Below are 115,343 nucleotides of genomic sequence, written 5' to 3' on the forward strand. Positions count from 1 at the left end.
AAAGTGACGTTTGGAGTTAAGAAAATGAAGAAAACAAAAATAGTGTTTGCAAGCTTAGCGCTTTTAGCAGCTTTAAGCATTGGCAGCCTTTCAACACAAGCAAAAACAATCGCAGCTACGCAGGATAGTTCAGATACGACAATGCCAACCTCTACTGAAAATAGTAGTCAAACTGCTGCCCTGTCTGAGTCTGTTTCAACTAGTAAAAATAGCGCTGCAATTTCCACAGAGCAAACTACCACCACTACCACCAATCAAGTTACACCAAATTCAATCAGTAAAGAACAAGTTATGCCCCAAGTAAAAACAGCGGCTAAAATTAAAAGTACCCCACAACAAGTGACTCCTGTAAAAGCTGCTAGTCAAAAACCAGCAGTCGCTAGTCCGGTTAAAGCTAAAGGGGCAAATTTTTACGTTCAAATTACCAATAAAAATTATGCTATCTGGTCAAACTTTTCTTGGCAACAGCGCGCTGTTAGTTCCCGTTATTATATGAAATTACTTCACGTAAAGGTCATCTACACCCATCAAAATGGCGCGAACTATTATTCTTTATACAATAATCAAGACAAATGGGTGGGCTATTTAAATGCCGCGGCAACTAAAACAACTCCCATTCAAGGTAGTTGGCACAAAATGCAAAAATATGTCACCATTTCCCAACCGACTTGGACTATTTGGAATAATTTTGCTGGCAAAGCAAAATACAAAGCTGCAACATTAAGTGATCGGGTAGTTAAAGTGACCGGCTATTACACTCACTTTAATGGCGCCACTTATTATTCTCTTTATGATAATAACAACAAATGGCTTGGCTATTTGAATGCTGGTGGGGTAAAAGAAGTCGCTGCCCAAGGTTATTATCACAACTTTAACAAATACGTTAAAATTACGAAAAATTGGTCGGTCTGGCGAAATTTTAATTGGCAATTCAAAAGCTCTGCCACAAGCATTGCCAACCAACCCATTTTAGCCAAGGGCTATTATAAACATTTTAACGGCGCTACTTATTACTCCCTTTACAATCAAAAAGGAACCTGGTTGGGCTATATTAATAGTGGTGCTACAGCAATTAGTGCTGCACCAAAACCAAATAAAACGATTTTGTTAGGTGTGCCTTTTATTAGCCAAGGCAATACGATGTTATGTGAAGGCACTTCACTTTTACAAGCCCTCCATTACAAAAAAATTGCAACCAATCAAAATTTGATGACCTTCGTTAAATCGATGCCTTTATCACCAAATAATAATCCCAATAACGGCTTTTCTGGTGAATGGCGCCATAACGTCAACGGAACTTACCAAGGAATGAATCCAGGTCCTGTCGTTAAATGGGGCAATCAAAACGGTGGCAAACTCACAAATATTTCCGGTGCTACTATTCAAACTTTAAAAGGTGAAATAGCTAAGGGCAATCCTGTTGTAACCTGGGTTACCTATGCTTTTGCACCAGCAGAACACAAACGCATGTTTTGGGGCGATGCCATTTGGAATCGTCATGTCGTAACGTTAGACGGTTATAAAGATGGCTTTTATCACGTGGTCGATCCTGTTTTTGGCCCCGGTTGGATTGCTGGAAAATCTTTTGAAACAGCCTATAATGTTTCCCGGCTTGCTGTTTTGGTGAGATAGGACAAAAAATCCCCGCGAAAAAATTTTCGCGGGGATTTTGTCCTGTTTAAATTAATCTAAAGGTAATTCTTCTTGTGCTTCTTCAACAGTTACTTCACTACCATCTCCGATGCCATATGCTTCTCTGACACGCGTTGAGATTTCAGCTTTCATTTCAGGATGTTCTTTCATGTAGTTTTTGGCATTATCACGACCTTGGCCGATACGATCGCCCTTGTAAGAATACCAAGCACCGCTTTTATCAACGATATCTTGTTCTACCGCCATATCTAAAAGCTCTCCTTCTTGCGAGATACCTTGACCATACATTAAGTCGACTTCAGCTATTTTAAAAGGTGGTGCTACTTTGTTTTTAACAACTTTGATTTTCGTCCGGTTCCCAATAATATCTGTCCCAGATTTTAATTGTTCTGCACGACGAACTTCTAAACGAATCGTTGCGTAGAATTTCAACGCCCGTCCACCTGGTGTTGTTTCGGGGTTACCAAACATAATGCCGACTTTTTCACGAATTTGGTTAATAAAGACTGCGATTGTTTTGGTTTTATTAATGGAGCCTGAAAGTTTGCGCAATGCTTGTGACATCAAACGCGCTTGCAAACCAACGTGGGCATCCCCCATTTCACCATCAATTTCTGCCCGGGGTACTAAAGCTGCCACCGAGTCGATAACAACAATGTCAATGGCACCACTGGAAACCAAAGCATCCGCAATTTCCAATCCTTGTTCCCCTGTATCTGGTTGTGACAATAGTAACTCGTCAATATTAACGCCTAATTTTTGTGCATACAATGGATCTAACGCATGCTCTGCATCGATAAAAGCAGCTGTCCCGCCATTTTTTTGCACTTCCGCAATCGCGTGTAGCGCAACGGTTGTTTTACCAGAACTTTCAGGACCGTAAATTTCAACAATTCGCCCACGAGGATAACCGCCAACACCTAAGGCTACATCTAAAGCTAGCGAACCACTTGGAATAGTGGAAACTTGTTGATCTGCCTTTTCTCCTAATTTCATCACGGCGCCTTTACCGTAGTTTTTTTCAATTTTCTTTAACGCAGCATCTAAGGCTGCTTTGCGATCGTCTGCCAAATGAATTCCCTCCATTATCTTGTCATCTATTTACCAAAAGCTTCATCTTTTGAAGCGAAACTTGTAACCAAACATAAAAACTTGTGCAACTGCTAAGGAAAAACAACTCCTTATCACAGCTTTAATAATAGCCTTTCTAAATTAAAAAAGCAAGAAAAAGCGAACGTATTTTCGCATGTTAAAAGATATTAATCTTTTGTTCGCTTTTGGCAAATTATTTACAAAACTGCACGCCGCAATAAATCTAAGCCCGCCATAACTGCACTATGACGTACATAGGCGCGATCACGGGTGAAGTGATACAAGTGGGCCGTAACCTCTGTTTCACTTGCCAAACCAATCCAAACTGTTCCAGCTGGCTGACCTTCCAGCTCATCTGGTCCTGCCACACCAGTAAAACTTAATGCGTAGTCCGCACCAATAATTTTTCGGGCATTTTTAGCCATTGCTTTGGCGCAGGCTTCACTGACCACACCATACTCTTGCAATAGCGCTGCATCAATTTGCAAGAGTTTTTCTTTTTGCTCTTTTGCATAAGTTACAAAACCACCAGCAAAAACTTTCGAAGCGCCGCTGATATTGGCGAGGGTTGCTTGGAATTGTCCTGCCGTTAGACTTTCCGCTGCTGTTATACTGCAATTTTTTTCCTGCAATAATTTTACGACCACTGCTTCCAATGAATTTTCTTCACCGTAGCCGTAAAAGTATTCCCCCACCTCCTTTTTGATTGCAGCTTCTGTTTCATCTAATAATTTCATGCCCATTGCTTTATCAGGTGCCTTAACTGTCAGTCGCAGCGTAACTTCATTAGGTTTGGCATAAGGCGCAATCGTAGGGTTTGTTTGTTTTTCAATTAAATCAGCTAACTGGCTCACCAATTTAGATTCCCCAATGCCGTAAAATCGCAATACCCGCGAAATCAGTTGGTCTGTTTGAGGAAATTTTTCTTCTAAAAGCGGTTTAGCGTGGTGTAAAAACATCGGACGCAATTCTGAAGGTGGGCCGGGCAAAAGTAAAAAGGCTGTCGTTGCACTTTGATAAAAAATGCCAATGGCAAGACCCGTTTCATTTGGTAGGGCAATTCCCTCTTCAAAAATGAGTACCTGTCTTAAATTATTCGGTGTCATTTCCCGTTTGGCTTTCGTAAAAAAAGCATCTAATTCTTTGCGACCAGCGTAATCTTCGACTAAGTTTTGACCAACGTGTTTTGCGACCACGTCTTTTGTTAAATCATCAGTCGTCGGCCCCAAACCACCACATAACACCACAAGATCACTGCGCTCATCTGCTATCTGCAGCAAGTTTTCTAAACGGGCAGGATTATCCCCTACCACGCTATGATAATAGACCTCAATTCCCAGGTCCGCCAATTCTTCTGAGATAAAAGTCGCGTTCGTATTAACGACTTGGCCTAATAGAATTTCTGTTCCCACTGCAATGATTTCTGCTTTCATACTAGCTCCTCACTTTCATATACGCATTTTGTAAAAAAAACAATGAGGTCCTGCAAAATAAATTTCATTTTACAGCACCTCATTTCTTAGCTGGGGTTATGAAGTAAAAAAATCCCCACTTGTTTTATTTAACTATAAAAATTCCACATGAATAAATCGCTTCACAGCAAGTTTACAAAGCTTTTCTTCATGTCTGGCTTTTCAAACTAGCTTTATCGGCCTTAAGCTGAGCAAGCTCCAAAAGCCTTGATTTTTACATCGAGCCTTTAAAGACCGCGGTATTTTTAGCAAAATAATCAACACCTGAGTAAATCGTGAAGATCAGGCAGGCATAAAGTAAAATTTGATCAACAGGTAGCCCGATTAAGTTAAAGGGCATATTGTTTAAAAATAGGAAAATAATCGCAAGCATTTGAGTAGCTGTTTTTACTTTGCCTGGCCATGCGGCAGCCATCACTTCGCCGCCTTCGACTAATAATAAACGCAATCCTGTTACTGCTAATTCACGGCAGACAATAATTGCGACAACCCAACCAGGAGCTTTGTTCAAGTCAACCAACAAGATAAAAGCTGTCATAACGAGCATTTTGTCTGCTAGTGGATCCGCAAATTTACCAAAGTTTGTAACTAAGCCGCGAGCACGGGCGATATGACCGTCTAGCCAGTCGGTAAAACTTGCGATAGCAAAAATAATTGCTGCGACTAAATGGGTAATGGGTAGTTCAGTTGTTCCGAGTACTAGCGTGCCAAAATTAAAAGGCAGTACCAAAATCAAAATAAAAAGTGGAATCATACAGATTCGAATAACCGTCAACTTATTGGGTAAATTCAATTGAAAAAATCTCCTTTTCTACTTAAAACCGTCTATTCAGCCGTTTGATAATTAATTGCCAATGTTACATTTTTCCGTAAAGCCGGAATATTAGGATCTGTATAATTCAAGTCTTTGCCATTGGCTTTGATACTTAAGTTGCCACTTGCACCTAAAACGATGGTCGCATTGGTCACAGCTTCAGGTAAAGTCGTTGACTGTGTTTCTCCTGCTTGCAATGTATATTGGTAAACATAGCCATTATTAACTAATACCCCAATCCAACAAGGACCATTGGCATTGCCAACAAAATCCAATTTAATTGGACCTTTGGCATCACTCAAACTAAAAACAGCTTCTGTTTGCGTATTGCTATCTAGTTTTACCGCCATTTCTTTTTCTTTTTTCTCAGATTCTTTCGTGGATTCTGCTGGTTTTGATTCTGATTCTTTGGTGGAAGATTCAGCTACTTTACTCGTGGTAGTTGTTGCTTGATCCACTACTACTGAAGAATTGTCCGCAATCATTGGCGTTTGATTATTGCGATCTTGCCACGTCATGTAAAATACAATCACGACGATAACCAACGCAACCAACCCAAAGAAAATGACCGGTAACAACCGCATAACCGGGTTGCCGGTTTTTTCTTCTACGTGCAACGATTTTCTAGAGCCTTGGATGGTTTCTGGCTGCGGCCGTTTTGGCGGTGGCGGCGTTAGCGTTTCTTTGCCTGCTAACACGGCGACTAATTTGTCTCCATCTTCTCCGACTGCCTGGGCATACTGCTTCACAAAAGCCCGCACGTAAAAAGAACCCGGCAACAGATCTAATTCGCCGCTTTCGATTGCCTCTAAATAGCGTTTTTGAATTTTGGTAATTTGTTGTAATTCATCCAGTGAAATATTTTTATTTAAACGGGCTTGCCGTAATCTTGTGCCGATCGTTGTTGCTTCATTTGCCACTTACACATTCTCTCCAGTCTTTAATGCAGCCAGCCTCCTGTCACAGGAATTGTCGCACCGGTAATATATTGCGCATCTTGTTGAAATAAAAAGGCTACAGCTGCCGCGATTTCCTTAACGTATGCTAGTCTTCCTAGCGGGATTTCTTCTATTAATTGTTTTAATTCAGTTGCTGTGAAATCTTCATTCATCTTCGTAGCAACAGCTCCTGGTGCAATGCAATTAACCGTACAGCCATTAGCGGCCACTTCTTTTGCATAGGCGTTGACAAAACTTTGCTGCCCGCCTTTAACCGCACTGTAAACAGTTTCTAGGCTGCTACCATTTAAACCATAAACAGAGCCGACAAAAACAATTCTTGCTTGGCTAGAACGCCGCAATTTTTCCTCCAAGCCCTGCAAAATCAGCAGCGGTGTCTCCAAATGCAGCTGCCACAGACGCCGCATGTCTTGTTGTGTATGTTCACCAAGCAGACCATATTTGGTAAAACCGGCGGCAAAAACAATGCCATCCACTTGAAACAAACCCGCCAAAAATGACGGAATATCGGGGGTTTCTAGCATATCTAAGCATACCATAAAAAAATCTTGCTGGGGATAGGTTTCCTTTAACTCGCTAACAAATTTTAATACTTTTTCTTCATTGCGATGATAGTGACAATATAACGACCAGCCGTCTTTGGCTAAAGCGCGACAAATCGCTTCACCAATATCGCCGCTAGCCCCCATTACAAGTGCACTTTTCATGCTTACTCCCCCTTAGGATACATGAAAAATTCACTCATAGCGTCTGCATTTATTAACCGCTGGCCACAAGTATAAATATCTTCTAAGGTTATCGACTGAATAATTTGGGGCAAATCAAACAACGTCAATTCACCAAATAAATTTTGGTTGAATTGATTGGCAATATATTCTAAGGAATTCAAAGACTGGAAGAATTTCCCTAGCATCCGTTTTTTCAATAAAGATAAGTTGGCTTCGTTAATTTCTTCATCCTCACCGTAATCGAGTAAGATTTCTTTTACGGCTTTGGTAAGTTCAGCCGGCTTGTCACTGTCGCCGCCAAAATCAGCAAAGCAAAAGGTGCGATCCAAATTAAACTCATAACCAAACGTATCATCAATAACCCCTTCATCATACAGGCGCAAATAATTTTTAGAAGTGGTACCTAAAAGCAGCTGCCACAACAAGCTAGCGGCTGTTTTGAAACGTAATAATTCCTTGTTGTCTGTCGGAAGATCAGCCGTCAACATTTTAATTCCCAAAATGCCTTTAGCTCGCGCCACAGGCATTTCTAAGCGATCGACTTTTTTAATGTCTGTTAGCGTTTCGGCGGGAAATTCGCGTTTTATCGGTTGTGGGGTTGCAAATTTTTTGCCCGCTTGATTTTCTTTAATCAGCGTCATCATATTATCTGGATCAATGTTACCCACCACAAATAATTTCATGTTGCTAGGATGGTAAAAAGTGTTGTAGCAGGTGTATAAATCTTCAGCTGTAATTTCAGCAATACTTTCCACCGTTCCGGCAATATCAATGTGTAGGGGATGCTCTGGATATAAGTTGTTTATAATGCCAAAAAATTGCCGCCAATTCGGATCATCTTGATACATTTGAATTTCTTGACCGATAATTCCCTTTTCCTTATTCACACTTTCAGCTGTGAAATATGGGGCTTGCACAAAATCCAGTAAAGTCGTCACGTTTAAATCGATATTATCCGTTGCTGAAAACAAGTAACTGGTTTTCGTAAAGCTGGTAAAGGCATTGGCTGATGCGCCTTGTTTGCCAAAATCTTGAAAAACATCTCCTGTTTCTTTTTCAAACATTTTATGTTCCAAAAAGTGCGCAATTCCATCTGGCACAGTAATAAATTCTTCTTCCCCTAGTGGAATAAAGCGATTGTCAATGGAGCCATAATCGGTTGTAAATAACCCATAAGTTTTATGAAACCCGGGTTTTGGCAGTAAGTAGACCGTTAAGCCATTGGGTAAAATTTCGCTGTATAAGGTTTCGTTTACCATTTCGTACACTTTTTTCATTATGAGGCGCTCCTTTCCAAGCAGTAAATGGCTTTTAATTCTACTGATAACGCCATTTTCTTCACTGCGTCGATCGTTACTGCGTCAACACCTTTAAGAAAGGCTTCCTCAGATGTTTTCGTCTGTGGTAGCCACAAGTCTAAATACGCATTTTCAATCAAGGCTTGGGGATTATCTAAAGACAATAAAAACTGATTTTTTAACATCGCTTTGGTTTGTGCCAACTCTTCGGTAGAAACTTCCCCTTTTCTTAAACTCTCCAACTGCTCGTTAATCAAACGCAACACAGCTTCTCTTTTTTCTTGGTCGATACCTGTCTGCACTTTTAACATGCCGCGAAAAGAATCAAAAGAAGAAGAGGCATAATAGGCCAAACTTTCTTTTTCCCTTACATTCATAAAGAGCTTGGAATGAGGAAAACCGCCAAATAGGCCATTGAAAACAAGTAAAGCAAAACGGTCGGCATCGCCGTAATAGGTATCCATTTGATAGGCTAAATTTAATTTAGCCTGTACCACTTGGTCGTATTCCACTTGCTCATTAATAATATTGCTGTGATTTTGCGCAAAGAATATTTCTGGTTTCACCCGCTCACCTTTTTCAAAAGGTAATTGCGCCAAAATTTCACTAACCGGTTTGGCTTCAACGTCGCCAATAACAAAAATATCAATGTGATCTTCTGCCATCATTTTTTGATAGACAGCTACCAATTCTTTGGCCGTTAAACCTTCTGTTGTCGCCACAGTACCAAAACTTGGTACCTTTTGATCGGCAGAATTTTGGAAAAACAATTCCTGTAGGCGTAAAGAGGCAAAAGTCTGCTTATCTTCTTTCATGCTCTTCAAATAGGCGATCAAATTTTCTTTTTCAGTCGTAAAGGTCTTTTCATCAAAGGCCCCGTCTTTTACATTAGGGGCAAATAAAATCTCTTGCAAAAAGGCGACAGCTTGTGCAAATAAATCTTCTTCACCTACATAGCTTCCATTGACGATGGACATCCCAACGTTGACTTGGTGGATATTGCCTTTTTTAGCAACACTAACGCCAAAGCCTGCCCCGTAAAGTTCTGCTAAACGGGTACTTAACTCATTTTGAGTGGGGTAATTCAAACTATTTGTTTCTAATAAACTCGTTAATAACGTGCGTGCCGCCGCCGTTTTTTCACTGTGGCGGGCCGAAAAACGGATTAAAATCCGCGTTGTCTTATATTTCTTGGTGGGTATTACTTCAAGGTTGATACCACGGCCTAATTCAACTGACATATACATGCTCCTCATCAAATAATTTCAACTTCTCAAAGAAAAGTTGTCGCTACAATAAATTTTATTGCACTTCATATGCGTTTTATGCAAAAATTTGGGCACTCTTAGCGCTCCTAGTAGAGTTTGAATCTTACCGCCGCTTTATCAGAAAATCTTTGCAAATTGCCTTTAGAAAAGCTGGTAAAATTACAATTTCTCGTGAAGAATTTCGCGCCCTTTTTGGCTATAAAGAAAAGGCGCGATAAAATTCTTATTTTTAAAGCTAAATCCTGTCGTTATGTGTACTCGCCACTCGTTTTCATTTTAAAACAACATCACTTTAATTATAGCATAGCCCTGTAGTTAAGATTGATTTTACGCCTGTTTGCGATTTTGTTTCATATTATTTCAAATATTTAAAAATCTTCGTTATACTGTTTTTAGCAATCCGCATTTTAATGCAGATTTTTCATGATAGCTGAAGGTTTTTCACTTTCATTTTCAATGCGGGAAATAAAAGAAAGGAGCAAAAAAAATGATTAAAGAATTTAAAGAGTTTTTAATGCGGGGTAGCGTCTTAGACCTAGCCGTTGGGGTTGTTATCGGGGGTGCTTTTACGAGCATCGTCAATCAAGTGGTGGAAGGTTTGATCACACCTTTAATTGGACTTATCGTGTCATTGTTCACTAAAAAAGGCGATTTAGATTCCGCCATGAACGTTTTGGACGTTAAAATTAACGGTGTCAAATTTGAATTTGGCAATGTCGTAAGTGCTATTATCACCTTTATCATCACTGGTTTTGTACTATTCATCATCGTAAAATTCGCCAACCGCGCGAAAGATTTACGCAAAAAAGAAGAAGTCGAAGAAGAACCAGAAATTACAGCTGAAGACTACTTAAAAGATATTCGCGATTTGTTGGAAGCACAAAGTGGACCTGCCACAAAAAAAGCACGGGAAGATTTGAATAATTCAGAATACTAAAAAAGACTCTGGGATAAACGTCAATTGACTTTTGTCCCAGAGCCTTTTTGCGATACAGATACAGAAATTACTGCACTAAAAGACATGTGCTAACTTGTATTTTCAGCTTCTTTTTTGCTAATTATATTTTTTACGCTAAATACAGCGACTGACTTCCCATTATTTGGTAGGTCTTGATAAAGCGGGCTTTTTCCACCTGCCGATCTTTGTGGCCATAAGGATCATTAACATAGACCCAATCTTGGCTAATCCCTGTAATCACGACGGCATGGCATAATGTCACTACGTTAATTGTGCCATGTTGCGTTTGCCACGTTTTTATTTCACCTTTAGCTGGCAGTCTAAAGTCTGTTGTTGTTTCCACCCAGACAGGTGTCCCCTGCTTAACTAAAGACTCAATTTCAGCAAAATCCAAATTACGGCTTGCATGAACAGCAACATCAGATTGCACCACCTGTTGTGCTACTTGGGCCACCGGTTCAACCCCAACGCCCATCGCCTCTAATCCTCCATTGATGTTCCCAACAAATCCATCTTGTGGATCGCCATGAAGCGTGTCGTTGACCCAAACGGGAACATAAGTTAATTTTTCTGCTAACTTATTTTTTGTAGTTTGATAGCCATAATAGTTTAACAGCATCGATAGTGCCGTAATTTCACAGCCATTTCCGAGCTTTTTTTCTTCATTTTGATTTTCCAGGGGCACTTGAATTGTTACGGTTTGTTGGTTTAAGACCGGCTGCATTTTAGCATAGACTGTTGAAATGCCCAATAAAGATGCACCTAAGACAAGAACACCAAAGAAGATGCGTTTGATTTTCATCATCTCACCTACTATTCATCTAGCAAAACCCACGTAAAGGCAGAATTATTCAAGTCCATACTTCCTGTTCCTGTTAAGTTGAATTGTAAAAATTCTGCTTTTTTAGCTGGGTTAATCACGATATAGCCAATGGTTACTTTTTTCATTTCATGGGCAGCTAAATTTCCGATATTGTAATAGCTTTTCCCTTCGCCATGTTCACTAATAAAAACAGGTTCCCCATCGTGATCAAAAGGTTGTAAATAAGTCGCCTCGTCAAACTGATAACCTGCTTTTACTTTGTTCATTAATTGTAATTGTGGCGCAAAATACAAGTCCTTCACTTTTTTTGCAGTTTGATTGGTGATGGTGATGGTCATTTCGCGATACTGCGGTTGAATTTTTTGTTTGGCTAGTAGTTGATCGATCGTCTTGACGCCATCACCACGTTGATAACTACTGCCTTCATAGGTACCTAGATTGCCAGCTTTATCAATTAGACCGGCTTTGGCAAATTCTTCTACCTGCCCGATATATGCACGTTTGGCGTAATCTGGGAGTTGTTTTTGGGACGCATTTTCTTTTACTTGGATTTTCAAAGCGTCTTTTTTATCACCAAAACTTGCTTGAAAGGCTTCATTTTCATGGTAAATTGTTTTTTGATTTTCCTGAAGTGGCGTATAACTTTCTTTTGCTTTGTCCTCATTTTGATTTAGTGGTGTAACGGGTGTTGCTTTTTGGGCTGTCACCTTTTCCAAGCGCAAACCCGCAATGATTTTTTCTTGCTGCACTTTATTTACAGTATGATCAAACATAATCTGCAAAATGCGGTTTTCTTCTGGTAGCATCAAATAAGAAACCGTATCATAAGAGCTGCCATTTCCCTGTCTTTTCACTGTATATACATCATGTTGCCCACTGGTTGACTTTACCATGTCTACTGCGTTAGGGACTGTTAGTTTTTGATTTTTTTCCGGTTTAATAAGCGCTAGCGAAAACCCACCATCTCGAGTTTCTTTTCGCCAATATTTCATATTCTGAGTTTGGGGAATCGCCGTAAGTTCTTTTGGAACATAGGTTGCGTCAACACGATAATACGCTGTGTCCTCTGCTTCATTTTGTACAAATAGTGTCGTTAAAAAGCCATCTTTTTTGGTCGTGACTTCCCATATTTTATTGGCCGCAAAAGCGCTCGTTGGAATTAGAATTGCTGCTGCGGCAATTCCCATTAAGATTTTTTTATAGCGTTTGTTTTTATTCGTTGGCCGCTGCTTTTTCTTTATATTACGAATAATTTTTTCTTGCTTGATGTCATCAAAGGGCATCCCCGTATCTTGCAATAATTTAGTCAATTGCGCATCGTCTAAATGGGACAAGGGGTTATTCTCGTATTTTTTAGTCATTTATTGCACCTTCTTTAAGTAATTTGTCCATTACAATTTGAATTTTCTTTTTCCCGCGATATAAACGCCGATTTACCTCATCAACACTCAACTGTAACCTTTCACTGATAAATGCCGGCTTCCATTCTAAAAAGAAACGTTGAAAGCAAATGGTTCGGGTCGGTTCGCTTAATGTTTCAATCGCTTGAAAAAAAGCCCGCCAAATAGCATCGTCTGCCTGCTCTTTTTCAGGGATTGTCTCAAGTAAAAAAGCATCATCGGTCTCCACTATTTTTTGTTGTGCTTTCAATCGATTCAAGGCCATGCTTTTTGTCATTAATGCTAAATAATTTTTCAGCGAACCTTTCTTTTCATCATATTTTTCTGGCTGATTCCAAAAACGTAAAAAGACGTCACTCACTAATTCTTCTAAATCTTCTGCTGAACCTTGTTTGCCGATAATCGACCAACCCACCGCCCATAATAATTTCGAATATTCTTTGATCAGTCGATTAAAGGCCACTTCGTCACGAAGTGTAATAGCTGCAGCTATTTCTTTATCCTTCAAGTTATCTCCTCCACTTCACACATATATACAGCAAAAAATGTAAAAATCCTCCCTTAAAATTAATTTTCTAAAAAAAGATAAAAGAATTCACTTTTCTAATGCCTTTTTTTGGCTTCTTTTACTTAAGGCTGCTCTTTTTACATTCTTGATTTGTACGATATATTTCTAGTCCTGATAGTACAAAAAAAGCTCTTACACCAACTTATAATAGTTGGTGTAAGAGACTCTTTAAAGTGCTTCTTGCTGCATATCGATATGGGGAATATCGTCTTCTAAATAGATTTCAGAAATGGCTTTAAAACCAAAGCTGGCATAAAAATCTTGCAGGTAAGCTTGAGCGCCAATGACAATTTTTTTACCTGGAAATCTTTCTTTGATAACAGCAAGCGTCTTGGCAACAACTTTCTTTCCTAAGCCTGTGCCACGGAAATTTTTGTTCACGAGCACCCGGCCAAAATGCACCGCTTTTGCTTCTTCATAAATTCGGGTATACGCCGCAATTTGTCCATCTTCTGTGACAAAGTACGTGTGTAGTGCCACTTCATCGGTTTCATCAATTTCTTGATAGGGACAATTCTGCTCTACGACAAAAACTGCGACCCGCTCTTTTGCCACTTGATAAAACTCTTTGGTCGTTAATTCAGCAAAACTCTTTACAATATATTCCATTTCTACCTCCTCAGGTTGAACGATAAATATGTGGTAAATTCTAGCTAAATATTAAAAAAATACGAAAGCCCAGCTGAGCCTTCGTAATTTTTTATATTGCATCACCTAAAAATTCGATTTCGACAGTGCGAGTTAAAACATCGGAATAACTGTAGGAAACTCGTTCGAAAGAATTTTCTTCTGGATCTAAATCGACTACGAAGACAGAAGGGTATGTTTCTGTAAGAATCCCTTTGCGTTCGGTTTGACGTTTACGACCAGTTTGAGCCACCAGCATAATTTCACTGCCAATGCGACATTCTAAATCTTTTTTGATAGAAGCTAAAGTTGTTGGCATCGCGTTCACCTCGCTTGCCATCTTATCACATTTTTCTGAAAATTTCAAGTTTATCATAATTTTTTTGTCGTTTCAATACTGAATTTCACGTTATTTTTTTCCTTTTTAAAAGGTTCTATTTTCAAAAAAATTTCAAGAGCTCATTTTCATTTCCTTGCGGATTTTCCGGCGCGCCCGTTCTAAGGCACACCCAATTTTTTGCTGACTCATGGCACGTTGATAGGCATAATATTCCACCTGTTCTCCTTTTAAGTAAGCCTGCAATACATCCGCTTCCAACCTTGATAATAAGCAAAAAGCCACCCGCAGCTTCTCTTCTAATAATAGTTGTTCTTCGGCGAAAACGACACTTTGATTATGGGCCACTAAAAAGTCTGCCCCTTCCTTTGCTATCTTTTCTTCTAAAGAGATGGCTTCTACCATTCCCTTTCTTTTATAGGCACCTTGTTTTCGCAACTCGCTTTTTATTTTATTTTCAAAGTTGTTTCTAAAAAAGGTACCAAAAGAAACACCACGACACGTTTCATAACAAGATAAAGAATAAAAAAAACTGATACGCCCTTCTTGTAACCAATCATCGTAATCAAAATCTCGCAAATAATAGCGTCCCATCACTTTATAAATAACCGGTCGATAATCAAAAAAGAGCTTTTCAAAAACTTCCATGTGTCTCAAAACTACTTGGGGGTTAAAATCTGTTCTCATCATTTTAATGCCTCCTCCCAAATTCTCTTGCTTTTTGACTGTACCACGAAAAAAAGCCCGACCAGTTTCATCCGGCGGGCTAATCTAGGGTTGGGGAATTTTTAATTCTTTTTGCTTAATTCTTGTAACTTTTGTTGCAACTCGGAAAGTTGCAGATCATTCCAAGGCGAATTGCGGCGAAAATTACTAAATTTCAAATCTTCTTGGTGTTCTGAAATCAATTTGTTGGTTTTGTGGACTGCTTTGTACAACTCACGAGCAGAAGTCCGTAACGCACCTTGGGAGAATACCACCCACTGCTCAGCCAAATCACTCGTAGCTACTGTGACTTGGGTTAAGGCATTATTTAACTCGCCGGCAACCCGCTCAATATAACTATCGGCTGTTTCCCCTTCTTCAGTGAAAATTACTTGCAGTTGATATTTCGTATAGCGTTGGGTAATACCGGGTACAAATTGGGCATCAAAAACGACAATGATTTCTAAGCCCTCATATTTGGCATAATTTGACAACAAATTCAGCAGTGTTTCTCTTGCGTCTTCTAATTTCTCGGCTTTTTTTAGTGAAACCAATTCTGGCCAAGCACCAATCATGTTATAGCCATCGACAATTAATAGTTGTTTTTTCACCCTATTCACCTGCCCGTTGGCTGAAGGCTTGATACATCAAAAGGCCACTGGCTACGCTGGCATTTAAACTTTGAACGTGTCCGACCATAGGAATGGTCAGCAGTTCATCCACTGATTTCATCAAACCGGCACTCATCCCTTTGCCTTCATTGCCGATGATCAAACCAATTTTCCCTTTGGCATTCCACTTGCGATAATCTGTGCCTTCCATGGCGGTACCAAAAATCCAAAAGCCAGCATCTTTTAACTGCTGAACAGCTTGACTTAAATTGGTCACGCGGGCAATTGGCATATGTTCTACTGCTCCTGTTGATGTCTTCACCACAATCGGCGTAATTCCCACGGCGCGATGTTTAGGAATAATGACTCCATCAACGCCGGCAGCGTCGGCAGTACGTAAAATCGAACCAAAATTATGAGGATCTTCTAGATTATCCAAAATCAGATAAAAAGGATTTTCTTTCGTTGTTGTTTCCAGCAACTCAGCTAAGGAGAGATATTCATAAGGTGTAATCGCCAACACCATTCCTTGGTGAACCCCGCTGTCACTCATGGTATCTAATTTATTTTTAGGCACCCATTTAACCGGGACTGCTTGTTCGGTGGCCAAAGTTTTTAAGCCTTCGATTTTATCCCCACGAGCATCTTCTGCTAAAAATAATTTGTTACCGCGGCCAGCTTTTAAAGCTTCCACTACCGCATGATGACCAAAGACAAAATTTTCATTAACCTCGGTTTCTTGACTGTTGTTTGCATCGCTGAGTTTTTTATCTGCTTTAAAATTAGCTGACTTTTTGTGACGGAAATTTCCTTTGTCGTCAAAGTTTTTTCCACGTCTATTTTTATCTTTTGTGCCATAACTTGCGCGGCTTTGATTTCTTTGCAGCTTGTCATCTCGCTTATTTGCCATTTGTTTCACCTACTTTCTTGATACACCAGTCTATCAGCTCTTCTAAGCGTTCTTTTTTATTTAGCAAATGAAGATAACCCATCAACGCTTCAAAGCCCGTCGCGATGCGATACGTGGTAACATCGGCGTTTTTGGCACTGGTATGACTTTTACTATTGCGACCACGGCGATAGAACAATTCTTCCTCTTCTGTTAAAATTTTGGCAGCTAACATTTCGTTCATTAAAAAAGCTTGCGCCTTGGCTGAAACGTAGTGGGTTGCTTGTTTGTGTAATTGATTAGGACGACTTTGACCTGTAGACACTAAATAATCACGAATATAAACTTCGTAAATCGCATCTCCCACATAAGCTAGTGCCAAACCATTTAATTGTGTGTAATCTCTCATGCTTCTCGTCTCCAACGGGTACCTTGCGCGGTATCTTCTAGAATAATCCCTTGTTCTTTTAATTGATCGCGAATTTCATCACTGCGGGCAAAATCTTTATTTTGACGCGCTTCAATTCGTTTGGCAATCAATTTTTCGATTTCTTCGTCTAATAATTCATTACTGATAAAATGAATCCCAAAGACTGCCAACCACGCTTGGAATTTTTCAATCGCAGCCTGTAAAACAACTTGTGAAACGTCACTTTGCTCGGCATAGGTGTTTAGCCATTTTGCTAATTCATAAACGACTGTGATACCGTTAGCAGCATTAAAGTCATCATCCATCTCAGTGACAAACCGCTTTTCCAACTCTTGTAACTCCGCTAATTTCACGTCATCATCTGCTAAGGTGTCTTGTGCTGCTTTAAGACGGAAATTCGCATTTTCACTTGCTGTTTTTAGGCGTTGCAAATTATTAGCGGCATCTTTTAAAGTTTGCTCACTGTAGCGAATCGGGCGGCGGTATTGCGTTGTCGCCATAAAGAAACGCAAAACTTGGGGCTCAACTTTTTGAATCAAATCATGAACAGTTACAAAATTCCCTAGTGACTTACTCATTTTTTCATCATCTTCACCAATTGTCACATAACCGTTATGCATCCAATAATTTGCAAAGGTATGGCCTGTTTTTGCTTCACTTTGCGCAATCTCATTTTCATGGTGCGGAAATTCCAAATCTTGGCCACCACCGTGAATATCAATGGTATCACCCAAGTGTTTGGTGGCCATGACAGAGCATTCAATATGCCAGCCCGGACGTCCAGCTCCCCATGGTGAATCCCAAGAAATCTCTGCTGGCTTCGCACTTTTCCATAAAGCAAAATCTAATGGATCTTCTTTAATATTTTGTTCGGTGCCCGTTCGTTGGCTCGCCCCTACTTCTAATTCATCAATTGATTGATCACTTAACTTGCCGTAATTTTCAAATTTACGGGTGCGATAATACACATCGCCACCTGCTTCGTAGGCGTAGCCTTTTTCTATTAAGACGCTAATAAAATCAACGATGTCAACAATATGATCCATTACCCGCGGATGTAGCGTTGCCGGCTTAACATTTAAAGCATTGGTATCTTCTTCAAAAGCGTGAATAAAACGCTCCGCCACTGCTGGTGCTGTTACTCCAAGTTCTTTCGCCGCGCGAATAATTTTATCATCAACGTCTGTAAAATTAGACACATAATTCACCTGAAAGCCGCGGTATTCAAAGTAACGACGAATTGTGTCAAAAGCAATCGTACTTCTAGCATTGCCGATATGAATATAATTGTAAACCGTTGGCCCGCAGACATACATACGAACCTTATCTGCTTCAATTGGTTTAAATATCTCTTTTTCCCGCGTCATTGTATTGTAAATCTTTATCATATTTCAACCTTCTTTCCTGCAATTCGAACAACTTTGGCCGGGACTCCGACCGCTGTTGCTTCATCTGGAATGTCTTTTAAAACGACGGCACCAGCACCGATCTTTGCATTTTGACCAATTGTCACCGGGCCTAAAATTTGAGCATTGGCGGAAATCATCGCGCCAGTTTTTACCGTGGGGTGTCTTTTTCCACCATGTTTACCTGTACCACCTAAAGTGACACCATGAAACAATACCACATCATCGCCAACTTCTGCTGTTTCACCAATCACCACGCCCATACCATGATCAATGAAAACACCCTGACCGATTTTAGCGCCTGGATGAATCTCAATCCCCGTTAAAAAACGCTGAAATTGAGAACTTAGCCGTGCCCATAAAAACAGCTTGTGATTGTACAAAAAATGTTCAAAGCGATGCCAAAACAGCGCATGTATCCCAGGATATGTCAAAATAATTTCCAATGTGTGTCGGGCCGCCGGATCATTTTCCTTGGCCGCTTGAATCGCACGTCTCCCCCACCCCATCATGTTCCCTCCTAATTAAGATGTTCAAAATGATTGGGCTGATAGTGAGCAATAAGATAAAGGGGCTAAAGTGACGTATTTTGTCACTTAAGACACTTTTCTTATTGCCGAACTATCAAATCATTTTGAACTCGTTTTTTAGATGTTTTAGCAGCTCGTTTAGAAAATGAGCAACAAGGCAAACAAACGTGAATGATGCTTTTTGTCATTTGCGATTGTTTTCTTGTTGTCGATTTTTCTAGCTGCTAAAACTCGACTTGTAAGATGTTTAAAACAACTGGTTTGCTAGCGAGCAGTAAGGCAAAATAGATGCAATGATGCTTTTTATCATTGAAACTATTTTTCTTACTGCCGAGCTGGCAGGTTGTTTAAAACTCGATTTGCTAGATATTTTAGCAGCTCGTTTAGAAAATGAGCCAACTGAAATTTTTATACTTTTCTTATCGTAAAAAAAGCGCCCTTTAAATAAGTTTCCTTACTTAAAAGACGCTTTTGGCGTGGTTCCACTTTCATTTGAACAAAGAAATACCTACACTTTGTTCCTCATCGGTGGGTAACGTCCACAAAACGGCTTAAAGCTTGCTCCCAGGTGCATTTCCTGCCTCATTTCAGCTACTTTCCACCAGTTGTAGCCTCTCTTTAGAAAATTCCGCAGTACTTCGTCTGATCAACGCATTATTATTCAACTGAAACGAGCACTTTCCTGCCTGGGATTAACTAGTTGCATCCCGCAGGCTAAAAGTTTATTTTATAAAACTTGTTGTAAATGTGCTAGCGCTTTTTTTCTACCTAAAAGTTCAACAGTATCTGGTAATTCTGGACCATGTGTTTGACCAGAAACAGCAACTCGGATTGGCATAAATAGATTTTTACCTTTTACACCAGTTTCTTTTTGTACTTCTTTAATTGCTGCTTTGACACTTGGTGCATCCACAGTAGCCATTGCTTCAAGTTTTGCTTTAAAGGCTGTCAGTACTTGTGGTACTGTTTCTCCTGCTAAAACTTCTTTTGCAGCATCGTCTAAAACAGGGTGTTCTATAAAGAACAATTCAGACAATTCAACGATTTGCGCAGCATAACTCATTTGTGGTTGATACAAGGCTACGATTTTTTTCACTCGTTCCATGTCTTCAGCAGATAAATCTTCTGCTATACGTTCAGCTTTTTTAAGGTAAGGTAGGCACATATCTGTTAAAACGTCTAAGTCCATTGCTTTAATGTAGTGGTTGTTGACCCATTCTAATTTTTTGGCATCAAAAGCTGCTGGCGATTTGCTCAAACGATTTGGATCAAACATTTTAATTAATTCGTCTTGGCTAAAAATTTCATCTTCGCCTACTGGTGACCAACCTAATAAAGCAATAAAGTTAAACATAGCTTCTGGCAAGTAGCCTAATTCACGGTATTGTTCGATAAATTGTAGAATCGATTCGTCCCGTTTGCTTAATTTTTTACCAGTTTCAGAATTAATAATTAAGGTCATATGGCCAAATTCTGGTGCTTTCCAGCCAAATGCTTCATAAATCATTAATTGTTTTGGTGTGTTGGCGATATGATCATCCCCCCGTAAAACGTGGGTGATTTTCATCAAATGATCATCCACAGCAACGGCAAAGTTGTAAGTTGGCATGCCATCACGTTTTTGAATAACAAAGTCGCCGCCGACATTATCCGATTCAAAAGTGATTTCACCTTTCACCATATCGTGAAATTGATATTCAGTATTTTTTGGTACGCGGAAACGAATAACTGGTTTTAAACCTTCTGCTTCTTTTTTTGCTTGTTCTTCTGGCGTTAAGTTTGCACATTTACCAGAGTAGTGAGGCATCTCGCCACGAGCACGTTGCGCTTCTCTTTCTTCTTCTAATTCTTCAGGGGTACAGTAACATTTATACGCCCGGTTTGAAGCAAGTAATTGATCAATTAGCGGTTGGTAAATATCGGCTCTTTCTGATTGACGATAAGGGCCGTATTCCCCCGGATTTGCTGGAGATTCATCCCAGTTCATTCCCAACCATTTTAAATTATCCAATTGGCTTTTTTCGCCGTCTGCAATGTTACGCTTTGTATCGGTATCTTCAATGCGGATAATGAAGTCTCCACCATTATGGCGGGCAAATAAATAGTTGAATAGCGCTGTTCTGGCATTACCAATGTGTAAGTGTCCAGTTGGGCTTGGTGCGTAACGCACGCGGATTTTAGTCATCTAATCGCTTCCTTCGAGTTATTTTCAAGTAGGGTAACAGCCAGCGCCGCAATCGCTTCATTGCGACCAACAGGCCCTAATTGTTCCATTGTTGTGGCTTTAATACTAAGCTGATTTTCTTCTAACTGACAAATTTCACAAAGCACTTGCCGCATTTGGGAAATAGAGTCCGCAAGTTTCGGCTGTTCAGCTAGAATTGTACAATCAATATTGTGAATAGTAAAGCCAAGCGACCACGCTTTTTGCAAAACTATCGTCAATAGTTTGGTGGAAGCGGCATTTTTTACTGTAGGATCACTAGCAGGAAACATCTGACCGATATCGCCTAAACCTGTCGCTCCTAAAAGTGCGTCAATAATCGCATGGGTCAAACAATCCCCATCGGTCACCCCAGCTAAACCGAGCTTTTGCGGGTGGGTGATTTGGATGCCACCTAAAATTAACGGCCGTCCTTTCACCAAGGGATGTAAATCATAGCCTTGCCCAATTCTAAGCATTTTTGCGGCCTTTATTCCGATTTTTTTGATTGCCATTTTGACTGTTTTGATTTTGATTGCCATTATTTGTCGGATTGTTATTTGTATTAGCTGCAACTTCTGCCGCGTCTGCATTTTCTGGCTTCACGTCATCAATACCACGACCAGAATGTGCCGGTTTAGCAAAAATCATGCGACCAGCGGCCGTTTGTAAGGCACTGGTTACCACGACTTTGATTCGTTCATTCATATAGTGCTGGCCATCTTCTACGACAACCATCGTACCGTCATCTAAATACGCAACCCCTTGTTGGCGCTCAGTGCCGGCTTTAACTAACAAGACATCCATTGTTTCCCCAGGAATAACGACTGGTTTAACCGCATTAGCCAACGCATTGATATTTAAAACCGGAACATTTTGAAACTCAGCGACTTTGTTTAAGTTGTAATCATTTGTGACTACGACCCCATCCAAAAGTTTAGCTAGTTTAATCAGTTTGCTGTCAACTTCTTGAATATCTTCAAAGTCACCATCATACATCTCAACTGAAATATCTTCTTCTTTTTGTAAAGCATTCAAAATATCCAAGCCGCGGCGTCCCCGCACCCGTTTTAGACTATCACCAGAGTCGGCAATATATTGCAATTCGTATAAAACAAAATTAGGAATTAAAAGTGTCCCTTCTAAAAAGCCGGTTTTGGCAATGTCGTAAATGCGACCGTCGATAATGACACTTGTATCCAAAATCTTATAGCGATGAAAAGTATCGCCTGCTTTACGTTCTAAAATTTGTTGTTGGGTTTCTTCCGTTTTCTTGGATTTCGGTGTGAAAATTTTCTTCCACTCGTCAATTCGTGTTACCCCCACTTGAAAACCAAAATAGCCCAGTAAAATCATCACGAAAAACGGCAAGAAACTCGTCACAAAAGGAATGTTCAAATTGTACAAAGGAATTGAAATAATCATCCCAATCATCAAGCCGATAATCGTCCCAATCGCACCAAAAAGCAGATAGGTTAGACTAATTTCACTTAATTTTTTCTCAATATAAGACAAGCCAGCAGAAATATAACGCTCCAATACCAACGCGAATAAAAAGAAAATAATTGCGCCAATCAAAATGTTGGTAAAGGGATTGTTTAGCCACTGATTGCCGGTCATTCCGATCGTATCCCACGCCATGGGTAAAAATGAAGCTCCCAAGCTTGCGCCAGCTACGACCATTAATAAGATAATGATCCGTCGTTGCATAACAAAACTCCTCCGATTTTTTTGCTACTGAATTAGAAAAGATAAAAAGATGAAAAAGCGATCTCATCTGCTTACCTTTTCAAAATCAGTGCGACTTTCTTAACTTGCAGCCAGAAAGAAGAATATAACAATTTTTAACTAAAAACTTTTTTTAATGTTTCTGCCAGTGTTGCAACACCGACAACTTGAATACCTTTTGGTGCATCCCAACCGCTTAAATTATTTTTAGGCAAGTAAACTTTGGTAAAGCCCAGCTTTTGTACTTCTTTGACCCGCTGTTCAATATTGGATACCCGTCTAATTTCACCGGTTAAACCAATCTCACCAATAAAACATTCCGTTGGGCTGGTGCCTTTTTCCTTGTAGCTAGATGCAATTGCTACTGCAACAGCCAAATCAATGGCTGGTTCATTTAATTTCACACCACCGGCGGCTTTCAAGTAGGCATCTTGATTTTGCAACAATAGTCCGGCGCGTTTTTCTAAAACAGCCATGATTAAGGAAACGCGATTGAAATCCAGTCCGGTAGTGGTGCGCTTGGCATTGCCAAACATCGTCGGTGTGACCAGTGCTTGAATTTCAACTAAAATTGGACGACTGCCTTCCATCGCTACCACAATCGCAGAACCTGTGGCGCCCGCCAAACGCTCCTCCAAGAAAACTTGGGAAGGATTGGCCACTTCATGCAAGCCATCTTCATGCATTTCAAAAATACCAATTTCATTGGTGGAACCAAAACGATTTTTTACGGCCCGCAAAATGCGGAACGTGTGATGCTTTTCGCCTTCAAAATACAAAACGGTATCCACCATATGCTCTAACATTCTGGGCCCGGCAATGGAGCCTTCTTTTGTCACGTGACCAACAATAAAAATAGCAATACCATTGGACTTAGCGATTTTTAACAATTCAGCCGTTGTTTCCCGCACTTGCGAAACACTTCCGGCCACACTGGTCACGTCGGGCTGTGTCATAGTTTGAATCGAGTCGATGATGACATAATCTGGGGCTAAATTTTCAATCGCGCGGGAAATTTCGTGCATATCTGTTTCCGCGTACAAATAAAATTCGGTGTTAATGGAGCCCAAACGTTCGGCCCGCATTTTTATTTGCTCGGCACTTTCTTCACCGGAAACATATAACACTTTGCCACCTGATTCTGCCAACTGCTGCGAAACTTGCAAGAGCAACGTTGATTTCCCAATACCGGGGTCCCCGCCGATTAACACCATCGAGCCCGGTACCACACCGCCACCTAAAACACGGTTTAATTCTGCTAATTTCGTTTTAACCCGCGGTTCTTTTTTCGGAATAACATCGGCAATTTTCGTAGGTTTCGTTTTCTCACCAGTTAAACTGGTACGCACGCGGCGATCTGTTGTATCTTGGATGACCACTTCCACCATTGAATTCCAACTACCGCAATTGGGACATTTCCCGAGATATTTTGGTGAGATATAGCCGCAATGTTGACATTCAAATTGGACTTTTGGCTTTTTAGCCACAATCATCCCTCCATTTTATTTTAGCATACCAGAGGCATTCCCCCTGTACTAAACGTGTCTTTTTACTTATTTGATGAACCAAAACCACCCGTACGCACAGCTGCAGTGTCATCTTGGTCAGCTTTTAGAAATGGCAAGAAAATCCCCTGCCCAATTCGCTCGCCTTTTTTAATCACGACATCCGCTAGACCAAAGTTAGTGAATTGAAACATAATATGCCCTTCATTATCAGGATTATCATAGTAATCACTATCAATAACCCCGACACCATTGGTTAAAACCAAAAAGCGTTTTAACGGATTGCTAGAACGATTAGCCAACTGTAAAAATTCTTCTTGTCCCATGTAAGCCTTAATTCCGGTCGGAACTAAAATAGGCTTCAAAAATTTGCCGCCATCTTTAGCAGCTTTCAAAGCTTTTAGCCCGCTTACTAAACCTTCGTGCCAAATACTTGGAATAACAACATCTTGGGCCGCTTCAAAATCATAACCTGCCGCATGATTGGTTGCCCGCTTTGGCAAGGAAATATCTTGATCTAAAAAATGTGAAACTACTTCAAAACCTCGTGTACGCAAATGAGTACCTCCTAAAATTGCAATCAAATGAAAAATAATTTTTTAATCTTTACAAGGATCTGTGACATTAATATAATTACAGCCCTTATTTACGGATAAACAGTGGTCCAGAAATAGCTTTTTTGGCAACAAGAGGAAATTTCACAAAAATTTGTGAAACAATTTTTGAAAAATCCCCATCTTGGTTTAAAAACTGAACACTTCTGTCCCAACCTCTTGCAAATCTGCTTATTTTACATAACGTTATTTTAGCATAATTAGCGCATTTTTTTATGAATTCAAAACAATAATACGAAAAATTTCGCAAATTCCATATAATCTTCAAAAATCAGTCCTTAAACTTATTTCTTTCTTATTTTTCATCTGTAAAAATTCGTTTTTTAAGATCGTAAAATTTAGCTTTTATCCCGAGAGAAAAAAACAAAAACGACCCATAAAGACGATCGTTTTAGGAAAACAACAGGTGAAATTTTTAACAAAACCAAGTACAATGAATAAAAACTAGCGGTAAATTAGGATTTTAAATCAAACTTACGTCTACTTGCAATTGGTTGTTGCTAAAATAAGAGCGCAACGCAGACGCATCAAAAATTTTTTCCTACACTGCCTTTACCTACAACTTCACAAGGAGTCATGATATGGAACGTGAATTTTTAAAAACCGCTCAGCGGATTGTCATTAAAATCGGTACCAGCTCCCTGATTTATCCCAACGGCAATATTAATTTAGCTGGCATTGATCAATTGGCTTTTGTTTTAACGGACTTAAAAAATAGAGACAAAGAAGTCGTCTTGGTTTCTTCTGGCGCAATCGGCGTGGGGATGAATAAGCTTCACCTAAAAGAACGCCCCGCCACAATTCCAGAACAACAGGCCGCAGCCGCGGTGGGGCAAGCAGAATTGATGAACATTTACAATCAGCGTTTTTTGACCTACAGCCAGCAGACCGCCCAAGTGTTACTAACCCGAGACATTGTCGAATTTCCCGAAAGTCGCAAAAATGTGGTCAACACCTTGGAACAGCTCTTAAAAATGGGGATTATTCCCATCATCAACGAAAACGATACTGTCGCTATTGATGAATTGGATCATCAAACCAAATTTGGTGATAACGACCAGCTTTCAGCCATTGTAACCCAGCTTGTTAAAGGGGACTTATTGGTGATGCTGTCTGATATTGACGGATTTTATTCTGGCAACCCTGCAAAAAATAAAAACGCGATTTTATTTCATACCATCCACGAAATAACACCGGAAATTTGGGATTTCGCTGGTGATAAGGGCTCGAAATTCGGCACTGGCGGTATGATCAGTAAATTAAATGCTGCAAAGCGAATTTTAGCCACTGACAGTGCCATGGTTTTGGCTAACGGCCAGAAACCACAAGTTATTTTCGATATTTTAGCCGGCAAGCAAATCGGCACGCTTTTTTGCCGGGCCTAACCTTTATTGGCTAACTAAAATATCCTGCTAATAACACTACCTTTGCGACTTTCTTTTTACTAGAACTTAAGCTTTCAAGTAAACTTGCTCGCATTTTGCATAAAAGGTTCTATAATAATGGCAACCGAGTAAACAGTTTGACTATCTACGTGACAAAAAATAAAAAGGCATGCTGTAAAAACGCTAAAAGGAGGAAAAACATGTTTGATTTAACCGTTTTAGGGCAACAGGCTAAAAAAAGTTCCCGGCAATTGGCACTCATGTCCACAACACGCAAAAATGAATTATTGGAATTAATGGCACAAGCGCTTTTGGCTAATAAAACAGATATTTTAGCTGCCAATCAAAAAGACTTGGACAACGCAAGTGATAACGGTATCTCAGCTGTGATGCAAGATCGCTTGCGCTTAACTAGCCAGCGTATTGAGGAAATGGCGAGCGGCATCCGCCAAGTTATTTCATTGGCTGATCCAATTGGTGAAGTGGAAAAAATGTGGAAAAACACGGATGGTTTGATGATTGGGCGTCAAAAAGTGCCTTTAGGGGTCATCGGCATCATTTACGAATCACGGCCAAATGTGACCACCGATGCAGCGAGTTTGTGTTTTAAAACCGGCAACGCTGTGATTTTACGTGGTGGCAAAGAAGCCTTTTATTCCAACCAGATTTTAGTAGCTGTGTTACAAAACGCCTTAAAAAGTGCTGGCGTTGATGAAAATGCAGTACAATTTGTCTCTGACACAAGCCATGATGTCGCCAACCAAATGATGCGGCTAACCGAATACTTAGATGTTTTAATTCCTCGTGGCGGCGCAGGCCTCATTCGCCGCGTCAAAGAAACAGCAACAGTACCCGTAATCGAAACTGGCACTGGAAACAATCATATCTACGTGGATAAAGATGCGCAATTGGAAATGGCGATAAAAATTACCGACAACGCCAAAACACAACGTCCTTCTGTTTGTAACGCTGCTGAAACCTTACTAATTCACCAGGACGTTGCCGCCGAATTTTTGCCAAAAATTGCGGCCAAATTAGCAGAACACAACGTTGAGTTACACGCTGATAAAAGAGCAATCGCCTATTTACCACAAGCCGTTGCGGCCAAAGAAGAAGACTGGTCAACAGAATATTTGGACTACATTATGGCTGTTAAAGTCGTGGATTCCATCGATGAAGCCATTGATCATATTAATCGCTACAATACCAAACACTCAGAAGCAATTATCACGGATAATTACTTCGCTAGCCAAAAATTCTTAAACGAAGTAGACGCAGCCGCAGTTTATGTGAATGCTTCAACCCGCTTTACCGATGGTTTTGTCTTTGGCTTTGGTGCTGAAATTGGCATTTCCACCCAAAAACTACACGCCCGCGGGCCAATGGGCTTAGAAGAGTTAACCTCTACCAAATACATCATCTACGGCGATGGCCAAATCCGGGAATAAGAAAAGCAAGACAAACGCGTTTAGTCCGCAAGTATTAAGGCAGAATCTGAATAAATCGCTTATCAGATTTCTTCAGATTTTGACTTAATACCGCAGAGGACTAGTTTGTATTGCTAGACATAAAAAAGCTTTTTAAACGCGCTTAACTGCCAAGCATTAAGATGAAATTCCAATAAATTGTTCTTCAAATTTCTTGGGATTTTAACTTAATGCCGTAGGGAGTTCGTTTAAAAAACTAGATTAAAAAAGTAAGACAAACGCGTTTAGTCCGCAAAAATTAAGTTTAATCCTGTGATTTTCAACAAAAAACACGAAAAAATTGTACTATCCTTCAAAAAGTGAGCTTTAAAGGCTGCTTTTTGCGGGTATGATACAAATTTTTCGTGTTTTTTAATTTTTAAATTCAAGCTTAAACCTTTTGCAACAAGCTACGAATGGCTGCAATTTTTTTTGCATCCAATTTTTTTAAGCGCAAGCAACTTTTACCCATGTTGCTTTTTTTAAAGACATCCTCATATTTGGGTAATAAGGGTTCCCCCGCTTCTTTAGGGAATAAATACAAATTTACCGTCTTTTCATACTGTTTTAAAGAAACTTTAGGTACGCCATCAGCATTTAGCGGAAATAGCCAGCCCAAACCAGTAAACTTGCCCACGGTGTATGTTTTACCTTTTTCTTGCAATTCTTCTTCAATAATTTGAATTAATTTTTGATATAACGCATCCATTTCAGCAGCCCTTTTCTATTTGACCCAACTAACCCTTTAAGCCAATATTATTTAGCCAGAGTATAACGTATCTGTCTTGTTTCCCCGAATTCTTTGCCTTGGTGGGGTAAAATTTAGTTTTTACGTTGCCGCCAAATTGCTAATAATGCCAGAATGCTGCCTAAGCCAAAAGCAAAAATATTACGCAAGCTTTTGCCCGTAAATTTACTGCCTGCTCTTTGATTTAGGTTCGGTTCAACGTGGGGGGATAAAACCGGTGGCGTCTTAAGTGTCGGATTAGTAGTATTCTCTACTGTATTGTTCAACACTGTAGCTTGTGGTAGCACTTGTGTGGTTGGGATAACAAAATTCCCACCAATATTCAATGCGAAAAGCACTAAAAAACTCGTTAACAATTTACTCATGCTACCACCCCTTTCACTTTTAAATTCATCTTCATTTATTGTAGCAAAAAGATTAGATTTTTTCTAATCTTAAATTCATTTGTTAGCTGTCAAAATTTTAAATAAAATAAAAAATATTGATTTAATCGCAAACAAAATGAAATTCAGCAATAAATTTCTTTAATCAGATTTTAAAAATAATACCGATTTCTTTTCTAATTTTCGTAATCGCAGGCAAAAGAGGTTACAATTGTTTCATGTGAAACATTGTCTCTTAAACGTAACAAATTCTTACTAACAAGCATAAGAAAGGAAATAAAATGACATATTCTGTGAGTGAAGGTCTATTTGTGATTTTTATTACTTTAGTGGGAATGGGATTTTTACTGGGACTGACCTGGAAAGTTCCCTTTCAAAAAATAGACTACTTTTTATTAGCTGTCACAATTATCTGCTATGTATTCGATACGATTTGGTGGTGGTTTGACCTCCATTTTAAATGGAGTGATTGGTATTTTACATTTCACGGTCACAGGGAACAGGTAACGATTTTCTTTATTGTCGCCGCGATTAGTTTTTGTTCTTTAATTGTGCTTCGTTTAAAAAAAATGAAAAAAATCTGAATAAAAAAACCGGCGTGTTGACTATTGAAGTAGACAGATACGCCGGACTATTTATTTTAATGTTCTGGTGCTGTTGCTTGTGAATGCATGGCTTTTAAGCCTGGTAACGTCAGCATCACGGCTAAACTAAGCAAATAGATGACCGACAAGAAAACAATCACGGTCACCAAGGAATAGTGATCCATCAAAAAGCCAATTACAACCGATGAAAAACCACCAATTGCCCGCCCAACGTTCATGATGAAATTATTGGCTGTCGCCCGAATCGTGGTCGGATATAAGCTACTGATAATCGCACCATAACCGCCGTACATGCCATTAATGAAGTAGCCGACAATTACCGCCGCTGCTAGTAGCGTCCATTTATCGTGGGCTAAAACAATTAAAAAGACGGAAGCAGACGAGCAAATCAAAAATACGCCATAGGCTAAACGCGGCCCTAATTTATCCATCACCGTGCCAAAGGTCATCATCCCCAGACACATGCCTAAAATTGTACTAATCATCCACAAAGAAGAACCAGAAACAGACAAGTGCAGCTGCTTTTGCATAATAGAAGGCAGCCAGTTCATTAAACCAAAATAACCAGCAATTTGTACTGTGACCATTAAACTTAAACCAACTGTTTGCCAGGCTGTTGCTTTGTCAGCAAAAAGAAGTGAGAATTTTCCTGCGCTTTTATCTTTGTGACTCGCCGCAAATGATTCTGGTTCTTTTAGCCCTTTGCGAATATCCAAAACCAAAAGAACAGGGATAACCCCAATCACGTATAGCATTTTCCAACCTAGCAGTGGAATGATAAGAGAAGCTAAAACGGCGGCCAAAATAGCCCCTACTTGCGCGCCAATTGCAGCTGTTGAGGTTGCGCGTCCCAGATGTTTCTTTGAAAAAGTCTCTGAAATAAGTGACATACAAGCGCCGTATTCACCACCGGCACCAATGCCAGCAATAAAACGGAAAAGATAAACGAGATAAATATTTGAAGCAAAAAACATTAATACCGAAGCTAACGAAAAAATAATAACGGTTTGCGAGAAAACTTTAACGCGACCAAATTTGTCGGCTAAAATACCGAAAATAATACCCCCTACTAACATACCAAGATTGGTAATCGTAGAGATAAAGCCAGCTTGGGTGCCTGTGATGCCAAAAGTTGTAATCATAGTCGACAAGGAGAAGGATAAAAACATGATATCCATGTTTTCTAGAGCAATCCCCGCTGAGGTAGAAACCAATACTTTTCGTTGATATTTTGACATAAAAAACACCTTTCTTAAATCCGACGCTGACATTTAGCGTTTATTTACGACAGTAGAAGGAATTTTGGGCAAAAAAAATTTGTGGCGTTTTACCGCTGCCAATTTTTTTCACATCAGTATTTTTCTACCGCGCCATAAACGACTGAAGGTGCGTGGGATTTTTAAAAGATTTTACCCTTATTTGGCAGAAAAACAAGGCTCTTCTGACATTTCCATGTTAGGTTTCATTTCTTAAAGTAAATCAGTTTACGTCATTATCCTAGAAAACTTTCAGAAAATTACCCTTAATTACACATAGCAAAAATCTCATTAAACTTTTTTTCTTCTAATAAAAAAACAAGTGATTTTCTTCTTTGTTTGTGAAGATCTATACAATGATTTCCCTGCGGTATTTACTTCTCTTTGCTCTACCTTGACGCAGCATTTTTTTCTCCGTATGCTTAAAAAAGGAGGTGGGGAAAATGTATTCGATGTTAAAAAAGATTATTACTGAAAAGGACTTGCACCGCCAAATTCGGCTATTGGAGCAGTTACTCCAGCAGCCGCAAGTCACTGCTAAAAAATTGGCACAGCACATTGACACGACTGAGCGAACTGTTTTTGCCGATTTACAAATCATGCGGGAAAATTTACCGGCCAATTGGCAAATTGAAACAGATAGTGCAGGCATCGCCTTAAAACCTCAAAAAGACGCCTTAACAAATGAGCTGTGGGAAGTTTTCTTGCCTCATTCCATTAGTGTGCAATTCATTAAAGCACTGTTGTTTCAGCCTGATTTAGCCGTCAAACCTTTTTTGCGCCAGACCGGTGTCTCCTATGAAACGCTAAAACGTCATACGCGTAAAGTAAACACCGCTTTAAAGGATTATCACTTACAAATTAAATTGACTAGTACACAGGCCACTTTTCTGGGAGCAGAAAGTAGTATTCGCCTTTTTTATCACCGTCTCTTAGTCCCTTTTACCCATAATAATTATTTCTTTGTCGATTATGCTGTCCACGAAAGTCATTATTTTGATTTTTTAAATCACGTTTCAAAAGCCCAGATCAAGGCTGAAACAGAAGAAATTTTTGGTGTTTGCTGGTTTTTCATTAACACAATTCGCAATAAAGCGGGCTGTGCCATTAATCAAATTTCTTTTCAAACCGATCCCTTATTTTCCCTTTATATACCCTTGTTAAAAGATCTTTATCAAAAAGAAGGGGTCTATTTGCAACAAAATGAATTATTTTTTGCTTTTTTCTGCTTTTTGGAAAGCTGGAATTATAACAATACCTTTGGTGTGAAGCTAAAGAAAACATTGCAAGAAAACTACGCGAATTTAAGAACAACTATAAAAGAATTCGTGCAGCAATTAGCCTTAAAATTACAAGAACCATCCCTAAAAGATACTTTATTAGCAGAAAACTTGCTACTATTGCTTCTAAAATATGACGAATCCCCTGAATTATCCGCTCAGTTTGAATCAGATTATCAAAAAGCACTGCCAAAACAAATAACAGCAACTACTAATTTGTACCAAGAAAATTTAGCTTTGCTACACCAACACACAAATGGATTGCCCGCAAAAAAAGAACCGGCCTACCTGCTTCATTTAATGGCTCTTTTGCAACAACAGGCTCTTTTTTCACTGGATAAAAAAACGCAAACGCTTTATTTTCTTTTCCAAAGTGAGCCGGCTTGGAAAACCTTTGTGGAACAAGAACTCAATGACTATTTAGGCAAGCGTATTATTTTAAAAACCATTGAAGTAACAGATTTAAAGATCTTAAACTTTGGGATTAAAGATTTGATTGTTTCTAACTTTCCTTTAGATAAAGCGCCACTGCCGGTTTTTTATATCTCAACTACCCCAACCAAAAATGAGCTCCGCCAATTAGCCGAGCTCACTTATGAAAGTTATTTATAGTTAGCTTACGTCTTGAACAGCGAAACTTTTAACCCAGCGCCTGGTCAGCCACTTTTCTACTTCAACAATCCCAAATAAAACAGCGACGTTGGTTAAGACGAGTAATTGTTGGGTTAAATTCAAGCTGGTTGTACCGATTAAATTCTGCGCAAATGGCGCAAAGACCACGGTTGTTTGCAGCACCAACAAGAGGGCTAGCGAAATAAACAACGCTTTATTTTGCAGCATACTTTTATTAATGGCCGGATTTAACAATTCGCGGCAATTTAACATATATACCGCCTGTGACATGACAATTGTTTGTAATAAAATCGTCTGCTGTAATGCGGTCCCTTCAAATTGCAAAGCAATAAAGTAGGCTGGCAGGACGATCACGCAGGAAACATACACAATTCGAAACAGACTGTAACCATTTAAGATACCTTCATTTGCTGCTCGCGGCGGACGATTCATCGTGTCTTTGCTGGCTTTTTCAAAACCTAATGCATACGAAAGGGTGATGGTTGTCACCATATTGACCCATAAAATCTGTACGGGTGTCAGCGGTAACGGCTGATTTAATAATAAAGCAATGACGACGATCAACCCTTGTGATAAGGCCGATGGTAAGAAAAAGTTGATGGTTTTTTTCAAGTTATCAAAAATACGGCGTCCTTCTTTTACTGCTTTGGCAATCGTATGGAAATTATCATCTGCTAAAACCATATCCGCGGCCTGCTTTGTGACTTCACTTCCTTTGATCCCCATTGCAATTCCAATATCCGCTTTTTTTAAGGCTGGCGCGTCATTCACCCCGTCACCGGTCATCCCCACAACTTCACCATTATTTTGTAACGCCGTGACAATACGCAACTTGTGATTAGGCGTAGTGCGGGCAAAAACATCCACTTTTGTCACGACTTGAGCCAATTGCTTATCGGTTAATTGATCAATCTCAATTCCTTCTAAAACTTGATCCGTATGTTTTAGCCCAATTTCTTTTCCTATCGCTTGAGCGGTATCTTTGTGATCACCGGTAATCATTTTCACTGTAATTTTTGCTGCTTGGGTTTCTTTTACAGCGCGAATGGCACTTTCTTTTGGCGGATCGATGATCCCAGCAATGCCAACAAAATCAAGCTTCGTTAAAACCTCGTGGGTCAATTCTATTTGGGCATCTATTTTTTTAGCCGCAAAGGCCAAGACCCGTTGCCCTTTTTTTGCCAGTTTGGATGCCTTTTTTTGCCACGCGGTTACATCTGCTTGCGGTAACTGTGCTTTAGCCAGTAAAACTTCTGGTGCGCCTTTTACAAAGACGATATTTTCTGTTGCCGAAAACGGATGTAATGTTGCCATATATTTGTAGCTAGAACTAAAGGGTAATTTGCCAATTTGCTTTTTCAAAGTCAAATTTTCAGCCGCCACATACTGCAACAAAGCCAATTCAGTAGGATTCCCTTTTAATTGTGCGACCGCTTGATCGTCTTGTAATTTCAAATCTTGACAGTTATTCATAATCTCCATGAGTAAAGATTCATCATTGCTGCTGGTTTTGACTACAGTCATTTCATTTTTGGTTAACGTTCCGGTTTTATCTGAACAAATCACCGTCATAGATCCTAATGTTTCGACTGAAGGCATGCTTTTGATGATCGCATTTTCTTCGGCCATCTCTTTTACCCCTAAAGATAAAATCATCGTCAAAACTGCCGGTAATCCTTCTGGAATCATGGCAACAATTAAAGCAATCATAGCAGAAAACAATATGTTCATTTCTATACCGTATAGAAATGTCGTAAAGAATACTAGAAATAAAATCAACACCATGATGCCGCGGAAAATTTGCTTATTTAGCTGATGCATTTTTCGAACGAGCGGTGTCGTGGTACCTGTAACAGACTGCAACGCCTGATTAATTTTGCCAATTTCTGTGTCATTGCCGGTTGCAACCGCAACTGCCAATGCCGATCCTGCTTGCACCAACGTCCCAGAAAAGACCATGTTCTTTTGATCACCCGCCATTACTTCTTGGGAAATTGCGTCTTCATTTTTTTCTACTGCTTCAGATTCACCGGTTAAAATCGCTTCTTCTACTACGAGCTCGTGGACTTCCACTAAGCGTAAGTCCGCAGGTACCACATCCCCTGCTTTTAAATAGACGATATCTCCGGGCACAATGGAAGTTGTTGCGATCGTTTCTTTTTGTCCGTCAATCAAAACTACTGCCTCTTGACTCATCATCTGCTTTAAGCCATCCAAAGATTCTTCGGCTTTGCGCTCTTGCCAGTAGCCGACAAAACCATTTACCACTACGACAAGTAAAATAATGCTGCCTTCAACATAGTCGCCGGTCACAAATTTTAAAATTGCCGCAAAGAGCAAGACGAGCATCAGTAAATCCGTAAAATGTTTTAAAACCTTTTGCCAAGGTTTTACCTGCTTACTTTCTGCAATTTTGTTTTCACCATATTTTGCTAGCTGCTGTTGGCGATTTTTTGTTAAACCAGCAGGGGTACTGTTAAATTTTTGTAAAACTTGTTGGGTCGTTAATTGATACCATTTCATTGGCATATCCTCCTAATAAATATTTTAAGCACTTGCTAATGGCAAGTTCTAGCCGACTGCCTTTTATGATGCCCTTTCTTTTTAGGCAAGTTCATCGTAGTTGTGCCAAGTAAAACTCACTTTTTTTGCTGCTTTATTTGTTGATACCCTTATTATAGGGAGAAAAAAATTTTTAAACCGCCGATAATTTCAGTGGCAACTGAAAAAAATGTGCCGCAGCCTTTGCTGAAAGTTAGCTTAAAAAAATGATCCCAAACAAAAAAAGACCTGCGCCATGTTGGTCACAGATCTTAAAAAAAAACAGTTTAGTATACTTGCTACTTTGCTCCAACTTTTCAGGTTAATCTTGCAAGACAATCAACTTTCGCCGTCGGTACATTTGCCTTAATAAATAGACGCCAACCACTAAACCAACAGGAAAAATAATGCCACCTAAAATACCAAACCGCAGTTGATTGTCCGCCGCCGCAGAAACAAAGCCCACTACCGTTGGCCCGATGGAACAGCCCAGATCTCCCGCCAAAGCTAAATAGGCAAATAAAGCTGTGCCGCCATTTGGAATCGTTCTGGCCGTCAAACTAAACGTGCCCGGCCACATAATGCCCACTGCCAAACCACTTAATGCACAACCCAAAAAGCCAAAAGGCGCACTGGTGGAAAGACCGATTAACAAATACGATGCCACACATAAAATACCACTGATCGTCATAAAACGCTGCAACGCTAATTTATGACCATATTTCCCATAAAAAATACGGGATAGTCCCATCATAAAAGCAAATAATAAAGGGCCAGCTAAATCTCCCACCACTTTTGAAACGTGCAACCCTTTTTCAGCAAAAGTTGAGGCCCATTGACTAACCGACTGCTCACTTGCACCAGCACAAACCATCAAACCAAGAAATAACCAGAAGCTTTTCAACTTGAATAATGCTTTAATACTGAGCCCCGCGCCTTCTGCTACTAAAGGACGAAGCGGTACTTTGGTAAAAAACAACGCATTACAAAAAGGCAAAATTGCCCATATCACAGCCAAATAAGGCCAGTTTTCAATCCCTAAAAAGGCAATGAAAAAAGTGGAAAGTCCCACGACGCCAACAACACCCCAGCAATAAAAGGAATGCAGTAAACTCATGGTTTTCTCTTTATGGTCTGTTGGACAGGCTTCTACAATTGGACTCACTAGTACTTCTAATAAGCCGCCCCCAATCGCATACAAACTCACCGCAGCCAACAGCGCGATAAAAGGTGTGGCAAAAATTATTGGAAAAAGCGCCAATCCCACTAACCCCGCACCAGCAAAAAGATGTGCTGCCACGATGGAAATGCGATAGCCAATTTTATCCACAAAAAAGATTGCCGCAAAATCTATGATTAATTGCAATAAGAAATTGAAGGTTACCAAAAGCGTAATTTGGGTTAAGGGAATATGAAACTGTGTTTGAAAAGTTAAAAATAATAATGGGGCAAAATTATTGACGACCGCTTGCACGATGTAAGCCAAAAAACAGGCGTAAATCGTTTGTTGATAATTTTTCATTTGATCTCCTAGACAAAAGTTCCCACGACGCGTGAACTTTATTTTTTTAAAATCGCTTACTTTGACTGTAGCACAGCTTTCAGCAATGCAAAAGACTTTCTTAGCTTTTGTAAAAATCCTGTCAGCTCTTATTTGCCAGCGCTTGTAAAATTATCCTCATGGCATCAGCCATAATATTGTGACTAATAAAAAACGCAACAAAAGATTCGCTAGCTTCGCTAAAAATTTGCAACGTTTTGATTTACCGCAAAGTAAAAGCATGTACACATTTTCAACAGCGTCTTTAAGGATGCAAGCGTTAAGTTTGAAAATTTTCTGAAATGGCAGTATGATAACAGTGGAATTTCGTTATCAACTTAGTTGCCTTTCGTAAGCAAACAAAAGAAAGGAGAATGAATATGACATTCTATAACACACAAGTACCTTATCGGGTAACTTTAGACACCAAGTTGAACTTGTTTATCGTTTTTGACCAACGCAACAGTAACCACTTTGCTACCGGTGTAACGATTGAACAAGCGGTTCAAGAATTACAAAAATCTGCATAAGGAGTTCAAATCCCATGGAAGATTCCAGTTATTCTTAAAAAGCAGCTGCAAATTTATGTGCAGGTGCTTTTTTGTTGTCTAAAATTTTAAATTTGCTAAGTTCCCTTTGGAAAAAAGCCGACTCGATAATAAAGCAGGCTACCTTTCAAACAAGCAGACTAAGGGTGAAATTTTATCTTTTTAAGTCTCAAAAAGCTCTAGGTTATCAGCTGAGACATAAAGATAATCCCAACTACTAATCCAGAGCCTTTTTATTTGTCTTGTCGCTATTTTTATTTTTCTAAAGGCTTCACTTCAAATTCTGTTTTTTCCAAATTGAAAAGCCCGGTAGAGATCTCGTTGACTTGAGCAAATAAAGCCGTTAGATCGCAGTTTTTTTTATCGAAAGTTTTCTTTTCTTTCTGAGTTTGAAAGGTGATTTTTCGCGGTGTTTCTTTGACCGCAATTTTCCTATCGCCTTTTTGATAAATTAGGATATCGTCAAAATCATCCTCTACATAGCTTTGCCGCCACTGGTTTTTTTGCGCCAACGCCATCATTAAAGAAGCCATGTCCAATTCTTCTAACGAGGTGATCGTGCCATCTTCAAAAGTTAAATCATACGTCGCCATGGTAAAAGGCTGACAAGCATTACAGCCTCCTTGGGTATAAAACTCTTCGCTGGTGATTACTGCTTTCATGTGCATTACTCCTTTTTTACTGATACAGATAATTTTGTTTTATTATACCGCCCTTTATTTTTTTTGAATAGCAGATTTTTTCGTTTGCTTACACGCTAAAAAAACAATCCGCTTTTAGTCGTAAAATCAGTTTTTAAACTAATTTTACGACTAAAAGACGGATCTTGCTTAGATATGTGGCTTAGTTTTGCGCAACAAAAACTTTCATACGCTCTAGCGCTTCTGCTAAAATTCCTCTTGGTGTGCCGATATTTAAGCGGACAAAATTTTCACCGTCACTGGCATAATTGGTTCCCGGTTCAATAATGACACCCCCGCTTTTTGCCAATGGTTCGACAATCTCTAAGGCAGTTTTGCCGGTTTTGGAAATATCAATCCACGGCAAGTATGAAGCACTCATTTCCATTAATTCCCAGCCCGGCAAATTTTCAGCAATAAAAGCTTTGGTGTAGCGGTAGTTTTCGCGAATGTAGTCCGTCATAGCTTCCAGCCAATCTTCACATTCATTGTAGGCGGTAATGATTCCTACAACCCCGAATAAATTCGGCGAAGTAATGGAATTCATTTCCAAACGATGACGAAATACCTGCCGCAATTTTTCATTTGGAATAATGGAATAAGAAGTTTTCAAACCGCCTAAGTTAAAACCTTTGTTAGGAGATGTCAACACGATCAGATTATCGTGGTATTCTTTTGGCAGCTGCAAAGCCGAAACAAATTTTCCAGTTAAAATAATTTCTGAATGCACTTCATCACTGACAAAAATTGTGCCGTATTGGCGACATAATTTGGCCACTTTTTCAATTTCTTCTATGTGCCACACGCGACCAGACGGGTTATGGGGGGAACAAAATAAGAAAACCCGTGGTCGTTTGGTGCGTAATTGTTCTTCTAATAAAGTGTAATCAATTTCATATTGCCCATTGACGATTTTAAGCGTGTTGCCCACCACATTAATCCCGTTATGCTCTGCGGCATAACGAAATGGATCGTAAACAGGTGTGTTCATGATCACCGCCTCATTGGGCTGGCAAAAAGCTTGATACAAATAATGAATGGTCGAAACAGTCCCATAAGATAAGGTAATCCATTCTTTTTTAACTTGATTATTGTGGCGGCGTTTATGCCAATTAATGACCGCCTCATAAAATTCATCGTAAGCATAGGTGTAGCCGTATGCACCATTTTGTGCAATTTTCATAAAGGCTGCATTAATTTCTGGCGCTGCCGGAAAATCCATATCCGCAATCCACATCGGAATGCAGTCTTTTGGCGTACCAGGATATTTACTTTGAATAATTTTTTGATCCCATTTTCTCGCATGGTCAATGGTGCGATCTGCCATTTGGTCAAATTGATAGTCAACTTTCATCATGCTGGGCTCACCATAATTTCTTCAATCCCGTTTTTCACCGTCTGTACTTGGGCACCAATAACCACTTGAACATTGTGATCATCTAATTCTACGATTGCCAAAGCACCCGCTTTTTTCAAGGTTGCTTTATCCATCAAGCTCTTATCTTTTAATTGCAGGCGTAAACGCGTAACACAATTATCCAAGCTGGTAACATTGGCACTGCCACCTAGAGCGTCCAAAATAATACCTGGATCGTAAATCCCATTGCCTTTTGTAAATGTTTTGGGTTTTGCTGTGACACCATCTGCCAATGTAACTTCCTCTTCTTTTTCCCGTCCAGGTGTTTCTAAATTGTGTTTCAAAATGTACCAACGGAAAACAAAGAAGTAAACAGCAAACCAGATGATCCCTACTGGAATCAACAAGTACCATTTTGTTTCATTGCCTTGCATGATCCCAAAAATCAACCAATCTAAAATCCCGCCGTCGGTGTTGCCGATATTTACACCGATTAGACTCATTACCATCAACGCTGCCCCAGACATAACGGAGTGGAATAAATACAATCCTGGTGCTAAGAATAAGAACAAGAATTCAGTTGGTTCTGAAATTCCGGTAACAACCGCCACTAAAACTGCTGAAATTAAAATGCCCTTAATGCCCGGACGATTTTTCTTATAAGCAGTTAAATAAATCGCTAAACAAATGGCAGGTAAACCAAACATAAAGGTTGGCATGAAACCTTGTGAAAGAAAAGCAGTCGCTTGGTGAGATATCGCTTCTCCTGCGTTTAATTGGGCATAAAAAATATTCAATGCCCCTGAAATTGGCTTGCCGTCAACAACTTGAGTCCCGCCAGCTTCTGTGAAACGAACCAATGCAAGTAAAATATGATGCATCCCAAAAGGTTTTAATAATAATACGCCTAACCCATATAAGAACGGCCCGAAAATACCCGCACCTTGAATCCCATTACCCAATGCTTCAATGCCCGATTGCAATACTGGCCAAGTAAAAGGTACCACTAAGCCAACCAAGCCCAAAACTAAAACGCTAACAATTGGAATAAAGCGAATACCGCCAAAGAAAGAAAAGGCATCTGGTAAGCGAATATCTTGGAATTTTTCTTGCAATAGATAGACGATTAGACCAACAATAATCCCACCTAAAACGCCCATTTCAATACTTTGAATACCTAAGACCATGTTTTGGCCGGCAATTTTCATACTAGCGGCATCTGCTAATTCACCGCGATAATTCAACAAAAAGTTAATGGATAAATTCATGGCCACATAACCGGCAAAAGCTGAAATGGCGCCTACACCTTTATTGCGTTTGCACATTCCAAAGGGAATTGCCATGGCAAACATAACTGGCAAATAAGTAAAACCAAAGCCACCAACTGTATTCATAAAACTAAAAATAAATTGAATAATATCATTGCCTAAAAAAGGTAATTTTTCAATCATTGCCTCTGAAGTTACCGAACTGCCTAACCCGACTAAAATCCCCATAAAAGCTAGTGTTGAAACGGGGAACATGAAGGTTTTCCCCAACTCTTGTAAAAAGCTTAAAACTTTCGTCCTAAGTGATCGTGATACTGTCGCTGCGTTGCTCATTTTCTTTCCTCCTAATTTTGATTGCTCACTTTTTCAAATTTTTTAAAACAGCTTTTCCACTTTTTTACTTACTCAAAATTGGCATGCAACAATAAAAGTAACCGCTTTAAAAAGTGAAATATAAAAAGACCTAGTCAGAAGGTAGCCTAAAGACAGCAGTCGTCACTGCGCTTTAGAAACCCTTCTGACTAGATCTTGCCTACCGAATAGTAACACTCTAGTTTTGAAGAATGCGATTAATATGAATGGTCAAAAAGACCTTTTCTTCTTTTGGTACTTTGTGGTTAAAAAACGTCTCCAAATATTTGGCGATTTTTTCAGCCCCGGCATAAGCCTGGGGAAAATCATTAATGACTTGATCAAAATAACCGAAATCATCTACTTTTGCCTGCTGCTGCATTCCAAATTCCCGTAATAAGAAATATTTCAGATGCGTCACCAAGCGATGATAATTAATACTGTCGTGCTTGAAATCTTGTTGATAGGTTTCATTTAGAATTGCGATCAAATCACGAATTATTTTGTTAAAATCTTGCTCGGAGTGCGTCTTGTCTGCCTGCCAGCGAGCGTTAATGATATGCAGCGCAATAAAACCCGCTTCATCTGCTTGTAAATTAACTTGGGCCCTTTCATTCAAAAGCAAAACTGCCCACGCCCCTAACCGATATTCCGCTGGATAAAACATCTGTACTTCATGAAGTACCGCGTTAGGCAGATATACACCTGTCTTGGCACGTTCAATAGCGAAACTGATGTGATCTGCTAACGAAAGATAAATTAGATCATTTAGCGGATAATCCAATTGTTCTTTGAAATATTCAATAATCTCAAAAGCCAGACTTGACTCTTCATAACTGATCTTTTCAAATAGTTTTTGGAATTTCTCGTCGATTTGGTTCGTATTGGCAACAAATTTCCGCTCAACTTTTAACGGATCAACTTCATCACCACTTTTTTTGCCGAAAGAAAGGCCATTGCCAATCACAATTGCTTCATGATCGTCATCTAAGACGATTGCCGCACTATTGTTCAGTACTTTAATAACTTTCATGACGGTCCCTTTCTGTTCTGCATGCTCAATTTAACAGAATTTGAAAACGGTGTCAACATCTTTTTGATAACTGTACTGGTACAGTTATTTCGTTACCACCGTTCCAATTTCAGTTGCAAAATTTGGATCTCCTGTTATTTTTAATTCAATTGACTTGATGGCATCCATGTTAGTAAAAATCACCATCACATCATTTTCTTTTTCTTTTTCAGCTAAAAGAGGCAAATTAATCGTCGCTAATTTTGTTTCTGGTGTAACGCTTTGGCCTTCTTTTACGAAAATTTCAAACGGGGCGCCATTTAACTCTACTGTGTCAATGCCAATGTGAATTAGGACATCTAAACCATTTTTAGTGGTGATCCCAAGAGCGTGTTTTGTCGGAAAAACACTTGATACTGTCCCATTTACTGGTGAATATAATACCCCTGATTTTGGCGTTACCGCAAAACCGTCCCCCATCATTTTTTCTGAAAATACTGGATCACTAACCTGTGCTAATTCTTTTAAAGTACCATTAATTGGATTATAAATTGTTTCACTTTTTTTCTTTTTATTGAAGAACATTTCAATTCCCTACTTTCCTAAAAAGTTTGTAACAAGTATAGTATGCGGTTTCAGATTATGCAAGATAAAAATGGTCCATGTTTTTTAATTTTGATTGCTAGAACATGATTTATTGGGTTGAAATAATAAAAATAACGCATATAAGAATACGTGCTCCTATTTTTTTCGTCCTTTACCTCTATTTTCTACTCACCCCATGAAAAATAACATGTATCTTCATTCAAATGACAATTGCGACATTTGTAACCACTAATTGCAAGGTGTATATTTTTAGTATTCCTTAAAAGATGGGAGTAAATTTTTGTGAAGAAGAAATTTATTGCACTGCTTTTGCTGATCATTGGCGCGATTACTCTTGGCATTGCCGTGCAACACTATAGTGGACTTTTATATCAAGCGCCTATTTTAAAAGTGAAGGACGTTCAAAAACAAGATAATCAGCTTACGATCTCTGGCCGTTTAGTCAATCATCACCAGGAAAATATCACAATTAAAGTGGATACCAATGCCGTTTCTGCCCTTACAATTGATTTCAAACAAGGGCAACAGCTTTTACTTAATCACAACAAAGAAGAAATAATTACAGAAAAACAAGACGGGATCGTTGTCTGTCTTTTATTGATTTTTTTGGGCTTTGTTTTGATTTTAGGAGAAGTCGCCGGCATGAGGGCACTCTTAGGGCTATTACTGAACTTGGCATTGCTTTTTGCCTTACTAAAATTAGATACCTCGTTTTTACAGATACCAACATTAGGCTTGATGTTTATTTACGGTGTCTGCTCCATTATCATTACCTTTTTGGCCAATTACGGCATCAAGGCTTTTCGCAGTGATTTAATCATCACAACTTGCGGCATTGTCTTGGGGGGCTTTTTGATTTGTTTTCTAGCTTTAAAGGCTTTTGAGAACAACGGCATCCGCTTTGAGGAGATGCAATTTTTAACGCGTCCTTATTTAGGTGTTTTTTATGGAAGCTTATTTGTTGGTGGGATTGGCGCAGCTGTTGATATGGTGGTGACATTGGTGTCGTCATTAAAAGAACTTATCTATCAACAACCCACCATCACCCAAAAAGAATTGTTACGCTCTGGACAGCGCATTGCCCAAGATGTCACATCTTCGATGATTAATGTTTTATTATTTGCATATTTGAGCGGTTCAATTCCCATGCTGGTTTTCTATTTAAAAAATGGCTGGCCATTTGTCGCGACGTTACAGCTTCATTTATCCCTGGAATTATTGCGCGCTTTTTGTGGTGCCTTTACCATCTTGCTTTCCATTCCCGCAAGTCTTTTATGTGTTATTTTTGAAAGGAGGCGCAAAGCGTGAATGTTTTACTTTTTCTCTTTTTTATTCTTTGTCTCTTAAGTTTTTTGATTTTAGGAAAACCCGCTTTTTACTTAATTACCGGTATTTTTATGACATTATGTCTATTTTTAGTGGCTATTTATTTAATCAGTCGCAACTTTGCTGTTCTGCCGATTTTTCTTGTCGTTTTGCTAGCATTGACGGGAATTATTTTATTTTATACGAATGGTTTTAATCCAAAGACCAAGCTCGCTTTTTTCTGCTCGGTCATAACATTTACGTTGATGATTTTACTGATTCCACTCTTAACAAAAAGCATTGCCATTGCTGGTTTCACGCCTGAAGAAATCGACGAACTGGCGACGATGAACTTTGCTGTCCCCATTTCATATCAAGCTCTCACGGCAGTTTTAATTATTATGAGTATGGCTGGTGCTGTGATCGATGCGAGCATGGCGGTGGCAAGCTCACTTTACGAGTTACGCTATCAAGGGCAGCTTTTATCTGCCACTGCGCTTTTTCAATCAAGCATGAAAGTTGTTAAAGAAATTTTAGGTTCCAGTATTCATACCCTCTTCTTTGCTTTTGTCGCCAATAACCTCGCTTTAATTTTTTGGTTTAGTGATTTGCACTATTCTTTTGAAACACTCATTAACGCCAAAGCTTTTGTAGCAGAACTTGCGATTAGTATTTTAGCTGGAATTATGACAGTGGCCACACTACCTTTCACTGCTTATTTTGGCGCAAAATTTTTTACCCGCTAACCGCAGCAGCGTCAAATAAAAAAGTAGGAAACGCCGATAGCACCGCTTTTCCCACTTTTTAACCAGCTTGTCAAAAATTGAAATCAAACTTAAACCAAAGCTTTTTCCAATGATCGACAAGGTACACCATCCTCATAATAAATATCCGAACAAATCTTGTAGCCTAACTTTTGATAAAAACCAACCGCCGTCTGTTCGGCATGCACCAAAGAATGAATATAGCCATTTTTCATCCCATAAGCTTCGATTGCTTTCATGATCTTGGCTCCTAAATTTTGTTTGCGATACGCTTTTAAAGTAGCGATCCGCGTAGGACGAATCGTTTTTTCATCTTCAATAACAATTCGACCGGTTGCGACTGGCAAGTTTTCATCGTAGACAACCGCATAAACACGTTCCGGCGTATCGAGATTGTCAAACTCTTCTGCTAACGGAATATTTCGTTCCAAAACAAAGACTTCCATGCGGATAAAACAACTTGCCGCCCGTTGAAAGTTTTCATTGCCAAGCTTTAGTTCCATGAAAAAACCTACTTTCTTTTTGTAATTTTTTTCGCTTAGCTTTAGCATAACAAAAAAAACCCCGAAGCAAAAATTTAACTCCTTTTTACTAAAGTAAACGCAGCACTAAGATTTTCCGCACATAGTCTGAGGAAAATATCGGACTTTTGGCCGATTAAAACAACCGTTATCCTTGCTATGATAAACCCATAGAAAAAAGAGAGACGCTAGCTACTTACAAACAGGAAAAGTTGGTTTTAGAATCACTTTTGGCAGCTGACGCAAGCTTTTAAATAAATGGAGGAGTTATTATGGAAAATAATTCAATGTTAATGCGCATTTTGATGTTTATTGGTTTCCTTTTTGTCGCAGGGATCATTTTGAATTTAGTGTTGGGGATTGCAGGTTCATTAATTGCATTGGTCTTTCGTTTTGGGATTCCTTTATTAATTGCAATTGTGATCGTCCGCTTTTTAACCGGCACTTCTACAAAACGCAACAACCGCCGCTATTATTAAGAAAAGCTTTTCGCGCTCGGTCAACTCTCAAGCAATAAAGCGGAATTTCAATAAATTGCTCTTCAAATTTCTTGAAATTTCTGCTTATTGTCGCCGAGAGTTAGCGCAGAAAGCTGGACACTAAGAAAAGCGGAACAAACTACGCTTAGCTCTCAAAAAATAAGAATGAGATTTTCAGAAATTGTTCCTCAAATTTTTGAAAATTTCGACTTATTTCTTGGAGAGCTAGTTTGTGAAGCTAGACATAAGAAAAGCTTTACGAACTCGTTTAGCTTCTGAGCATTAAGATGGAATTTCAATAAATTGTTCTTCAAATTTTTTGAAATTTCTGCTTAAGGCCGAAAGGAGCTAGTTCGAAAAGTCAGCTTGTGCTAATAAATTAAAGCAATATTTTTTCACAAGAAAAAATATTACTCCCTTTAAAAAAGAGTGCCTCAAAATTAGGCTTTAACCTAGTTTTGAGGCACTCTTTTTTTAAGAATTAAATTTTTAGCCTAGTGCTACATCTAAAATCATCATGATCATAAAGCCTAACATGGTACCAAACACCGCAAAATGGCGATGGCTGGAGCTTTCTTGTTGTGCTTCTGGGATGAGTTCTTCTACCACGACATAAATCATTGCACCAGCTGCAAAAGCTAAAGCATAAGGTAAAATGGCGGTCATTCTTGAAACTAAAATTGCGCCAATGACGCCGGCAATTGGTTCGACGATTCCTGATGCTTGTCCGTAAATAAATGCTTTTGTCCGACTAAGGCCTTCTTGCCGTAACGGAATTGACACTGCTGCGCCTTCTGGAAAGTTTTGGATCCCAATTCCCAAAGCAACGGATATGGCAGCTAAGACTGCAGCTGTTGGATTATCAGCACTGGCCGCTGCGCCAAATGCCACACCTACAGCTAATCCTTCTGGAATATTGTGAAGCGTAATTGAAAAGACCAATAAAATAGTCCGTTTTAAATGCGTTGGCAATCCTTCTTGCTCATGATCTGGCCCAAAGTGCATATGGGGAATCGTCTTGTCGGCTATGTATAAAAATAAACCTCCTGCCCCAAAACCAATCGCTACAACTAACCAAGGAAATTGCGAGCCGTTTTCTTCTGCTCGTGCAATTGCCGGATCAAGTAATGACCAAAAACTGGCCGCAATCATTACCCCAGAGGCAAATCCGAGCATCAAATTTAAAACATCCTTTTTGATTTCCTTAAAGAAAAAAACCAACGCCGCCCCAAGTGCTGTCATAAAATAAGTAAAGGCCGTTCCCGTTAAGGCTTGTTGCCAGGGCTGCAGTTGTAAAATCCAATTCAGCACAAAAAAACCTCCCGTTCTTTTTATTTAACTGTAGCATAAAAAGAACAGGAGAGCGACTATTTTACTATTCATCTAAACTGCTTACTCTTAGCGAAATGCCACCAAAATATGCGTGATACCCCACATCATAAAGTAAAAACCAACTAGAAAACTTAACGTTAAAGCAGAAGAAACCGGATTAAATAATAACATGAAACCAACGATGACTCCCAAAATATTAACAATTAGCGAAAACCAGAAATAGCCGTTGTTCAGTTTTCTGGCAGCCTCTAAACCAAATAAACCAAAAATCGAATCCACGATAAACCAAATCGCAAATACAAACGGTAATGCCAAAATGCTGGCTTGCATATTCCACAACAAGAAAATTCCGATTAAAATATCTAATACCCCAACCAAAATGGGCATTTTTGCTTTATAACCAGTTAAATCTTTAAACCGGTTCCGCAAGAATATTTCAAAAATCCCTTTCAAAATTGCCAATACACCAAAGACAATGACAATTGCAACGAGATTGCCAACAGGATCACGAAAAGACATTAATGACACAATAATAAATAAAATACCTAAGATCAAAGAACCCCAGTCAAAACTTCTTTTTTCCATTACAATTCACCTTCCTTTTTTAATGTCCAGATGTAGCGCCACACTAAAAATTGCGGCACCATATCGCTTATCTACATTAATAATGTTACGCTTGTGATTGGAAACGGTCAAAAGTTAAGCTTTTTTTGCAGGGAATTGATTTTGAGTAAAAATAGGCACAGGCTAGCTATTTTTTAGTTTTACGTTGTATTTTTTGCTTTTTATCCCATTTTCCCCACCTATTTCCTAATAAAAACTTTGAATTTAACAGGAAATGTCCAGATATGGTTGCAACTTCCCATCAGCGCCTATATAATGCTATAAGATTGCATATATATCTGACATATATAGTAGGAAAATTAAAAACATCAGCGACCCCTTTAAATTTTTAGGTAATTCTTTACCTGAATCCAAAATTTAAAGTTATGCGGCCGCATCTTTTTTTGCCCGCTCAATTTTTGGGGAATAGAATCGATTAGGAGGATTATTTTATGATTACAGTTAGTGACGTAAGTTTGCATTTTTCAGACCGCAAACTTTTTGATGATGTGAATATTAAATTTACGCCGGGGAACTGCTACGGCTTAATTGGTGCAAATGGTGCCGGCAAATCAACTTTCTTAAAAGTTTTATCTGGTGAGTTGCAACCATCCACCGGGAATGTCTCCCTTGGTCCAGACGAACGGATGGCTGTTTTACGCCAAAATCACTTTGACTTTGAAGAATATACAGTGATTGAAACAGTTATTATGGGGCATAAACGCTTATATGATGTAATGAAAGAAAAAGATGCCATTTACATGAAAGAAGATTTTAGCGATGAAGATGGTATCAAAGCGGCTGAATTAGAAGGAGAATTTGCTGAATTAAACGGTTGGGAAGCCGAACCAGAAGCAGCTGTTTTACTACAAGGGTTAAACATCGCTGAAGATTTGCATCACTTGCAAATGAAAGAATTAACAGCCGGTCAAAAAGTTAAAGTTTTACTAGCACAAGCACTATTTGGTAAACCTGACGTGCTTTTACTAGACGAACCAACCAACGGACTTGATATTCAGTCGATCAATTGGCTAGAAGAATTTTTGATCAACTTTGAAAATACGGTCATTGTCGTTTCCCATGACCGCCACTTCTTAAACAAAGTCTGCACCCACATGGCCGACCTAGACTTTGGCAAAATTCAACTTTACGTCGGAAACTACGATTTTTGGTTGGAGTCAAGTCAATTGGCAACGAAATTACAAGCGCAACAAAATGCGAAAAAAGAAGAACAAATCAAAGAATTGCAAGACTTTATCGCCCGTTTTTCTGCCAACGCTTCAAAATCAAAACAAGCGACTTCACGGAAAAAAATGTTGGATAAAATTACTTTGGATGATATTAAACCCTCAAGCCGCCGCTACCCATTTGTCGGTTTCAAGCCAGAACGAGAAATCGGTAACGACCTATTGCAAGTTGATAATGTCAGCGTCACAATCGATGGCAAAAAAATCTTGGATAATATCAGCTTCACACTAAACAAAGATGACAAAGTTGCTTTTGTTGCTAATAATGACATTGTCACAACAACGTTATTCAAAGTTATCATGGGTGAAATCACACCGGATACAGGTAGCGTTCGTTGGGGTGTAACTACAACACAATCTTATTTGCCAAAAGACAGCAGCAGTGAATTTGCTAGCAACTTAACAATTTTGGACTGGTTGCGTCAATACGCTTCAAAAGAAGAAGACGACAATACTTTCTTACGGAGTTTCTTAGGCCGGATGTTATTTTCTGGTGATGAAGTTTTAAAACCTGTCAATGTTTTATCCGGTGGGGAAAAAGTACGTTGCATGCTTTCTAAATTGATGCTTTCTAAATCTAACGTTTTGGTTTTAGATGATCCAACCAACCACTTAGACTTGGAATCAATCACCGCATTAAATGATGGCTTAATGGCCTTTACGGGTTCATTATTATTTGCCTCTCATGACCACCAGTTTATCCAAACATTAGCAAACCGCATCATTGCGATTTCTGATAAAGGTGTTGTGGATCGTTCTGAGACAACTTACGATGAATTCTTAGAAAATCCGGATGTCAAAACTCGAATGGCGGAGATTTTTGCTTAAATCGCCCTTAGCCTTTATCCTTGTCTTACAGTCAAAAAAAGCTGCGAAACCTAAATAAGTAGGTTTCACAGCTTTTTTTAATGGGCCATCATCTCTTGGGCAATGGCATGGGAAGTGAGATTATCTGGGTAATACGTCGGCCAGTTGTGCATTTCTTCAAATAAACTGGCTTGGCTTTTTCCACCAAAGAAAATATGATAATGGACTGCTTTTTCAGGTGCAATATTGTGATCGCTAAATTGCACATATTTAAAACGACCAGCATCTCCTTTTGCTTCAAATAAAAAGCGCACGCCCCGATTACCTTTTTCATAATTTAAAATCTTGTATCCTTTGGCCACATATTCATACTTGTGATGTTTTCCGTCTACCACAAAATCGATCGTATTATCGGTAATGTCAATTTTTTCTACATCGGTTTTGTAGCCGGTGTCGTAATATTTTTTGTATTCTGTGGCAGTCATATCTTGATTTAATTTTGCTTTGTAATCAAAGACTTGATCTAGCTCGCCTGCTTGTAGTAATGGATAAACGGACTGCCACTTACCGGTGTAGTCACTTAATTTAGGCTCCTTGACTGCGCTGTCGGCAAAATAACCATTGGCAACAGTTTTCACCTCCGCCTTGTGAGATTCTTCTGGTTTCACGTCTTTGCCGGCAATATTCGCCGTTTTTTCCAACGCTTGCAAATTCTCTTTCATCACGGAAATGTAATCTTCACCAGCAGCGATTTTCTCTTTGGTCAAGCTTTCCAATGGATTTAGCACTGCTAGCTTAACATTTGCTTCATTTGCCAGTGTTTTGGCAATTTTATCGCTGGCATTTTCTTCAAAATAAATGTAGCGAATGTCGTTAGCTTTCACATACTCCTTCAACTCACCCAAGCGACTCGCAGAAGGTTCTTCTTCTGGGGAAAGCCCGGCAATTGGTACTTGTGTCAACCCATAATCTAAAGCTAAATAGCCAAACGCCGCATGTTGTGTGACAAAACTTTTTTGTTTTGCGTCTTTTAAACTATCGCTGTATTCTTGATCCAACTGGGTTAATTTCGCTAAATATTTTTCCGCATTCGTTTCAAAAACTTTGGCTTTTTGCGGATAAAGTTTAGCCAGTTGCTCTTTAATACTCGTTACTTCCTTCATTGCCCGATGAGGTGAAACCCAAGTATGAGGATCTAATTCATGATGATGTCCTTCTTTTGCATGATCGTGATCGTGTTCTTCTTCGCCACCAGGCAAAAGAATCATGTTTTGGGTACCTTCTATCACATTGGGCTTATCTTTGGCAAAACTTTTTTTCGCTTTAGGTACCCAAGTTTCCATATTTTCATTGTGATAGACGAATACATCTGCATCATGAATTGCCGCCATATCTTTGGCGGACGGTTCATAGTCATGTGGTTCAGAACCCGCCGGAATCATCAATTTGACGTTGGCCTCATCGCCTACAATATTTTTCGTAAAATCATAGATTGGATAAAAAGTTGTAACGATTTCCAATTTATCTTTTTTAGTTTCAGCTGTCTTTTCTGCACTTTTGGCATTTGTCCCACAAGCAGCCAGCATTCCTAGTACAACCATACTTACTATACCAATTCCCAATTTCTTCATGCTTCAAATCCTTTCTATTCTCTAACCTCTCTGATAACTTTTTGCTGCCATTACGATTTACCTTTATCAAAACGAAATAATTACGATTTACTCCAATAACAATAGCAACACTTTTTTCTTCTGTCAATAAAAAATAACATAAAATTTTATTCAAATGATTATACATTCATCTAAATGACCTTTATAGTCTGATTTCAAACGAGATGAAAATATATTTGATAACAAAAAACAGATGAAAAATCTATCACCGCTAAATATTTTAAAAATTTAGAATAGCCTTGCATTTGTTTTGATTGAGGAGTACCCTGTGAAAAAGGGAGTGAAAAGAAAATGAAAGAAATAAAATGGTTTAGCGGCGGTAGCGAACGTGCAGAAGTCGCCTTAAGTGACATTTCGACAATTTTAGGTTTGATCCCCGCCGACACAAACACTGCGCCATTGCGCCAGCTGCTTTTTGATTACGCACAAGAAATTAACGAAGGTGTGACAGCCGTCCCCTATATCTTAAGCCGCATGGCAGTTTCTGTATCTAATTGTATAACTAAAAATAAAATTACACTTTCCCAAGAAGCCTCCGACCAGATCAAAAAACTACTCAGCCTAGCAGAAATTCGCTACGGGTATTAAGAAAAGCTGAAGGTGCCGGCTAGCACATTGGAAAAATATCGGAAACTTATGTTCTGATGCTCTTCATCAGAATTAAGTTTTTGAATTTTTCCCAAAGTGTTGGCACATGAAGCTAGACAATTAGAAAAGCTGATGCACTCGGTCAGCTTTTGAGCATTATGACGGGATTTCAATAAATTGTTTCTCAAATTTCTTGAAATTTCGGCTTAATGCCGATAAAGCTAGTGCGTGAAGCTAGACAATTAGAAAAGCTTGATGCGCTCGGTCAGTTCTCCAGCAATAAGACGAAAGCTTGATAAATTGTTCCTCAAATTTCTCAAGCTTTTGACTTATTGTCGCCGAGAGTTTGTGCAGAAAGCTAGACACCTAGAAAAGCTTTATGCGCTCGGTCAGCTCTCCAGCAATAAGACGAAAGCTTGATAAATTGTTCTTCAAATTTCTCAAGATTTTGACTTATTGTCGCCGAGAGTTTGTGCAGAAAGCTAGACATGAAGAAAAGCTGAAGGTGCCGGTTAGCACATTGGAATAATATCGGAAACTTATGTTCTGATGCTCTTCATCAGAATTAAGTTTTTGAATTTTTCCCAAAGTGTTGGCACATGAAGCTAGACAATTAGAAAAGCTTGATGCACTCGTTTAGCTTTTGAGCATTATGACGGGATTTCAATAAATTGTTTCTCAAATTTCTTGAAATTTCGGCTTAATGCCGATAAAGCTAGTGCAGAAAGCTGGACATGAAAGAAAAGCTGAAGGTGCCGGCTAGCACATTGGAAAAATATCGGAAACTTATGTTCTGATGCTCTTCATCAGAATTAAGTTTTTGAATTTTTCCCAAAGTGTTGGCACATGAAGCTAGACAATTAGAAAAGCTTTATGCACTCGGTCAGCTTTTGAGCATTATGACGGGATTTCAATAAATTGTTCCTCAAATTTCTTGAAATTTCGGCTTAATGCCGATAAAGCTAGTGCAGAAAGCTAGGCACCTAGAAAAGCTTGATGCACTCGTATAACTCACCAACTTTAAGACAGATCAAAAAATGTAATGAACTACATGACAAAAAAACAGCTCTTTTCAGTAAGGTTACGTGATTGCCACTAACCCACTGAAAAAGAGCTGTTTTTATTTTTTTCGTTTAAAAGAAAGAGCGACAAGTAGTGCTGGTATCCCCACGGGTACCAGGGCCCGCAAGAACTGGTGATTGCCACTAACCCAAGGCCTGACGGTAATTAATAATGTGATAAAAACACAACTATCTACAATAAAAGCAGACGACTTTACATAACTTTTCACTTTTTGTTTGATCATTTTATTTTCTACCCTTTGCCAATATCACTAATTTTGGCATTCATCATAAAGATTGTCGTTATGCCAAATAAAATGCCCGCACCACAGGAAATAATTAGCTCAAACGGTGAAATTATATACGCCAGAAAACCATCTCCAGCTACCCATGAAAAAACAGCTTGTAAAAGATGAATCGTAATCCCAAAATAAATTGCAGATTGGATTCCTTTTTTGCGATTGTATTTACGAACGCTCGCAACATTGGCGCTGGTTACTTCGTTTTCCGTCAGCAAAGCACTTTTACTAGCCTTCATAATATAGATGCCGACACCATAAACAACAGTTAAAATATTACAAGCAAGCAGTGCATACAGCGCATTTTCCGGATGATTTAGACCAAACATTAGTGCAATCAGCGAAGAAAATAAAAGATAACTATACAATCCAATGAACGCATTATTTCCAATGCGATTTGCTTCATTGCGTTTATATTCATCCAGCGTACCTTCGATGCCAAAAAAGTGCTTTACTACATCATCCCGCGTTATTTTCATCATTATCCCTCCAAAACAGTGTATTTAAATCTGATTCTAATGCCCAGGCAATCCTCAAGCATAAATCAAGCGTAGGATTATATTTATCATTTTCAATCATATTGATTGTTTGGCGTGCCACTCCGACTTGATTGGCTAAGTCCAATTGTGAAAGCTGCATATTTTTACGGTATATTTTTACTTGATTCACGGCGTTCCTCTTTCGTGTCATATATATATGACTTATTAGCAATAATTATAAACTTATCTTTTGTAACGTCAAGTATATTTGACATTTTAATTTAAAATGTCCGAATTTTTTACAAAAAAAGATTTGCACAGTGAGCAATTATACTGTGCAAATCTTCTTCATCATGGTTTAAAACCAGGCCAAACAATTATTCTGTAACTGAAATAGGGACGATTTCAAATTTGGTTACATCTACTAAACCAATGTCGGTGATCTTTAAGTTAGGAATGACAGCCAGTGACATAAAGCTTAAGGTCATAATCGGGTCAACTTTTGGCGAGATGCCTAATTTTTCATGAGCCAATTGGTTGATTGCTTCTTCTTGACGGGCAACTTCCTCGCCAGTCAGCTCACTCATTAAACCTGCAATTGGCAATGCCATACTCCCGATTACTTTGCCAGCTTCGACTAAGACAACGCCACCTTCTTGAATCTTTAGGGCTTTAACTGCCACTTCCATATCTGTGTCATTTGTGCCAGCGACAATTAAATTGTGGGAATCATGGGCGATTGAAATGCCAATTGCTCCTTTTTTCAACCCGTAATCTTTCAACAAGCCGACAAAAACATTGCCAGTATTTTTGTGCCGTTCAATCACAGCCAGTTTCACCACATCTTCTGTTGGCTGATACACAAATTCGCCATTGTCAGCTCGTTTCACGGTTACAATCGCTTCATTTGTCAGCGCCTCTTGGGGAATCACTTCAATCGCCCGCGCACGATCACTGGTTAAGGGCAGTTGTAATTGTTCTTTTTTAAATTTCGCGATATGAACACTAGATTGAACCGTTTTAGTTGCAACCCGTTTTACTTCTGGAAGATAGGTGTTATTTTCAGCAACGCGTTCTCCTTTTATATAGGTCGCTTCAATAACTGGCGCCTGTAAATCTGAAAAGATGACCAAATCTCCCCGCAAACCTGGCGCAATGGCACCGCGATCGGATAATTGACAGCATTGTGCAGCATTAATTGTCGCCATTTGAATGGCACGAATTGGCGTGATCCCTTCTTCTATACAAATGCGAATGCTATTGTCCAAATGTCCTTTTGCCAAAATATCTTTGGCCTGTAAATCATCGGCAACTAAAACACAACGCTGGTAATTCGTATCCGTCACTCCTTTTAAAAGGGTACGTAAATTCTGCGTGACAGTCCCTTCCCGTAGTAAAACATACATGCCACGAGCAATGCGGTCTTTTAGTTCAGCCACTGTTGAACATTCGTGATCGTTTTTTATCCCAGCTGCGATATAAGCGTTTAGCGCTTTACCAGTTACCATTGGCGCGTGTCCGTCCACTTGCAGACCGTATTTTTTAGCTGCTAATAATTTATCTAAAACAGTAGTATCAGCCGCAATTACTCCTGGAAAATTCATAAACTCGGCTAAACCGGTTACTGTTTTTTCTTCAAAGGAAGCCAGCATATCTGCGGCTGTAATGACGGCACCGGAATTTTCCATATTGGTTGCCGGCACACAAGAAGGCATGTTGTAACGAATATCCAAAGCCGTTTTTTTGGCGGCAGCCACCATGTAATCCAACCCTGCTAAACCCAGCACATTGACGATTTCATGGGGATCTGCTAGCACTGTGGTTGTGCCGTGGGGTACCAATAAACGCCCGAATTCCTCTGGTGTGACATAAGCTGATTCTACGTGAATGTGGGCATCAATAAAACCTGGCGCGACAAATTTGCCGGCTAAATCAACTGTCTTAATTCCTTCATAATCAGCGCCAATTCCTGCAATCAAGCCATCAACAAGTGCAATGTCTCCTGTCATAATTTCTGCTTGATACACATCAATTATTTGAGCATTTTTCAATACTAAATCAGCCGGTATTCTTCCTGCAGCAGTGTCAATCAGTCGTTTTAGTGCCTCTTTGTTCATAAATTCGCTCCTTTATCGGTCTTGGTGACAACAATTTTTTTAAATATTGTTTTAAAGTATAACACGTTACCAGCGAAATTAGTTATGTGATTTTGGCCATCTTTGCTGCATTTTAAGGGCTAAAGCTACCAGGGGTAAATATAAAAACACCAGTGAAACCCGTTGGATAATTCCTTTATAACTAAAGGCAAAAAGCTGGGATAAGCCATTGGCCCCTGCACTTAGCAGTGCACCTAAAAAAATCAGGCCACAAATTTTGGCAAAGGTGGCATTGATTGGCTTAAAAATTCGCGCTAACAATAACGGTGCTGCCAGCATGCCCAAAATTCCCGCTCCTGAGCCAAGACCATGAATCATTGTCGCTAAAGTAAGACCGCTCGTTGTATGATCGATGGAAAAAACGCCAGTAAAAATACAATCACCAATTGCAAAGGCGGCAATACTAAGCAGTAACCAGAAAATTTCGCGCCGTTTGTCTTGGAAGATCGGGGCAGCAAAATATAATTTAATCGCCGGTAATGAAACTAACAATAAACTGCCCGTTAAAATTGAACCGTGTTCAAAATAACTTTTAACTGGACTCGTCACGCTGCCCAAATCACTAACAACTTGGTGCACTTGACTAAATTGTGACCACATCCCACCTAAGAGATAGGGCATTCCGCCATCACAGAGGACAAATAAAAGCAGTAAGATCCAGCCATAGTTGCGATAAAATTTCATGTACTGTGCTCCTTTTTAGACAAAATTACAAAAAAACTCTAGCCTGTTTTGTCAGACTAAAGTTTTATTCGTTATACTTTTTCGTTCCGATTTTTTCCAAAGGTAAAAATTGCCACACAGCCCAAACCGGTATGGGCTGAAATTGTCGGCCCCAGCGGCAGACATGCGATATCTTCAATGCTTACGTCTTCGACAATGGTTGCAAGCACTGTTTCAGCCGCAGCAGCATCCCCCGAATACGCGATATAAACAATTTGATTTTCCCGTGAAGTCAGATTATTCAGTGTTTCAGTTACAATTTTTTGCAACGATTTATTCCGGCCGCGCACTTTATCAACGTTTTGCAATTTTCCATTTTCATCCACATGAATAATTGGTTTCACCTTTAATAAACCGCCTAAAGCCGCTTCTGATTTTGAAATCCGGCCCCCGCGTTCCAAATGCTTTAAATCATCCACAGTTACCCAAGATTGCAGCAACATTTTATGCTCTTCCACCCACGCGATGACTTCAGCAAAAGTTTTACCAGCATCTTGTTGTTTTTTTGCACCTAACACCAATAAACCTTGCCCTAAGCTCGCCGCCAAGGTATCCACTACGGCAATTTGGGCATCCGGATAATCTTCTTTTAAAACATCCACCGCTTGAAGGGCGCTGTAATATGAGCCGCTCATTCCCGATGAAAAAGACAAATAAATAACAGGAGTGTCGGATTTTGCATAGGGTTCAAAGAACTCTAAATAACGCCCCACATTAATTTGCGAAGTCGTTGGCATTTGTTTATCTTTCAAGGCTTGATAGAAAAAATCAACATCAAATGTCTTCCCTAAGTCATCTTCATACTCTTTGCCATTAATTTCTACCAACATCGGCAAAAATGCAATACCAGCTTCATCCAAAAATTGAAACGGAATATCACAACAAGAATCCGTTACGATTTGAAACATGGCTTAACCCCCTAAATGTTCTCTTTAAAACTTCACAAATATTTTGTGACAAAAAAGTTTAAAAAAGTTTTTAAACTAGCTACTTTGTTATTTTACCATATTGCCACTACCTTTGAAAATTTTAAAAGAAAGCATCTTTTAAAATAACAAATTTTCTTATTATGTACGATTGAATTTCACAAAGTAGTGAGATCTTCATGAATAAAAGGCGTAAAAAATGCAACTTTTCTATTTATTAAAATCGTGATTTTTATTGTCTAAGACACACCCTTGATTAAAAATGAAGGGAAAAAAGATTTAGCTTTAAGAACCAAGTAGGTAATATCCCCTCTGTCAAAATAATTGCTGTCCCCCACAGCAATTACTTGAATAATGCGCAAATAGTCTTCCATATTTTGGGTATGATTTACTTATTGCTAGAAAAATTTCGTATATTCAAAAGAAGGTGTGACAAGACTTTTGTCACACCTTCTTTTTCTATTTCTACTTCTACTTAATAATACTGCAAATCACTACCAACAGATGGATATGCCATGATGATATTTTGTAATTGTTCTTTTTTGATACCGAGATTGATGACGAGTGTCATCAGATTGATCCATTCGTCGGCTTTTTGATTTAATGTAGCCGCACCGACAATTTCACCGCTGTCTTTTGCGTAAATAATTTTAGCCAAGGCAACCGGATCATTGGTACGAAAATAATTGTACCACTTACTCATGTCAAACCATTCCGTTTTGTACAAATCAGGTTTATTTTCAGCCTCTTCACTGGTTACACCAACTTGTGCTAATGTCGGCAGGGTAAAGACAGCTGTTGGTACTTGTGGATAGGCAATATCCACACTTGTTTTTCCTAACAACAATTGGCTTAAATAGCGCCCTTCAAAACCTGCCACCGGGGTCATTTTCGGTTCTTTTTTGGCAATGCAGTCTCCCATCGCAAAAATATTGGGCTGGCTTGTTTTTAGTTGTCCATCCACTACAATGCCGCGACGGCTCGCTTCAATGCCCAACTCTTCTAGGCCTAAGTTTTCCACGTTGGCTATTCTGCCGGTGGCGCAAATGACAGCACTGGTTTGATACGTGGCTTTGTCGGTGGTGACTGTCAAAATTTTGGCATCATTTTTTTCTACACGTTGAATGTTTTCATTAAAAATAAACTGAATTCCGCTTTTTTCTAACGCTGTCACGAGCTGTTTGGCTAAGTCTTGGTCAAAGCCCCGCAGTGGTGTGGCGTTGTGATGCAAAATTGTCACTTTGGCGCCACAGGCATTGGCAATTGCCGCTAATTCAAAGCTGATATAACCAGCCCCAAGAAAAATCATTTCCGCTGGTAAATGAGGCAAGGCTAGAAAATCAGTGCTGGTTAAAAAGTGCTCTTTACCGGGAATATCCAACAGATACGCCCGTTGTCCAGTAGCCAAAACGATTTGTTCAGCAGTAAAATGCTGCGTCTTAGAAACAAGTGCTTGCGTGTCTGTCTCGATTGTATGCTCTTTTTGCTCAGTTACGGCGATTTCACTTTGAGATACTAGTGTTGCTCGTCCGTGAAAATGCTTGATGCCACTGGCGTCAAAGCCTGCAATTCTTTCTTTAGAAACAGGATCTGTGTATGTTTTTTTATAGGCCATCAAATCTTCCCAAACAACTTTAGGTACAGCTTGTTCAGAAAAGCCCTTGCCAACAAATTGGGCAACGCGACTACGGGCTTCTTCGACTGCAAATAAAATTTTCTTTGGATCACAGCCTGCATTCGGACACGTTCCACCAAAAAGGTTTTCCTCTATTACTGCCACCGTTTTTCCTGCTGCCTTTAAATCATAGGCTAGCGATAAACACGCCGGCCCGGCTCCGATAATTGCTACATCATAATGTTCCATCTTGTCACCCTCCACTAATTTTTAATGATTGTCCCAAACCTGCTAACGCCTACTTAGGCATCTTATTGTGCTTTTTGTCAGGTTAACCCTTTAAGGATTAGCCGCTAAAAAACTGAGGATATCCGCGGGGGTAATTATTTTATCCTCTGCCACCCGTACATTATTTTTTGCTAACAGCGGTAAACTTGCCTGCACAGTTTCCCCCAGTGCCACAATCGGATAAGTAGCTTTTTCATCTTTTGTATAAAAGCCCTCTTTTACAACAACTTCTAATTTTGTCTGTAGCGGTTGACCCACTGCTTTTATCCCTTTAAAGAATTCGGCGACAAATTCATTGGCCGGATTAGCCGCAATTTCTGCCGGGGTATCACATTGAATCAGCTTTCCTTCTTTCATCACTGCAATGCGATCGCCTAGTTTTATGGCTTCTTTCATATCGTGGGTGACAAAAACAATCGTGTTTTGCAAATCTTTGTGTAGTGTTAAAACGAGATTTTGCAATTGCTCTCTTGAAATCGGATCAAGGGCGCTAAATGGTTCATCCATCAATATAACATCTGGTTTAGCGGCTAACGCGCGCAGTATCCCCACTCGTTGCTGCTCGCCTCCAGATAATTCCCCCGGCATACGCTTGGCGTAAACTTCTGGGTCCAATTCTACGGCTTTTAGTAATTCAAAGGCCCGTTCTTTACGCTTTTCTTTACTCCAGCCTAACATTTCAGGAATAACTTCAATATTTTCTAAAACCGTCATCGTGGGAAAAAGCGCAATCTGCTGCAACACATAGCCGATTTGCCAGCGTAATTTTTGTGTATCGTAGTCTTTAATTTTTTTATCTTTAAAATAAATATCCCCGCTAGTAGGCACATGTAAGGCATTGATCATTTTTAAAGAAGTCGTTTTGCCACTGCCAGAAGAACCTACTAAGACAAAAATTTCACCGGTTTTAATCTGAAAAGTAACATCTTCTAATGCTGTACTGTCATCAAATTTTTTCCCCACATGGTCAAAAACAACTAAATCGCTCATTTTCCCTCGCCCCCTAAAAGTCCATTTTGCACTAAATAATCCTTGGCGACTTTTGCTGGTTTTTGCCCTTCAACATTTACAGCGTAATTCATGGCCACCATCTCAGCTTCGGTAATTTTTCCTTTTAGGCGATTCAAACTTTTCACAATTTCAGGATGCTTTTGAGCAAAATCTTGCCGCATTAAAGGTGCACCTTGATAAGGTGGGAAAAGATGCGCGTCATCTTGTAGGGTCATTAAATCATATTGCTTAATTTCACTATCGGTTGAATAGGCGTCGATGACATTCACATCGCCGTTATTAATGGCCGTATACCGTAAAGCCGGCTCCATCTGACTAACCTTTAACTGCAATTGATACACATCTTTCAAGCCTTTATTGCCATCATTACGATCGTTAAATTCTAACGTAAATCCAGCGTGAACCTGATTTTCGATTTTTTTCAAATCGCTAATTGTTTTTAAATCATGTTCTTTTGCAAAAGACTTTTTCACAGCCAAAGCGTAAGTATTTTCATAAGCCATTGGCGCTAAAAATTCTAGCTTCGCTTGTTTAGCCAATAAATTTTTGGCCAAGGTATAGGTTTTTTCCGCCGAATGCTTGCCGGTATCTTTTTTTGGTACTTGAACCAACGATTCCAAAACTGTTCCGGTGAATTCAGGGTAAATGTCGATTTGATCATTTTTTAAAGCGCTGAATAAGAAGGTCGTTTTACCAAAATTAGGCTTTAATTCCACCTGCACGTCACTATTTTCTTCAATTAATTCTTTGTACATATTAATTAAAATTTCCGGCTCTGCCCCTAATTTTCCGGCAATCGTCACTTTTTCAGGTTGAAAGAGCGCTGATTGGGACAAGCCAATACCGCCGATTACCAAAAATAGCGCTGCTAAGCTTGTAATAATCACCCGCGGCCGCACTTTTTGTAACAGCCGAATAGCCGTACTAAAAATAATGGCCAATAAAGCAGAACTCACAGCGCCAATAATAATTAAACTCGTATCATTGCGGTCAATTCCCAATAAAATAAAAGTCCCCAGACCGCCGGCGCCAATTAACGCCGCCAGTGTTGCCGTTCCGATAATTAAAACTAACGCCGTACGAATTCCAGAAATAATCACCGGTAAAGCAATCGGCAGCTCCACTTTGCGCAACTTGCGAAACCGACTCATCCCAAAAGCGTCCGCTGCCTCTTCTAATGAAGGATCAATTTCACTTAAACCGATGTAAGTACTTTGAAAAATCGGCAAGAGGGCATAAATCACCAGTGCAATAATCGCCGGCACTGTCCCGATCCCCACTAAAGGAATCAATAGTCCTAAGAGAGCCAACGACGGAATTGTTTGTAAGACTCCGGTAATTTGCAACATAATTTCTGCTAACTTCTTATATTTAACCAACCAAATCGCTAGCGGTATCGCAATTACCATCGCAAATAATAAGGCGACTAGCGAAATGCTAATATGCTCAACTAGCGCTGAAACCAATTCGCCTTTTCGCTCTATCAACGTTTGCCGTAACGCTTCCATATTTTCCCACCTTCCTGCCACTAAAAATAAAAAAATTTTTAGCCAACAGCTTTTTTCATACTTTTATTGTAGCTTAGGGGGGAAAATAACTCGAAAGATACGCATGGCAAAACAGCTAATTATCTTTAACCTACTGAACTATAATTTTTGTACATTCCTATATCTTTGGAATCACTTTTACGCTCCTCTTACTATCAAAACTTATCCCGATGGTGTAGTATTACGTTGCAGGAATCAAGAAAGAAAGTAGGCAACTATCATGGAAAACAAACCAACTTTAATCAAACAATTTTCCCATACCGACTTAGACGGCGTGGGGTCCGCTTTATTATTACAAGCCATTTTACAAGAACAAAAAGGTTACGTGGCAGAAAATTATTTGCCCGTGGGTTACTCTGAACCTGGTGCTGACGGGACGATTGATAAACACGTGTTAAACTTTATCCAAACAAATGAAGACCCCGTAACAGAGCTTTACATTACCGATATTTGTCCTTCTGACGATGTGATCGCGCAATTAGCGGCCTATTGTGCTGAAAATAAAATTAGCTGGCATATTTTCGATCACCACATCACTTCTGTCCACGTTAATGAAAACTATCCTAAAAATGCTTCTATTATTGTGGCAGACGAGGCGACAAATTTAAAACATTCTGCGACTAGTGTGTTATTTAAAGTCTTAGTTGGCAAAATGCCCACCGAACTATTTCAAGATGAAGTATGGCAGCGTTTGGCAAATGTTGCTGATATTATTCGCTGCTATGACTGCTGGGATTGGCAGTTAAATCCCAATGCCGCTTACAAAGAATCTGCTGCTGAATTCAACAATCTTTTTTACTTTTACAGTTGGGACAAACGCATTGAACTAATGGGCAGTGTGATGTCCGCAGGTCTTAGCTTGCTTTTTGATTACAGCGAAATCATCGCAGCTCTAAAGGAAAAAGAAGCTGATTATGTCCGCAGCAAATCACTAAAAGCGCAATTTGGCGTCCTAGACGGCAAAACTTTTGCCTACACTTTTGGGGAACAATACACTTCTGTTTTAGGCAATGCTTTGGCTCGTTTAGAACATCCGGAAACAAAAAAAGAAGTTGATTTTAGTTTGGTCCTAAACGGTAAAGGTGTCTCTTTACGTACCAATAACGACGATATCGACTTATCTGTCCTTGCTGCACGTTATTTTAACGGCGGCGGCCACAAGCGTGCTTCCGGCGGTGCCTTTGCCGAAATTCAATATTTTATTTCCGATAGTGAAAATCCTGCCGCTCCATTGAACTTATTTTTGGATGTAAAACGTTAATTTAATCCGTCAAAAAAGACGCCCTTTCAAACTATAGCGCTCGAAAAAGTTAGACTTTTTGCGGTCGCTATCAGAAAGGAGCGTCTTTTTTTAGACGTTGTAGTGCTTTTAAGGTTAGGTTAGGTTAGCTTTACTAACTAAATTTTTTTCGCAAATTATCGGGAAATATTTTTGTTACAGCTATTTTTTGCACTTATAAATTAAAACGCTAAAGTTCTACTGCAAAAATAGTGCCTACTTCCGCGTATCCTTGCTTTTCATAATAGGAATTGACATCACTCATGACATAGACTGCCACTTGTGGATAATCCCGCTTGATCTGCTGCATCAAAGCGCGCCCATAGCTTTTCCCGCGATAATTTTTGTCCACCAGTAAATCATAAATATAAATGCCAAACCCATCATCATTACGACAGCGACAATACCCGCATAACTCTTCTTCATATAATACGTAGGTGATGGAATGTGCCAGTGCTTTTTGATACTGTTCTTTTTTAGTATCATAATATTCTGCCCATTCGACACCTTCTTGTTCAATTAGTGCAAAGAGGGCTTTTTCATCTGCTTGTGTGTATTTTTTTATTATCATTAAATGCTCCTTTAAACGTATTATCCTGCCATTTTTTATTCCACCACAATCTGCCAGCCGTTATATAAATTGATTAAGAGTACCACTACAATCAAGCTTTGAAAAACGAGAGTGACTTTTTTGGCAGAAAGGATATTACTTAATTGACTCCCTAAAACTCCCCCTAAAATAGCAGCAGGAATCACATAAAAAAGCATACTCAAATCAAAGCGCCCAAAACCAGTGGCAAAAGCAATCGTGACAAGTTTTGCCAATTGGGAAAAGAAGATTGTCGTAATCGAGTATAGGGTTGCTTGTTTGATTGGCATGGAAAATAGCAGCATCAGTAACGACACATTGATTGGGCCGCCGCCAATTCCTAATAAACTAGCCAAAAAACCCAGCACTAAACCAGCTATGACATACCATTTTCCTTCTTTTAAACGGTAATGTTTCCAGTCAAAACAAGAGTACAATAAAGCAAAAATCAGCGTGACAAGCGTCAGCGCAATTTGAATTAATTTAACCGAAGACTCCTCTGCAAAAAGTGCGAGTAACAACTCAAAAGCCAAGTTGCCTAAAATCCCCCCCACGATGGAACCTGCTGCCACATAACCCGCTAGATGAAAATTTATCTCACTTCCTTTTTTCACCTGCCGCCAAGTAGAAACAAAGCTCATAACAAAAATTGCCACTGTCGCATAAAAAGAAATTGTTGCCACCGAATGAGCCCCAATTAAATCTAAAATTGGTTTGATCAAAACGCCGCCGCCCATACCAGAAACCGCACCTATCGTATTGGCTAAAACAATCACCACAAAATAAATAATCCCAATCAGCATAAAAAAATCCTTTCTTTAAACCTAGCTCGTGCGTCAAACAAAATGTGTGAAACTACACGTTTAATACATAATATAATTTTAAAAACGCCTCACTAAAATTGTACAAAAGAATGAGAAAAATGACTATGTAAATGCTAAAGCCAACTAGAGATATTTTTTATTGCACTGTAAACTTGTAAAACTTTCTTATTGCTTTGCGTTCCTTTTTATCCAAAAAAAAGCTTTAAGACAAAATTTACGTTTGCTTTTGTCTTAAAGCTTTCCTAAATATATCGTGTTAAGAATAAACAGCTTGTTCTACCTGTTTATTCTTAAAAAAATCTCTTACTTGTGCCACAAAATAAAGAGAACCTGTAATAAACAAAGTATCTGCTGGAGTCATTTTTGTTATTATTTCTTGTATTGCGCGTTGCCAATCTGGATAATAAGTTATCTGCTTATCTCCGTGGTTAAAACTACTACCCATCTTTAATGCATTGGGATACGCAAAGGTCGTCAATGCCAGCTCTGCCTGTGAGATAGATTGAATCTCATTTAGCATCTCCTTAATATTTTTTGTTGTAAGTGCCGAAAACAAAATGTATTTTTTTCCGTACTGGAACTCTTCGTTAACCGTTTTGACAAATTGCTTTACAGCGTGGGGATTATGGGCCCCATCAATAATAATATTCGGCGTTGTACTAATTCGTTCCATCCGCCCCGGCCATAGCGCGTGATCTAGCCCTTTTATAATCGTTTTTTTATTTACAAATCTTCCTTGTTGCTGACAATATAACAAGAATAGTTGAATTGCAACAGCGGCATTTTCCACCTGATATTTTCCTAATAACGGAACTCTCAAGTTAGTAAAATAGTAATCTTCATTTTGAAAATGAAAGTTTTCGCCTTGTAAGTTATCACTTGAAACATACTGAACTTGATAAGACTTTCCTTGTCTAAATAAATCAGCTTTTTGTCTAAGAGAAGTTTGGTAGATTACTTGCAGGGGACCAGAAGCAATATTTCCCGTTACAATGGGGACACCTCGTTTTATAATACCCGCTTTTTGCTTGGCAATCGCTTCTTCTGTCTCCCCTAAAATATCAGTATGATCTAAGCCGATTGTAGTAATAGCCGTCAAAATTGGCGTAAAAACATTTGTACTATCCATTAAACCCCCAATGCCCACTTCAAAAATTGCGACATCCACACGCTCTTTGAAGTAATCAAAAGCCATCGCCGTCAAAATTTCAAATTCTGTTATTCCCTGGTAAGAAGGACAGCCATCCATCTGTTCTATATACGGTCGGAATTTATTGGCTAACTTAACAAAATCATCCGCTGATATTGCTTGTCCATTAATTGAAATTCTTTCGTAAAAGCTTTCAATATACGGTGACGTGAAAGTCCCGACTTTAATGTCTTGTGTTTCTAATAGACAGCGTAAATACGTAACCGTAGAACCTTTCCCATTTGTTCCAGCAATGTGAATTCCTATGACATTTTTTTCAGGATTGCCACTTAAATTCAGCAATTCCTTAATTCGTATCAGTCCTGGGCGTGAACCAAATTTTTTACGAGAATGAATCCATTCTATCGCTTCTTCTCCAGTTTCAAACATTAAAAATCATCTCCACATCTGATAAACAACCTTAAAATTGCGCTTATACCATACTTTTTGCGAAACGTTTAAAAGGAAGTGCATTTCCAAAAAATACAATTAATCCCGTTTGGACAGGTAGCATAATAACCGCTTTAAGCAAACGTATCCCCCAAAGTTTAGCATCCGTTAAAGGTATACCATACATCATAGATAACCAAATCGGTGTTAAGCACAAGCTAATTAATAATGTATTGCACAACACACATAAAAAAGCATTTTTAACTGTAATGGGCTTTTTATAAAAAAAGGAACCATATATTAAACCCGCAATAAAAGAATTCAAGGTAAAACCAATAAAAAAAGGGGCCTTTCCTAGTATCGTATTACCAATAATATCTGCAATTGAAGCACCTACAGCTGTCCAAAAAGGACCAAATAAACTTGCCATGACAACTTCAGGAATAAAATCAAAGGTAATTTTTAACAGTTGTGTTTCAAAACCGAGTATTTGCGACAATACTACCATTAGACCAATTAATAACCCCATTATTGCAATAAAATGTGCATCTATTTTCTTCTTTATCATTTTCCGTGCATCTCCTTAAATAGAGCTGCTACATAATTTATTCATGCAGCGAATGCGAAGATAGAATCGTGAATACGCTTCTTCGTCCAAAAGGCAACATCCCATCCTTTTGACACTTAACGCTCTATCTCCTACTCTGTTTTTTTCTTTTTTATCTGCGTCAAAATAGCCGTCTTTTCTACCATTAAAGACCTTTTTTGCGCTATTATTTGTATCTGCTCAAACTGTTCTTGCCTGATAAGAAGTGTTTCACCTTTTTGTAATAAAATTTCTTGCTTTTTACTCCGAGCAATCAGTCTCACCTTAATATCTTGGAGAGCAGATAAAATATTTTCTCCCTCGATAATCAAATCCTGCGCTGCACCATTTTGCAATAGCGTTACCCAAACATGATTATTCTTCTTAAAAATCACATTAAAATCTTGGCATTTACCTAGACTCTTCATCGCGACATCTCCGTCAAAGCGATAAGGTACAAAAGGTGCAAGTTCTATAACGTTATTTTTTTGCTGCAACGAAATAGGTTTGTCTAAAGACAGAATAATTCGCTCATACCCGGTAAAATTTGAAAAATTAGATGGTGAGTCCGTAACAGTCGCTGTTGAAATACGATAATCAAAATCTCGTTGTGCCAAGCTACTTGCTGCCGGCGCAATTAAAATTTCGGTAGTAACGCCCCCTGCCCATTTCGTCGTAAAATAATCTTTTTTTAACTTCTTTTCTAACACTTTGAAACTACCTCCAACAGCTTACACAATGTCCAATTCTTCAAACTGACTAAGAATTTTAATATCTTGGGCTACACTGACAAATGCCCGGTTATCTACTTCTTTCATAATCTGATCCAAAATTTCCATTTCATAAGTCGTAATAACTAAAATCAAAATTGTTTGTGTTTCTTGATTATAGGCGCCTAATGCATGAGGGATGATGGTAATCCCACGGCTGAGTTTCTTTTGCAAGGCTGGAATTACTTCATTTGGTTTTTGCGTGATAATTGTCACTTGGACTTTTTTATGCTTCACATAAACTAAATCTGTCACTTTCCCGCTTACAAAAATTGATAGTACACTATAAAAAGCATACGGCCAGCCAAATAAGTAGCCAGCAATTAAGACGATAATGCCATTTATAATAATAGAAATAACACCAATGCTGCGACCGGTTATTTGCCGAATGGTAATAATAAGTGCATCCATACCACCCGTTGAAAGCCCATATTTTAAAGCCAACCCTAATGAAAAACCATTAATAGCGCCACCAAATATTGCACAAATAATAGGATCTGTTGTCAATGTCGTGCTTGGAACAATGTGAATAGCAAAGGAAGCCACCGTTACACAAATAATCGTATACAACACAAATTTTCGATTGATTTTAAACCAAGCAAGAATAAACATGGGGACATTCAATAAATAGTAGATAATAGAAATAGGCAAAGCAATGTGACGGCTCGAAAATATAGTTGCTAGAATTTGAGCAATCCCAGTTAGCCCGCCTGCATAAATATTCCCTGGCTGCCAAAAAATATTTAGCGCCAAGGAATATAAGAAGGCATAAATAAGGATAACTGTTAATTTTGTCACCATTTCTTGCCAGACTTCTTTTCTTTTGAAATGTGTCATGACTTACTTAACATCCTTTTTTATGAGGTGAACGATCTTATCACTGATGCAATATTGCAAATCAATTTAGAAAAACTGATTTAATTAAACTGCAAATCTAATACAACATTTTTTTCAACTTCTTTTAAGAAATCTCCAGCCTCTAAAACGGTTGTTGCTTTATTCAATTCATCATACATTTCAATATCTTTATCATGTTCGATAAAAGATACATTACGTCTAAAAGCATCATAGGCTACTTGGGTTCCTTTACCCAATCCATGCTGATAACCTTTAATATCCAACGCTTGGCAAGCTGCCATAATCTCAGTCGCTACCACACGACGTGAGTTTTTCACTATTTCTAATGCTGTTCGTGCAGCTGTTGTCCCCATGCTGACAAAGTCTTCTTGATTTTCACAAGATGGAATTGAGTCTACACTTGCCGGATGCGCCAATATTTTATTTTCAGAAACTAATGAAGCACATGCATATTGTGTAATCATAAAGCCAGAATTTAAACCTGGATATTTTACTAGAAAAGATGGTAATTTACTTAACTGTCGATTGACTAGCCGCTCAACCCGTCTTTCTGAAACATTTCCAATTTCAGCTGCTGCAATTCCTAAGAAATCAAATGGTTGTGCTAGTGGCTCCCCATGGAAATTCCCACCTGAAATTACTTCACCACTACGCGTAATAATTGGATTGTCGGTCACAGAATTAATTTCAATTTCTACTTTTTCTTTCACATAGGCAATCGAGTCTTTACTAGCACCGTGAATTTGTGGCATGCAACGCAAAGTATATGGATCTTGCACATGATCTGGCGTTGCCTCTGTGATATATTGACTATCTTCAATCAAACGGCGAATATTACGGGCCGTCGCTAGTTGTCCGCTTTGAGGACGAATTGTATGCAAATCTTCTTCAAATGGACTAGAAATCCCATCATGAACCTCTAAAGAAAGTGCGCCGGCAATATCTGAGAGTTTCAATAATTCAATAGCATCATAAGTTGCTAAAGCACCGACTGCATTCAACACGGTCGTACCGTTAATAAACGCTAGGCCTTCTTTAGCACTTAGTTGAATAATTTGTAAACCTGCTTTTTCCATTGCTTCTTTACCAGGGTATAAAACTCCTTCGTAGTATGCTTTTCCCAGACCTAATAATGGTAAAACCATATGAGCCAATGGTGCCAAATCGCCAGAAGCTCCCAATGAACCTTTTTCTGGGATATGCGGATGTACTCCGGCATTTAACATAGCCAGCAGACTTTCAACTGTACTTAAACGAATGCCAGAATAACCTTTGATTAAGGAGTTAACCCGAATTAACATGATGGCGCGTACAATATCTTCAGAAAATGGTTCACCATAACCAGAAGAGTGAGTCCGAATCAAATTTTCTTGTAGCTGCACTGTATCTTCTTTAGAGATGCTGACATTACATAATGACCCAAAGCCTGTATTGACCCCATAGACAACCCGTCTTTCTTCTACTATTTTGTCAACGATTTTACGGGATGCAATAACCGCTTCTTTGGCACTTTCTGCGATTTCACAACGCACGTGGTGACGGGCTACTGCTACAACATCTTCTAAGGTTAAACTAGCTCCATCCAAAATAATTACAGCTGATCTATCAAAATCTTGTTTTTGATCTTTAACTAAGGTTTTCATAATTTTCCCTCACTTTTTAATCTCTCTCATTCGCAATACAGCTTATAAGAGACAAACTTAATTCGCTTGTTTCATTTTATTTTTGTTCAAAATGACATATAAAATACTTGCCACAATTACACCGATAACACCGGCAACCAAGTTGATTGGATTTGCAGCTGCTACCATCCAAATACTAACAATAATCGAAATAATTGGTATGACTGGGCCAAATGGTAACTTGAAGGCTGGGACATTTTCCATATCTTTTTTTCTTAACCAAATAACTGCCAATGCAGTGGGAATGTATTGGAAGAATCGAAAAACAACTGATAATTCTGCTAGCTGTTCAAAAGATCCACTCAATAAAAAGGCAATTGTTAACAATCCAGAAAAGATAATGGCAATAATCGGCGCATTCTTTTTATTTTTTTTCGCAATAACTTTTGGTAAAAGACCTTCATCTGCAATGGAAGCACCATAACGAGGTATCATCAACGAATCCCCCATATTTAACCCTGCTATGGAAATTAAAGCTCCAATAGAGATGATCCACTTACCCGCAGGACCAATCATTTTAACAAAGGCATCTTGAACGGGTGCATTACTTTGTAAAATACCTGTTCCAAGCATGGCAATGGTGCCAGCGATAATCATGAAATAAAGTAGTGACACGATACTAATGGAACCAATAATAGCTTTGGGTACATTCTTTTTAGCATTTCGCATTTCACCAGCAACGACTGGTAAGGCTTCAAACCCGATAAAAGCATAAAAGACTGTAAGTGATGTTGAAGCCATCGCTTTTGATAACGTTAAGTCTGGGTTTAGTTGTAAAAATGGTGTAAAGTTGCCCCCATTAATACCGCTTTTAATAAAGAAAATTGCAATCAGTGTAAAGGCAATAATCGGAATCAATTTTGCGATGGTAATTACAATTGTAAAAATTTTTGAAGTTTTAATACCCATGCTGTTAATAACGGATAAGAAAATAACCAAACAAATACTAATTAGTGTATTTTTCCCCTCTAAAGCAGGAAAAGTTTGAATCAATAACTTAGCAAAACCCGCTGCCATGGCAGCCCAAGCGATAATTGTAACAAACCAACCTAAAACTCCTACGTTAAACCCGATAAAATCACCAAAGGCGGTTTTTGAATACTGAAAAGCGCCGCCGTTTTTATTAAAATAACCAGCAACTTCGGCAAAGCAAACCGCTAACATCAAAACTAAAACAGCATCTAACAGCATGGCCACTAAAGAAGCCGGGCCTAAATCTTGATAGATCGTTCGGGGTAATAGGAAAATTCCTGAACCAATAACAGCATTAATGCCGTATAAGGTTGCGCCTCCCAAACTAAATTTGGCGTTCTCGTTTTCTGCCAGTTCTGCCGAATCAATGTCTTTGACATCTGATACCTCTGGGATTTCCACATCTTTTTGCATAATATTCACCTCTTATTTTGTATTTTTTAAAAGCGCTTTCAATATTTTGGAAATTGAACTACTTTCTAAAAGATAATTTGATATAGGGAGATTTTTTATCTCCCTATATCTTTTTAATCCATTAAAATAGACCAGTAATATTTCCTTTTTCATCAACATCAATTCGTTCAGCCGCAGGAGATTTTGGTAACCCTGGCATTGTCATAACCGCACCCGTAAGCGCGACGATGAAACCCGCGCCGGCAGATACTTTTAAATTTCGGATTGTTACTGTAAAGTCTGTTGGCGCTCCCAACAACGTTGCATCATCAGAAAATGAGTACTGTGTCTTTGCCATACAAATGGGATAATTCCCAAAACCAAGACGTTCTAACTCTTTTAGTTCTTTTTTTGCGCTTGGTGTTAAGTCTACCTTCTTACCACCATAAACTTTCTGAACAATTTTATTTAATTTTTCTTCAATTGAATCGTCTAAATCATAAACATAGCCAAAGTTGTTGGGTTCTTCGGCCAAAGCAACAACTTTTTCAGCCAACTCCTTACCACCAGCACTCCCTTTGCCCCATACATCAGATAAAACGACTGCAACACCTAATTTTTCACATGCTTCTTCAACCGCCGCGACTTCTTCTAATGTATCTGTTGGAAATTTATTAATTGCTACAACTGTTGGCATGCCATAAACTTCTGTAATATTTTCTAAATGCTTAGCCAAATTCGGGATACCTGCAATAACCGCCGCGACATTTTCTGTTCCCAATTCACTTTTTTTAACGCCGCCGTGCATTTTCAAAGCACGAATTGTGGCTACCAATACGACTGCATCTGGCTTTAAGTTGGCCAAGCGACATTTAATGTCAATGAATTTTTCTGCTCCAAGATCAGCTCCAAAACCCGCTTCTGTTACAGCGTAATCAGCATATTTTAGTGCTAATTTTGTCGCCAATACGCTATTACACCCATGAGCGATATTGGCAAAGGGGCCGCCATGGATGAAAGCTGGTGCGTGTTCCAAAGTTTGAACAATATTCGGTTGAATCGCATCTTTTAATAATGCGGTCAATGCGCCCTCTGCTTTTAAATCCCCGGCTGTAATCGGCTCACCTTCAAAATTATAAGCAACAATAATATTGCGTAGTTTATTTTTCAAATCAGTTATATCATTGGCTAAGCATAAAATTGCCATAATTTCAGAAGCCACTGTAATATCATAACCATCTTCCCGTGGAACACCGTTGACACGTCCTTGCAGACCATTAACGATGTGCCGTAATTGCCTGTCATTCATATCGACAACTCGTTTCCACGTAATCTTACGAGAATCAATCTGCAAGACATTGCCTTGATGAATATGATTATCTAATAACGCCGCTAATAAATTATTTGCCGCACCAATAGCATGAAAATCTCCTGTAAAATGTAAGTTAATATCCTCCATTGGGACAACTTGTGCATAGCCACCACCAGCTGCACCACCTTTTACGCCAAAAACTGGCCCTAATGAAGGCTCACGTAGCGCAATGACAGCTTTTTTCCCAATTGCTGTGAGGGCATCTACTAAGCCAACTGACGTCGTAGTTTTACCTTCTCCAGCCGGTGTTGGTGTAATAGCCGTGACCAAAATCAATTTCCCGTTATCTTTACCGTCTAAATCTTTAATATTATTAATTTTGGCTTTATATTTGCCATACAAAGATAAATCTTCTTTGTTAATTCCAATAGATTCTGCAATCTCTTCGATTGGTTTCATTGTGACTGAATTTGCAATCTCGATATCTGATAAGACCATGTAGCAAACTTCCTTTCTTCAAACAAAATTTAAACCGTTAAATGATTTCAATAATTTTTTGATAAATGTCATCAGCGATTTTATTTCCTTGTTTTACTAGTTTTTCCCCATTTTTTCGGTATTTTAAGACAAAAGCATCATCTTCAATGCTTGAAAGATTAATCAAAACATTTAACCAAGCCCCTTGGAGTGCTGCTTTCAAATTTAGTGCAGCAACGCCTAGATCACTTGCAGCATTGCTATTGGATTTACCAATAGCTCCTTGTGTAAGTTCTAAGGCTGTAACAATTTTTTCCATCAGATTAAACGGTGTAACTGCGGCTCCTTGCAAAGCTTTTTGGAGTGCTCTGCGGCGCTCTTTTTTTTCTTCTTCACTACTTTTTGGCATTTCAAAAACGGCTGAAACTTGATTGAAGGCCGCAGTATCTTCATCAATAGAGACGAGTAATTCCGCTTGCAAATCAGCTGCTTTTTGTTGTAAATTTTTCATTTCAGTTTCAAAATCAGCATATTTCTTCTTACCAATCGTCAGTTCTGCCACCATTTTTGTTAGTGCAATTCCTTGGGCAGCCGCTAAAGCAGAAGCAGAGCCACCTCCGGGAGCTGGTGCATCAGAACCAAGGACGTTAACAAATTCTTTTAACTGCATATCAACGAGTTTCATAATAATCCTCCTAATTCAACAAATGGTTCTCTAAAACTTGTTTGTCATAATCAAATTCTTCAATTTGCAAATAGTACTCCGCACAGTCGATCAACGCTTTTGCTGGTGTCAAACCAATAACTTCACTTCCGATAATCGAAACGCCGTAACGTTTGGCCTCAAACCGAATCGTTTCAAAAGCACGGTATAACGGTGTTCCTTCAAAGTTCACCATATTCATAGAAACTTGCGCAATATTGCGTCCTTCCAGCATAACTCCGATTCCTTTACAATATTTCCAACCACCAGAAGAACCGCGCACAATTTTTGCAATCTTATTGGCAATTTCAATATTATCGGTGTCTAGGTTAACGTTAAAAGCAACCAGCGGCATTCTTGCCCCTACGGCAGTAACTCCAGCAGTAGGATGGATTTTACGTTCTCCAAAATCAGGTGCCCATTGCTCTTCTAATAATTTTTCTGGCATCTTTTCAAATTGTCCTTTACGAACCTTAGCCAAATTTTTTCGTTCTGGAGTTGTCGCAGAATCTTCATACAAGAAAATAGGAATTTGCAATTCATCATTAATTCGTTTGGCAACATTTTTTGAAATAGTAATACATTCAGCCATGGTGACATCTTTAATTGGGACAAAAGGTACAACATCAGTTGCTCCCATCCGTGGATGTTCGCCATGGTGTTTTGTCATATCAATATTTTCACTGGCATATTTTACCAATTGAAAAGCAACTTCTTGAATCCCGTCTTCATCGCCAACTAAAGTAAAGACGCTTCGGTTATGAGAAGAGTCAGAAGAATAATCCAATAACGTAACCCCTTTTACATTTTTAGCGATCTTAACTAAGCCCTCAATTATAGTTTGGTTTCTCCCTTCACTAAAGTTTGGAATACACTCGATTAATTTTGCCATCGTAAAACACTCCTTCTTAAATTTGAACTTGGTTTCGTTCAGTTTTTATTTTGTTACTTTACTCTTTCATGCATTTTTTTACACATGTTATTTTTCTTAGCAGATATTCTTAACATGCGCTCCTTTGTTACCGCTTCCATCAGCCAAAATCAGCTTATCATTCTTTCAAAACGGTTGCAAATGCCGTTAAAATCAGCTTTTTATAATTTTTTCATAAAACCTACAACTGTTTTTTTAAGTAAAAATCGATAATCAATCTATTGATTTTATTTGTCATTTTTTTCATTTGACCTTTTTTTGACTATATTTTTTAAAATAAAATTACCTTGTTAGAAAACCTGTACCAAAACAGATAGAAAACAAGATAATATTTTGGATTATAGCTAATGATTTCTGCGTTTTAAAAAATCGCTCTTTATAAACCAAGAGGACATTATGCCAATGGGTTAAATCCTCTTTAAAAAAATGATGGGAAATAAAAATTGAATATTTAAATAAGAAATCATTTTTGACGTTTAATAGTCGAAGTGTTTCGTTTTTTATAAATAAAGATTAAAAAAACTAATTATTCTCCTGAAATTTTTTCTATTTATAACAGAATTTATCAAAAAAAGAGGTGCTAAATTTGCAAAAACTTGCTTTATTAATTGACTTTGGGAGTACTTACACAAAACTAACACTAGTTAATCCGATTGAGGCAGTAATTGTAGCGACATTAAAACTGCCTACTAGTAGCCAAGAAGGGCTTTATCTGTGCTATAAAAAAGGGAAGGAAAAGTTACTTAATAAAATAGGGGAAAAAAATCAACTACCTGTAGAAGAATACTTTTGTTCATCTGCTTGGGGAGGATTCAAAATGGTGGCGATTGGTTTAACAGAAAGCCTAACTACCGAAGCCGCAAAAAGAGCCGCATTAGGTGCAGGTAGCCGGATTTTAAAAACATATTGTTACCGTCTGACTTTAGATCAAATCACTGAAATTTATCAGCTAAAGCCCGATGTTATCTTGCTAACTGGGGGATGCAACGGGGGTAATCTGGAAATCATCTGTTATAATGCGTGCTTACTTGCACAATTACCTTCAGATATTGCAATTATCGTAGCCGGAAATGAAGCTGCCACTGCTCAACTTAGTGCTACTTTCAAAAACAGGGCAAATGTCTTCTATACTGAAAACGTTATGCCCCAAATAAATATGTTAAATCCTGACCCTGTACGTAAAATTGTACAAAAGGTTTTTTTGAAAAAAATTATTCATTCAAAAGGGCTGAACCAGGTTGCTCCTTATAGTAATAAACCTGTTATTCCAACACCGACAGCCGTTTTAACTGCTGCAAAACTATTGAAGGAAGGAACAAAAACCTGTTCAGGACTAGGAGATTTAATAATCGTAGATATTGGTGGTGCAACAACAGATGTCCATTCAGTCGGTTCTGGTCTCTTTCAATCTGACGATGTATTTTTTGAAGGCTTAGCTGAACCATATTTAAAAAGAACTGTCGAAGGTGATCTTGGGATGCGCTCTTCAGCTGAAAGTTTGTTGGAACAGCTTTTAAGCAGCTCTGAAATAAAAGAAGATTTGCTGCCTGAAAATATATCTGCTTTAAAATCGGCTTGCCACTATCGCTGTACTCATCCAACCTTTGTTCCAAAAACAAAAATAGAAATTGATTTTGATCAATTTCTTGCTGAGGCTAGTATGACATTTGCCTTAAAGCGGCACGCGGGTGTGAAAAGAGCAGTTCAAACACCAACGCGGACGCTGTATTATCAAAAAGGAAAAAATCTTCAACATTTCAACACCATTATTGCCACTGGTGGTGTTGTCGTTCACAGTCAACACCCTGAAGAAATCGTAAAAAATGAGCTTTTGCCAGTAGATGATGCATTGCTACCGATCAATCCAAAAAGGTATGTTGACCAAGATTATCTTTTATCGGCAATGGGGCTTTTAAGTCAAAAATATCCGGAAGCGGCGCTGACTATCTTAAAAAAAAGTTTACGCCGCCTTTGATCCTGCCTGATAAAGTAAAAAGCCGCGCAATATTGCGTGGCTTTTTACTTAGTTCATCTTCAAATGAAAAGTTTCGTTTAATACTTGTAACTCATACCGATCACGATATTGACTGAGATTTTCTACAGCTTTAGTCACATAATAGGATAGATCCTCAGTTACTAAATCACCTAATTGCGAATTTTCAATCTGATTTGCCAAACATTTTTCTTTAATCAGTGCTTTGCTAAAATAGACAAGCCCACTATCGCGAGGATTGGCTAATTGATTTTGATAGCTAATGGTTTTTTTTATATAAAAAGCTACCTTTTCATAATCTTGCTTAAATAAATAAATCAGTGACAAATAAGCATTTAGCTGGACACGTTTCCAAAGAGATGCGGTAACTTCAAATAATTCATTTGCTTTTAAAAAATAGGTTTCCGCTTGGTCGTAGTCTTTTTTTGCATAAAGGGTGATTCCCATATCCACATAAAAAATAGCTAAGCTTGTCATAAGATTATTATCTTTGCAAAGATTGATGGCTTTTTGTTGTAGTTTAATTGATTGCTGGTAATTTGACCGTAAGCGCTGAATCTCTGCTAAATAATCGTAGGCTGCAGCAATATTGCTGTTGTATTTTTCATCAAAGCGATTGGCTATATTAAAAATCGTAATGGACTCTTGAAACAGCGATTCTGCTTGATCCAAATCCCCAATCATCAAATGATATAATCCCTTCAAGCGTAATAAAATCCCGATAGATTCATTGTTGTTCGCACTGATCGCAACGTCCATTGCCAAATCAATATAATGCGCCATATCCGTAGCATTGTCTGTTTGAATATAGTAATAAATCATCTGACGATACCCGCGCAATAGGTAAGTTGTAAGATGAAAATCTTTAGCTTTCACGATAACACGCTGAATATTTTCCAAGCCCTGGTTGTAATCACCGCAATTAATCAAGTAACGTCCTTCCAAATAGAGAAATTTTACTAACAACAATTGATAGGTACTATCTTCTGCATATTGTCCTTCAATTTCTTTTAATCTCGTTCCAATTTCTTTAAACTTTTCCAATTCGCTTGGTTCTGCTTTTCTAACTGTCTCTTGCGATGACAAATGTTCCTGATGATAAATCGGAAATAGTTCATGCTGGATTCTTAAAAAGGCTTGATGATGCGACAATTCATAATCTAAAGATTTTAGCTCTTGATGGGCATGGCGATAATGATACCCGATCGCCGCTAGTAGTTCACTATCCTCTGTAACCTCATTTAATTTTTGTTCCAATAAAATTGCGATTTTTTCATGAATAACTCGTAATTTCATTGCGGACTGCTGCGCATAAATATATTGTTTCATTTTTTTATGATTGAAGCTAAAACATACTTCATCAAGATAAACATTTTCTTTGACCAATCCCTGCTTGTTTAAATTATCCAAGGCGGTATATATCTCAATTTTTTTGGCATCAGCTAGTTGCGTTAAAAGGCTCATTGGCGCAACTTTTTGAAAAAATGAAATAAAGTCGACCAATTCAGATTCCAGTGCAGTCAAATTTACAAATTGTAAGCTTAACTCATCATTCATTTTTGGTGTCAATACTTCTAACGTGTTGCTTTCTTGTAATTGTTTCAAGTATTCATTGATATATAAAGGAATTCCTTCTGACTCTCTTGCAATAAAATCTAGCGTTGTCGTTTGAAACGAATAATCAGGAAGTTGTTTTTCACAAAAAGCCCGTACTTCAAAGTCTTTAAATGGTGATAAATCTAAGGTAATGATCTTTTCGTAATGCCGGACACTGGCAATAAAATCGTATATTTCTTTGCGGTAGCCCGTCTGCAAGGTCATAATAAAAATAATATCAGAATGAGGATTGTGCAGAAGTACACTCGTCAATAATTTGATGCTCCCATGATCCATCCATTGGAGATTTTCAATAAAAATAATAAGGGGTCTTTTTTTCCCTAGCTGTTGCAAGGCTTCTGAAATGCTTTGTGCCAAAAAATTAAGTTCAGCTGGGGCGACGTTTTCTGACATAGATTGTGCTTTTAACTCTTTAAAAAAAGGAAATTGTCGACTAAATGTTTGTTCCCATTGATCGATCTCAGCCAAATTATCTTTTTGCAATAAAAGCATCAGTTGCTGTAATAATTCTCGCCAAGGTCGTAAAAAATGTTTTTGCTCTGCTTTATAACAAGTCACTTTGAGACATTCGTATGAATATTGAATATTTTCTAAAACTAGCTGACATAAAGCTGATTTGCCAACGCCTAAATCACCTTTAACCAAAACTGATTGAAATGGTTTCTTTTGTTTTAAATTTGCTAAGTTTAACTCCAAGCGTTCAACCTCGTTGGCACGATCATAAAAATGATACGCTCTTTTTTTTCGTAAATCGCCATGTTTCTGGTTGGCAATTTTCAATGTTTCTTGATATAACTGCTTTGTTTCTTCTCCTGGTTCAATCCCCAATTCAACTTTTAAAATTTCCGCTAATTCGTAATATGTTTCAATTGCTTTACCATTTCGATGGTTCTCGATATAAAAACGCATCAGCAATTGATAATTACGTTCGTCAAATTCATCAATCGCAATTAATTTACGAATATTCTTTTCCACATCGGCTACAGCATGAAACGAAATATCTTCTGCTACTTTTTGATAACAACATTCAATAAATTGGTGTTCATACAAGTTACGCATTTTTGCTAACCAAGCATCAAACAAATCCGAGTCTTTCAAATAGAAGCCCTTTAAAAATTCATCACGATATTCTTCTAGATGCGTATAAGCATCTTCTTCAAAACGATAAGTATCACTTTCAACTGTCACATCACAATTAAAGGTCAAAATTGTTTTATTTGGCGAAACAATAAATTCGCCGCCCATCGCACGATTGGCTTGATAAATTGTATTGCGTAAATTTTTTTTTGCACTTTTTTCATCTTTACTAGGCCATAAAATACCCGCAATCTCATCCCGACTAATTCGCTTATTAATGACCATGTAATAAAGTAATGCATTGATCTTCGAAAATGAAAAAATTTTTGTTTCCCCATCTACTTTAATAGATGGCGTACCTAATAATTCAAAAGATAATATATGTGGCATCGTTGTACCTTCTTTCAACCATTATTGCCGCCAATTCTTCATCCTTATTCTAAAGGAAGCATCCAAATAAAGATACCGCTTTCAAAAGCAAAAAGTACAGACTAGTAAAAAACTCTCAAATTCTATAGCTAGAATTTGAGAGGATAAGAAACAAAATGCTTTTTACTGGTTATTTTATCATAATGCACTGATTAAATTTCCAGCTTTATATACATCTGTCACTAAATTTGTGGCAAAAAAGTATAATGGATAATCAATATTTTGTGCATCAAAAATAGCAATATCAGCTGCTTTTCCCTTATCAAAGCTCCCAATAGTTTCTGCTCGACAAATAGAATACGCTGCATTAATTGTTACGGCATTAAATACTTGAATGGGTGTTAACTTCTGCATAAAACAGCCCAATTGCATAATAAATTGTAAATTTGCGGTGGGACAACTGCCTGGATTACTATCTGTTGTCAAAGTAATCGCCATCCCATTTTCAATCATTTTTTTTGCTGGTGCATACGTATCTTCCATAAGACTAAATGTTGTCGCTGGTAATAAATTACCGATAACGTGGGCTTCACTTAATTTTTTAATGCCTTCATCTGTGATCATCATCAGATGTTCCGCACTAACCGCACCTAATTGTGCTGCTACGTCTACCCCGCCAATGGAAGCAATCTCGTCAGCATGTATGCGTAATTTAAAACCCATTTCTTTTGCTGCGTGTAATAATTTATAGGACTCTGCTGCTGTAAATACACCTTTTTCACAAAAAATATCACAAAACTCGGCTAAATTTTCTGATTTTACTTTTGGCAACATTTCTGTAATCACGAAATCAATAAATTCACCTGAACGGTTTTTATATTCTTCGGGAATAGCATGCGCCCCCATAAATGTCGAAACTACATCGACAACATGATTCTTATTCAACTCTTTTGCGACTTTTAGTTGCTTTTCTTCTGTCTCCCAATTTAAGCCATAACCACTTTTCGCTTCTACTGTTGTCACACCATGAGCTAACATTTTATCAAGTAGAGCAGATGACTTATCGTAAAGCTCATTAAAAGAAGATTTTCTTGTTGCTCTCACCGTGCTTAGAATTCCACCGCCCTGCGCTAAAATATCCAAATAAGGGACGCCATTTAATTTTTGTGAAAATTCATGTTCACGACTACCGCCATAAACCAAATGCGTATGACAATCAATTAAGCCTGGTGTAGCTAATTTACCTGTATAATCAACAATCTCGGTATCATAATTAATTAGATCACTATCTGGCTCTCCTTGATCAACAGCTAAAATTTTGCCATCTTTAATCGCAATATAACCATCTTCAATGATTACCGCCTTACTCATTTCCTCGCCTCGCAAAGGAACTCCGTTATCAATAGGACAAAAAATTTGACTAAAATTTTTAAGAATTTTATCTGCTTTCATAATTTTACTCCTTCATATCATTTTCGTACCTCTAGTATAAAAAAATATAGTCAAATAGGAGTCAAACCAGACTTCCCTTTTGTCAAAAAAATTTTTTTAAAAATTTTTAAGCGATAGACGCTTCGTTGACACCGCTTACATATACTAAAAGGCGTAAAAGCTTTGAAATCATTTCATTCATTCACAAACAATTAGAAACATGAAGGAGGAAATACCAATGATTGACTTAAAAGACATCGAACAAGCGATGACGGTAAAATTAGATGACTTTTTACCAGAGAAAACTATTTTTCAAGAGGGAATTCGGCGAGCACCCGACCGCGGGTTTCGCTTAACGAAGGAACAAACTGAGCTTGCATTGAAAAATGCCCTGCGTTATGTCCATCCAAAATACCATGAAGTTGTGATTCCTGAATTTCTGGAAGAATTAAAAACACGGGGACGGATTTATGGTTATCGTTGGTACCCCAAAGAACGGATTTACGGAAAGCCTATTGATGAATACCAAGGAAATTGCACGGCTGCAAAAGCAATGCAAGTTATGATTGATAACAATTTGGACTTTTCAGTTGCTCTTTATCCTTATGAATTAGTCACATATGGCGAAACTGGACAAGTTTGTTCCAACTGGATGCAATATAATCTAATAAAAAAATACCTTGAAATTATGACAGACGAACAAACTTTAGTAGTGGAATCTGGCCACCCACTAGGTCTTTTCAAATCTAAAAAGGATGCGCCTCGCGTAATTATCACAAATGGTTTGTTGGTAGGAGAATATGATAATATCGACGATTGGGAAATCGCCGAAGAAATGGGTGTAACCAACTATGGACAAATGACAGCAGGCGGCTGGATGTATATTGGACCACAAGGGATTGTACACGGCACTTTTAATACACTTTTAAATGCTGGACGCTTAAAATTGGGAATTGCCGACGATGGTGATCTAGCAGGAAAATTATTTATTTCTTCTGGTCTTGGGGGCATGTCCGGTGCACAAGGGAAGGCCGGAGAAATTGCCAATGCGGTGGCAATCATTGCAGAAGTTGACCGTTCACGTATTGATACTCGTTTAGAACAGGGTTGGATTTCTAATCTTGCTACTACGCCGGCAGAAGCTGTAAAAATTGCGTCAGAGTATCTTGCCAGAAAAGAAAAAACATCAATTGCTTATCATGGAAATATCGTGGACTTGTTAGAATATATTGCGCAACATGATATCCATGTTGATTTATTATCTGACCAAACTTCTTGCCATAATGTCTATAATGGCGGTTATTGTCCCGCCGGAATTACATTTGAAGAAAGAACAGAACTACTCGCAAAAGACAGCTCGAAATTCCATCAACTCGTAGATGAAACGCTAAAACGACACTATCATGTCATTGAATCACTTGTTGCCAAAGGAACTTATTTCTTTGACTATGGCAATTCATTTATGAAGGCTATTTATGATTCCGGTATTAAAGAGATTTCTAAAAACGGCGTGGATGATAAAGACGGTTTTATTTGGCCTTCTTATGTAGAAGATATCATGGGCCCGATGTTGTTTGATTATGGCTATGGCCCCTTCCGTTGGGTTTGCTTGAGTGGCAACCATGAAGACTTAGTGGCAACCGATCATGCCGCGATGGAAGTTATTGATCCTAATCGTCGCTATCAAGATCGCGATAACTACAACTGGATTCGTGATGCGGAAAAAAATCAACTTGTTGTTGGCACGCAAGCACGCATTTTATATCAAGATTGCATGGGTAGAGTAAATATCGCACTAAAATTCAATGAATTGGTTCGAGAAGGAAAAATTGGCCCAGTTATGCTTGGGCGTGATCACCACGACGTTTCCGGAACAGATTCACCATTCCGAGAAACATCCAATATAAAAGATGGCAGCAATGTTTGTGCCGATATGGCAACACAGTGTTATGCAGGCAACGCTGCTCGTGGAATGTCATTAATTGCGCTTCATAACGGCGGTGGTGTTGGCATCGGAAAATCAATCAACGGTGGGTTTGGCCTTGTATTAGACGGTTCAAAATTAGTAGATGATATTATTAAATCTGCTATCGCTTGGGATACAATGGGCGGTGTAGCACGTCGTAGTTGGGCACGAAATGATCACGCCATTGAAACATCGATTGAATATAACAAAATGAATAAAGGTACTGATCATATCACAATTCCTTACCTAGCTAATCAAAGTATGATTGACACCGCAATCAATACGCTTTTTAAATAATAAAATGTAAGACTTTTGCTTTAGGAGATGTTGGTGAGGTCACCAACATCTTTTTTTAAAGCACAGATTGAAAGGATGTAAATTCATGTATGCACCAGAGGAAATCATGGAAATTGCTATTCAAAATGGGATAAAAAAAATCCATAAAACTGTACAGGCAAAGTGCATTTTAGGCTTTATTGGTGGAGCAATGATTTCTTTAGGCTATCTTGCCTATATTAGAATATCAGCCCCTATTCCCACAGAGTTTACTGGACTGGGAACCCTTTTAGGCGCATCTGTTTTTCCGATTGGTTTAATTGTCATTTTACTCGCTGGAGGAGAACTAATTACTGGTAATATGATGGCTGTATCCATTGCTTTTTACGATAAAAAAATTTCACTCCAAAATCTTTTATCCAACTGGCTTGTCATTACTTTTTGGAACATTATCGGTGGACTTTTTGTTGCTTACTTTTTTGGACATTTTATTGGGTTAACCAGCAGCGGTATTTACCAAGAACATGTACGAACGATTGCACAACACAAGATTCATGCTACTTTTATGCAATCATTAGTTTCTGGTATTGGTTGCAACTGGTTTGTAGGCATAGCACTGTGGTTATGCTATGGGGCAAAAGACGCAGCAGGAAAAATAGTTGCAATCTGGTTTCCCGTTATGATCTTTGTTGCCATCGGTTTTCAACATAGCGTGGCAAATTGTTTTATTATTCCAGCTGCTATTTTTGAAGGCGGTGCAACTTGGAAAGATTTTATCCTGAACTTTTTGCCGGTCTATTTAGGTAACATTTTGGGCGGCGCGCTGTTTGTTTCAGGATTTTACTACCTTAGCTATCGGGGAAAAAAATAAATTTTTCGTCTAAGAAAAAAAGCTCTGTCTCACATAAAGTGAAACAGAGCTTTTACTTTCTACCTTAAATTTGTGCCCAAACACTTTCTAAAATATTGGTTTGGTTACGGTCTGGTCCGACAGAGAATGTTGAGATGCGGACGCCGACTAATTCAGAAATACGGCGCACATAATTGCGGGCATTTTCTGGTAATTCGCTTAAATCTTTGCAGGCTGTAATATCTTCTGACCAACCTGGTAATTCTTCATAAACAGGTTTACAACGATTTAATTCTTTTAAGCTGGCTGGATAGTGGTAAATTAATTCGCCGTCTAATTCGTAGGCCGTACAAATTTTAACCGTTTCAAGACCACTTAAAACATCAATGGAGTTTAGTGATAGATTGGTAATCCCTGAAACCCGTTTGCTGTGGCGCATCACGACAGAGTCAAACCAGCCAACCCGTCTCGGACGTCCTGTTGTTGTACCATATTCACGACCAACTTCGCGAATTTGTTCACCAGTTTCATCAAATAATTCAGTTGGAAACGGGCCGTCTCCCACACGAGAAGTGTAGGCTTTGCAGACACCGACAACTTTATTAATTTTTGAAGGACCAACGCCAGAACCAATTGTCACACCGCCGGCAACTGGATTTGATGAAGTTACAAATGGGTATGTGCCTTGATCGATATCCAACATAACCCCTTGTGCCCCTTCAAATAAAACGCGTTTTCCTGCATCTAGAGCATCGTTTAAAATAACTGAAGTATCTGTCACATATTTTTTAATTTCTTGACCATAGGCGTAATATTCTTCAAAAATATCATCAAAGTTCATTGCGTCACTGTCAAACATTTTGGTAAATTGACGATTTTTATCTTCTAAATTGATACGTAAACGCTCTTCAAAGATTTCTTTATCAAGTAAATCAGCAATTCGAATCCCAACCCGCGCTGCTTTATCCATGTAAGCTGGGCCGATTCCTTTAATGGTCGTGCCGATTTTGTTATCCCCTTTTGCATCTTCTTGCAATTGATCTAATTTAATATGGTAAGGCAAAATAACATGGGCGCGATCTGAAATACGTAAATTATCAGTAGCAACACCGTGTTCTTTTAAATAAGCCAGTTCTTGCACCAATGATTTCGGGTTCACTACGACGCCGTTACCGATCACGCTGATTTTTTCCCGGTAAAAAATACCTGAGGGAATTAAATGTAATTTATATGTCACACCATCAAATTTGATCGTGTGTCCCGCATTATCGCCGCCTTGGTAACGTGCGATAACTTCTGCATTTTCACTTAAAAAGTCAGTGATCTTTCCTTTTCCTTCGTCGCCCCATTGTGTCCCCACAACTACTACTGATGACATACGAACACCTCATTTTCTTTTATTCAATCCTGAACTATTGTATCAGGTTAACTGGAATTATTCAACTTATTCTCGAATAATGATTTTAATTTATTCTTCAAACGAGCCAAAACACGAACATTAAACAACGTAGTCAAAATTTCAGCACTTTTATTTTGCTCCACTTGCACACGAGTTTTTTGATTTATTTTAAGACAGCTGACAAGAGCATAGCCCAGCTGACGAATTTTTGTAATGTAACGTTTAGAAAATAATACCCAATTTTTAGCAGCAAAAAATCGCTTTAAGTCATAGAAAAATTTCAGCTGCCAAAGACTCCATTCTTCTTTTGTATAAATTTCTGCAAGTTCGCGGGCAAAACAAGCAGCGGGAAATTCGGGCGTTTGTGCAAGGTATTCCCGTATTTGAAAACATTTCAACAACTGTAAGTAAATCCTTTCATCAAATTCTTCCCCTTGATAGTAGGTTTTGATGCGTTTGGTTAGAGTTTTTGCTGTTAAGCCAAAGACTTGTTTAGCTGAAAATGGGCAATACATCGCATTGCTCCTTTCTTTTTTGAATATTATTTGCGACCTACAGTTGGACTTGCAATCAGCTTTTTGAACTTGGGATAAAAGTGTTCAGCTTCAAAAAAAGCTAAAATTTTGTGAACATCGTTCCTCAAATTTTTGTGAAATTTCGACTTATTTATAAAAACGCTCCTTGTGTCACAACCTTTATCCGTGAATAGCAACTGAGTTAAATGAATATCCCGCTCCTATTCATCTAGGCTCCAGCTGCCAAACACAGCAAAAAATTTTGCCTTTCACTTTAACAACGAAAAAAAGCAGCCCCTTGTCAAAAGAAAATCAGACTTGCGACTGATTTTTGTGAAATTAAGTTTTTTTACTTCATCTGTCGTAGTAAACATGCTATTATTATTACGACAGATGAAGTAATTATAAAAGGCGGTGACACTATGATTTCAAGCGATGGGATTCGCGGTTACAACGATGCGATTATTTTAACCATTTTGGCAGAAGGTGATTCTTACGGTTATGCGATTTCAAAAGAAATTAGAGAACGCACCGACGAAATCTATGTCATCAAAGAAACCACGCTTTACTCCGCATTTACGCGTTTGGGGAAACTTGGCTTTATTACTTCTTATCCCGGTGAGGTGACCCACGGGAAAAAACGTACCTACTATGCCATCACCGCTGCCGGTAAAAGTGCTTTGACAGAAAAGATCGCCGAATGGGAGCAGACAAAAAAAGTCGTAGATCGTTTTTTAATTGGCTCCTAAATAATTGCTGCACATATTTTTAAACCCGTACAAAAATAAATCGTCATTACGCTACTTCAATTTTAGCTGGAAAATAAAAAGGTCTTTTAACTTCACACTTAAAAATACTTAAAAAAGACAGCTTTAATTTGAAATATGGACTGCGTTGTTAGTCTGATAACAAAATCTAACAGCGATCAAACTAGGAGGAATAAAAATGAAAATTATCGCAGAGTATTTAGATAGTTTGTTTTTAAATGTCCCCATCACGCCGGAAACAAAAAAAGCAAAAGAAGATTTACTGGCCTTGATGGAAGACCATTACAACGAATTAATTGCTGAGGGAAAAAATGAACATGAAGCAATCGGCGCTGTTATTACCGAATTTGGTTCAATCGATGAATTACTAGAAGAGTTAGACTTAAAGCGGGAAATACCCCAAGCCCCACCAGCAAGCAAAACGATCCAAAAAGCCAATGAAAAAACACAAAATAGTTTGGATGATGACTTTAATTTCGACGAAGAAGACTTTTCCAAAGCTGCTTGGCGAGCCAACCACGAAGAGTTTGCAGAAGAAGATCCAAATCAAAAAGATGCTGCAGATGAAGATTACAGCTACAATTTAGCCAATCCTATTACCTTAAGTGAAGCAGAAGATTACTGGAGTATGATCCGTCAATTTGCGCTTTTCATTGCCAGCGGCGTCCTACTTTGCGTTGTTGCCATTGCTTTCCTTGTTTTTCAAGGTGGGGGGGGTTCTGATGCTCTTGGCTTGGCGGGCTTCTTTTTACTCGTAGCGGTCGCCGTGACCATGTTTATTACCGCAGGAATGAAATTTTCTGGTGCCCACAAAGTATTGGATGATCGTCCAATTAAAGAAGATGTGCGCCAAACAGGTAAAATGTACGCCCAGCAATATCACCGTAGTTTTAGTTTTTCACTGGTTGCGGGTATTTTTATGTGTATCGTTTCTTTTATGCCTATTTTTATTTTCCAATACAGTGAGCATTTAGGTATTACGCTGTTTTTAATTATCGCCGGTCTGGGTGCCTTTTTAATTATTTACGGCAGTATTGTGCAAGCTTATTACAAACGATTTGATAATGGTCCTATTTTTATCTCAGATGAAGATGAGCCTGGTCCAAATGCCCGTCAGCATATTTATGGCAAAAACGCACCCCTTGTGGGCATGTTTTCTACGGTTTATTGGCCGGCTGTCGTTGTAATCTACCTTATCTGGTCCTTTATTTTTGGCGGTTGGGGTTATTCTTGGCTGATTTTTGTTATCGCCGGAATTTTCCAAGACAGCATTTTAAAATATTTCAAAAATAAATAGTAATGCTATCCAAAATGTGCCAATTTTTAACAATAAAAAAGTAAAGTCAGTTTCAGCAACTGTACCAATCCCAGAAGTTAGAATTTTGCTCTAACTTCTGTGTGGCGGTACACACTACAAACTGACTTTACTTTTTTTTCTTGGATTTTCTTCGTGTCATCATTTTTGGATTGAATATTCAAAATGTACGTCTTCAAAAACATTATCTTCCTGAATATCCTCTTTGGTTTTAAATATTTTTATATCAATTTCATGATTTCCTATTTTCAAGAAATCACTATGCGCATCTTCGGTCAAATAAAAGCCCCACTCCCGTTTGGTAGCGCGCGTTGCTTGTTGCACTTGTTTGCCATCTAAAAAGATACCCGAATAATAAGACATCGGCAGATAATCAAAAATAAAAAGAATTTCTCCTGAATCTAAATTATCCAGACTTATGTTTCTTCCCAAATCTTCTTTATTTCCATCCACAATTTTGAACTTGACTGAATCATTGTCGACTTTTGTTGAAGAACTATCATTTTTTGTCTGCACTGAATGGTCTTTCATTTCGGAGTTAATCAATAAAATTCCTCCTAGCGTTATGGCTATTCCTAAAATTGCAACAATTACTTTTTTCATGAAGGTTTCCTTTACATTTTTCTATTATTGGTTTTACTACGGAGTAAATTTTACAGCATTTGCCCGGGCTGTAAGTGAACAGCTTTTTTGATTACTTCAGACGTAATCAGTACTGCCGGATTTCCTGCACTGTCTTTCGTATCTTCAATTTTCGTTATTGATCCGTTAATTGTGTTCTCTTTTAACTAAGCTTATGAATATGTATTCTCTACTACTTTTTTACCTTGCTGGCACTTGCACATCAGTTTTACAGGCAGCTAAAAGGCCTACTGCTATCGTCATTGAAGTTGCTAGTACGGCTTTTGCTTTCACCATTTTTGAAACCCTTTTTTGTTGATTGGATTAATCTTATCACATTTAATTGTGTTCCCAAATTAAAAATTCGTTATTTTAATTAATCATATCAGTTATTTTTATTTTGTTTAGGGACAGTAAGGCCAAGGGAATGGTAAAATGAAACAAATATAATGTAGCAGGAGGAATAGTCCTTGCATAAGGATAAAAAAATTTTTTTCATTGTGACACTCATTCAGTCTATCATTTATGGAATTTCTCTTGTATGGGCCTTTTTAGCTAGGGGAATGACACAAAACTGGCCTTTTTATCTCTTGTTGGTAGGGATATTAATTGGAAATTTTATTCCAATGAAATACCGTAGCAACTTCTTTTCGACTGAGCCTGGTTTATTATTTCAAACAAAGACACGAAAATTTGAAAACATGCTGTATATGACAACTACTTGTATTATTATTTTCCTTGTTATACTCTTAGATATCTCATAATTTACAAATTAAAAAAATACCGCAGAAAACAGCTACTGGTTTCCGCGGTATTTTTATTTGCCTAATTTTTTGATTTTTTAATAAAACAATCTTAACTGTTTTGTCATACATAGAATTTTCTAGTCAGCTTAGTTAGCAGTTTTCAAACTGTCACCTGACAGCTTTTTACTACATAACATTATTGTTTTGGATCACTTCTTGAATGGCACAAAGGTATTTTTTAGTATTTTGTACTTGGGCAGCTTCTTGGGCTTTGATTTCTTCTAAGCACTGGTCGGTTTCTTCTAATTTCACCAACACTTGCTGCAATAAGGTTGTGATTTGTTCTGTATTCATTTTTTTGCCTCCTGTAAGGTTTAATCTTCTTCTACGACAAGATTTTCTTTCTTTTCACTCGTTTTTACCCGATAAAAAATGCCATATAAAATTGCACAAATTACAGGTAAAAAGCCGGCTACTAAATAGATTCCTTGGAAAGATAAAACACTGCGTAATTCCCCTAAAACAAAAGGCCCAATGCCAAGACCTAAATCAAGACCGATAAAATAAGTGGACAGTGCAATCCCAATGCGGTGATCTTCGCTGACTTTCAAACAAATCGCTTGGCCATTTGACATAAAGGTTCCATAACCTAAACCGATTAAGGCACCGGCTAAAAGCAACATCCAGCTAGCGTTGGTGATACTTAATAAAAAGAGCCCGCCAGTTAAGAAGAGATAGCTGGGATACATCACATAATTTTCACCCCGTAAATCGAAGATACGCCCAGACATTGGTCGTGTAAAAGTGATGACCAGCGCATAAACAACAAAGAACAATGAACTTGCTCCTACTAAATCAATTGCTTTGGCGTATGAAGAAAGAAAAGCCAAGACACTTGAGTAAGCTAGCCCCATCAAAAAGCCGATAAAGGAAATAAAGGCAACTTTCTTTTCTACAAAACTATCAAAGGTCCATTTTGACAATTGTTCTCGGTGTTCTTTGGTTAAAACAATATTTTTGACTGGAAAGGCAAAACAAGCAATTGTCGTGATGAAAATCAAAACAATGGAAAAAATAATAATAAAATAAAAATTCGTCGTATTTAGTAATACCATCCCGATTAACGGTCCAATTGCGGCAGCTAAACTTGTAGATAAGCCGTAGTAATTAATGCCCTCACCGTATTTTGCTTTGGGGATATAGGCGGTCACAATCGCATTGGTTGCTGTTGAAACTGTTCCGTAGGCAAAGCCATTTAAAAATCTGATCAAATACATCATCCCAATTGTCGGCATATACAAGTAAGCCATCATGGTCACTAAGTAAAATAACGCCCCGTAGCGCAAGACGGCTTTTCGTCCCCACAGCTCTAATGTTTTTCCGATAATTAAGCGGGCTAATAAAGTTCCTAAAATATAAATGCCGGTTGCAAGTCCCGCTTGTCCTAATGTCGCGTGAAGATTATCCTGCGCAATGACCGCCATAATGACAACTAACAAATAATACACTAAATACACAACAAAATTAATGAGGGTGATACTAATAAAGCCTTTATTAAATAATTTTTCTGCTTGGTGTTCCAATCTTTTTCCTCCTAGAATTTTTGATTTCCGTCTCTTTTTTTAAACATTTCGTAAACTAAATGATATTTAACCTGACGAAAATTTTTAAAAATTTTTTGCAGCCTATCCTTAAGCAAAAGATTCCGCTAAATTGGCGACAAATTCTGTTTCAGGAATATTTCCTGTTTTCAAATGTTCCAATTTTGCTTCTACTTCCCGGTAATTTGAAGGATAACGATCTACTAAAAGACCAATAAACAAATCCCGTACTTCCATAAATTCCGCCATAAATGCCGTAAAGTCAGTTTTCTCACTACCATTTACTTGCATTTTCCAGAATAAGACATCTTGATAGGCATCATTTAAAAAAATTAGCGCTTGATCTTTTTCAAATCGTGCTTTATACGCCGCGTCCAATCGCTCTAAAATCATTTCTTTCCATTCTTTCATGAAAATTTCCTTCTTTCTTTTCGTTGTGTGCCTTAGTATAGCGATACAAAGCAGCGAAAAAATGCGATTTTGTGCATAAAAAAAGTTAAAAAGATTTCGCAAAAACAAAAAACATTAACATTTGTTATTGTTTTTCTAGCTTTTATCAGTTTAAATAGTGCTAACTGTTTTTTTCTGAAAAAAAATGAAAGTTACTTAAAAAAGGCTAAGGGGCGGTTACTTGAATGGATAATCGAGTGTTGGAGGACTATTTACAAGCTCATGATTTTCCGGTAGTGGTTAAGGAGAAGAAAAAGTATTTAACTTATGAGGGATTGCAAGACTCAAATGTTTACATTTTAAAAAGCGGTACGATTAAAACAAGCGTCATCTCCCGCGATGGACGAGAATTTAATTTGCGCTATATCAACAGCTTGGAAATTGTTTCACTATTAAAAGATGAATATTCCCAATTTATTGATGCACCCTTTAATATTCGCGTGGAATCCTGTAAAGCAGAATTGTATCAAATCGATCGGGTGCAGTTTTGGAAAGACATCAATCAAAACTTGGATTTACAGCTTTTTGTAAAAGATTATTACCGCGTGCGTTTGCTGCATTCCATGAAACGCATGCAACAAATGTTGATGAATGGCAAATTTGGTGCCGTCTGCACGCAAATTTATGAACTTTACGATACCTTTGGCGTAAAAACACCCGAAGGCTTATTAATCGATTTTGTCGTTACCAACGAAGAAATTGCGCATTTTTGCGGCATCGCTTCTGCCAGTAGCGTCAACCGCATGATGCAACAACTAAAAGATATGGGCGCCATCACCATGAAAAGGCGAAAAATTCTAATTTTAGACCTTGAGATTATTAAGGATAATATTATTTTTTAATGAAGTTGGGTAAAAATTTATCCTTCCGCCGGTAAAAAAAACATGAACCAGCAATTTTTGAAGGACTTTGTGCCTCTTTTTGCTGGTTCATGTTTTTTTACTTACTCAATTTTATCACTGTCCACTATCTGTTCAGCTTTCGTCCCATCATTTTTTGCTGCTGTGTTTTCTGCGGAGCGCAATGCTTCCAGATGTTCCAGTTTGCTATGTAGTTCGGCAATCTTATCTGACAGCTCTTGGTGCATATCTTCATGCCGGCGTTGCATTTTATCCATTTTTGATCGTACCGCCACGCCATTGCCAGCCGCAATGGAAGCCCCCAGTGCACTCAATACATTCGTGTAATTGCCCAAGACTAATTGGACATTATTATCCGGCGCCCACGAATTTAAAGCTGGAATTAATTTGGTTAAAAAGGCAAAGATGACCAAATAAAAAAATAGAAATAGGTAAATAAAAATAGAAAGCTTGCTGGCTAATAAAGCCGGAATCTTCTTCAATATCTTTTCCATCACAATCCCACTTTCGTCATTTTGAAACTACTTTTAGTTTAGCAGAAAATTGTAAATTGGCGTTGCGATTACTATTGAAATAACTTACTCTGGCTGTACCAATTACAGTAAAAGTACAAAAAAATATGATCGTTTCGCAAAAATACCTACATATTAGCAAAAAAAGAGTAAGAAATGATGAAAAAGACTTCGTTTCTTACTCTTTTTTGCGTAATATAAAAGAAAGAATTGATTCTAAAGACGTAAACCAAGAAAAGAGGTCCCCCATGGCGAAAATTGAATTAAAAAAAGTAACGCCGCCTATCAAAGACAACGAAGCAAAAATTTATCATCTGACAGATGAAACAATGGCGTTACGAAAAGAAAAAGTGTTAGCTGCAATGCAAAAAGAGAACATCGACAGCATCATTATTTATTGCGATTTAGAACACGGCAGTAATTTTTCTTATTTAACAGGTTTTATGACCCGCTTTGAAGAAAGTCTGCTGGTTTTACATCAAGACGGGACCGCTTTTTTCATCTCCGGAAATGAAAATTTGAAGATGAATCAACACAGCCGCCTACCTGCGACGCTTTTGCATTATCCGCAATTTTCACTGCCCGACCAGCCAATGAAAGGTGAAAAATCTTTGACAGCTGTTTTACAAGCAGCAAAAATCTCAAATGAACAGCAAAATATTGGCGTTATCGGTTGGAAAATGTTTACCAGCGCTCAAGAAGACAATCGCAAGCTTTTTGATGTCCCGCATTTTATCCTTGCAGCAATAGAAGCCGCCGCGCCAAAAAGTCAGATTGAAAATCGCAGTGACATCTTTATTCATCCAGCTTATGGCGTGCGTGCAACAAATAACGCCAACGAAATCGCCTATTATGAATTTGGCTCCAGCCTGGCTTCTGACTGCGTATTAAGCGCCCTTGATGCCGTAAACCTCGGCAAAACGGAAATGGCGGTCGCTAGTCACCTCGTGCGCTATGGGCAAACACCAAATGTTATGCCGATTGCAGCTTGTGGCGAGCGCTTTTTGAACGCCTTTATCTCCCCAACTGACAAAAAAATTCAATTAGGAGATAAAATGTCTTTAACGACTGGCTTTAAAGGTGGTTTAGCTAGTCGCAGCGGCTATGTTATTCACACTGCAAAAGAATTACCGAAAGGACAAGAAAATTATTTGTCCAAAATTGCGCAACCTTACTTTAACGCTGTGACAACGTGGTTAGAGCAAATTGAAATCGGAATGACAGGCGGGCAATTGTATCAAATAATTGAAGATGTCCTGCCCAAAAATACGTATCATTGGCATTTAAATCCTGGTCACTTAACCGCTGATGAAGAGTGGATGTCTTCGCCCGTGAAGGAAAATTCGTCCGTTAAACTCACTTCAGGAATGTTGCTGCAAATTGACATCATTCCTGCGGTCGCAGGCTTTGCTGGCGCCAGCTGCGAAAACGGCGTCGCTTTGGCCGACGCTAACCTCCGCCAAGAGTTAGCCGCAAATTACCCAGCAGTTTGGCAACGCATTAAAACCAGACAAGAATACATTCGCCAAACACTTAATATCACTTTACCTGACCACGTCTTGCCACTATCAAGCGGTGTCGTCTTTTACACCCCCTTCTTCTTAGCAAAAGACTTAGCTTTTGTGAAGAGATAAAGAGGAGGCTGGATTTTTTACCGAGGCTGTGAGAGAAATGTTTCTCTTCACGAACAGATTAAAGACTAATTTACATCAGTTCTGCTGAAGCAGGCACTATGTCTCACAGCAATAAATTGGATAATTCGAAAATAGCTACTCTTATTTTTAAGGTTAGTCAGTTTATTTTAAATTTTTGAAATACCATCACTTGTTCAAATTCAGACAAAAAACATCTTATTGCTCATATGGAGATAAGATGTTTTTTGTGCTACATTATACTGTTTCCTCATAAATCCCCACAAAGCGCTTCAAAACTAGCTCAATCGCTCCCTCCCAATAATCCCAATTGTGATCGCCGGGACTTTCTTGGTATTCAAAATTACGCAAAGTCTTTTTGGCTATTTGTAAAAAGCGTTGATTATCAGCGTAAACAAAATCTTCTGTCCCACACATTTGAAAAAAATGCGTCTCGCAAGATTTTTCTACTAGCGCCGGATTTTTTAGTAAAGCAAATAAATCGTTACGGCTATCTGTAAGTAAATCCAAATCACCAAAAATGGCCGCAAGATGCTTTTTACGCTCTGGTTTTTGGCGCCATATATTTACAACGTCTAGTGCACCTGACAAGGAAGCTGCAGCGCAAAATTGTTCGGGATATGTTAGCGCCCATTTAAAAGCACCGTATCCTCCCATGGAAAGCCCAGCAACAAAAGTTTTCTTCTTTTGCGGCATAATTTGAAACCATTGCGCAATTTTTTGTGGTAATTCTTTCGTCAAAAAGGTGAAATAATCGCCTCCTGCAACCATATCCGTATAATAACTTAAACCTACTTGCGGCATCACAATGACAAAAGGGTATTCTTGCGCTTGTCGTATTAAATTTGTACTATCAAGCCATGCATTGCAATCATCTGACCACCCATGGAGCAAATAAAGTATTGGCGCCTCTGCTATCATTACCTCATTATCTGGTAAGTAGACATTGACACTGGTGCTCAAATCTAAAACCTGTGATTTAAAATTCATCCGACAAATTGTCATAAAAAAAGCTCCTTTGTATGTGAAATGTGAAAATTGATTCTTACTTTATAACACTTCTTTTACACCGTTACTTATAACATTCTGATAGCCTCTAACTTATTGCTTGATAAGAATTCAAATTTACCCATGGCTCTTCAAATATTTTCACAAGAAAAATCACCTTACACCTTGGCAAAAAGAACTTTTTCTTTCAGTTAAATTAAAAAACTCCAGCCGCAATTTCCAAGTACAATTGAAGTCATACTTGGAAATTGCGGTAACTGGAGTTTTTTTAACTTAGTGAACTACCAGAGACAAAGGTGGTGTAGATAGCTTCGTCTTCGACTTTTTCACCTTGAATCAGGCGAATAATTTTTTCGGCAGCGACCATGCCCCATCGATGTTTAGAATAGGCGATTGTCGCCAATCGTGGTGTTAAAAATGAACTAATTTCAATATTATCAAAGCCGACAATCCGAATATCTTGTCCAATTTTTTCTGGCCGATCTGCGAAAAATTTGTAAATCCCAACGGCCATTTCATCGTTGAAGGAAAAAATATCAATTGGTGTTTCATTTTGTTTTTGATCGAGCCTCTCCGCGATTTTCTCAGCGGCGGCGTAGCCAGAAGGTTCTGTGAAATTTCCTTCAATTATTTCATAACTAATATTGAAACGCGTTAATTCTTTCGTGCTGGCTAACAAGCGTTGTTCATTATCATAACCCATTGAACCGGTTACCAGATAAACATGTTTCGTCTGTGCCGCAACTAATCGCTCAATCGCTAAGGTTGCACCACCTTTGTTATCTAATAACACGCGGGAAATATTGTCGTTGGCAATTTCACGATCCAATACCACCATTTGATGACCACGATTTGCGAGCATTTCAATTTCTTTGGTTTGGAAAGTCCAATCCAAGATAATCGCCCCATCCACCATTCGTTCTGGAATAAATAAGTGTGATTTTTGCCCACTGCAAACAATCATTTCATAATCGTAAGCCGCTAGTCCCCGTTTGATCCCGTCTAATAATTCACCATAAAAGCTACCAGCATAATCGGCTAGGTAGACACCGATAATGTTTGTTTGTTGTCTTTTTAAAGTGCGGGCGGCCATGTTGGGGACATAGTTCAGCTCATTGGCGATTGCCATGATCTTCTGGCGGGTTTGTTCTGTTACTTTGGTGCTGCCGTTTAAAGCATATGAAACTGTTGAAATCGATACCCCTGCGGCTTTTGCTATATCTTTAATACCAACCATGTGCCTTACGCTCCTATTTCATTTTAATGTATTCATTTTTTGAAAAAAATGAGTCCTATTTTCTCTTCGTATATCATTTCACATCAGCGAAAATCGCTGTGAGAAACTGACATCCTATTTCATTTTAATGTATTCATTTTTTTGAAAAAAATGAGTCTTATTTTCTCTTCGTATATCATTTCACATCAGCAAAAACCGCTGTGAGAAACTGACAGCCTATTTCATTTTAAGCAGATCTATTCTTTTCTAAAAAACAAGTCCAAACATGTGTCACGTTTAGCCTTAAAAACTGCTTTTTCTAAAACTCGCAGAAGGAATTCAATTGTCGTTTCACAATTGAATTTCCTTCTGCTACGTTTTTTCAAATACTTATACCTTCAAGGCTAGCAATAAATAGCAATTTGATTGCCGTCTTTCAAATATTCTTTGAAGTCTTTTTTGTCTATGACAAAGCCACCGGTACGATATGGGTTCGCTTCTATTTTTGTTTCCACCACTTTACCATTGATTACGACTTTGCGCTTTTTATCTGCTGCAGTATAAAAAGTGATTGCTACTGGTGCATCAGCTAGAGCGTAATTTACTTTAAGTCCGTCAAGTTCTGCCGGTAAAACGGGATCTAAGACGATTGTTTTACTGTCTTCTCTTAGACCTAAAACATTCGTTAACAGTTGATTTAAGTAAATTCCCGGGCCGCTAGAATAAATCCGCCAGCCGCCTTTGACGTCAACGCTTCCATCTCTTAGTTTACCAAAGTTTTCCTGTGCTTCATATCTTGTTTTGAAATCGCCATCAGAACTACTGAAATACACATTGGCTTGGCGTAATTTAGCATTTTTTACCCGCTCTTTTAAATTAATTGGGTTAATGGTTTGTAATGCCCGCCAAGTTTCCTCTGTTTTGCCTAATTTTGCCATTGCCTCGGTAAAACGAATGTGGGCGTGAACGTATTGCAAACCAATTTCCCGCCCAAAGTTAGCGGCTTGTTCGGCCCGTTTAAAGTTAGTGCTCACACCGCCGGCATAATGAGCAGGACGATTCATCAAGCGTACGCCATCTGGAAATTGCAAGTTTTCTTTGATCACAGCCAAATGAGCTTGTGCTTGTTTAGGTGTTAGTAATTCTGCAATCATACTGCGAGTCATTGGCAATAGACGGTATTGAATTCCGGTCTTTTTGTCAGTTGGATGAATCATTAATTCAGGCGTGCCATCTTCTTCCATATAAACAAAGCCAGGAATAACATCGGTGCCTAAAATATATTTTGTAAAGTCTGTTTTAATACCAGCTACAAGTTTTTCTAAATGTTGGCTGTAGGCGGCATCTTCTGTCGCTAAAACGTGACTTAACTTATTCATAACTTGGTATGTTAAAGCGACAGTCCAACTAGAGGCCATATGTTTTTTCAAACGGCTGTCATAGGGTTGCAAAGTATCGTCCCAATCGCCATCGCCATAGCAAGATAAATACGTTCCCGCTAAGAAATTATCTTCGATATATTGAACTTCTTTTTTCAAGTGGTCAAATAACGTGTAGCTTTCAGCCGTTTTATGGAAATCACTTCGTTTTGTATAAGGCAATTTTTCTTGCAAAATACTGTAATCAGCTGTTTTAGCTAAATAATCTGCAATAATTTTCATTGGCCAAACGATTACATCCCCATGGCTTTCATCAGCTTTTTGCGTTTCATAACGATCAAACATGAACCATTGCGGCCAGTTGCCGTCATCGTCAAACTGGTTGGCATACACCTTTTTAATAATATCTTTTACAACTTCTGGTCGGTTAATTGCAAAGAAAAATTCAGTTGGACCTTGGGAAACATCCCGCGTCCCCCAGGCAGCCCCGCCATATTGTTCTAACCCATGTGGGGATAAGTAGTGAACGAGCATATTGTGAACATACCAGCGGCTCAAATAATTCATACTGCTAACGTCTGCCGTTTCATGCTCCAATTTGAAATTGTGTAATAAGCTGTCAACAAAAGTTACATAGGCTGCATCTTCTGCAATCAAATCCGTTTTGGTTTCAACAAAATCTGCCCCTGTTAATGTGCCTTGGATAATACTTTCAAAACCTGAAACATCTTCTAAAACTACAACTTGCAAGTCAGAAGATTCTACTCCAAAGAGACTTTCATCTGTCACGCTAAATGCTGTATCCATGGTCATATAATAGGTCAAATCAGGGTATTCACTGTTTACAGGTGAGCTTGCTGCCGGTTTAATCGTCATTTGATTGCCCGTTTGTGTCATTTGATACGTTGGTGTTTCTTGTGCTCCCATCAAAAGATGACTCGTTAAAGCAAAGGTATAATTTTTGCCAATGGCACTGTGGCAATTCAGACGAATTTCGCGGCCATTTGCAATCGTATAGGTCGTAATTGTCAGTAAATCATCGTCTAATTGGTAATACCAAGTTGCCGAATTTAAGCCCATTTCAAAAGCAGAAGGCATGGTTAGAACACGCCAGTTCTCGCCTTCTTTTACATACAGGCGTTGGCCAGAATGTTTTAAAACATTTAAGCTGTTACGGCTGTTACTCATTAATTTATTCATGGAAGTGTTGCCTAAAACTACTTGGGAGTTGAAAATTCCGTACATATAAGCTGTCGTTGCTAGAAGCGGTTTATCGACAGTTAAGTCCGTCCCACTTAGTAAAATGTGGCCGGTTGCCCGTTCCATCTGTTCTTCTTTTTCTTGTAAAACCACGTGATGATAATTTGGTGTAAAGAAAGACAACACGCTGCCATCAACTACTTCGACTTGGTTTTTTTCTGGGAATAAGGCATCAATTTCAGCGGCAGTTAATTTTTTCCCCGTTAAAGGCGCACCGATTTTTTTCTGACGCGTGTTTCCTTGTTCATTTTGTAAAACTACTGGTTTCTGGTAGGCTGCAGCAACTTGCTCTTTGGTAAAAAGTGCTTCTGTTATTTCTTTAGGATGATTACTTTTAAAGCCGCCGTAAAAAACTACTTCTGCTTCACCTTGTAAAGTCATTTTTTCAGATTGTAATACGGGATAAGCAAACTCGTATTGATAAACTTCATTTTCAAATTGATCAATCGCTAAAGCTTGCGGTGTCGCTGTAGTTTTATAGTTTGTTCCAAAGAATTGATAGCCATCGGTTAAAAAGCCGCGGTTTTTCGTTAAGCTACCATGTTCCACTACTGGAAATTCTCCACCTTGTGGTTGGTTTTGACGTGAAGTGATAATATAGCCGTTTTCTTGTTGTGTTACTTTGTGGTCAACATATTGGGACATGTATGCTTCGTTTGATTGCACAGCACCTTTGGCGGCGTTGCCTAAATCCTGCCCAAAGATGACATCCACAACTTGTCCTTCACCTTTTAATGTGACCGTCCAAAACCAGATATTTTTTTTGCTTAAGGTAAAGTCCACTTGGTACCTAATTTCTTCAACGCTACCTTGCCACGTTACGCCATTTTCATTTTGCGAAAAAGTACTGTTAGTATTTGAACCAATTAAAGGTATCGCTGTGATTTTTTCATCAAAAATACGTAAATAAATTTGATTGACGCTACCATCTAAGGCGTTACCATCTAATTGATTAATCATAATTTCATTGCTGCACAACTCGTATAAATCCCCTGTGGGTAAAAATGCCGCTTGGACATCTCCGGCGTTCAAAATGATTTGCTTCATTGTTTTGGCTCCCTACTTCACTAAATTAAATGTTACCGCAGTTAAATCACGGCTGTTTGGTCCCACCATTGCCAAAAAGGCACCTGCATCACTAATCCTTCTTTGATCTTGATGGACATAGCGCAACATCTCTTCTGTAATGGCAAAAGAAACTTTGCGGCTTTCTTTACCGGCTAAAACAACTTGCTGGAAGGCCTTTAATTCTTTTATCGGACGTACAACTTGTCCCACTAAATCTTGAATGTACAACTGCACTGTTTCTTTGCCTGTTTGCTCACTTTCATTTGTAATTGTCACTGTGAGCAGAATTTGGTTTTCTGGCGTTAATTCTGTCTGGTCAATCACGACGTCTTGATAAGAAAATTGGCTATAACTTAAGCCAAAGCCAAAAGGATATTTCGCATAATTGGAGACATCTAAATATTTTGAAACATATTTTTCATTCGGTGCACTCTCATATGGGCGGCCCGTGCTATCACAATTGTAAAAAATCGGTACTTGGCCAACGCTTTCAGGAAATGACATGGACAAGCGCGCCGTTGGATTAAAAGCCCCCCATAAAATATCGGCTAAGGCATTCCCAGCTTCTGTACCTGCAAACCATGCTTCCACAATGGCTTTGGCTTCATCGATGCCATTTAAATCCAAAGGACGACCATTGTATAAGGTCACAATAATATTGGGATTGACTGCTTTAACAGCTTCAAACAAGGCAATTTGCGCTTTTGGCAAAGTAATATCGCTACGACTTGCCGCTTCGCCGCTCATCCATTCTGCTTCGCCTAAAGCCAACACAACTTTATCGGCTTTTTGCGCCAATGAAACGGCTTCTGCCACAGCTTTTTGACTTGGGGTAAAGTAATCAAACTCTTCTTTGCCGACTAATAAATGTGAGCTATACGCTTGGGCCCCTTCTAAAAGTGAAACGGCTTCTTTCATTTTTCCTTGCCAAGACCATGCCCCTAAAACATCGTGACTTGCAGCCGCGGGGCCAATAATTGCGACTGTTTCTTCTGAATTTAAAGGTAGAATATCTGCTTTATTTTTTAATAAGACGATTGATTTTTGCGCGATTTCACGAGCTGCTTGGCGATGCTCGGGTGATAAAATCACCTTTTCATCTTCAACACTGGCACCACGATAGGGATTTTCAAATAACCCCAAATCGTTTTTCAATTCTAAAATGCGTAAAACAGCTTCATCTAATAACGCTTCATCCACACTGCCTTCTTCAATTAATTCCGCTAAATAATGGGTGTAACAGGTCGTCATCATTTCAATATCAACGCCAGCTTCAATGGCTAATTGCGCCGCTTGTTTTTCATCAGCGGCAACGCCGTGAAAAATCAATTCCTTTACTGCGCCCCAGTCTGAAATCACGACGCCGTCAAAATCGTATTCTTGACGTAAAACATCACGGAATAACCACTTGTTCCCCGTGGCAGGAATGCCGTCAACGGTATTAAAAGAGGTCATAACTAATTTAGCACCGGCATCTAAGGCAGCTTTATAACCTGGTAAATAACTTTCCCGCAACTGTCTTTCTGACATATTGACAGTATTGTAATCCCGACCAGCTAAAGCTGCCCCATAAGCTGCAAAGTGTTTTACACAAGCGGCAACGCGCGTGAAATCATTTTTTAAGTCATCCCCTTGATAACCTTTAACAAAGCTTTCAGCAAAGCGGGCATTTAAATATGGATCTTCTCCTGTAGATTCCATCACCCGGCCCCAACGTGGATCTCTTACCAAATCGACCATTGGTGAAAAGGTAACGTGTAAGCCAGAAACTGCTGCTTCTTTGGCAGAAATTTGCGCCATTTCTTCTGCGGCTGCTAGATCCCAACTGCTGCCAAGAGCCAATGGAATCGGAAAAATTGTGCGAAAGCCATGAATAATATCGGCCATTAATAGTGTAGGAATACCCAAGCGATTTTTTTCCATATACTCTTTTTGAATTCGCTTGGCTTCACTGGCTCCGGCTAAACCTAAAATAGTACCGGCATTTTGAATATTTTCATCTTTTAAGCCCATTTCTGTCATGGGACCAGTTTTTTCTTCTGCGGCCTGTGAATAAAAATCGGCAGCCAATTGTAAAAGCTGATCGACTTTTTCAGCCAATGTCATTTCTTGTACCAATGCAGTTAATTTTGCCTGTTCCATTGCTGCATCCTCCTTTAGCTGGTGCATTTTTTTTATTTATTTCCTGAAACGTTATAGCCTTCCAAGATATATTTTTGTAAGAACATGAAGATGATTAAAATTGGCACGACCATAAAGGTTGAACCTGCCATCTGTAGGGAGTAATTATTCGCATATTGTCCTTTTAACAACTGCAAGCCAACAGATAAGGTGTAATATTTTTCGTCGTTTGCCATAATCAACGGCCATAAGAATGAATTCCAACCACCGATAAATGTCGCAATCCCTTGTACGGCCAACACCGGTTTGGAAATAGGTAAAACGATGCGGGTGAAGATATACCATTCACTTGCGCCATCCAAGCGAGCAGCTTCTAAAAGTTCATTGGAAATAGCGGAAGCAAATTGGCGGAATAAAAAGATCCCATATGCCCCCACTAAGCCGGGCAAAATAATCCCTGCCATAGTATTGGTTAATTTTAAAGAGTTCATAATCAAGTAAACAGGAATCATCGTTACCTGACCGGGAATCATCATTGTTGCTAAGACCAAGTAAAACAAAGGTTCACGGCCTTTAAAGTTGTATTTGGCAAAGCCAAAACCTGCCATAGCGTTAAAGAACATGCCTAAAAAGGAGAAGGCTACAACGATTAACGTATTTTTCAAATACACGATAAAATTGAAGGCACCGAATAACTCTTTGAAGTTATCCATAGAAAAATGTTCCGGTAAAATTTTCGGAGGAAATTGCATAATCTCCGCATCTGTTTTAAAAGAAGAAAGGATCATCCATACAAAAGGAATCATCCAAATAATCGCACCAATGGCTAAGGCAATCCCGATTGCAATTTTGGCACGACGGTTACTTTGCATTTCTTTTGTCATCTTTGATTACCTCACTTATAATTGATTTTCTGCATTTTTGCGTTGCATTCTAAATTGTAGCAATGTCACGATAATGATAGCTGCAAATAAAATGAACGATCCCGCTGCAGCATAGCCAAATTTACTTAATTGGAAACCATTGCGGTAGATAAACAACGCAACAGAAGTCGTAGAATCTAGCGGTCCACCATTGGTTAAAACAAATGGTTCTTCGAAGAATTGCAACCAGCCGATTAAAGTTGTGACGGTAACAAAGAACGTTGAAAAGCGTAACGACGGAATGGTAATGTACCAAGTTTGCTGCCGTTTTGAAGCACCATCTAGTGAAGCGGCTTCATATAATTCTTTTGGAATACCTTGAATGGCAGCCAAGAAAATCAACATATTGGCCCCGACTGCGCGCCATACCCCTAAAATAATTAAGGAAATTTTTGCCATGACCGGATTGGTTAACCATGGCACCGCATCAATGTGTAAAAGTGACAACAAATAATTTAAAAAGCCGAAACTTGGATTATATAAATAGGCAAAAACTACTGCCACGGCAACCACGTTTGTAATCGCCGGTGTGTAAAAAATCATCCGAAAAGCAGAAAAAATTCGATTTTTACCAAAATTAATCATTAACGCCAAACCCATTGATAAGGCAATAACAACCGGCACCCCGAATACCACATAAAAGAGCGTATTTTTAATACTCTTTAGAAAAACAGGGTCCAAAACAATATCTTGATAGTTTTTAAACGCAACAAATTTAATTTGTGACCAGTCGGCGAGCCCAACAAGACTCATATCAGTAAAACTAATAAAAAATGCAACAAAGATAGGAATAATTGAAAATAGCAAAAGTAAAATCAAGGCTGGAGCAATGAAAAGATATGGTGCTTTGGTGGTTTTGGCTTTTCGCAATGGAAGCGCCCCCTTCAAAATAATTTCGTGAATTGTAGGAATTGACAAAAGCAAGGAGTGGTTAAAAGTCCAAACAGGACTTTTGGACCACTCCTAAAAAATTTGTGGTGACAATCTAACACTTCTTAGCTGTTAAATTTTTATACCACGATTATTTGTTTAAAGTAGTTTCTGACTCTTGGTTGAAAGCGTCCATTTCTTTTTGAACGTTGGCGCCGCCAAGATAGATTTGTTCAAAGTGTTTCAAGTAGTTTTGTGCGATTTCTTCAAATTCAGGGATTAAAGGCATTGGTTCAGAGTTTTGTAATTGTTCGTTAAAGACGCTGTAAACGGGATCAGATTTCAAAGAATCATCTTCCCAAGCTTTTAAAGCAGTTGGAAGTGCGTCAGTTAATTTCATCCACTCTAATTGGTTTTCAGGACGGGCCATAAATTCGATGAATTTCGCTGCATCATCTTTTTTCTTAGAGTATTCAAAAATAGTTAAGTTTGAGCCACCCATTGAAGAAATGTTGTTTTCTTTTTTCGGCAATGTTGCAATCGCCCATTTGCCATCTACATCTTTTACTGTATCTTTTACAGTTTTTGCCATCCAAGGACCACTGATAAACATTGGTACCATTGCATCGTCACCAGAGAAAGTTTGCGATACATCCAAACCTAAATCTTCTTTTGGTGAGTAACCTTTTTGGATAAAGTCATTCAAGTAAGAAACAGCGTCAACAAAAGGTTTTTTATTGAAGACAGGTTTGCCATCTTCTAATAATGGTGAACCATTTTGACGAGCAAACATAAAGCCTAGTGTTTGTTCTTTGCTGTCGATGTTGATACCGTATTTGTCATCGCCACGAGCAGCTAATTTTTTAGCAGCATCTTCTAATTCTTCCCAAGTTTTTGGCGCTTCTTTATAGCCAACTTTTTCTAAAACATCAGTACGGTAAAATAGTACGCGTGTTTCAGCTGCCCACGGAATACCGTAATATTTGTCGTCAAATTTTGTCGTTTCAACAGAACCATGATAGAAGTTTTCAGCTTTTAAATTGTCGTATTTTTCAATGTACTTGCTCATGTCTGCTAAAGCACCAGCTTTTTGGAATTCAGGCATCCAAGTTGTCCCCATTTGCAATACGTCTGGGCCACTCTTAGAAGCAACAGCTGTTAATAATTTATCGTGGGCATTTGACCAAGGAATAGACTGTATTTTAACTTCGATCCCAGTTTCATCTGTGAATTTATCCGTCATTTTGGATAATTGTTTCACTTCTTCTCCCATACCCCAAATATTTAAGACCTTGTCATCTTTAGCAGAATCTCCGCCAGAACCTGATCCGCAACCTGCTAAAACACCCAGTGTCATCGCTGCTGTTACACCCAATAAACAAAGCTTTTTCGAAATCTTCATCTTTCTTCCTCCGTATTTCATTTTTGGTGAAACGTTTCTACGAACAGAGTATATAATGCCGCGATTTAATTTGCAACCGTTTTCTACGATTTTTTATAAAAAAACTTTTCACAATGAGTAAAATCAGTGTTAAATAAGCATTTATCAAAAATTAAATGACAATATTTTAATAAAACAACCATTTGAAAACAATTTCATGGTAAAATCTAGCTGCAAATATTTTACCAAATAAGAAAAACGTTTCACTAAAAGTTTGTTTTTTTGAAAGGAGTTTTATCATGGCATCAAAATGGTGGCAACAAAGCGTTTTTTATCAAATTTATCCCCGGAGTTTCCAAGATAGCAACAATGACGGCATTGGCGATATTAAAGGAATTACCGCGCGTTTATCTTACTTAGAAAAATTGGGGATCGACGCCATTTGGCTCTCGCCAGTTTTTGCATCTCCTAATGTCGATAATGGCTATGATGTGAGTGATTATTGCGCTATTATGCCAGAATTTGGCACGATGGCAGATATGGAAGAATTAATTGCCACAGCAAAAAAAGCAGGCATAAAAATTATCATGGACTTAGTAGTCAATCATACCTCCAGTGAACATCCTTGGTTTAAAAAAGCCTTAGCAGGCGATCCACATTATAAGGATTATTACATTTTTCGTTCTGATAAAAATGGGTTGCCAAATGACTTAAATTCATTTTTTGGCGGCTGTGCGTGGGAACACTTACCCGCAACAAACGAATATTATTTCCATCTATTTGCCAAAGAACAACCCGATTTGAATTGGGAAAATCCTGCTGTGCGCAAAGAAGTATGGCAAATTATGAATTTCTGGCTGCAAAAAGGCGTCGGTGGTTTTCGCTTAGATGTGATCGAATTAATTGGTAAAATTCCCGATCAAAAAATTATTGGGGACGGCCCCGCCTTACATCCATATTTACAAGAAATGTATCGCGAAGTTTTAGCAGGACACGACGTTGTAACCATCGGCGAGACTGGTAGTGTCACGCCACTAACTGCTCCTTTGTATACAGATCCTAAGAGAAAAGAGCTGTCGATGGTCTTTCAATTTCAACATATGGCCTTAGATGAAGTTGCCAAAACTTCAAAATGGAATTTGAAGTCCTTAAATGTCTCCGTGTTAAAAACGGTGCTATCCCGCTGGCAAACAGACTTACCAAAAGAAGCTTGGAATAGTTTATTTTGGAGTAATCACGACCAACCACGGATTTTATCTCGTTGGGGCAATGTAGCTGATTACCCCACGAAAAGCAGTAAGATGTTGGCCATTTTACTCCATTTGATGCGGGGGACTCCTTTTATTTATCAAGGTGAAGAATTGGGCATGACCAACCAATACGTCGATAAAATTAGCCAATTAGATGATATTGAAAGTATTCATTACTATGAAGAAGAAAAAACTAAAGGCAGCAGTGAGGCAACAATTTGGCAAGCCATTAATACTAAAGGACGTGACAACGCCCGTACGCCAATGCAGTGGTCTAATGTGCCTAATGCTGGCTTTACAGGAGAAAACGTAACTCCGTGGTACAATTTAAATCCCAATTACACAACTATTAATGCGCAAACCCGGCTGGATGATCCTGAATCCATTTTTTACACCTACCAAAAATTAATTCAGTTGCGAAAAAATTATCCGCTAATTGTCTGGGGAGATTATGACTTACTGGATACCGCTGAAAATATTTTTGCCTATACTCGCAGCTACGAAGGGGAAACTTGGCTTATTTGTGCGAATTTTTCTGACAGCAAACAAGCACTCTCATTGCCTTATGCCGCCACAGAAACGATTATCACAAACTATCCCCATACGTATCACCATTTAAATCAGTTGAACTTACTGCCTTACGAAACATTTGTCGTAAAACTAGCATAAAAAAAGCAAGTGCAGGCAAAGTCTCGTGACTTTACCTGCGCTTGCAGTTTTTTTAATTACAGACAGATTTTTAGTAGGTTTTGCCACCCATTAAAATGGCACCTACACTTTTACTGTCGGTTATATCATTTATATCATCCTGGGATTATACTTCTATCTGATTGCAAACATTCTAGTTATTTAACCAAAAGATAGACCACGATTGTAAATTGAATTCCTGTTTTTTTCAATCCGAATCATTTCAGCAAATTTATAACTTGTCACAAAATGACGACCTATTACTAATAAAATAAGCTGACTATGTCTATGCTTTTCTACCAAAAAAGAACGATACGACTGCCACTAAAATAACTGCACCAATAATAGAAGGTACAATTGCCATTCCAGCTAGAGTTGGACCCCAATGACCCAATAAAGACTGCCCAATCGCAGAACCAATTAGACCGGCAACGACATTTACAATAATTCCCATTGAACCACCTTTATTTGTAATCGCACCTGCGATCGCACCAATGACACCACCAACGATTAAAGACCAAATTAAACCCATTTTCACTCACTTCTTTCTACCAATATTTATAATAATTTTCATTTTATTGCTTTTTTGGGTATCCATAGAATACCCTCTTCTTGCCTAAATTAAAAACAAAACGACTTATTTTTATCTTTTTTATGCAATATATTTTAATTTTTAGAAAATTTTAGGTGGATTTGTTTTGTGGGGTGCAAAATAAAGTGTTCGAACTTTTTTCAGTCAAAAAAAACATAGACCAAGTCATTTACATAACTTAGCCTATGCCCCAGCCTCTTTTTAAAGAAGCTGACAATGGTTTATCATAATTAGTGAGCGGATTCCTAGAAACAAAAGTGCTGGTGCACTTTTTATATACCCAAGGCGATCCCTGGAGCCCCTTCCAGTTCTTAAAAAAGAAACACTTTGCAGTTAGTGTTTCTTTTTTTATCTGTCGGAAATAGTTTTTCAATCAAATTCTCTTAAACTAAAAAAATTTTCTAATTTTAGTTGGCTTTTTGCTTTGAACAAAAGACTAACTCTTTTTCATACCAATCGGCTTTATATTTCAATTTCAAAAGGAGACGATTCCAGTCACTTAAAGTAAATTTCTCTTCAATATTTTGCAAAACTGGGGTACTTTGATTATTTTTCTGCGTTTTAAGGGCTTTGTTGCCCTTGTTTTTTGTTTCATCGTCTCCTGCTGCTGGCATTGTGACCACGATACAATCAAATTGGCGCACAAGAGCAATCGACAGTTGTTCTGTAAAGTCTTCTTTTTGCTTCATTTTGCGGATATATAATTGTTGGAGGCGCAATTTTTGTTTTTGATAATTTTTAGCTTGTTCCAACTTTACATTGCGTCGCTGTGCACTCTTAGCTCGGATGGCAAGGCGCCGCTGCGCTTTTTTTAGCTGCGCTAAAAGTTGCACTTGGCAAAGCGTCGGTATGCCGCGCACTGCCACACTTGGCTCAATTAGTGTTGTCCCATTATAGGTAATTTCAATTTTGCTACCGGTTTTTGGCAAAGCAGTACTATCTTCTTCACATAATAAAGAAACATAAAATTCCTGCCGATTTTTAGCAGAGATAGTGGCCGAGCGAATTTTTCCCGTCACATTACGATGTTGATGCAACAAAACTTTACTTTTTAACTTTGGAAGCTTCAAGCCATCTTTTTCAAGATAAATAGTATGGCCTTGATTATTTGTAGTATAAGACTGCCACGCACTTTTTTTGCTCTTTAGTTTCGGATAACTGGCATGGCCGCGATAATAATTTTGAAAGGCTTTTTCCAAGTTACGTTGCGCATTAGCCAAAGCTAAACTATCCGTCGCTTTTAAAAACGAATACTCCTTTTTTAGTTTAGCTGGCGTTAACTTTTGCGTCTTTAACCGCTCTGAAGCTGGATTTGTAAAAGTTTCGCTGTTATCTTGATAGTTTGTCTGCCGCAGTGTCAATAACGTGTTATAAGTAAAACGAACACAGCCAAAAGTTTGAATAAAAAATTGTTTTTGCGCTTCATCAGGATAAAGCGCAAATTTATAAGCTTTTAATATTTTAATTGGTACCTGCCTCCCCTCACTGATCATTACTTCAGTTGTGGTGGCTTTTGGTAGGGACGTTCCCCTTGTCCCACCTAACCTTACCTAACCTAACAAATTTTTTAAAAGAAAAGCTGAATGAACTTGGTCAACTCGCTAGCAATAAGGCGAAATCTTGATAAATTGTTCTTCAAATTTATCAAGATTTTGACTTATTGTCGCCGAGAGTTAGTTCATAAAGCTAGACAAAAAGAAAAGCTGAATGGATCGTTTAGCCCTGAGCCATAAGATCAAAATTTGCTAAAATGCCTTTTTCATTTTCGTAAATTTTAGCTTATGCCCGAAGGGCTGATTCATGAAGCTAGACAGCTAGAAAAGCTGATTGAACTTTCTCAGTCCGCAAGAATCCAATTACAGTGCCACTTGGCTTTGCGTCGTTTTTTGCTGTAATTTTGCTTGGTACATGGTAATTTCATCTTCTGAACAATAAATATAATGTCCTTCTGCAATTTCATGCATTCCTCGCTGTTTGCCATCATCAGGTTGGGCCTGATATTTAATCCGCTTGCGATTACGTTCATGGTCTGGATCTGGTAATGGAATTGCCGACAGCAAACTTTCCGTATATGGATGAACGCCGTGATTATAAATGGCATCACTGGTACCCACTTCCAGCAATTTGCCTAAGTGCATAACACCAATGCGATCACTGATATGTTTTACCATCGACAAATCATGGGCGATAAATAAATACGTCAAATTTTGCTGTTCTTGCAAGTCTTGCAATAAATTTACCACTTGGGCTTGAATGGAAACATCCAAAGCTGAAATTGGTTCATCACAAATAATAAATTTTGGTTTTACGGCTAAGGCGCGGGCAATACCGATACGTTGCCGTTGTCCGCCGGAAAATTCATGGGGATAACGCGTTCCATGACTGGGATTTAACCCCACCGTTTCTAACAGTTCATCCACTTGGGCATTGCGTTCTTTTTCATTTTTGGCAAGACCATTAATATCAATGCCTTCTGCGATAATGTCCCGCACTTTCATGCGAGGATTTAAAGAGGCATACGGATCTTGAAAAATCATCTGTACATCGCGACGAAATGTTTTTAAGCCTTCTTTGCCTTTAATTTTCATCACATCTTGGCCAGCAAAATCAATTTCTCCATCAGTTGGCGTATTTAAGCGGATAATCGTGCGCCCGGTGGTGGATTTGCCACTACCGGATTCTCCCACTAAGCCAAAAGTCTCGCCTTCGTAAATGTGAAAGCTAATATCATCCACTGCTTTGACTTCGTCTTTACGTCCGACATTGAAGTATTGTTTCAAGTGAGTTACGTTTAATAAAACTTTTTTCACGCGGCTACCTCCTTAGGCTTCTTGTTTTTCTTTGAAAATTTCCCAACGACGAACAATTTCGGCCGGTGGGGTTACTTTAGGGGCTTGTGGTGCTAAGAGCCACGTTGCCGCTTTGTGGGTTTCAGAGACGTCAAAATATGGTGGTGCTTGCTCGGTATCGATTTTTAAAGCAAATTCATTACGAGGATAAAAAGCGTCCCCTTTTGGTGGTTGCAGTAAATCTGGTGGCGAACCTGGAATAGCATATAGGCGTTCTTCGCCCCCTTCTAAAGTCGGCATTGAACCTAACAGCCCCCATGTATACGGATGTTGCGGGTTGTAAAAAATTTCTTCTGCCGTTCCAACTTCGATAATTCTGCCCCCATACATGACTGCCACGCGATCAGCCACGTTTGCCACAACACCTAAGTCATGGGTGATAAAAATGATCGACGTGTTAATTTTTTTCTGAATATCTTTCATCAACTCTAAAATTTGGGCTTGAATTGTTACATCCAAAGCGGTCGTTGGTTCATCAGCAATCAGAACTTCCGGGTAGCAAATAAGCGCAATGGCAATTACGATCCGTTGCCGTTGTCCACCGGAAAATTGGTGGGGATAGTTTTTCAATCGTTTTTCAGCATTGGGAATACCAACTAAGTTTAACAATTCCAATGCGGAAGCTAAGGCCTCTTTTTTAGACACTTTGTTGTGAATAATCAAAGACTCCGCAACTTGTTTGCCAATTGGCATGGTTGGATCTAAAGAGGTCATGGGATCTTGGAAAATCATCGCAATTTCCTTACCTCGAATCTTCTGCATTTCTTTTTCCGATTTTTTGACAATATCGGAATTTTTAAAAATAATTTCACCCTTATCAATATTGGCGTTACTGGCTAAAAGTCCCATGATACTGCGAGTAGTTACCGATTTACCGGAACCTGACTCCCCTACAATCGCCAAAGTCTCTCCTTTATAAAGGTCAAAACTAACATTGCGGATTGCGCGGACTGTTCCCGCATAAGTATCAAAGGAGATTTCCAAATCTTTAACTTCTAATACTTTTTCTGGCATCATCATCACTCTTTCATTTTCGGATCAAAGGCATCACGAAGACCATCAGCTAGTAAGTTGAAGGCAATCATAATGACAGATAACGTAACTGCTGGTACCCACAATAGGTAAGGCAGATATTGGAAGGTTTTATACCCGTCACTTAACATTGTACCCAGTGAAGCATTCGGTGGTGTTAAACCTAAACCGATAAAGCTCAAGAAGGCTTCAAAGAAAATCGCCGTTGGAATACTGAACATCATCTGGACAATAATCACGCTGGAGATGTTGGGCAAAATATGTTTAAAGGCTATTTTGAAATTACTTTCCCCTAAAGTTTGGGCAGCCAACACAAATTCTTGGTCTTTTAATTTCAGCGTCTGTGCCCGAACGATCCGCGCCATTGGAATCCAGTTAGTGATGGCCATGGCAGCAATAATCGATGGAATACCCGGTTCAAAAACGACCAACATTAAAATCATCACAACTAAGTTTGGAATACCAGAAAGAATTTCCAAAATACGTTGCATTAACGTATCCACTGTACCGCCTTTTAAACCAGAGATTAATCCGTAAGTAACACCAAAAATAATGTCGAACATCGCCGCGATAAAGGCGATCAATAAAGAGACCCGCGTTCCCATCAAAAGACGGCTCAAAACATCACGGCCCAATCCGTCAGTCCCAAAATAATAATTCAAATTATCCGGTACATTCGCTGCGGCATATTTATCGACTAATTGTCCGCCAACCATTGCTTTTCCGTTTAAGCCATTAATATCAATCCCAGGAATTCGTGGTGGCAAATTCATATAAGCAACATTTTGCTTCGTGGGATTATGGGGTGAAAAGAAAATTGAAATAATCGAAATCACAATAATCACAAGTAGTATCGCCATACATACGACCGCTGCTTTATTTTTTCGAAGGCGCCGCCAAGAATCTTGTAAGAAAGTCAAAGACGGAGCGGCAATCATTTCCCGTTCTTTAATGGTACTACCGTGGTACAGCTCAAATTCTGACGCCGGGATTTTGGCAATAGTATCATATTTTGGTTTTGCATTTTCCATTAGCCTTTGCTCCCTCCTGACACGCGGATTCGTGGATCAACGATGCCGTATAATAAGTCAACCACTAAAATGACAATAATCAACATTGCCGAGTACAAGACGGTTACCGCCATAATGGTTGGATAGTCGTTGGTGGTAATTGATTTTACAAATTGCTCCCCAATACCAGGGATCGCAAAAATATTTTCTACTACTAAAGAACCAGTCATTAAAGCAACTGCTAAAGGTCCGAGTAATGTCATCAAGGGAATCAAGCTATTACGCAAGCCGTGTTTAAAGGCGATTTCCCAACGGCTTAATCCTTTAGCTCGAGCTAGTTCTACGTAATCACTGTGCATAACTTCCACCATTTCTGTTCGAATAAAACGTGCCGAATCGGCTAAAGGCGACATTGCCAGCGCAATCGTTGGTAAAATCGTATAGGCAAAACCTTCCCACTTAGCAATCGGCAAAATGTGCAATTTAATCGCAAAAACATATTGCAGTAAAACGGCGAAGACAAAGTTTGGAATCGAACGACCCAAAATCGCAATTAAAGTCGCTAACGTATCCACCCATGTATTTTGTTTCATGGCTGAAATCGTCCCTAAAATAATCCCCACGAAAGTCCCCAGTAAAATCGCCTGCATCCCTAATTGTAAGGAAGGTCCCACGCGACCAGCCAATAAGGCTGCAACTGGTTGATTTTTAAACTGGAAGGAAATTCCGAAATCACCTTGAAGTAAGTTTTTCAGATACGTTCCATATTGCACGATAACCGGCTTATCCAAACCCATTTGCTTATTTAACAACGCAATTTGGTCTGGGCTTAAACGTTCTGCATTGGTATAAGGCGTTCCTGGTAACATTTTTGATAAAAAGAATGTAATCGTAGCAATCAGCCACAAGGTTACCAGCATAAAAAATAGCCGTTTTAGAAAATATTTGAGAAAGTCATTCAAATTATTTCTCCTCCTAAATAAAATTGAGAATATGCAACAAGAACAAAAAATGCATCAACTGCACATGAAGTGAAAAATTTTTTGCAGGTGGGGAAAGCTTCTGTTTTTTAAAACAAGTTCCCTACCTTAAGAAGTAAATGGTGCTAAAAAAAAACTCTTTTGACTTTGCCAAATGGATTCGATAAAGTAAAAGAAAAGCTTTTGAAACTTGGTTAGCGCTCAAGCAATAAGACAAAAATTTGATAAATGGTTCTTCAAATTTCTCGAATTTTCTGCTTATTGTCGCCGAGAGTTAGTTTGAAAAGCTAGACATTGGAAAAGCTTTTGAAACTTGGTTGGCACTAGTCTTTAGCTAAAAAACTTGCCCTGTATAAAAGCTACAAAAACCAACAAGGAGTCCATTATGAAAAAATATCCTCCCGCGTTTATTGCCGTCATTATCTTCGTTATCGCTATTATCTGGGGTCTGATCAAAAAAAATTTAAGTCTGATCATGTTATCAGACACTCTGTTTATGTTGGGACTGCCTTTTTTGATTATTGGCATTTTGTTATGGGTTTTTTCCTCTGGCTTCTTCGATACTTTTCAACGATCCATGCATGAAGCTGTAGGAAGAAAGCAAAAGAAAAAAGCTAACTATACGCCTTTATCACAAGTTGGCCAGGGTGTGTATCTTTTTTGGCTAAAAATTGCCGGTATCATCTTAGTCTGCTCGCTCATTTTTTATGCCATTGGCAGCATTTAATAATTATTAATTTCTAAAGTATGACTACACCAATAGCAAAAATAGTTGCAAGAGGCTGGCAGTGCCAGCCTCTTTTTACTATTTAAATGACGTTTTGAGTAGCAACTTAAGTGTTACTTATTATTCGGTTACATATGTCCATTTGTAATCCCATGAAGCGCCGGCAGCGTGATGAACGATACCTTTTACTTTCGGATTAATCATGTGACCTTCTGCTTTTTGGAAAACGCCGATAACTCCAGCAGTTGAGCTGATAATTTTATCTGCTTCTTGCAAATTAGCCCAACGTTTCATCGGATCACCTGCATTGGTCGTATTAG

Annotated in this window: 103 protein-coding genes, 1 riboswitch and 1 other annotated feature (1 of these 105 cut by a window edge); of the genes, 23 read left to right on the plus strand and 80 right to left on the minus strand. The window is 38.6% G+C overall.

Annotated elements, in window-relative coordinates:
• The first annotated feature begins 24 nt into the window (after positions 1-24).
• Positions 25-1,632, plus strand: coding sequence for a C39 family peptidase (locus P3T75_RS12850; protein ID WP_282461804.1), 1,608 nt, complete (start codon positions 25-27; stop codon positions 1,630-1,632).
• Between the two features lie 51 nt (positions 1,633-1,683).
• Here P3T75_RS12850 and recA read toward each other — a convergent pair whose 3' ends face one another.
• The 7 genes from recA to yfmF all read right to left on the minus strand — a co-directional run bounded on the left by recA (position 1,684) and on the right by yfmF (position 9,257).
• The gene (recA, locus tag P3T75_RS12855; protein ID WP_206902671.1) at positions 1,684-2,724 is read right to left on the minus strand and encodes a recombinase RecA; all 1,041 of its coding nucleotides are present in this window, start codon (positions 2,722-2,724) and stop codon (positions 1,684-1,686) included.
• Positions 2,725-2,942: 218 nt separating this feature from the next.
• Positions 2,943-4,178, minus strand: coding sequence for a competence/damage-inducible protein A (locus P3T75_RS12860; protein WP_282461805.1), 1,236 nt, complete (start codon positions 4,176-4,178; stop codon positions 2,943-2,945).
• A 253-nt stretch (positions 4,179-4,431) separates the two neighbouring features.
• Complete coding sequence (gene pgsA / locus P3T75_RS12865) at positions 4,432-5,010, minus strand: CDP-diacylglycerol--glycerol-3-phosphate 3-phosphatidyltransferase (protein ID WP_282461806.1); 579 nt, start codon at positions 5,008-5,010, stop codon at positions 4,432-4,434.
• Positions 5,011-5,042: 32 nt separating this feature from the next.
• Complete coding sequence (locus P3T75_RS12870) at positions 5,043-5,951, minus strand: helix-turn-helix domain-containing protein (protein WP_282461807.1); 909 nt, start codon at positions 5,949-5,951, stop codon at positions 5,043-5,045.
• 20 nt (positions 5,952-5,971) lie between these two features.
• Positions 5,972-6,697, minus strand: a complete 726-nt coding sequence (ymfI, locus tag P3T75_RS12875; RefSeq protein ID WP_282461808.1) for an elongation factor P 5-aminopentanone reductase — start codon at positions 6,695-6,697, stop codon at positions 5,972-5,974.
• A gap of 2 nt (positions 6,698-6,699) precedes the next feature.
• Complete coding sequence (yfmH, locus tag P3T75_RS12880) at positions 6,700-7,998, minus strand: EF-P 5-aminopentanol modification-associated protein YfmH (RefSeq protein WP_282462612.1); 1,299 nt, start codon at positions 7,996-7,998, stop codon at positions 6,700-6,702.
• Positions 7,995-9,257: an EF-P 5-aminopentanol modification-associated protein YfmF gene (gene yfmF, locus P3T75_RS12885; protein ID WP_282461809.1), complete on the minus strand. Its 1,263-nt coding sequence runs from the start codon at positions 9,255-9,257 to the stop codon at positions 7,995-7,997. Before yfmF ends, yfmH begins: the two co-directional genes overlap by 4 nt.
• 514 nt (positions 9,258-9,771) lie before the next feature.
• Here yfmF and mscL point away from each other — a divergent pair.
• Positions 9,772-10,221 carry a large conductance mechanosensitive channel protein MscL gene (mscL, locus tag P3T75_RS12890; RefSeq protein ID WP_206902654.1) on the plus strand — a complete coding sequence of 150 codons (450 nt, stop codon included), beginning with the start codon at positions 9,772-9,774 and terminating at the stop codon, positions 10,219-10,221.
• 130 nt (positions 10,222-10,351) lie between these two features.
• On the opposite strand, the gene P3T75_RS12895 is transcribed toward mscL, so the two are convergent.
• From P3T75_RS12895 to P3T75_RS12970, 16 genes are all read right to left on the minus strand, one after another.
• Positions 10,352-11,047 (minus strand): C39 family peptidase, encoded by a 696-nt coding sequence (locus P3T75_RS12895; RefSeq protein ID WP_282461810.1) that lies wholly within the window; start codon positions 11,045-11,047, stop codon positions 10,352-10,354.
• Positions 11,048-11,055: 8 nt separating this feature from the next.
• Positions 11,056-12,426 carry a hypothetical protein gene (locus P3T75_RS12900; protein ID WP_282461811.1) on the minus strand — a complete coding sequence of 457 codons (1,371 nt, stop codon included), beginning with the start codon at positions 12,424-12,426 and terminating at the stop codon, positions 11,056-11,058.
• Positions 12,419-12,973, minus strand: coding sequence for an RNA polymerase sigma factor (locus P3T75_RS12905; protein ID WP_230709642.1), 555 nt, complete (start codon positions 12,971-12,973; stop codon positions 12,419-12,421). The genes P3T75_RS12900 and P3T75_RS12905 overlap by 8 nt, the downstream gene beginning before the upstream one ends.
• A gap of 228 nt (positions 12,974-13,201) precedes the next feature.
• On the minus strand, positions 13,202-13,642 hold the full coding sequence (locus P3T75_RS12910; RefSeq protein WP_206902658.1) for a GNAT family N-acetyltransferase: 441 nt from the start codon (positions 13,640-13,642) through the stop codon (positions 13,202-13,204).
• 91 nt (positions 13,643-13,733) lie between these two features.
• Positions 13,734-14,036, minus strand: coding sequence for a Veg family protein (locus P3T75_RS12915; protein ID WP_396139821.1), 303 nt, complete (start codon positions 14,034-14,036; stop codon positions 13,734-13,736).
• A gap of 75 nt (positions 14,037-14,111) precedes the next feature.
• On the minus strand, positions 14,112-14,687 hold the full coding sequence (locus P3T75_RS12920; protein WP_206902659.1) for a sigma-70 family RNA polymerase sigma factor: 576 nt from the start codon (positions 14,685-14,687) through the stop codon (positions 14,112-14,114).
• Positions 14,688-14,785: 98 nt separating this feature from the next.
• Positions 14,786-15,313, minus strand: a complete 528-nt coding sequence (locus P3T75_RS12925) for an NYN domain-containing protein (protein WP_206902660.1) — start codon at positions 15,311-15,313, stop codon at positions 14,786-14,788.
• A 1-nt stretch (position 15,314) separates the two neighbouring features.
• Positions 15,315-16,223, minus strand: coding sequence for a 23S rRNA (guanosine(2251)-2'-O)-methyltransferase RlmB (gene rlmB / locus P3T75_RS12930; protein ID WP_206902661.1), 909 nt, complete (start codon positions 16,221-16,223; stop codon positions 15,315-15,317).
• On the minus strand, positions 16,213-16,611 hold the full coding sequence (locus tag P3T75_RS12935; RefSeq protein ID WP_206902662.1) for a Mini-ribonuclease 3: 399 nt from the start codon (positions 16,609-16,611) through the stop codon (positions 16,213-16,215). The genes rlmB and P3T75_RS12935 overlap by 11 nt, the downstream gene beginning before the upstream one ends.
• Complete coding sequence (gene cysS, locus P3T75_RS12940; RefSeq protein WP_206902663.1) at positions 16,608-18,020, minus strand: cysteine--tRNA ligase; 1,413 nt, start codon at positions 18,018-18,020, stop codon at positions 16,608-16,610. The genes P3T75_RS12935 and cysS overlap by 4 nt, the downstream gene beginning before the upstream one ends.
• Complete coding sequence (epsC, locus tag P3T75_RS12945) at positions 18,017-18,547, minus strand: serine O-acetyltransferase EpsC (RefSeq protein ID WP_206902664.1); 531 nt, start codon at positions 18,545-18,547, stop codon at positions 18,017-18,019. The genes cysS and epsC overlap by 4 nt, the downstream gene beginning before the upstream one ends.
• Before the next feature lie 479 nt (positions 18,548-19,026).
• Positions 19,027-19,227: a binding site (T-box leader), on the minus strand.
• Positions 19,228-19,295: 68 nt separating this feature from the next.
• Complete coding sequence (gltX, locus tag P3T75_RS12950; RefSeq protein WP_282461812.1) at positions 19,296-20,753, minus strand: glutamate--tRNA ligase; 1,458 nt, start codon at positions 20,751-20,753, stop codon at positions 19,296-19,298.
• On the minus strand, positions 20,750-21,250 hold the full coding sequence (gene ispF / locus P3T75_RS12955; RefSeq protein ID WP_282462613.1) for a 2-C-methyl-D-erythritol 2,4-cyclodiphosphate synthase: 501 nt from the start codon (positions 21,248-21,250) through the stop codon (positions 20,750-20,752). Before ispF ends, gltX begins: the two co-directional genes overlap by 4 nt.
• On the minus strand, positions 21,243-22,481 hold the full coding sequence (locus P3T75_RS12960; RefSeq protein WP_282461813.1) for a PIN/TRAM domain-containing protein: 1,239 nt from the start codon (positions 22,479-22,481) through the stop codon (positions 21,243-21,245). The genes ispF and P3T75_RS12960 overlap by 8 nt, the downstream gene beginning before the upstream one ends.
• Before the next feature lie 134 nt (positions 22,482-22,615).
• A complete protein-coding gene (gene radA / locus P3T75_RS12965; protein ID WP_206903053.1) occupies positions 22,616-23,986 on the minus strand; it encodes a DNA repair protein RadA in 1,371 nt (456 codons plus the stop codon).
• A 62-nt stretch (positions 23,987-24,048) separates the two neighbouring features.
• Positions 24,049-24,561 (minus strand): dCTP deaminase/dUTPase family protein, encoded by a 513-nt coding sequence (locus P3T75_RS12970; protein WP_282461814.1) that lies wholly within the window; start codon positions 24,559-24,561, stop codon positions 24,049-24,051.
• Positions 24,562-25,199: 638 nt separating this feature from the next.
• Here P3T75_RS12970 and proB point away from each other — a divergent pair.
• Together proB and P3T75_RS12980 are read left to right on the plus strand one after the other, a co-directional pair.
• Positions 25,200-26,003, plus strand: a complete 804-nt coding sequence (gene proB / locus P3T75_RS12975) for a glutamate 5-kinase (protein WP_282461815.1) — start codon at positions 25,200-25,202, stop codon at positions 26,001-26,003.
• Positions 26,004-26,203: 200 nt separating this feature from the next.
• Positions 26,204-27,451, plus strand: a complete 1,248-nt coding sequence (locus P3T75_RS12980; RefSeq protein WP_206903050.1) for a glutamate-5-semialdehyde dehydrogenase — start codon at positions 26,204-26,206, stop codon at positions 27,449-27,451.
• A 409-nt stretch (positions 27,452-27,860) separates the two neighbouring features.
• Here the strand turns inward: P3T75_RS12980 and P3T75_RS12985 are convergent, their stop codons facing one another.
• Positions 27,861-28,178 carry a hypothetical protein gene (locus tag P3T75_RS12985; RefSeq protein WP_282461816.1) on the minus strand — a complete coding sequence of 106 codons (318 nt, stop codon included), beginning with the start codon at positions 28,176-28,178 and terminating at the stop codon, positions 27,861-27,863.
• Positions 28,179-28,291: 113 nt separating this feature from the next.
• Positions 28,292-28,582, minus strand: coding sequence for a hypothetical protein (locus P3T75_RS12990; RefSeq protein ID WP_230709663.1), 291 nt, complete (start codon positions 28,580-28,582; stop codon positions 28,292-28,294).
• 299 nt (positions 28,583-28,881) lie between these two features.
• On the opposite strand from P3T75_RS12990, the gene P3T75_RS12995 reads away from it, so the two are divergent.
• A complete protein-coding gene (locus P3T75_RS12995; protein WP_282461817.1) occupies positions 28,882-29,184 on the plus strand; it encodes a hypothetical protein in 303 nt (100 codons plus the stop codon).
• Between the two features lie 56 nt (positions 29,185-29,240).
• Here P3T75_RS12995 and P3T75_RS13000 read toward each other — a convergent pair whose 3' ends face one another.
• Positions 29,241-30,443: an MFS transporter gene (locus P3T75_RS13000; protein WP_282461818.1), complete on the minus strand. Its 1,203-nt coding sequence runs from the start codon at positions 30,441-30,443 to the stop codon at positions 29,241-29,243.
• 470 nt (positions 30,444-30,913) lie between these two features.
• On the opposite strand from P3T75_RS13000, the gene P3T75_RS13005 reads away from it, so the two are divergent.
• A complete protein-coding gene (locus tag P3T75_RS13005) occupies positions 30,914-32,353 on the plus strand; it encodes a helix-turn-helix domain-containing protein (RefSeq protein WP_282462614.1) in 1,440 nt (479 codons plus the stop codon).
• Here the strand turns inward: P3T75_RS13005 and P3T75_RS13010 are convergent, their stop codons facing one another.
• Both P3T75_RS13010 and P3T75_RS13015 read right to left on the minus strand, forming a co-directional pair.
• On the minus strand, positions 32,354-34,897 hold the full coding sequence (locus P3T75_RS13010) for an HAD-IC family P-type ATPase (protein ID WP_282461819.1): 2,544 nt from the start codon (positions 34,895-34,897) through the stop codon (positions 32,354-32,356).
• A 340-nt stretch (positions 34,898-35,237) separates the two neighbouring features.
• The gene (locus P3T75_RS13015; RefSeq protein WP_282461820.1) at positions 35,238-36,437 is read right to left on the minus strand and encodes an MFS transporter; all 1,200 of its coding nucleotides are present in this window, start codon (positions 36,435-36,437) and stop codon (positions 35,238-35,240) included.
• 398 nt (positions 36,438-36,835) lie between these two features.
• On the opposite strand from P3T75_RS13015, the gene P3T75_RS13020 reads away from it, so the two are divergent.
• On the plus strand, positions 36,836-36,985 hold the full coding sequence (locus P3T75_RS13020; RefSeq protein WP_173102006.1) for a hypothetical protein: 150 nt from the start codon (positions 36,836-36,838) through the stop codon (positions 36,983-36,985).
• A 272-nt stretch (positions 36,986-37,257) separates the two neighbouring features.
• Here P3T75_RS13020 and P3T75_RS13025 read toward each other — a convergent pair whose 3' ends face one another.
• The 5 genes from P3T75_RS13025 to P3T75_RS13045 form a co-directional block, all read right to left on the minus strand.
• Entirely contained in the window at positions 37,258-37,665 is a 408-nt protein-coding gene (locus tag P3T75_RS13025) for a DUF4809 family protein (RefSeq protein WP_206903043.1), read from the minus strand.
• Between the two features lie 181 nt (positions 37,666-37,846).
• Entirely contained in the window at positions 37,847-39,040 is a 1,194-nt protein-coding gene (locus P3T75_RS13030; protein ID WP_282461821.1) for a MalY/PatB family protein, read from the minus strand.
• Complete coding sequence (gene malX / locus P3T75_RS13035) at positions 39,037-40,641, minus strand: maltose/glucose-specific PTS transporter subunit IIBC (RefSeq protein ID WP_206903041.1); 1,605 nt, start codon at positions 40,639-40,641, stop codon at positions 39,037-39,039. The genes P3T75_RS13030 and malX overlap by 4 nt, the downstream gene beginning before the upstream one ends.
• 217 nt (positions 40,642-40,858) lie before the next feature.
• Positions 40,859-41,692 (minus strand): PRD domain-containing protein, encoded by an 834-nt coding sequence (locus tag P3T75_RS13040; protein ID WP_206903040.1) that lies wholly within the window; start codon positions 41,690-41,692, stop codon positions 40,859-40,861.
• Between the two features lie 84 nt (positions 41,693-41,776).
• Positions 41,777-42,256 (minus strand): PTS sugar transporter subunit IIA, encoded by a 480-nt coding sequence (locus tag P3T75_RS13045; protein WP_282461822.1) that lies wholly within the window; start codon positions 42,254-42,256, stop codon positions 41,777-41,779.
• 303 nt (positions 42,257-42,559) lie between these two features.
• On the opposite strand from P3T75_RS13045, the gene P3T75_RS13050 reads away from it, so the two are divergent.
• Together P3T75_RS13050 and P3T75_RS13055 are read left to right on the plus strand one after the other, a co-directional pair.
• The gene (locus P3T75_RS13050; protein WP_282461823.1) at positions 42,560-43,585 is read left to right on the plus strand and encodes a YibE/F family protein; all 1,026 of its coding nucleotides are present in this window, start codon (positions 42,560-42,562) and stop codon (positions 43,583-43,585) included.
• Positions 43,582-44,328, plus strand: coding sequence for a YibE/F family protein (locus P3T75_RS13055; RefSeq protein WP_282461824.1), 747 nt, complete (start codon positions 43,582-43,584; stop codon positions 44,326-44,328). The genes P3T75_RS13050 and P3T75_RS13055 overlap by 4 nt, the downstream gene beginning before the upstream one ends.
• Before the next feature lie 89 nt (positions 44,329-44,417).
• On the opposite strand, the gene P3T75_RS13060 is transcribed toward P3T75_RS13055, so the two are convergent.
• The gene (locus P3T75_RS13060) at positions 44,418-44,849 is read right to left on the minus strand and encodes a GNAT family N-acetyltransferase (RefSeq protein WP_282461825.1); all 432 of its coding nucleotides are present in this window, start codon (positions 44,847-44,849) and stop codon (positions 44,418-44,420) included.
• A 290-nt stretch (positions 44,850-45,139) separates the two neighbouring features.
• Here P3T75_RS13060 and P3T75_RS13065 point away from each other — a divergent pair, with 290 nt between their 5' ends.
• Entirely contained in the window at positions 45,140-45,346 is a 207-nt protein-coding gene (locus P3T75_RS13065) for a hypothetical protein (RefSeq protein WP_206903035.1), read from the plus strand.
• A 489-nt stretch (positions 45,347-45,835) separates the two neighbouring features.
• Here the strand turns inward: P3T75_RS13065 and P3T75_RS13070 are convergent, their stop codons facing one another.
• Together P3T75_RS13070 and P3T75_RS13075 are read right to left on the minus strand one after the other, a co-directional pair.
• On the minus strand, positions 45,836-46,657 hold the full coding sequence (locus P3T75_RS13070; RefSeq protein WP_206903034.1) for a ZIP family metal transporter: 822 nt from the start codon (positions 46,655-46,657) through the stop codon (positions 45,836-45,838).
• An 87-nt stretch (positions 46,658-46,744) separates the two neighbouring features.
• Complete coding sequence (locus P3T75_RS13075; RefSeq protein ID WP_282461826.1) at positions 46,745-47,263, minus strand: HdeD family acid-resistance protein; 519 nt, start codon at positions 47,261-47,263, stop codon at positions 46,745-46,747.
• A gap of 470 nt (positions 47,264-47,733) precedes the next feature.
• On the opposite strand from P3T75_RS13075, the gene P3T75_RS13080 reads away from it, so the two are divergent.
• A complete protein-coding gene (locus P3T75_RS13080) occupies positions 47,734-49,356 on the plus strand; it encodes an ABC-F family ATP-binding cassette domain-containing protein (RefSeq protein ID WP_206903032.1) in 1,623 nt (540 codons plus the stop codon).
• Positions 49,357-49,433: 77 nt separating this feature from the next.
• On the opposite strand, the gene P3T75_RS13085 is transcribed toward P3T75_RS13080, so the two are convergent.
• Positions 49,434-50,966 carry a zinc ABC transporter substrate-binding protein AdcA gene (locus P3T75_RS13085; protein ID WP_282461827.1) on the minus strand — a complete coding sequence of 511 codons (1,533 nt, stop codon included), beginning with the start codon at positions 50,964-50,966 and terminating at the stop codon, positions 49,434-49,436.
• A 330-nt stretch (positions 50,967-51,296) separates the two neighbouring features.
• On the opposite strand from P3T75_RS13085, the gene P3T75_RS13090 reads away from it, so the two are divergent.
• On the plus strand, positions 51,297-51,593 hold the full coding sequence (locus P3T75_RS13090) for a bacteriocin immunity protein (RefSeq protein ID WP_282461828.1): 297 nt from the start codon (positions 51,297-51,299) through the stop codon (positions 51,591-51,593).
• A 1,314-nt stretch (positions 51,594-52,907) separates the two neighbouring features.
• On the opposite strand, the gene P3T75_RS13095 is transcribed toward P3T75_RS13090, so the two are convergent.
• The 9 genes from P3T75_RS13095 to P3T75_RS13135 form a co-directional block, all read right to left on the minus strand.
• Positions 52,908-53,435, minus strand: a complete 528-nt coding sequence (locus P3T75_RS13095) for a DUF3278 domain-containing protein (RefSeq protein WP_282461829.1) — start codon at positions 53,433-53,435, stop codon at positions 52,908-52,910.
• Positions 53,413-53,622 carry a helix-turn-helix transcriptional regulator gene (locus P3T75_RS13100; protein WP_206903028.1) on the minus strand — a complete coding sequence of 70 codons (210 nt, stop codon included), beginning with the start codon at positions 53,620-53,622 and terminating at the stop codon, positions 53,413-53,415. The genes P3T75_RS13095 and P3T75_RS13100 overlap by 23 nt, the downstream gene beginning before the upstream one ends.
• Positions 53,623-53,809: 187 nt before the next feature.
• A complete protein-coding gene (gene ade, locus P3T75_RS13105) occupies positions 53,810-55,549 on the minus strand; it encodes an adenine deaminase (RefSeq protein ID WP_282461830.1) in 1,740 nt (579 codons plus the stop codon).
• Positions 55,550-55,627: 78 nt separating this feature from the next.
• Positions 55,628-56,272, minus strand: coding sequence for a DUF998 domain-containing protein (locus P3T75_RS13110; RefSeq protein WP_282461831.1), 645 nt, complete (start codon positions 56,270-56,272; stop codon positions 55,628-55,630).
• A gap of 71 nt (positions 56,273-56,343) precedes the next feature.
• Complete coding sequence (locus tag P3T75_RS13115) at positions 56,344-57,219, minus strand: DegV family protein (RefSeq protein ID WP_282461832.1); 876 nt, start codon at positions 57,217-57,219, stop codon at positions 56,344-56,346.
• A 257-nt stretch (positions 57,220-57,476) separates the two neighbouring features.
• On the minus strand, positions 57,477-57,611 hold the full coding sequence (locus P3T75_RS13120; RefSeq protein WP_282461833.1) for a hypothetical protein: 135 nt from the start codon (positions 57,609-57,611) through the stop codon (positions 57,477-57,479).
• A gap of 101 nt (positions 57,612-57,712) precedes the next feature.
• On the minus strand, positions 57,713-59,101 hold the full coding sequence (locus P3T75_RS13125) for a dihydrolipoyl dehydrogenase family protein (protein ID WP_282461834.1): 1,389 nt from the start codon (positions 59,099-59,101) through the stop codon (positions 57,713-57,715).
• A gap of 90 nt (positions 59,102-59,191) precedes the next feature.
• Positions 59,192-60,130, minus strand: coding sequence for an ABC transporter ATP-binding protein (locus P3T75_RS13130; RefSeq protein WP_282461835.1), 939 nt, complete (start codon positions 60,128-60,130; stop codon positions 59,192-59,194).
• Positions 60,127-61,659: an ABC transporter permease/substrate-binding protein gene (locus P3T75_RS13135; protein ID WP_206903022.1), complete on the minus strand. Its 1,533-nt coding sequence runs from the start codon at positions 61,657-61,659 to the stop codon at positions 60,127-60,129. Before P3T75_RS13135 ends, P3T75_RS13130 begins: the two co-directional genes overlap by 4 nt.
• A gap of 259 nt (positions 61,660-61,918) precedes the next feature.
• Here P3T75_RS13135 and P3T75_RS13140 point away from each other — a divergent pair, with 259 nt between their 5' ends.
• Positions 61,919-62,959: a DHH family phosphoesterase gene (locus tag P3T75_RS13140; RefSeq protein WP_282461836.1), complete on the plus strand. Its 1,041-nt coding sequence runs from the start codon at positions 61,919-61,921 to the stop codon at positions 62,957-62,959.
• A gap of 208 nt (positions 62,960-63,167) precedes the next feature.
• On the opposite strand, the gene P3T75_RS13145 is transcribed toward P3T75_RS13140, so the two are convergent.
• From P3T75_RS13145 to ftcD, 11 genes are all read right to left on the minus strand, one after another.
• Positions 63,168-63,548, minus strand: a complete 381-nt coding sequence (locus tag P3T75_RS13145; RefSeq protein WP_206903020.1) for a GNAT family N-acetyltransferase — start codon at positions 63,546-63,548, stop codon at positions 63,168-63,170.
• A gap of 35 nt (positions 63,549-63,583) precedes the next feature.
• Positions 63,584-64,366: a sulfite exporter TauE/SafE family protein gene (locus P3T75_RS13150; protein WP_206903070.1), complete on the minus strand. Its 783-nt coding sequence runs from the start codon at positions 64,364-64,366 to the stop codon at positions 63,584-63,586.
• A gap of 280 nt (positions 64,367-64,646) precedes the next feature.
• Positions 64,647-65,969, minus strand: coding sequence for a bifunctional folylpolyglutamate synthase/dihydrofolate synthase (locus P3T75_RS13155; protein ID WP_282461837.1), 1,323 nt, complete (start codon positions 65,967-65,969; stop codon positions 64,647-64,649).
• Between the two features lie 43 nt (positions 65,970-66,012).
• Positions 66,013-66,534 carry a folate family ECF transporter S component gene (locus tag P3T75_RS13160; RefSeq protein ID WP_282462615.1) on the minus strand — a complete coding sequence of 174 codons (522 nt, stop codon included), beginning with the start codon at positions 66,532-66,534 and terminating at the stop codon, positions 66,013-66,015.
• Between the two features lie 47 nt (positions 66,535-66,581).
• A riboswitch (THF riboswitch) is annotated at positions 66,582-66,678 on the minus strand.
• The gene (locus P3T75_RS13165) at positions 66,669-67,265 is read right to left on the minus strand and encodes a HutD family protein (RefSeq protein ID WP_282461838.1); all 597 of its coding nucleotides are present in this window, start codon (positions 67,263-67,265) and stop codon (positions 66,669-66,671) included. (Overlaps the previous riboswitch by 10 nt.)
• Before the next feature lie 21 nt (positions 67,266-67,286).
• Positions 67,287-68,162, minus strand: a complete 876-nt coding sequence (locus P3T75_RS13170) for a YitT family protein (protein ID WP_206903014.1) — start codon at positions 68,160-68,162, stop codon at positions 67,287-67,289.
• Positions 68,163-68,242: 80 nt separating this feature from the next.
• Complete coding sequence (gene hutH / locus P3T75_RS13175) at positions 68,243-69,826, minus strand: histidine ammonia-lyase (RefSeq protein WP_230709710.1); 1,584 nt, start codon at positions 69,824-69,826, stop codon at positions 68,243-68,245.
• 57 nt (positions 69,827-69,883) lie between these two features.
• On the minus strand, positions 69,884-71,251 hold the full coding sequence (locus P3T75_RS13180) for an APC family permease (RefSeq protein WP_282461839.1): 1,368 nt from the start codon (positions 71,249-71,251) through the stop codon (positions 69,884-69,886).
• A gap of 121 nt (positions 71,252-71,372) precedes the next feature.
• On the minus strand, positions 71,373-73,040 hold the full coding sequence (locus tag P3T75_RS13185; protein WP_282461840.1) for a formate--tetrahydrofolate ligase: 1,668 nt from the start codon (positions 73,038-73,040) through the stop codon (positions 71,373-71,375).
• A 37-nt stretch (positions 73,041-73,077) separates the two neighbouring features.
• Positions 73,078-73,704: a cyclodeaminase/cyclohydrolase family protein gene (locus tag P3T75_RS13190; RefSeq protein WP_282461841.1), complete on the minus strand. Its 627-nt coding sequence runs from the start codon at positions 73,702-73,704 to the stop codon at positions 73,078-73,080.
• Between the two features lie 10 nt (positions 73,705-73,714).
• The gene (gene ftcD / locus P3T75_RS13195; protein WP_282461842.1) at positions 73,715-74,614 is read right to left on the minus strand and encodes a glutamate formimidoyltransferase; all 900 of its coding nucleotides are present in this window, start codon (positions 74,612-74,614) and stop codon (positions 73,715-73,717) included.
• A 625-nt stretch (positions 74,615-75,239) separates the two neighbouring features.
• Here ftcD and glmL point away from each other — a divergent pair.
• The gene (glmL, locus tag P3T75_RS13200; RefSeq protein WP_282461843.1) at positions 75,240-76,628 is read left to right on the plus strand and encodes a methylaspartate mutase accessory protein GlmL; all 1,389 of its coding nucleotides are present in this window, start codon (positions 75,240-75,242) and stop codon (positions 76,626-76,628) included.
• Between the two features lie 48 nt (positions 76,629-76,676).
• Here the strand turns inward: glmL and P3T75_RS13205 are convergent, their stop codons facing one another.
• Positions 76,677-79,730, minus strand: coding sequence for an AAA family ATPase (locus tag P3T75_RS13205; protein WP_282461844.1), 3,054 nt, complete (start codon positions 79,728-79,730; stop codon positions 76,677-76,679).
• 177 nt (positions 79,731-79,907) lie between these two features.
• On the minus strand, positions 79,908-81,161 hold the full coding sequence (gene hutI, locus P3T75_RS13210) for an imidazolonepropionase (protein ID WP_230709719.1): 1,254 nt from the start codon (positions 81,159-81,161) through the stop codon (positions 79,908-79,910).
• A gap of 217 nt (positions 81,162-81,378) precedes the next feature.
• On the opposite strand from hutI, the gene P3T75_RS13215 reads away from it, so the two are divergent.
• Both P3T75_RS13215 and P3T75_RS13220 read left to right on the plus strand, forming a co-directional pair.
• Positions 81,379-83,403 carry a urocanate hydratase gene (locus P3T75_RS13215; protein WP_230709721.1) on the plus strand — a complete coding sequence of 675 codons (2,025 nt, stop codon included), beginning with the start codon at positions 81,379-81,381 and terminating at the stop codon, positions 83,401-83,403.
• 85 nt (positions 83,404-83,488) lie between these two features.
• Positions 83,489-84,253 carry a formate/nitrite transporter family protein gene (locus tag P3T75_RS13220; protein ID WP_206903005.1) on the plus strand — a complete coding sequence of 255 codons (765 nt, stop codon included), beginning with the start codon at positions 83,489-83,491 and terminating at the stop codon, positions 84,251-84,253.
• 64 nt (positions 84,254-84,317) lie between these two features.
• Here the strand turns inward: P3T75_RS13220 and P3T75_RS13225 are convergent, their stop codons facing one another.
• The gene (locus tag P3T75_RS13225) at positions 84,318-85,610 is read right to left on the minus strand and encodes an adenylosuccinate synthase (protein WP_282461845.1); all 1,293 of its coding nucleotides are present in this window, start codon (positions 85,608-85,610) and stop codon (positions 84,318-84,320) included.
• A gap of 47 nt (positions 85,611-85,657) precedes the next feature.
• Positions 85,658-86,146, minus strand: a complete 489-nt coding sequence (locus P3T75_RS13230) for a hypothetical protein (RefSeq protein WP_282461846.1) — start codon at positions 86,144-86,146, stop codon at positions 85,658-85,660.
• Between the two features lie 422 nt (positions 86,147-86,568).
• On the opposite strand from P3T75_RS13230, the gene P3T75_RS13235 reads away from it, so the two are divergent.
• Both P3T75_RS13235 and P3T75_RS13240 read left to right on the plus strand, forming a co-directional pair.
• Positions 86,569-86,895, plus strand: a complete 327-nt coding sequence (locus P3T75_RS13235) for a PadR family transcriptional regulator (RefSeq protein ID WP_206903003.1) — start codon at positions 86,569-86,571, stop codon at positions 86,893-86,895.
• A gap of 196 nt (positions 86,896-87,091) precedes the next feature.
• Positions 87,092-88,210, plus strand: a complete 1,119-nt coding sequence (locus P3T75_RS13240; RefSeq protein ID WP_282461847.1) for a permease prefix domain 1-containing protein — start codon at positions 87,092-87,094, stop codon at positions 88,208-88,210.
• A gap of 159 nt (positions 88,211-88,369) precedes the next feature.
• Here the strand turns inward: P3T75_RS13240 and P3T75_RS13245 are convergent, their stop codons facing one another.
• Positions 88,370-88,831: a hypothetical protein gene (locus P3T75_RS13245; protein WP_282461848.1), complete on the minus strand. Its 462-nt coding sequence runs from the start codon at positions 88,829-88,831 to the stop codon at positions 88,370-88,372.
• A gap of 488 nt (positions 88,832-89,319) precedes the next feature.
• Here P3T75_RS13245 and P3T75_RS13250 point away from each other — a divergent pair, with 488 nt between their 5' ends.
• Positions 89,320-89,613 (plus strand): hypothetical protein, encoded by a 294-nt coding sequence (locus P3T75_RS13250; RefSeq protein WP_282461849.1) that lies wholly within the window; start codon positions 89,320-89,322, stop codon positions 89,611-89,613.
• 168 nt (positions 89,614-89,781) lie between these two features.
• Here the strand turns inward: P3T75_RS13250 and P3T75_RS13255 are convergent, their stop codons facing one another.
• From P3T75_RS13255 to P3T75_RS13265, 3 genes are all read right to left on the minus strand, one after another.
• Positions 89,782-89,949 (minus strand): hypothetical protein, encoded by a 168-nt coding sequence (locus P3T75_RS13255; protein ID WP_206902999.1) that lies wholly within the window; start codon positions 89,947-89,949, stop codon positions 89,782-89,784.
• A gap of 20 nt (positions 89,950-89,969) precedes the next feature.
• Positions 89,970-91,178, minus strand: a complete 1,209-nt coding sequence (locus P3T75_RS13260; protein WP_282461850.1) for an MFS transporter — start codon at positions 91,176-91,178, stop codon at positions 89,970-89,972.
• Between the two features lie 108 nt (positions 91,179-91,286).
• On the minus strand, positions 91,287-91,607 hold the full coding sequence (locus tag P3T75_RS13265) for a hypothetical protein (protein WP_206902997.1): 321 nt from the start codon (positions 91,605-91,607) through the stop codon (positions 91,287-91,289).
• 224 nt (positions 91,608-91,831) lie between these two features.
• Here P3T75_RS13265 and P3T75_RS13270 point away from each other — a divergent pair, with 224 nt between their 5' ends.
• Complete coding sequence (locus tag P3T75_RS13270; protein WP_282461851.1) at positions 91,832-92,488, plus strand: Crp/Fnr family transcriptional regulator; 657 nt, start codon at positions 91,832-91,834, stop codon at positions 92,486-92,488.
• 101 nt (positions 92,489-92,589) lie between these two features.
• Here the strand turns inward: P3T75_RS13270 and P3T75_RS13275 are convergent, their stop codons facing one another.
• Positions 92,590-93,000 carry a hypothetical protein gene (locus P3T75_RS13275; RefSeq protein WP_282461852.1) on the minus strand — a complete coding sequence of 137 codons (411 nt, stop codon included), beginning with the start codon at positions 92,998-93,000 and terminating at the stop codon, positions 92,590-92,592.
• Between the two features lie 266 nt (positions 93,001-93,266).
• Between P3T75_RS13275 and P3T75_RS13280 the strand changes: the two genes are divergently transcribed.
• On the plus strand, positions 93,267-94,652 hold the full coding sequence (locus tag P3T75_RS13280) for a M24 family metallopeptidase (RefSeq protein WP_282461853.1): 1,386 nt from the start codon (positions 93,267-93,269) through the stop codon (positions 94,650-94,652).
• Positions 94,653-94,907: 255 nt separating this feature from the next.
• On the opposite strand, the gene P3T75_RS13285 is transcribed toward P3T75_RS13280, so the two are convergent.
• The 7 genes from P3T75_RS13285 to P3T75_RS13315 form a co-directional block, all read right to left on the minus strand.
• Positions 94,908-95,660, minus strand: coding sequence for an alpha/beta hydrolase (locus P3T75_RS13285; protein WP_282461854.1), 753 nt, complete (start codon positions 95,658-95,660; stop codon positions 94,908-94,910).
• Between the two features lie 286 nt (positions 95,661-95,946).
• Entirely contained in the window at positions 95,947-96,915 is a 969-nt protein-coding gene (locus P3T75_RS13290) for a LacI family DNA-binding transcriptional regulator (protein ID WP_282461855.1), read from the minus strand.
• Between the two features lie 383 nt (positions 96,916-97,298).
• Positions 97,299-100,580, minus strand: coding sequence for a GH36-type glycosyl hydrolase domain-containing protein (locus P3T75_RS13295; RefSeq protein ID WP_282461856.1), 3,282 nt, complete (start codon positions 100,578-100,580; stop codon positions 97,299-97,301).
• Positions 100,581-100,592: 12 nt separating this feature from the next.
• On the minus strand, positions 100,593-102,743 hold the full coding sequence (gene bglX, locus P3T75_RS13300) for a beta-glucosidase BglX (protein ID WP_282461857.1): 2,151 nt from the start codon (positions 102,741-102,743) through the stop codon (positions 100,593-100,595).
• A gap of 32 nt (positions 102,744-102,775) precedes the next feature.
• Entirely contained in the window at positions 102,776-103,606 is an 831-nt protein-coding gene (locus tag P3T75_RS13305) for a carbohydrate ABC transporter permease (protein WP_173101934.1), read from the minus strand.
• A 15-nt stretch (positions 103,607-103,621) separates the two neighbouring features.
• Positions 103,622-104,515: a carbohydrate ABC transporter permease gene (locus P3T75_RS13310; protein WP_206902984.1), complete on the minus strand. Its 894-nt coding sequence runs from the start codon at positions 104,513-104,515 to the stop codon at positions 103,622-103,624.
• A 151-nt stretch (positions 104,516-104,666) separates the two neighbouring features.
• Positions 104,667-105,917 (minus strand): sugar ABC transporter substrate-binding protein, encoded by a 1,251-nt coding sequence (locus tag P3T75_RS13315; protein WP_206902983.1) that lies wholly within the window; start codon positions 105,915-105,917, stop codon positions 104,667-104,669.
• A gap of 278 nt (positions 105,918-106,195) precedes the next feature.
• Between P3T75_RS13315 and P3T75_RS13320 the strand changes: the two genes are divergently transcribed.
• On the plus strand, positions 106,196-107,815 hold the full coding sequence (locus tag P3T75_RS13320; protein ID WP_282461858.1) for a glycoside hydrolase family 13 protein: 1,620 nt from the start codon (positions 106,196-106,198) through the stop codon (positions 107,813-107,815).
• Between the two features lie 304 nt (positions 107,816-108,119).
• Here the strand turns inward: P3T75_RS13320 and P3T75_RS13325 are convergent, their stop codons facing one another.
• From P3T75_RS13325 to opp3b, 6 genes are all read right to left on the minus strand, one after another.
• Positions 108,120-108,365: a GlsB/YeaQ/YmgE family stress response membrane protein gene (locus P3T75_RS13325; RefSeq protein ID WP_282461859.1), complete on the minus strand. Its 246-nt coding sequence runs from the start codon at positions 108,363-108,365 to the stop codon at positions 108,120-108,122.
• A 467-nt stretch (positions 108,366-108,832) separates the two neighbouring features.
• Positions 108,833-109,918 (minus strand): RNA-guided endonuclease InsQ/TnpB family protein, encoded by a 1,086-nt coding sequence (locus P3T75_RS13330; RefSeq protein ID WP_282461860.1) that lies wholly within the window; start codon positions 109,916-109,918, stop codon positions 108,833-108,835.
• Between the two features lie 363 nt (positions 109,919-110,281).
• Positions 110,282-111,235, minus strand: a complete 954-nt coding sequence (locus tag P3T75_RS13335) for an ABC transporter ATP-binding protein (RefSeq protein ID WP_282461861.1) — start codon at positions 111,233-111,235, stop codon at positions 110,282-110,284.
• A gap of 12 nt (positions 111,236-111,247) precedes the next feature.
• Complete coding sequence (locus P3T75_RS13340) at positions 111,248-112,291, minus strand: ABC transporter ATP-binding protein (protein WP_282462616.1); 1,044 nt, start codon at positions 112,289-112,291, stop codon at positions 111,248-111,250.
• A 2-nt stretch (positions 112,292-112,293) separates the two neighbouring features.
• Positions 112,294-113,337 carry an ABC transporter permease gene (locus P3T75_RS13345; protein WP_282461862.1) on the minus strand — a complete coding sequence of 348 codons (1,044 nt, stop codon included), beginning with the start codon at positions 113,335-113,337 and terminating at the stop codon, positions 112,294-112,296.
• Positions 113,337-114,278 carry an oligopeptide ABC transporter permease gene (opp3b, locus tag P3T75_RS13350; RefSeq protein ID WP_206902977.1) on the minus strand — a complete coding sequence of 314 codons (942 nt, stop codon included), beginning with the start codon at positions 114,276-114,278 and terminating at the stop codon, positions 113,337-113,339. The genes P3T75_RS13345 and opp3b overlap by 1 nt, the downstream gene beginning before the upstream one ends.
• A 403-nt stretch (positions 114,279-114,681) precedes the next feature.
• On the opposite strand from opp3b, the gene P3T75_RS13355 reads away from it, so the two are divergent.
• Positions 114,682-115,023: a DUF3899 domain-containing protein gene (locus P3T75_RS13355; RefSeq protein WP_206902976.1), complete on the plus strand. Its 342-nt coding sequence runs from the start codon at positions 114,682-114,684 to the stop codon at positions 115,021-115,023.
• 120 nt (positions 115,024-115,143) lie between these two features.
• On the opposite strand, the gene P3T75_RS13360 is transcribed toward P3T75_RS13355, so the two are convergent.
• Positions 115,144-115,343 carry the final stretch of a peptide ABC transporter substrate-binding protein gene (locus P3T75_RS13360; protein ID WP_230709931.1) on the minus strand. 1,468 nt of this gene lie beyond the right edge of the window, so the window shows 200 of its 1,668 coding nt (coding positions 1,469-1,668); its start codon lies beyond the right edge, outside the window; its stop codon occupies positions 115,144-115,146.

It is taken from the genome of Enterococcus montenegrensis (genome assembly GCF_029983095.1).
Classification (GTDB): Bacteria; Bacillota; Bacilli; order Lactobacillales; family Enterococcaceae; genus Enterococcus_C; species Enterococcus_C montenegrensis.

Excerpts from the sequence above, each read along its gene's own strand:
- P3T75_RS13315 (WP_206902983.1), bottom strand. The coding sequence starts at position 105,917 with ATGAAGATTTCGAAAAAGCTTTGTTTATTGGGTGTAACAGCAGCGATG.
- epsC (WP_206902664.1), bottom strand. The coding sequence starts at position 18,547 with ATGGGGTGGGGGAGACGTGCGATTCAAGCGGCCAAGGAAAATGATCCG.
- mscL (WP_206902654.1), top strand. The coding sequence starts at position 9,772 with ATGATTAAAGAATTTAAAGAGTTTTTAATGCGGGGTAGCGTCTTAGAC.
- P3T75_RS13030 (WP_282461821.1), bottom strand. The coding sequence starts at position 39,040 with ATGATGAAAGTTGACTATCAATTTGACCAAATGGCAGATCGCACCATT.
- P3T75_RS13115 (WP_282461832.1), bottom strand. The coding sequence starts at position 57,219 with ATGTTTCAAATCGTAACGGATTCTTGTTGTGATATTCCGTTTCAATTT.
- P3T75_RS12910 (WP_206902658.1), bottom strand. The coding sequence starts at position 13,642 with ATGGAATATATTGTAAAGAGTTTTGCTGAATTAACGACCAAAGAGTTT.
- P3T75_RS12960 (WP_282461813.1), bottom strand. The coding sequence starts at position 22,481 with ATGCAACGACGGATCATTATCTTATTAATGGTCGTAGCTGGCGCAAGC.
- P3T75_RS13015 (WP_282461820.1), bottom strand. The coding sequence starts at position 36,437 with ATGAAAAATTATCAACAAACGATTTACGCCTGTTTTTTGGCTTACATC.
- P3T75_RS12900 (WP_282461811.1), bottom strand. The coding sequence starts at position 12,426 with ATGACTAAAAAATACGAGAATAACCCCTTGTCCCATTTAGACGATGCG.
- P3T75_RS13230 (WP_282461846.1), bottom strand. The coding sequence starts at position 86,146 with ATGTATTGCCCATTTTCAGCTAAACAAGTCTTTGGCTTAACAGCAAAA.
- P3T75_RS13290 (WP_282461855.1), bottom strand. The coding sequence starts at position 96,915 with ATGGTTGGTATTAAAGATATAGCAAAAGCCGCAGGGGTATCGATTTCA.
- gltX (WP_282461812.1), bottom strand. The coding sequence starts at position 20,753 with ATGACTAAAATCCGCGTGCGTTACGCACCAAGCCCAACTGGACACTTA.
- P3T75_RS13155 (WP_282461837.1), bottom strand. The coding sequence starts at position 65,969 with ATGTTTGAAACTGGAGAAGAAGCGATAGAATGGATTCATTCTCGTAAA.
- P3T75_RS13215 (WP_230709721.1), top strand. The coding sequence starts at position 81,379 with ATGATTGACTTAAAAGACATCGAACAAGCGATGACGGTAAAATTAGAT.
- P3T75_RS13240 (WP_282461847.1), top strand. The coding sequence starts at position 87,092 with ATGAAAATTATCGCAGAGTATTTAGATAGTTTGTTTTTAAATGTCCCC.
- P3T75_RS13080 (WP_206903032.1), top strand. The coding sequence starts at position 47,734 with ATGATTACAGTTAGTGACGTAAGTTTGCATTTTTCAGACCGCAAACTT.
- P3T75_RS13085 (WP_282461827.1), bottom strand. The coding sequence starts at position 50,966 with ATGAAGAAATTGGGAATTGGTATAGTAAGTATGGTTGTACTAGGAATG.
- P3T75_RS12860 (WP_282461805.1), bottom strand. The coding sequence starts at position 4,178 with ATGAAAGCAGAAATCATTGCAGTGGGAACAGAAATTCTATTAGGCCAA.
- P3T75_RS13320 (WP_282461858.1), top strand. The coding sequence starts at position 106,196 with ATGGCATCAAAATGGTGGCAACAAAGCGTTTTTTATCAAATTTATCCC.
- P3T75_RS12850 (WP_282461804.1), top strand. The coding sequence starts at position 25 with ATGAAGAAAACAAAAATAGTGTTTGCAAGCTTAGCGCTTTTAGCAGCT.
- P3T75_RS13280 (WP_282461853.1), top strand. The coding sequence starts at position 93,267 with ATGGCGAAAATTGAATTAAAAAAAGTAACGCCGCCTATCAAAGACAAC.
- P3T75_RS13110 (WP_282461831.1), bottom strand. The coding sequence starts at position 56,272 with ATGAAATTTTATCGCAACTATGGCTGGATCTTACTGCTTTTATTTGTC.
- hutI (WP_230709719.1), bottom strand. The coding sequence starts at position 81,161 with ATGAAAGCAGATAAAATTCTTAAAAATTTTAGTCAAATTTTTTGTCCT.
- P3T75_RS12985 (WP_282461816.1), bottom strand. The coding sequence starts at position 28,178 with ATGGATGCGTTATATCAAAAATTAATTCAAATTATTGAAGAAGAATTG.
- P3T75_RS12915 (WP_396139821.1), bottom strand. The coding sequence starts at position 14,036 with ATGATAAACTTGAAATTTTCAGAAAAATGTGATAAGATGGCAAGCGAG.
- P3T75_RS13270 (WP_282461851.1), top strand. The coding sequence starts at position 91,832 with ATGGATAATCGAGTGTTGGAGGACTATTTACAAGCTCATGATTTTCCG.
- P3T75_RS12995 (WP_282461817.1), top strand. The coding sequence starts at position 28,882 with ATGACATATTCTGTGAGTGAAGGTCTATTTGTGATTTTTATTACTTTA.
- P3T75_RS12980 (WP_206903050.1), top strand. The coding sequence starts at position 26,204 with ATGTTTGATTTAACCGTTTTAGGGCAACAGGCTAAAAAAAGTTCCCGG.
- malX (WP_206903041.1), bottom strand. The coding sequence starts at position 40,641 with ATGAGCAACGCAGCGACAGTATCACGATCACTTAGGACGAAAGTTTTA.
- P3T75_RS13205 (WP_282461844.1), bottom strand. The coding sequence starts at position 79,730 with ATGCCACATATATTATCTTTTGAATTATTAGGTACGCCATCTATTAAA.
- P3T75_RS13180 (WP_282461839.1), bottom strand. The coding sequence starts at position 71,251 with ATGCAAAAAGATGTGGAAATCCCAGAGGTATCAGATGTCAAAGACATT.
- P3T75_RS13345 (WP_282461862.1), bottom strand. The coding sequence starts at position 113,337 with ATGGAAAATGCAAAACCAAAATATGATACTATTGCCAAAATCCCGGCG.
- P3T75_RS13325 (WP_282461859.1), bottom strand. The coding sequence starts at position 108,365 with ATGGGTTTAATTTGGTCTTTAATCGTTGGTGGTGTCATTGGTGCGATC.
- P3T75_RS13340 (WP_282462616.1), bottom strand. The coding sequence starts at position 112,291 with ATGATGCCAGAAAAAGTATTAGAAGTTAAAGATTTGGAAATCTCCTTT.
- ymfI (WP_282461808.1), bottom strand. The coding sequence starts at position 6,697 with ATGAAAAGTGCACTTGTAATGGGGGCTAGCGGCGATATTGGTGAAGCG.
- P3T75_RS13040 (WP_206903040.1), bottom strand. The coding sequence starts at position 41,692 with ATGAAAGTTATTAAAGTACTGAACAATAGTGCGGCAATCGTCTTAGAT.
- P3T75_RS13305 (WP_173101934.1), bottom strand. The coding sequence starts at position 103,606 with ATGACAAAAGAAATGCAAAGTAACCGTCGTGCCAAAATTGCAATCGGG.
- P3T75_RS13005 (WP_282462614.1), top strand. The coding sequence starts at position 30,914 with ATGTTAAAAAAGATTATTACTGAAAAGGACTTGCACCGCCAAATTCGG.
- P3T75_RS13095 (WP_282461829.1), bottom strand. The coding sequence starts at position 53,435 with ATGATGAAAATAACGCGGGATGATGTAGTAAAGCACTTTTTTGGCATC.
- P3T75_RS12920 (WP_206902659.1), bottom strand. The coding sequence starts at position 14,687 with ATGATGAGAACAGATTTTAACCCCCAAGTAGTTTTGAGACACATGGAA.
- P3T75_RS12990 (WP_230709663.1), bottom strand. The coding sequence starts at position 28,582 with ATGAGTAAATTGTTAACGAGTTTTTTAGTGCTTTTCGCATTGAATATT.
- P3T75_RS13130 (WP_282461835.1), bottom strand. The coding sequence starts at position 60,130 with ATGAGCGATTTAGTTGTTTTTGACCATGTGGGGAAAAAATTTGATGAC.
- P3T75_RS13045 (WP_282461822.1), bottom strand. The coding sequence starts at position 42,256 with ATGTTCTTCAATAAAAAGAAAAAAAGTGAAACAATTTATAATCCAATT.
- P3T75_RS12895 (WP_282461810.1), bottom strand. The coding sequence starts at position 11,047 with ATGATGAAAATCAAACGCATCTTCTTTGGTGTTCTTGTCTTAGGTGCA.
- bglX (WP_282461857.1), bottom strand. The coding sequence starts at position 102,743 with ATGGAACAGGCAAAATTAACTGCATTGGTACAAGAAATGACATTGGCT.
- rlmB (WP_206902661.1), bottom strand. The coding sequence starts at position 16,223 with ATGGCAAATAAGCGAGATGACAAGCTGCAAAGAAATCAAAGCCGCGCA.
- P3T75_RS13225 (WP_282461845.1), bottom strand. The coding sequence starts at position 85,610 with ATGTCATCAGTAGTAGTTGTGGGGACACAATGGGGCGACGAAGGAAAA.
- P3T75_RS13090 (WP_282461828.1), top strand. The coding sequence starts at position 51,297 with ATGAAAGAAATAAAATGGTTTAGCGGCGGTAGCGAACGTGCAGAAGTC.
- P3T75_RS13170 (WP_206903014.1), bottom strand. The coding sequence starts at position 68,162 with ATGACACATTTCAAAAGAAAAGAAGTCTGGCAAGAAATGGTGACAAAA.
- ispF (WP_282462613.1), bottom strand. The coding sequence starts at position 21,250 with ATGCTTAGAATTGGGCAAGGCTATGATTTACATCCCTTGGTGAAAGGA.
- P3T75_RS13145 (WP_206903020.1), bottom strand. The coding sequence starts at position 63,548 with ATGATAATAAAAAAATACACACAAGCAGATGAAAAAGCCCTCTTTGCA.
- P3T75_RS13265 (WP_206902997.1), bottom strand. The coding sequence starts at position 91,607 with ATGAAAGAATGGAAAGAAATGATTTTAGAGCGATTGGACGCGGCGTAT.
- P3T75_RS13140 (WP_282461836.1), top strand. The coding sequence starts at position 61,919 with ATGGAAAACAAACCAACTTTAATCAAACAATTTTCCCATACCGACTTA.
- P3T75_RS13075 (WP_282461826.1), bottom strand. The coding sequence starts at position 47,263 with ATGGAAAAAAGAAGTTTTGACTGGGGTTCTTTGATCTTAGGTATTTTA.
- proB (WP_282461815.1), top strand. The coding sequence starts at position 25,200 with ATGGAACGTGAATTTTTAAAAACCGCTCAGCGGATTGTCATTAAAATC.
- P3T75_RS13120 (WP_282461833.1), bottom strand. The coding sequence starts at position 57,611 with ATGGAAGACTATTTGCGCATTATTCAAGTAATTGCTGTGGGGGACAGC.
- hutH (WP_230709710.1), bottom strand. The coding sequence starts at position 69,826 with ATGAAAACCTTAGTTAAAGATCAAAAACAAGATTTTGATAGATCAGCT.
- P3T75_RS13125 (WP_282461834.1), bottom strand. The coding sequence starts at position 59,101 with ATGGAACATTATGATGTAGCAATTATCGGAGCCGGGCCGGCGTGTTTA.
- P3T75_RS13190 (WP_282461841.1), bottom strand. The coding sequence starts at position 73,704 with ATGAAACTCGTTGATATGCAGTTAAAAGAATTTGTTAACGTCCTTGGT.
- ade (WP_282461830.1), bottom strand. The coding sequence starts at position 55,549 with ATGAACAAAGAGGCACTAAAACGACTGATTGACACTGCTGCAGGAAGA.
- P3T75_RS13355 (WP_206902976.1), top strand. The coding sequence starts at position 114,682 with ATGAAAAAATATCCTCCCGCGTTTATTGCCGTCATTATCTTCGTTATC.
- P3T75_RS13000 (WP_282461818.1), bottom strand. The coding sequence starts at position 30,443 with ATGTCAAAATATCAACGAAAAGTATTGGTTTCTACCTCAGCGGGGATT.
- P3T75_RS13065 (WP_206903035.1), top strand. The coding sequence starts at position 45,140 with ATGGAAAATAATTCAATGTTAATGCGCATTTTGATGTTTATTGGTTTC.
- P3T75_RS13235 (WP_206903003.1), top strand. The coding sequence starts at position 86,569 with ATGATTTCAAGCGATGGGATTCGCGGTTACAACGATGCGATTATTTTA.
- P3T75_RS13275 (WP_282461852.1), bottom strand. The coding sequence starts at position 93,000 with ATGGAAAAGATATTGAAGAAGATTCCGGCTTTATTAGCCAGCAAGCTT.
- P3T75_RS13185 (WP_282461840.1), bottom strand. The coding sequence starts at position 73,040 with ATGGTCTTATCAGATATCGAGATTGCAAATTCAGTCACAATGAAACCA.
- P3T75_RS12935 (WP_206902662.1), bottom strand. The coding sequence starts at position 16,611 with ATGAGAGATTACACACAATTAAATGGTTTGGCACTAGCTTATGTGGGA.
- ftcD (WP_282461842.1), bottom strand. The coding sequence starts at position 74,614 with ATGGCAAAATTAATCGAGTGTATTCCAAACTTTAGTGAAGGGAGAAAC.
- P3T75_RS13220 (WP_206903005.1), top strand. The coding sequence starts at position 83,489 with ATGTATGCACCAGAGGAAATCATGGAAATTGCTATTCAAAATGGGATA.
- P3T75_RS13020 (WP_173102006.1), top strand. The coding sequence starts at position 36,836 with ATGACATTCTATAACACACAAGTACCTTATCGGGTAACTTTAGACACC.
- cysS (WP_206902663.1), bottom strand. The coding sequence starts at position 18,020 with ATGATAAAGATTTACAATACAATGACGCGGGAAAAAGAGATATTTAAA.
- P3T75_RS13245 (WP_282461848.1), bottom strand. The coding sequence starts at position 88,831 with ATGAAAAAAGTAATTGTTGCAATTTTAGGAATAGCCATAACGCTAGGA.
- P3T75_RS13255 (WP_206902999.1), bottom strand. The coding sequence starts at position 89,949 with ATGAATACAGAACAAATCACAACCTTATTGCAGCAAGTGTTGGTGAAA.
- P3T75_RS13295 (WP_282461856.1), bottom strand. The coding sequence starts at position 100,580 with ATGAAGCAAATCATTTTGAACGCCGGAGATGTCCAAGCGGCATTTTTA.
- P3T75_RS13135 (WP_206903022.1), bottom strand. The coding sequence starts at position 61,659 with ATGGAAGCGTTACGGCAAACGTTGATAGAGCGAAAAGGCGAATTGGTT.
- P3T75_RS13330 (WP_282461860.1), bottom strand. The coding sequence starts at position 109,918 with ATGATCAGTGAGGGGAGGCAGGTACCAATTAAAATATTAAAAGCTTAT.
- P3T75_RS13010 (WP_282461819.1), bottom strand. The coding sequence starts at position 34,897 with ATGAAATGGTATCAATTAACGACCCAACAAGTTTTACAAAAATTTAAC.
- P3T75_RS13060 (WP_282461825.1), bottom strand. The coding sequence starts at position 44,849 with ATGGAACTAAAGCTTGGCAATGAAAACTTTCAACGGGCGGCAAGTTGT.
- P3T75_RS13025 (WP_206903043.1), bottom strand. The coding sequence starts at position 37,665 with ATGAAAGCAGTAATCACCAGCGAAGAGTTTTATACCCAAGGAGGCTGT.
- P3T75_RS13285 (WP_282461854.1), bottom strand. The coding sequence starts at position 95,660 with ATGAATTTTAAATCACAGGTTTTAGATTTGAGCACCAGTGTCAATGTC.
- yfmF (WP_282461809.1), bottom strand. The coding sequence starts at position 9,257 with ATGTCAGTTGAATTAGGCCGTGGTATCAACCTTGAAGTAATACCCACC.